77 protein-coding genes, 2 tRNA genes and 1 other RNA gene are annotated in these 82,210 nt (G+C 70.8%); 24 read left to right on the forward strand and 56 right to left on the reverse strand.

Annotation, left to right across the window (positions count from 1 at the left end):
• Position 1 precedes the first annotated feature (1 nt).
• Positions 2–868 (forward strand): HNH endonuclease signature motif containing protein, encoded by an 867-nt coding sequence (locus ACWGI6_RS14035; RefSeq protein WP_453267724.1) that lies wholly within the window; start codon positions 2–4, stop codon positions 866–868.
• Positions 869–879: 11 nt separating this feature from the next.
• Positions 880–954, forward strand: a tRNA-Leu gene (locus ACWGI6_RS14040).
• A 68-nt stretch (positions 955–1,022) separates the two neighbouring features.
• On the opposite strand, the gene rdgB is transcribed toward ACWGI6_RS14040, so the two are convergent.
• From rdgB to ACWGI6_RS14065, 5 genes are all read right to left on the reverse strand, one after another.
• Positions 1,023–1,658 (reverse strand): RdgB/HAM1 family non-canonical purine NTP pyrophosphatase, encoded by a 636-nt coding sequence (gene rdgB, locus ACWGI6_RS14045; protein ID WP_453267725.1) that lies wholly within the window; start codon positions 1,656–1,658, stop codon positions 1,023–1,025.
• A gap of 9 nt (positions 1,659–1,667) precedes the next feature.
• On the reverse strand, positions 1,668–2,075 hold the full coding sequence (locus tag ACWGI6_RS14050; protein WP_453267726.1) for a hypothetical protein: 408 nt from the start codon (positions 2,073–2,075) through the stop codon (positions 1,668–1,670).
• A 193-nt stretch (positions 2,076–2,268) separates the two neighbouring features.
• On the reverse strand, positions 2,269–2,412 hold the full coding sequence (locus tag ACWGI6_RS14055; protein WP_453267727.1) for an SCO1431 family membrane protein: 144 nt from the start codon (positions 2,410–2,412) through the stop codon (positions 2,269–2,271).
• 138 nt (positions 2,413–2,550) lie between these two features.
• Complete coding sequence (gene rph / locus ACWGI6_RS14060) at positions 2,551–3,282, reverse strand: ribonuclease PH (RefSeq protein WP_453267728.1); 732 nt, start codon at positions 3,280–3,282, stop codon at positions 2,551–2,553.
• Between the two features lie 98 nt (positions 3,283–3,380).
• Positions 3,381–3,620 (reverse strand): glucose PTS transporter subunit EIIB, encoded by a 240-nt coding sequence (locus ACWGI6_RS14065; RefSeq protein ID WP_393907305.1) that lies wholly within the window; start codon positions 3,618–3,620, stop codon positions 3,381–3,383.
• Positions 3,621–3,837: 217 nt separating this feature from the next.
• On the opposite strand from ACWGI6_RS14065, the gene ACWGI6_RS14070 reads away from it, so the two are divergent.
• Together ACWGI6_RS14070 and ACWGI6_RS14075 are read left to right on the forward strand one after the other, a co-directional pair.
• Positions 3,838–5,151 carry a PTS transporter subunit EIIC gene (locus tag ACWGI6_RS14070; RefSeq protein ID WP_393907306.1) on the forward strand — a complete coding sequence of 438 codons (1,314 nt, stop codon included), beginning with the start codon at positions 3,838–3,840 and terminating at the stop codon, positions 5,149–5,151.
• A gap of 274 nt (positions 5,152–5,425) precedes the next feature.
• Positions 5,426–6,679 carry a PTS transporter subunit EIIC gene (locus ACWGI6_RS14075; RefSeq protein ID WP_453267729.1) on the forward strand — a complete coding sequence of 418 codons (1,254 nt, stop codon included), beginning with the start codon at positions 5,426–5,428 and terminating at the stop codon, positions 6,677–6,679.
• A gap of 84 nt (positions 6,680–6,763) precedes the next feature.
• On the opposite strand, the gene ACWGI6_RS14080 is transcribed toward ACWGI6_RS14075, so the two are convergent.
• The 8 genes from ACWGI6_RS14080 to clpS all read right to left on the reverse strand — a co-directional run bounded on the left by ACWGI6_RS14080 (position 6,764) and on the right by clpS (position 12,810).
• A complete protein-coding gene (locus tag ACWGI6_RS14080; RefSeq protein ID WP_453267730.1) occupies positions 6,764–7,516 on the reverse strand; it encodes an MBL fold metallo-hydrolase in 753 nt (250 codons plus the stop codon).
• Between the two features lie 410 nt (positions 7,517–7,926).
• Positions 7,927–8,877, reverse strand: a complete 951-nt coding sequence (locus ACWGI6_RS14085; RefSeq protein WP_453267731.1) for a PLP-dependent cysteine synthase family protein — start codon at positions 8,875–8,877, stop codon at positions 7,927–7,929.
• Position 8,878: 1 nt separating this feature from the next.
• Positions 8,879–9,157 (reverse strand): MoaD/ThiS family protein, encoded by a 279-nt coding sequence (locus tag ACWGI6_RS14090; RefSeq protein WP_453267732.1) that lies wholly within the window; start codon positions 9,155–9,157, stop codon positions 8,879–8,881.
• 140 nt (positions 9,158–9,297) lie between these two features.
• Complete coding sequence (locus ACWGI6_RS14095; RefSeq protein ID WP_453267733.1) at positions 9,298–9,471, reverse strand: putative leader peptide; 174 nt, start codon at positions 9,469–9,471, stop codon at positions 9,298–9,300.
• Positions 9,472–9,555: 84 nt separating this feature from the next.
• On the reverse strand, positions 9,556–9,981 hold the full coding sequence (locus ACWGI6_RS14100; RefSeq protein ID WP_453267734.1) for a Mov34/MPN/PAD-1 family protein: 426 nt from the start codon (positions 9,979–9,981) through the stop codon (positions 9,556–9,558).
• Between the two features lie 106 nt (positions 9,982–10,087).
• Complete coding sequence (locus ACWGI6_RS14105; protein WP_453267735.1) at positions 10,088–11,545, reverse strand: amino acid permease; 1,458 nt, start codon at positions 11,543–11,545, stop codon at positions 10,088–10,090.
• 321 nt (positions 11,546–11,866) lie between these two features.
• Positions 11,867–12,460, reverse strand: coding sequence for a DUF2017 domain-containing protein (locus ACWGI6_RS14110; RefSeq protein ID WP_393907314.1), 594 nt, complete (start codon positions 12,458–12,460; stop codon positions 11,867–11,869).
• Positions 12,457–12,810, reverse strand: coding sequence for an ATP-dependent Clp protease adapter ClpS (gene clpS / locus ACWGI6_RS14115; RefSeq protein ID WP_393907315.1), 354 nt, complete (start codon positions 12,808–12,810; stop codon positions 12,457–12,459). Before clpS ends, ACWGI6_RS14110 begins: the two co-directional genes overlap by 4 nt.
• A gap of 152 nt (positions 12,811–12,962) precedes the next feature.
• On the opposite strand from clpS, the gene ACWGI6_RS14120 reads away from it, so the two are divergent.
• Both ACWGI6_RS14120 and ACWGI6_RS14125 read left to right on the forward strand, forming a co-directional pair.
• Positions 12,963–14,291, forward strand: coding sequence for a nicotinate phosphoribosyltransferase (locus tag ACWGI6_RS14120; protein ID WP_453267736.1), 1,329 nt, complete (start codon positions 12,963–12,965; stop codon positions 14,289–14,291).
• 174 nt (positions 14,292–14,465) lie between these two features.
• Complete coding sequence (locus ACWGI6_RS14125; protein WP_453267737.1) at positions 14,466–15,062, forward strand: isochorismatase family protein; 597 nt, start codon at positions 14,466–14,468, stop codon at positions 15,060–15,062.
• A gap of 17 nt (positions 15,063–15,079) precedes the next feature.
• Here ACWGI6_RS14125 and ACWGI6_RS14130 read toward each other — a convergent pair whose 3' ends face one another.
• Positions 15,080–15,469 (reverse strand): hypothetical protein, encoded by a 390-nt coding sequence (locus tag ACWGI6_RS14130; protein WP_393907318.1) that lies wholly within the window; start codon positions 15,467–15,469, stop codon positions 15,080–15,082.
• Between the two features lie 122 nt (positions 15,470–15,591).
• Positions 15,592–17,982, reverse strand: coding sequence for an immune inhibitor A domain-containing protein (locus tag ACWGI6_RS14135; RefSeq protein WP_453267738.1), 2,391 nt, complete (start codon positions 17,980–17,982; stop codon positions 15,592–15,594).
• Positions 17,983–18,382: 400 nt separating this feature from the next.
• On the opposite strand from ACWGI6_RS14135, the gene ACWGI6_RS14140 reads away from it, so the two are divergent.
• A complete protein-coding gene (locus ACWGI6_RS14140) occupies positions 18,383–18,739 on the forward strand; it encodes a hypothetical protein (RefSeq protein WP_453267739.1) in 357 nt (118 codons plus the stop codon).
• On the opposite strand, the gene ACWGI6_RS14145 is transcribed toward ACWGI6_RS14140, so the two are convergent.
• Positions 18,731–19,519, reverse strand: a complete 789-nt coding sequence (locus ACWGI6_RS14145) for an RDD family protein (RefSeq protein ID WP_453267740.1) — start codon at positions 19,517–19,519, stop codon at positions 18,731–18,733. The genes ACWGI6_RS14140 and ACWGI6_RS14145 overlap by 9 nt on opposite strands.
• Positions 19,520–19,676: 157 nt before the next feature.
• Complete coding sequence (locus tag ACWGI6_RS14150) at positions 19,677–21,233, reverse strand: RDD family protein (RefSeq protein ID WP_453267741.1); 1,557 nt, start codon at positions 21,231–21,233, stop codon at positions 19,677–19,679.
• Between the two features lie 236 nt (positions 21,234–21,469).
• On the opposite strand from ACWGI6_RS14150, the gene ACWGI6_RS14155 reads away from it, so the two are divergent.
• Positions 21,470–21,946, forward strand: a complete 477-nt coding sequence (locus tag ACWGI6_RS14155; protein WP_453267742.1) for an SsgA family sporulation/cell division regulator — start codon at positions 21,470–21,472, stop codon at positions 21,944–21,946.
• A gap of 170 nt (positions 21,947–22,116) precedes the next feature.
• Positions 22,117–22,479, forward strand: coding sequence for a tetratricopeptide repeat protein (locus ACWGI6_RS14160; protein ID WP_453267806.1), 363 nt, complete (start codon positions 22,117–22,119; stop codon positions 22,477–22,479).
• 18 nt (positions 22,480–22,497) lie between these two features.
• Here the strand turns inward: ACWGI6_RS14160 and ACWGI6_RS14165 are convergent, their stop codons facing one another.
• The 8 genes from ACWGI6_RS14165 to hppD all read right to left on the reverse strand — a co-directional run bounded on the left by ACWGI6_RS14165 (position 22,498) and on the right by hppD (position 32,163).
• A complete protein-coding gene (locus tag ACWGI6_RS14165; protein ID WP_453267743.1) occupies positions 22,498–23,943 on the reverse strand; it encodes a dihydrolipoyl dehydrogenase family protein in 1,446 nt (481 codons plus the stop codon).
• Positions 23,944–24,015: 72 nt separating this feature from the next.
• Positions 24,016–24,309: a ribosomal protein L7/L12 gene (locus ACWGI6_RS14170; RefSeq protein WP_393907325.1), complete on the reverse strand. Its 294-nt coding sequence runs from the start codon at positions 24,307–24,309 to the stop codon at positions 24,016–24,018.
• A gap of 9 nt (positions 24,310–24,318) precedes the next feature.
• Positions 24,319–24,642 (reverse strand): hypothetical protein, encoded by a 324-nt coding sequence (locus ACWGI6_RS14175; RefSeq protein ID WP_453267744.1) that lies wholly within the window; start codon positions 24,640–24,642, stop codon positions 24,319–24,321.
• Between the two features lie 77 nt (positions 24,643–24,719).
• Entirely contained in the window at positions 24,720–25,691 is a 972-nt protein-coding gene (locus tag ACWGI6_RS14180; protein ID WP_453267745.1) for an antibiotic biosynthesis monooxygenase, read from the reverse strand.
• Positions 25,688–28,414, reverse strand: coding sequence for a molybdopterin-dependent oxidoreductase (locus ACWGI6_RS14185; RefSeq protein WP_453267746.1), 2,727 nt, complete (start codon positions 28,412–28,414; stop codon positions 25,688–25,690). The genes ACWGI6_RS14180 and ACWGI6_RS14185 overlap by 4 nt, the downstream gene beginning before the upstream one ends.
• On the reverse strand, positions 28,411–29,238 hold the full coding sequence (locus ACWGI6_RS14190; RefSeq protein WP_453267747.1) for an FAD binding domain-containing protein: 828 nt from the start codon (positions 29,236–29,238) through the stop codon (positions 28,411–28,413). Before ACWGI6_RS14190 ends, ACWGI6_RS14185 begins: the two co-directional genes overlap by 4 nt.
• A gap of 281 nt (positions 29,239–29,519) precedes the next feature.
• On the reverse strand, positions 29,520–30,884 hold the full coding sequence (locus ACWGI6_RS14195; RefSeq protein WP_453267748.1) for an FAD-binding oxidoreductase: 1,365 nt from the start codon (positions 30,882–30,884) through the stop codon (positions 29,520–29,522).
• A gap of 112 nt (positions 30,885–30,996) precedes the next feature.
• On the reverse strand, positions 30,997–32,163 hold the full coding sequence (gene hppD, locus ACWGI6_RS14200) for a 4-hydroxyphenylpyruvate dioxygenase (RefSeq protein ID WP_453267749.1): 1,167 nt from the start codon (positions 32,161–32,163) through the stop codon (positions 30,997–30,999).
• A gap of 129 nt (positions 32,164–32,292) precedes the next feature.
• On the opposite strand from hppD, the gene ACWGI6_RS14205 reads away from it, so the two are divergent.
• The 5 genes from ACWGI6_RS14205 to ACWGI6_RS14225 are packed head-to-tail and all read left to right on the forward strand — an operon-like array spanning position 32,293 to position 36,543.
• Positions 32,293–32,760: an Lrp/AsnC family transcriptional regulator gene (locus ACWGI6_RS14205; protein WP_069567503.1), complete on the forward strand. Its 468-nt coding sequence runs from the start codon at positions 32,293–32,295 to the stop codon at positions 32,758–32,760.
• 13 nt (positions 32,761–32,773) lie between these two features.
• Positions 32,774–33,421: an ABC transporter permease gene (locus tag ACWGI6_RS14210; RefSeq protein WP_453267750.1), complete on the forward strand. Its 648-nt coding sequence runs from the start codon at positions 32,774–32,776 to the stop codon at positions 33,419–33,421.
• The gene (locus ACWGI6_RS14215) at positions 33,414–34,652 is read left to right on the forward strand and encodes an ABC transporter ATP-binding protein (protein ID WP_453267751.1); all 1,239 of its coding nucleotides are present in this window, start codon (positions 33,414–33,416) and stop codon (positions 34,650–34,652) included. Before ACWGI6_RS14210 ends, ACWGI6_RS14215 begins: the two co-directional genes overlap by 8 nt.
• Positions 34,649–35,533 (forward strand): ABC transporter permease, encoded by an 885-nt coding sequence (locus ACWGI6_RS14220; RefSeq protein ID WP_453267752.1) that lies wholly within the window; start codon positions 34,649–34,651, stop codon positions 35,531–35,533. Before ACWGI6_RS14215 ends, ACWGI6_RS14220 begins: the two co-directional genes overlap by 4 nt.
• Complete coding sequence (locus ACWGI6_RS14225) at positions 35,530–36,543, forward strand: glycine betaine ABC transporter substrate-binding protein (protein WP_453267753.1); 1,014 nt, start codon at positions 35,530–35,532, stop codon at positions 36,541–36,543. The genes ACWGI6_RS14220 and ACWGI6_RS14225 overlap by 4 nt, the downstream gene beginning before the upstream one ends.
• Before the next feature lie 40 nt (positions 36,544–36,583).
• On the opposite strand, the gene ACWGI6_RS14230 is transcribed toward ACWGI6_RS14225, so the two are convergent.
• The 4 genes from ACWGI6_RS14230 to ACWGI6_RS14245 all read right to left on the reverse strand — a co-directional run bounded on the left by ACWGI6_RS14230 (position 36,584) and on the right by ACWGI6_RS14245 (position 42,021).
• Entirely contained in the window at positions 36,584–37,363 is a 780-nt protein-coding gene (locus ACWGI6_RS14230) for a S16 family serine protease (protein WP_453267754.1), read from the reverse strand.
• A 108-nt stretch (positions 37,364–37,471) separates the two neighbouring features.
• On the reverse strand, positions 37,472–38,113 hold the full coding sequence (locus ACWGI6_RS14235; protein ID WP_453267755.1) for an IclR family transcriptional regulator: 642 nt from the start codon (positions 38,111–38,113) through the stop codon (positions 37,472–37,474).
• Between the two features lie 378 nt (positions 38,114–38,491).
• Positions 38,492–40,288 (reverse strand): DEAD/DEAH box helicase, encoded by a 1,797-nt coding sequence (locus ACWGI6_RS14240; RefSeq protein ID WP_453267756.1) that lies wholly within the window; start codon positions 40,286–40,288, stop codon positions 38,492–38,494.
• A gap of 182 nt (positions 40,289–40,470) precedes the next feature.
• On the reverse strand, positions 40,471–42,021 hold the full coding sequence (locus ACWGI6_RS14245) for an MFS transporter (RefSeq protein ID WP_453267757.1): 1,551 nt from the start codon (positions 42,019–42,021) through the stop codon (positions 40,471–40,473).
• 175 nt (positions 42,022–42,196) lie between these two features.
• On the opposite strand from ACWGI6_RS14245, the gene ACWGI6_RS14250 reads away from it, so the two are divergent.
• Together ACWGI6_RS14250 and ACWGI6_RS14255 are read left to right on the forward strand one after the other, a co-directional pair.
• Entirely contained in the window at positions 42,197–43,060 is an 864-nt protein-coding gene (locus ACWGI6_RS14250; protein WP_453267758.1) for an alpha/beta fold hydrolase, read from the forward strand.
• Between the two features lie 158 nt (positions 43,061–43,218).
• Positions 43,219–43,290: transfer RNA gene (locus ACWGI6_RS14255), tRNA-Cys, on the forward strand.
• A gap of 298 nt (positions 43,291–43,588) precedes the next feature.
• Here ACWGI6_RS14255 and ACWGI6_RS14260 read toward each other — a convergent pair.
• The 7 genes from ACWGI6_RS14260 to ACWGI6_RS14290 form a co-directional block, all read right to left on the reverse strand.
• Positions 43,589–45,937, reverse strand: a complete 2,349-nt coding sequence (locus tag ACWGI6_RS14260; protein ID WP_453267759.1) for a xanthine dehydrogenase family protein molybdopterin-binding subunit — start codon at positions 45,935–45,937, stop codon at positions 43,589–43,591.
• A 100-nt stretch (positions 45,938–46,037) separates the two neighbouring features.
• A complete protein-coding gene (locus tag ACWGI6_RS14265) occupies positions 46,038–48,188 on the reverse strand; it encodes a 2Fe-2S iron-sulfur cluster-binding protein (RefSeq protein ID WP_453267760.1) in 2,151 nt (716 codons plus the stop codon).
• Between the two features lie 100 nt (positions 48,189–48,288).
• Positions 48,289–49,185, reverse strand: a complete 897-nt coding sequence (locus tag ACWGI6_RS14270; protein ID WP_453267761.1) for an FAD binding domain-containing protein — start codon at positions 49,183–49,185, stop codon at positions 48,289–48,291.
• A 332-nt stretch (positions 49,186–49,517) separates the two neighbouring features.
• Positions 49,518–51,173 carry a beta-N-acetylhexosaminidase gene (locus tag ACWGI6_RS14275; protein WP_453267762.1) on the reverse strand — a complete coding sequence of 552 codons (1,656 nt, stop codon included), beginning with the start codon at positions 51,171–51,173 and terminating at the stop codon, positions 49,518–49,520.
• Between the two features lie 759 nt (positions 51,174–51,932).
• Positions 51,933–52,226 (reverse strand): DUF3039 domain-containing protein, encoded by a 294-nt coding sequence (locus ACWGI6_RS14280; protein ID WP_026169910.1) that lies wholly within the window; start codon positions 52,224–52,226, stop codon positions 51,933–51,935.
• 237 nt (positions 52,227–52,463) lie between these two features.
• Positions 52,464–53,144, reverse strand: a complete 681-nt coding sequence (locus ACWGI6_RS14285; protein WP_453267763.1) for a hypothetical protein — start codon at positions 53,142–53,144, stop codon at positions 52,464–52,466.
• Between the two features lie 269 nt (positions 53,145–53,413).
• A complete protein-coding gene (locus ACWGI6_RS14290; protein ID WP_453267764.1) occupies positions 53,414–54,085 on the reverse strand; it encodes a YqgE/AlgH family protein in 672 nt (223 codons plus the stop codon).
• A gap of 295 nt (positions 54,086–54,380) precedes the next feature.
• Between ACWGI6_RS14290 and murA the strand changes: the two genes are divergently transcribed.
• Positions 54,381–55,727, forward strand: coding sequence for a UDP-N-acetylglucosamine 1-carboxyvinyltransferase (gene murA / locus ACWGI6_RS14295; protein WP_393907347.1), 1,347 nt, complete (start codon positions 54,381–54,383; stop codon positions 55,725–55,727).
• Positions 55,728–55,806: 79 nt separating this feature from the next.
• Here the strand turns inward: murA and ACWGI6_RS14300 are convergent, their stop codons facing one another.
• The 4 genes from ACWGI6_RS14300 to ACWGI6_RS14315 are packed head-to-tail and all read right to left on the reverse strand — an operon-like array spanning position 55,807 to position 59,779.
• A complete protein-coding gene (locus ACWGI6_RS14300; RefSeq protein WP_453267765.1) occupies positions 55,807–56,862 on the reverse strand; it encodes an ABC transporter ATP-binding protein in 1,056 nt (351 codons plus the stop codon).
• A complete protein-coding gene (locus ACWGI6_RS14305) occupies positions 56,859–57,767 on the reverse strand; it encodes an ABC transporter permease (protein WP_453267766.1) in 909 nt (302 codons plus the stop codon). Before ACWGI6_RS14305 ends, ACWGI6_RS14300 begins: the two co-directional genes overlap by 4 nt.
• Entirely contained in the window at positions 57,755–58,648 is an 894-nt protein-coding gene (locus ACWGI6_RS14310) for an ABC transporter permease (protein ID WP_453267767.1), read from the reverse strand. Before ACWGI6_RS14310 ends, ACWGI6_RS14305 begins: the two co-directional genes overlap by 13 nt.
• 42 nt (positions 58,649–58,690) lie before the next feature.
• Positions 58,691–59,779, reverse strand: a complete 1,089-nt coding sequence (locus ACWGI6_RS14315) for an extracellular solute-binding protein (RefSeq protein ID WP_393907412.1) — start codon at positions 59,777–59,779, stop codon at positions 58,691–58,693.
• A 349-nt stretch (positions 59,780–60,128) separates the two neighbouring features.
• Between ACWGI6_RS14315 and ACWGI6_RS14320 the strand changes: the two genes are divergently transcribed.
• Together ACWGI6_RS14320 and ACWGI6_RS14325 are read left to right on the forward strand one after the other, a co-directional pair.
• A complete protein-coding gene (locus ACWGI6_RS14320) occupies positions 60,129–60,869 on the forward strand; it encodes a GntR family transcriptional regulator (protein WP_453267768.1) in 741 nt (246 codons plus the stop codon).
• Between the two features lie 82 nt (positions 60,870–60,951).
• Positions 60,952–61,629 (forward strand): HAD family hydrolase, encoded by a 678-nt coding sequence (locus tag ACWGI6_RS14325; RefSeq protein WP_453267769.1) that lies wholly within the window; start codon positions 60,952–60,954, stop codon positions 61,627–61,629.
• Between the two features lie 128 nt (positions 61,630–61,757).
• Here the strand turns inward: ACWGI6_RS14325 and ACWGI6_RS14330 are convergent, their stop codons facing one another.
• From ACWGI6_RS14330 to ACWGI6_RS14355, 6 genes are all read right to left on the reverse strand, one after another.
• Positions 61,758–62,039 (reverse strand): HU family DNA-binding protein, encoded by a 282-nt coding sequence (locus ACWGI6_RS14330; protein WP_006605312.1) that lies wholly within the window; start codon positions 62,037–62,039, stop codon positions 61,758–61,760.
• 306 nt (positions 62,040–62,345) lie between these two features.
• On the reverse strand, positions 62,346–63,779 hold the full coding sequence (locus ACWGI6_RS14335; protein ID WP_453267770.1) for a malic enzyme-like NAD(P)-binding protein: 1,434 nt from the start codon (positions 63,777–63,779) through the stop codon (positions 62,346–62,348).
• 427 nt (positions 63,780–64,206) lie between these two features.
• Entirely contained in the window at positions 64,207–66,711 is a 2,505-nt protein-coding gene (locus ACWGI6_RS14340; RefSeq protein ID WP_453267771.1) for a HelD family protein, read from the reverse strand.
• A gap of 221 nt (positions 66,712–66,932) precedes the next feature.
• A complete protein-coding gene (locus ACWGI6_RS14345) occupies positions 66,933–67,676 on the reverse strand; it encodes an anti-sigma factor family protein (protein ID WP_453267772.1) in 744 nt (247 codons plus the stop codon).
• Positions 67,673–68,212: a sigma-70 family RNA polymerase sigma factor gene (locus ACWGI6_RS14350; protein ID WP_393907356.1), complete on the reverse strand. Its 540-nt coding sequence runs from the start codon at positions 68,210–68,212 to the stop codon at positions 67,673–67,675. The genes ACWGI6_RS14345 and ACWGI6_RS14350 overlap by 4 nt, the downstream gene beginning before the upstream one ends.
• 101 nt (positions 68,213–68,313) lie before the next feature.
• Complete coding sequence (locus ACWGI6_RS14355) at positions 68,314–68,955, reverse strand: CGNR zinc finger domain-containing protein (RefSeq protein WP_453267773.1); 642 nt, start codon at positions 68,953–68,955, stop codon at positions 68,314–68,316.
• Between the two features lie 234 nt (positions 68,956–69,189).
• Between ACWGI6_RS14355 and ACWGI6_RS14360 the strand changes: the two genes are divergently transcribed.
• Positions 69,190–69,966 carry a class I SAM-dependent methyltransferase gene (locus tag ACWGI6_RS14360; protein ID WP_453267774.1) on the forward strand — a complete coding sequence of 259 codons (777 nt, stop codon included), beginning with the start codon at positions 69,190–69,192 and terminating at the stop codon, positions 69,964–69,966.
• A 122-nt stretch (positions 69,967–70,088) separates the two neighbouring features.
• On the opposite strand, the gene ACWGI6_RS14365 is transcribed toward ACWGI6_RS14360, so the two are convergent.
• The 3 genes from ACWGI6_RS14365 to ACWGI6_RS14375 all read right to left on the reverse strand — a co-directional run bounded on the left by ACWGI6_RS14365 (position 70,089) and on the right by ACWGI6_RS14375 (position 73,308).
• Positions 70,089–71,273: a uroporphyrinogen-III synthase gene (locus ACWGI6_RS14365; protein ID WP_453267775.1), complete on the reverse strand. Its 1,185-nt coding sequence runs from the start codon at positions 71,271–71,273 to the stop codon at positions 70,089–70,091.
• Positions 71,274–71,524: 251 nt separating this feature from the next.
• The gene (locus tag ACWGI6_RS14370; protein ID WP_453267776.1) at positions 71,525–73,006 is read right to left on the reverse strand and encodes a nitrate/nitrite transporter; all 1,482 of its coding nucleotides are present in this window, start codon (positions 73,004–73,006) and stop codon (positions 71,525–71,527) included.
• Positions 73,007–73,146: 140 nt separating this feature from the next.
• Positions 73,147–73,308 (reverse strand): hypothetical protein, encoded by a 162-nt coding sequence (locus ACWGI6_RS14375; protein WP_453267777.1) that lies wholly within the window; start codon positions 73,306–73,308, stop codon positions 73,147–73,149.
• A 153-nt stretch (positions 73,309–73,461) separates the two neighbouring features.
• Between ACWGI6_RS14375 and ACWGI6_RS14380 the strand changes: the two genes are divergently transcribed.
• Both ACWGI6_RS14380 and ACWGI6_RS14385 read left to right on the forward strand, forming a co-directional pair.
• Entirely contained in the window at positions 73,462–74,247 is a 786-nt protein-coding gene (locus ACWGI6_RS14380) for a helix-turn-helix domain-containing protein (protein WP_453267778.1), read from the forward strand.
• Complete coding sequence (locus tag ACWGI6_RS14385) at positions 74,244–74,507, forward strand: DUF397 domain-containing protein (protein WP_453267779.1); 264 nt, start codon at positions 74,244–74,246, stop codon at positions 74,505–74,507. The genes ACWGI6_RS14380 and ACWGI6_RS14385 overlap by 4 nt, the downstream gene beginning before the upstream one ends.
• 6 nt (positions 74,508–74,513) lie before the next feature.
• Here ACWGI6_RS14385 and ACWGI6_RS14390 read toward each other — a convergent pair whose 3' ends face one another.
• Together ACWGI6_RS14390 and ACWGI6_RS14395 are read right to left on the reverse strand one after the other, a co-directional pair.
• On the reverse strand, positions 74,514–75,053 hold the full coding sequence (locus ACWGI6_RS14390; protein WP_453267780.1) for a DUF4232 domain-containing protein: 540 nt from the start codon (positions 75,051–75,053) through the stop codon (positions 74,514–74,516).
• A gap of 114 nt (positions 75,054–75,167) precedes the next feature.
• Positions 75,168–76,142, reverse strand: a complete 975-nt coding sequence (locus ACWGI6_RS14395) for a LysR family transcriptional regulator (RefSeq protein ID WP_453267781.1) — start codon at positions 76,140–76,142, stop codon at positions 75,168–75,170.
• 129 nt (positions 76,143–76,271) lie between these two features.
• On the opposite strand from ACWGI6_RS14395, the gene ACWGI6_RS14400 reads away from it, so the two are divergent.
• Complete coding sequence (locus tag ACWGI6_RS14400) at positions 76,272–77,597, forward strand: MFS transporter (RefSeq protein WP_453267782.1); 1,326 nt, start codon at positions 76,272–76,274, stop codon at positions 77,595–77,597.
• A gap of 132 nt (positions 77,598–77,729) precedes the next feature.
• On the opposite strand, the gene ssrA is transcribed toward ACWGI6_RS14400, so the two are convergent.
• The 5 genes from ssrA to ftsE form a co-directional block, all read right to left on the reverse strand.
• Positions 77,730–78,099, reverse strand: a transfer-messenger RNA (tmRNA) gene (gene ssrA / locus ACWGI6_RS14405).
• Between the two features lie 126 nt (positions 78,100–78,225).
• The gene (smpB, locus tag ACWGI6_RS14410; protein WP_453267783.1) at positions 78,226–78,723 is read right to left on the reverse strand and encodes an SsrA-binding protein SmpB; all 498 of its coding nucleotides are present in this window, start codon (positions 78,721–78,723) and stop codon (positions 78,226–78,228) included.
• Positions 78,724–78,741: 18 nt separating this feature from the next.
• Entirely contained in the window at positions 78,742–79,962 is a 1,221-nt protein-coding gene (locus ACWGI6_RS14415; RefSeq protein WP_453267784.1) for a S41 family peptidase, read from the reverse strand.
• 68 nt (positions 79,963–80,030) lie between these two features.
• On the reverse strand, positions 80,031–80,945 hold the full coding sequence (gene ftsX / locus ACWGI6_RS14420) for a permease-like cell division protein FtsX (protein WP_453267785.1): 915 nt from the start codon (positions 80,943–80,945) through the stop codon (positions 80,031–80,033).
• Between the two features lie 9 nt (positions 80,946–80,954).
• Positions 80,955–81,644, reverse strand: a complete 690-nt coding sequence (ftsE, locus tag ACWGI6_RS14425) for a cell division ATP-binding protein FtsE (protein ID WP_168479372.1) — start codon at positions 81,642–81,644, stop codon at positions 80,955–80,957.
• 249 nt (positions 81,645–81,893) lie between these two features.
• Here ftsE and ACWGI6_RS14430 point away from each other — a divergent pair, with 249 nt between their 5' ends.
• A complete protein-coding gene (locus ACWGI6_RS14430) occupies positions 81,894–82,088 on the forward strand; it encodes a hypothetical protein (RefSeq protein ID WP_393907370.1) in 195 nt (64 codons plus the stop codon).
• The last annotated feature ends 122 nt before the right edge of the window (positions 82,089–82,210 follow it).

An 82,210-nucleotide genomic window follows, 5' to 3' on the forward strand; every position in this document is an offset into this window, starting at 1 on the left:
CATGGCCCGGCACGTCACGTATACCCGCGACCTGCTTACCCGTACAGCCGCTGACTCCACCAGTCTGGTCGACATGCTGCGCCGACTCGGCGCGCCCTTGGGCAGCGGTCCGCGCAGATACCTACGCGACCGGTTGACGCACCATGGCGTCGACACCGCGCATTTCGTCGACGAGCCGCTCCCTCGACGTCAGCGCCGTTCGTACACCGAGGCGCTGCTCAGGGAAGCCGCCGCGCAGTCCCACAGCATCCGCGAAATGCTGGAGTACATGGAAGTTCCGCCGTATGACAGCGCGTACGGGTACCTCCGCAGGAAGCTGGACCGATTCGGCATCGACACATCCCACTTCACCTGCCGCAGGTATGGCTCTCTCCTGCTCCCACGCGGTGAACTGGAAGTGGCCGTGGCCACCTCACAGAGCCTCGCCGGCGTCCTCGCACGCCTCACCCGGGCCGGGAATGGCACGTCCCGGAGAGCAGTGATACGCAGCATCTCGGCATACGGCCTGTCGACCGAGCACTTCACCGGTCAGGGCCACAGGCGTGGGCTTCCTTCCCCGAACCGCAAGTCGGCGGACAACATCCTGCGGCAACGCGAACCGGGTTCCCGACGTGAGAAGACGATGTTCTTACGCCGGGCCCTCGACGAGAAGAAGGTGCCCCGGCAGTGCGCGGAGTGCACCCTCGGGGAGAGCTGGCAGGGCAAGCGGCTCGTCCTGGAGATCGACCACATCAACGGCGACAGGCTGGACAATCGTCTGGGGAACCTGCGTTATCTGTGTCCCTCCTGCCACAGTCAGACGAGGACTTTTTCCTGCCGACCGGCGCACACCGTGATCCCCGCACAACCGCCCGGCCGGGCACAGTAAAGTAGGCGCGCGGGCCCGTACCCCAGCTGGCCAGAGGGCGCCGGTTTAGGTCCGGTGTGTCGTGGGTTCGAGTCCCACCGGGCCCACCTGCGCGTACGGCCTCCCCGTCGTTGGACGGGGAGGCCGTTTTCGTGCGTACGGACCGACTACCGCCTCAGCCCAACAACTCCCGCACCACCGGTGCCAACGCCCGGAACGCCTGGCCGCGGTGGCTGATGGCGTTCTTCTCGTCGGGGGTCAGTTCGGCGCAGGTACGGGTGTCGCCGAGGGGCTGGAGGACGGGGTCGTAGCCGAAGCCGCCGGTGCCGGTGGGGGCGTGGCGGAGGGTGCCTTCGAGCCTGCCCTCGACGACGCGCTCGGTGCCGTCGGGGAGGGCGAGGGCCGCGGCGCAGGCGAAGTGGGCGGCGCGGTGTTCCTCGGCGATGTCGGCGAGCTGGGCGAGGAGCAGGGCGAGGTTGGCCTGATCGTCGCCGTGCGTGCCGGCCCAGCGGGCGGAGAAGATGCCGGGGGCGCCGCCGAGGACGTCGACACACAGGCCGGAGTCGTCGGCGACCGCCGGGTGGCCGGTGGCCTTCGCGAGGGCGTGGGCCTTGAGGAGGGCGTTCTCGGCAAAGGTGACGCCGGTTTCCTTGACGTCGGGGATGTCGGGGTAGGCGTCGGCGCCGACGAGGTCGACGTCGAGGTCGGCGGCTTCCAGGATGGCCCGGAGTTCGATGACCTTGCCGGCGTTGCGGGTGGCGAGGATGAGGCGACGGGGGCTTGCGGGGCGTCCACCGGTTTGAGGCTGCATGGGGAGTGATTATCCCGGTGTGCAGATCTTGGTCATTTCATGGGCCCCGTCGACGATCGGCTGGATGTCGGGGGCCTTGTTGCTGTCGAGGGCCTTGCGGGCGGCCCTGATGCCGTTGTTCGTCTTGTCGACGGCCTGGGACAGCTCGGGGTCGTTCGCGTCCTTGCTGAGCTTCTTCAGGTTGGCGTCGATGTTGTCGAGGGCCTGCTCGGCCTTCTGCGGATCGGTGAGGGCGTTGTCCGCGGCCTGCTGGAGTTTGTCGACGGCGTTGACGACGGAGGTGGCGGCGTTGGCGCAGTCCATGGCCTTCTGGACCGCTCCGCAGGCGGAGAGCAGCGGTATCGCGAGGGTGGCGGCGGCTAACGCGGCGAGTGCGGTGGTGGCGGGGCGACGGTGCCGGCGCGGGCGCGGGGCCATGGTGCGGTTCCTTCCCTTGGGTCATGCTCGGGCAAAGGAAGAAACGCGGGGCGGGGTTGTTTGGTTGCCCGGGGACCGGGACCGGGGGCGAGGATCGGACACCGGGGCCGGGAAGCGGGGGCCGGACGGCCGGGCCCGGCAACCGCGGCCCCGACACCCGGCCACCCAGCCAACCGGCCAGCCGGCCAACCGATCAGATGAGGCCGGTCTGGGTGAGCAGCATGGCGAGGACGACGACGAGGGTCCAGCCGAGGATGTTCTCGAGGAGCCGGGAGTCGTCCTGGGGCCCGCCGGTGCGGGCGCGGGCGCGGGGTGCGGTCACGGCAGTCGTGGGCATGGATCCACCATGCGACGCCAGCGGGGGCCTTTTCCAGAGAGGGACGCCCTATGAGAAAAGGGTCACAGGGGGAGGTTTCCGGGTCCTCCCCCTGTGGTGCGTGGCGTCAGAGCGGTGGGCGGGCCCGCCGCCGTGCGCTCAGAGTGTGCGGGCCAGCGCCACCCGCTGGACCTCGTCGAGGTCGGCGCAGCCGGCGACGGCGAGGTCGAGGAGGGAGTTGAGTTCGTCGCGGGCGAAGGGTTCGGCTTCGGCGGTGCCCTGGACCTCGACGAAGCGGCCGTCGCCGGTGCAGACGACGTTCATGTCGGTCTCGGCGCGGACGTCTTCCTCGTAGCAGAGGTCGAGGAGGGGGGTGCCGCCGACGATGCCGACGCTGACGGCGGAGACGGTGCCGCTGAGGGGCTTGCGGCCGTGCTTGATGAGCTTCTTGCCCTGGGCCCAGGTGATGGCGTCGGCGAGGGCGACATAGGCGCCGGTGATGGCGGCGGTGCGGGTGCCGCCGTCGGCCTGGAGGACGTCGCAGTCCAGGACGATGGTGTTCTCGCCGAGGGCCTTGTAGTCGATGACGGCGCGCAGGGAGCGGCCGATGAGGCGGCTGATCTCGTGGGTGCGGCCGCCGATCTTGCCGCGTACGGATTCGCGGTCGCCGCGGGTGTTGGTGGAGCGGGGCAGCATCGAGTACTCGGCGGTGACCCAGCCTTCGCCGGTGCCCTTGCGCCAGCGCGGTACGCCCTCGGTGACGGATGCGGTGCAGAAGACTTTGGTGTCACCGAAGGAGATGAGGACGGAGCCTTCGGCGTGCTTGCTCCAGCCGCGTTCGATGGTGACCGGGCGGAGCTGTTCGGGGGTGCGGCCGTCGATGCGAGACATGGCGTAGACCCTATCGGGAATGGCGAGGGCCCCACTCCGGGGCGGTGGACCGTCCGGTGCGGGGCCTTCGGGAGCGGCCCGGAGGCCGGCTCGTCAGCTCACATCATGTCTTCGATCTCGGCGGCGATGGGGTCGGCGTCGGTGCCGATGACGACCTGGATCGCGTTGCCCATCTTGACGACGCCGTGGGCGCCGGCGGCCTTGAGGGCGGCCTCGTCGACGAGGGAGGAGTCGACGACCTCGGTGCGGAGGCGGGTGATGCAGCCCTCGACCTCTTCGATGTTGTCGAGTCCGCCGAGCCCGGCGACGATCTTCTCAGCCTTGCTGGCCATGTCCACTCCTGCTTGTCTCGGCCGCCGGCGGTTCCGCCGTGCGGTTTTCACACCGTAACGCACGTTCAGCCCAACAATATGGGCGTTTGTCCGCTGTCTGACGAAGGATGGCGATCACCGGAGTGCACACCGGGGGACGGTGCGCACCACGAGTGGTCTACACCACCAGTATGCGGCAAGGACGAGGTCGGTTGTCGACGGGCCGACTGCCGGGAGGACACGGATGAGTTCGAACGCAGCGGCGGCGGCACCGGGGAAGAACTGGGCGTCGAATCTCTTCCAGGGTTTGCAGAAGATGGGGCGCAGTCTGCAGTTGCCGATTGCCGTCCTGCCCGCTGCGGGGATTCTCAACCGCCTTGGCCAGCCGGATGTGTTCGGCGCGGACGGGCTGGGCTGGGACGCCGTCGGCAAGGTGTTCGCGGCCGCGGGCGGTGCGCTGCTGGATTCGGGGCTCGGGTTGCCGCTGCTGTTCTGCATCGGTGTGGCGATCGGTATGGCCAAGAAGGCGGACGGGTCGACGGCGCTGGCCGCGGTGACCGGATTCCTCGTCTACTTCTCGGTCATGCATGCGTTCCCGGCGGGCTGCTCCGCGGGGCAGACGTACACACAGGCGGGCCTGTGGAGCGGGGTGTGCGTGGACAAGACGCAGACGGTGACGCCGGCCGCCTTCCAGAATCCGGGGGTGTTCGGCGGCATCGTCATGGGGTTTCTGACCGCCTGGCTCTGGCAGCGCTTTCACCGGGTGAAGCTGGTGGACTGGCTGGGGTTCTTCAACGGCCGCCGGCTGGTCCCGATCATCATGGCCTTCGTGGGCCTGGTGTTCGCGGTGCTGTGCCTGTTCGTCTGGCAGCCGATCGGCGATGCGCTGACGAGCTTCAGCGAATGGCTGTCGGGGCTGGAGGCGTGGGGTTCGGGGATTTTCGGTGTCGCCAACCGCGCGCTGCTGGTGATCGGCCTGCATCAGTTCCTGAACACCTTCGTCTGGTTCCAGTTCGGCAGTTTCACCAAGCCGGACGGCACGGTCGTCCACGGTGACATCAACCGGTTCCTGGCGGGCGATCCGGATGCGGGGCAGTTCACCACGGGGTTCTTCCCGATCATGATGTTTGCGCTGCCGGCCGCGGCGCTGGCGATCGCGCACTGCGCCAAGCCGCATCGGCGCAAGGAGATCGCGGGCATGATGCTGTCGGTCGGCCTGACGTCGTTCGTGACGGGTGTGACCGAGCCGATCGAGTATTCGTTCCTCTTCGTGGCGCCGGTGCTGTACGCGATCCATGCGGTGCTGACGGGTGTGTCGATGGGGGTGAGCTGGGCGCTGGGGGTGCACGACAGCTTCAGCTTCTCGGCGGGTCTGATCGACTACGTCATCAACTGGGGGCTGGCGACCAAGCCTTGGCTGATCATTCCCATCGGTTTGTGTTTCGCGGTGGTCTACTACGCCCTCTTCCGTTTCGTGATCACGAAATTCAATCTGGCGACGCCCGGCCGCGAGCCGGATGAGGTGGGGGACGCGATGGAGCGGGAGAACGTGAAGTAGCGGGACGGGCAAGGAGCAGGGCGGGCGCGACGGCGCCTGCCGGGGGGGTGCGCACCGGCCCCCGCCCGCCCTTCCGTGCCGCCTCCGCCGGCCCCCGGGTTCCGCCGCCCGGGGGCCGGTCGTCGTGTGGTCCACACCACTTGGAAGAATGGATTCCTTTATGTCGGGGCTACGTGCTAAGAATGGTCTAAACCACTAGTGGTGTAGACCAAGGTGTAGACCAAGCGCGGGCCGTTCCCCCCTTTTGAGTGCCCGCCTCACCAGGAGGAATCCGATGAGTTCGGCCACCGCCACGCAGGCGGCTCCCGCGAAGAAGCGGGGCTCCGGCCTGTTCCAGGGCCTGCAGAAGATCGGCCGCAGCCTCCAGCTGCCGATCGCCGTACTGCCCGCCGCGGGCATCCTCAACCGCCTCGGCCAGCCGGACGTCTTCGGCGAGAAGGGCCTCGGCTGGATCGACGTCAGCAAGGTCTTCGCCGCCGCCGGCGGCGCGGTCTTCGACAACCTGCCGCTGCTGTTCTGCATAGGCGTCGCCATCGGCTTCGCGAAGAAGTCCGATGGCTCGACGGCGCTCGCCGCGCTGGTCGGCTTTCTGGTCTACAGCAATGTCCTCAAGGCGTTCCCGGTCACGGAAGGCCATATCGAGAAGGGCAAGTGGGTCGAGCCGGTCCTCAACAACCCCGGCGTCCTCGGCGGCATCATCATGGGCCTGCTCGCCGCGGTCCTGTGGCAGCGCTACCACCGCAAGAAGCTGGTGGACTGGCTGGGCTTCTTCAACGGCCGCCGGCTCGTCCCGATCATCATGGCCTTCGTGGGCACCGCCGTCGGCGTGCTCTTCCTGCTGATCTGGGAGCCCATCGGCAGCGCCATCTCCAGCTTCGGCGAGTGGATGACCGGCCTGGGTGCGGGCGGTGCCGGCCTGTTCGGTCTGATCAACCGCGCGCTGCTGCCGATCGGGATGCACCAGTTCGTCAACACCGTCTCGTGGTTCCAGCTCGGTGACTTCACCGATGCCGCCGGCAAGGTCGCGCACGGCGACATCGGCCGCTTCTTCGCCGGTGACCCGTCCGCCGGCCAGTTCATGTCCGGCTTCTTCCCGATCATGATGTTCGGTCTGCCGGCCGCCGCCCTCGCCATCGCGCACTGCGCCCGCCCCGAGCGCCGCAAGGCCGTACTGGGCATGATGATCTCGCTCGCGCTGACCTCCTTCGTCTGCGGTATCACCGAGCCGATCGAGTTCTCGTTCCTGTTCATCGCCCCGGTGCTGTACGCGATCCACGCCGTGCTGACCGCCCTGTCCATGGCCCTCACCTGGGCGCTCGGTGTGCACGACGGCTTCACCTTCTCCGCCGGCTTCATCGACTACGCGCTGAACTGGAACCTGGCCACCAAGCCCTGGATGATCATCCCGATCGGCCTGGTCATGGCGGCCGTCTACTACGTGCTGTTCCGCTTCGCGATCACCAAGTTCAACCTCACCACCCCGGGCCGGGAGCCCGAGGAGGAGATCGAGGACCTGACGAAGGCGTAAGCCGCGCAGACCACGGCACAGGAAGGGCCCCGGAACCGCAGCACGGTTCCGGGGCCCTTCCTCGTGGCGCGCGGCGCGCCCCGCTCAGATCTCGTAGACCGCGCCCGCCTTGGCGACCTCGACCGGCCCGTCGTAGACCTTCTGGGCGTCACGGACGCTGATGGCCGGGTCGGTCCACGGCGGGATGTGGGTCAGCACCAGCCGCCCCGCACCGGCCCGCCGGCTGATCTCGCCGGCCTCCCGGCCGTTGAGGTGCAGGTCCGGGATGTCTTCCTTGCCGTAGGTGAAGGACGCCTCGCACAGGAAGAAGTCGGCGCCGGCGACCAGGCTCTCCAGCGCGTCGCAGGGGCCGGTGTCGCCGGAGTACACCAGGGACCTGCCGCCGTGTTCGAAACGGAAGCCGAAGGCCTCCACCGGGTGGCTGACCCGCTCCGTGCGGATCGTGAACGGTCCGATGGTGAAGGTGCCCGGCGTCAGGGTGCGGAACTCGAAGACCTCGCTCATCGCCCCGTCGTACGGCAGATCGGCGTGCGCGACGGTCAGCCGGCGCTCGGTACCGGCCGGCCCGTGGACCGGCATCGGCGCGCAACGTCCGCCGTCCGGGCGGTAATAGCGCACGACGAAGTAGCCGCACAGGTCGATGCAGTGATCGGCATGCAGATGCGACAGGAGTACGGCATCCAGGTCATAGAGGCCGATGTGGCGCTGCAGCTCGCCCAGGGCGCCGTTGCCCATGTCGATGAGCAGCCTGAAGCCGTCGGCCTCCAGGAGGTAGCTCGAACAGGCCGATTCCACGGAAGGGAACGACCCCGAGCATCCGACGACAGTGAGCTTCATAGCGGGCGTGAACCTCCGTGGGCGGGGGCGGCGGTCGGCAGGTCCATGCCGGGGATCCCGGCGGGGCCTTGCCGGGTTGTGCCGGGTCCTTGGCGGTCGGTGCGGTGCCCACGAGCGTAAGGCGCAAAAGGTCCTGTGGCTCCTCCAGCGGGGCGAGCTGTGGGCGGAATCACCAGTCTGGGCTGTCGCCCCGTACGCCCGTACGTAGTGGCCGGGGCCGCCCGGCATTCCGCCGCGCCCCCATGGGGGCCGGCCGCCGTGGCGGGGGGACGGTTCTGCGGGCGCCCGGCCTTCGGGGGCACACCCCCGGGAAAGCGTCCCCCCGCCGCGGCGCGGAACCGCGACGGCGGGGATCCGGCGGCATACGTACCGGGCACGGCGAGCACGTTCGGCGATCCGACGCCGGTCGGCTACGCCCAGAGCTGGCCGTGCAGCGTGGCGATCGCCGCTTCCGTGGACTCGGCCGTGTAGACGCCGGTGGAGAGGTACTTCCAGCCGCCGTCGGCGACGACGAAGACGATGTCGGCGCTCTCCCCCGCCTTGACGGCCTTCTTGCCGACGCCGATGGCGGCATGCAGCGCCGCGCCGGTGGAGATGCCCGCGAAGATGCCTTCCTCGGCGAGGAGTTCACGGGTGCGGCGAACCGCGTCCTCGGAGCCGACCGAGAAGCGGGTGGTGAGCACGGACTCGTCGTAGAGCTCGGGGATGAAGCCCTCATCGAGGTTGCGCAGACCGTAGACGACATCGTCGTAGCGGGGCTCGGCGGCGACGATCCGGACGCCGGGGACCTGCTCGCGCAGGTAGCGGCCGACGCCCATGAGCGTGCCGGTGGTGCCCAGACCGGCCACGAAATGGGTCACGGAGGGGAGGTCGGCGAGGATCTCGGGGCCGGTGGTGGCGTAGTGCGCACCGGCGTTGTCGGGGTTCCCGTACTGGTAGAGCATCACCCAGTCGGGGTGCTCGGCGGACAGCTCCTTGGCGACCCGGACGGCCGTGTTGGAGCCGCCCGCCGCCGGCGAGGAGATGATCTCGGCGCCCCACATGGCGAGCAGCTCGCGCCGCTCGGACGAGGTGTTCTCCGGCATGACGCACACGATGCGGTAGCCCTTGAGCTTGGCCGCCATGGCGAGCGAGATGCCGGTGTTGCCGCTGGTCGGCTCCAGGATGGTGCAGCCGGGGGTGAGCCGACCGTCCTTCTCGGCCTGCTCGATCATGTGCAGCGCGGGCCGGTCCTTGACGGAGCCCGTGGGATTGCGGTCCTCCAGCTTCGCCCAGATGCGGACGTCGTCGGCCGGGGACAGGCGCGGGAGGCGGACGAGAGGAGTGTTCCCGACCGCCGCCAGCGGGGAGTCGTACCGCACGTCAGACCATTCCGCCGGCCACTGCCGGAAGAATCGTCACGCTGTCGCCGTCGGCGAGCTTGGTGGAGATGCCTTCCAGGAAGCGGACGTCCTCGTCGTTGAGGTAGACGTTCACGAAGCGGCGCAGCTGCTCGCCGTCGACAATGCGCTCGCGGATGCCGGTGTGCCGGCTGTCCAGGTCGGTGAAGAGGTCGGCGAGGGTCTCTCCGCTGCCCTCTACGGCCTTCTCGCCGTCGGTGTAGGTGCGCAGGATGGTGGGGATTCGGACCTCGATGGCCATGAGAGTGCTCCTGTCGGAGTGCGGTGGCGGGGGCTGTGCGTCCCGTGTGCACGGCCCTACGGCGTGCCGGGAGGGCGTCGGGTGACGCCGGACGTGCGGGGCTGTGGGAGGCGCGCGTCGCGCGGCCGTACCGGCCCGGGTCAGGCGGCTGCGCAGCGCGGACAGATGGCGCTGGAAAGGCGGCACAGATCCACGTGCAGCCGTGCGGCTCCGCAGCCGAACGCGCCCAGCAGTGCGGATGCGGAGCGACGCGTGGCGAGCGGAGCGCGCAGCAGCATGCCCGGCCTCTTCTCGCTCACGTCGTGGTCAACCATGCGGTCATCGTATCGATTCCCGGTCCGGGTATTGGAACCTCGTCCCATGATGCGGACGATTGGTGTACACCAGGTGGGACGACCTCAGGAGTAGGCCGCCACGACCTCGACCTCTTCCTCGGTGACCTCGCCGTTCACGATGCGGTACGAGCGGAACTGGAAGGGCCCGGCGTCGTCGGTGTCGGCGGTGGAGACCAGGACATAGTGGGCGCCGGGCTCGTTCGCGTAGGAGATGTCGGTGCGCGAGGGGTAGGCCTCGGTGGCGGTGTGCGAGTGGTAGATGATCACCGGCTCCTCGTCCCGGTCGTCCATCTCGCGGTAGAGCTTGAGCAGGTCGGCGGAGTCGAATTCGTAGAACGTGGGCGAACGGGCGGCGTTCAGCATCGGAACGAACCGCTCCGGGCGGCCGCTGCCGGCCGGTCCCGCGATCACGCCGCAGGCCTCGTCGGGGTGGTCCTGGCGGGAGTGCTCGACGATCCGGTCGAAAAGCGCCTTGGTGAGGGTCAGCATGGCGCCAAGAATAAACAGCGGGCCCGCGCGTACCGAAGAGTGGTACGCGCGGGCCCGCATGCTGGACGATCGGGGGGATTCGCCCCGTTTGCGTCCGAGAGGTGCCTCAGTCCTTGGTGGAGGCGTCCTGCGGTGCCGCGCCGGCCGTCAGGCCGTTCGCCGCGTCCCGCCGCTTGATGCAGAGGTAGCCCACGCCCAGGATCAGCGCCCACACGGGAGCCGCGTAGAGCGAGATCCTCGCGTCCGGGTCGACGCCCATCATCACGATCACCATGGCGATGAAGGCCAGCGCGAAGATCGAGGTGAAGGGGCTGCCGGGGGCCTTGAACTCGGACTGCGGCAGCTCGCCGCGGTTCGCCTTGGCGCGGTAGCGCAGCTGCGAGGCCAGGATGACGATCCACGCCCACATACCGGAGATGGTGGCGAAGGAGACGACGTAGTTGAACGCCTCACCGGGCCACTGGTAGTTGATGTAGACGCCGAACAGCATCATCGCGACCGAGACGCCGGTGCCCCAGGTGGGCAGGCCGTTCTTGCTGAGCTTGGTGAAGAACTTCGGGCCCTGGCCGTTGAGCGCGAGGTCGCGCAGCATCCGGCCGGTGGAGTACATACCGGAGTTGGCCGAGGAGAGCGCGGCGGTCAGCACGACGAAGTTGACGATGCCGGCACCGGCCGGCAGGCCGATCTGCTGGAAGGCGGCGACGAAGGGGCTGACGCCCGGCTTGAAGACCGTCCAGCTGACGACGGACAGGATGATGATCAGCGCGCCGATGTAGAAGAGGCCGATCCGCCACGGCACGGTGTTGATCGCCTTGGGCAGGACCTTCTTGGGGTTGGTCGCCTCGCCCGCGGTGACGCCGACGAGTTCGACCGCCAGGAAGGCGAACATCACGATCTGCAGCGTCATCAGCGTGCCGCCGATGCCCTTGGGGAAGAAACCGCCGTGGGACCACAGGTTGGTGAAGGAGGCGGTGTCACCGGCGTCGGAGAAGCCGAGGGTGATCACGCCGAGGCCGATCAGGATCATGCCGATGATCGCGGTGACCTTGACCATCGAGAACCAGAATTCCAGCTCACCGAAGATCTTCACGGAGATCAGGTTGATACCGAACAGCGCGACGGTGAAGACCAGCGCCGCGGCCCACTGCGGTATGCCCTTGTTCCAGTACTGCACGTACGTGGCCGCTGCGGTCACTTCGGTGATGCCGGTGACGACCCAGAACAGCCAGTACGTCCAGCCGGTCACAAAGCCGACGAAGGGGCCGAGGAATTCCCGGGCGTACTCGGAGAAGGAGCCGGAGACGGGCCGGTACATGAGCAGTTCGCCCAGGGCCCGCATGATGAAGAAGATGACCAGACCGACGATGGCGTAGGCGAGGATGATGCTCGGCCCGGCCATCGAGATCGCCTTACCGGCTCCGAGGAAGAGGCCGGTACCGATGGCGCCACCAATGGCGATCATCTGGATCTGACGGTTTCCCAGACCTCGCTGATAGCCCTCTTCGGGGGGCTGCTCAGCTGCCTCGTTGCCGTCGTGTTGCTTGTCGACCTGCACAGAGGTCATGTGTGGTGCGCCTTTCTCCATACCGACCCGGTCTGTCCGGATCGGGTCCCGATCCCCCCGGATGGAGTTCCTGCACGCCGACGGTCGGCCGGCACAGCGCTCCCGTGGCGACAGGGGTGGCGTCACTCACGGCAGGTCGTGAACATGTATCACGGCGTCTCTTGGAGCGCCTAGGGATGGCGTGAATCAAACCACGAGATAAAGAGGACAAGAACCCCGAAGTGCCGCAATTCACATGGGGGTGGTGACGCGATCGTTATCCGGATTTGAGCATCCGCTGAGCGAACGCTGCGGAAACAACCGGGGCAGTATGCCCGAATTTCAACCCATCAGGGACTCGACGAGAGTCTCCTGGAGCCCGCCGAGCCAGAGGTAAGCCATCACCATCGGCTTGCGCGGGTCGCTGTCCGGGAGCCGCAGCAGCTCTCCGCCGTCCTCTTCATCGGTTACTTCAAGCCGCGTACCGATGGCCAGCCTGAGGTCGTTGAGGGCCCCCAGCCACTGCCGGCACTCACCGGCGTCGAGGCGGAGCATCGCGCTGTCACCGGCGGGCGCCAGGGTGTCCAGCGCACGGATCAGCGCCAGGGCGTCCTCGCGCTTGCGCGAGCGCAGATCGTTCTCGGTGTAGCGGCGGAATTCGGCGGAGGCCGCGCGCACATCGTCGTCGGGGACGAGATCGGGTCCGCCGTAGGCGTCGGGGAAGAAGCGGGCCAGTACCGGGTCGGCGGGCGGCTCGCTGGGGCCGTCGTTGAAGATCGAGGCCAGCAGGTCGTCGCTCTCGCTCTCCCCGGCCTCCTCGCCCGGACCGATCAGCTCCATCAGCTGGACGGCGAGGCTGCGCAGGATGGAGATCTCGACCTCGTCGAGGGGTACGGCGGCGCCACCGCCGGGCAGCGGCTCGAAGTGCCCGGTCATCGGCGGTCCTGCTGAAGGGTCGCCCACAGGCCGTAGCCGTGCATGGCCTGCACGTCGCGCTCCATTTCCTCGCGGCTGCCGCTGGAGACCACCGCGCGTCCCTTGTGATGGACGTCGAGCATCAACTGGTGCGCCTTGTCCTTGGAGTAGCCGAAGTACGACTGGAAGACATAGGAGACATAGCTCATGAGATTGACGGGGTCGTTGTGGACGATCGTGACCCACGGGACGTCGGGTTCGGGGACCTCATAGGGGGCCTCGCTCGACTCGGGCCGCTCGACCTCGACCGGGACACTGAGGGTGCAGCGATGCGGCCGGAGCGTAATCGTGGGTGACGGGTGGGCGCTCACAGGCCCCATGCTGCCACCCGGGGGCGGGCGACGCACAAATGCCCCTCGCGCGGGCCGCGTCGGCGGGCCGGGCGCGGCGGCCGCCTGGGGCGCCCCGAGGCACCCGACCCGCTATCGTCAAAGTGACGAGTATGAGGGGTAGCATCTCCCCTATGAACACAGCAGACCTGGGGCTGCCGGTGGCCGTGCCGTCGACTGCACTCTTCACCGACCAGTACGAACTCACCATGCTGCAGGCCGCGTTGCGGTCCGGCACCGCGGACCGGCGTTCGGTCTTCGAGGTCTTCACCCGCCGGCTTCCCGAGGGCCGCCGCTACGGCGTGGTGGGCGGCACCGGCCGGGTGCTGGACGCGGTGGAGAACTTCCGCTTCGACGAGACGATCCTCGGCTTCCTCCGCGAGCGCGACATCCTCGACGAGCCGACGCTCCAGTGGCTGGCCGACTTCCGCTTCCGCGGCGACATCTGGGGCTACCCGGAGGGCGAGGTCTACTTCCCCGGCTCCCCGCTCGTGCGGGTCGAGGGCACCTTCGCCGAGGCGGTCCTCCTGGAGACGGTGATCCTCTCGATCCTCAACCACGACTCCGCGGTGGCCGCGGCCGCCTCCCGGATGTCGGTGGCGGCCGGCGACCGCCCGCTGATGGAGATGGGCGCCCGACGCACCCATGAGCTGTCGGCGGTGGCCGCGGCCCGCGCCGCGTACGTCGGCGGTTTCCACACCACGTCCGACCTGGCGGCCGGCTTCCGCTACAACATCCCCACCGTCGGCACCAGCGCCCACGCCTTCACCCTGCTGCACGACACCGAGCGGGACGCCTTCACCGCACAGGTCGAGAGCCTCGGCAGCGGTACGACCCTGCTCGTGGACACCTTCGACGTCACCGAGGCGGTGCGCACGGCCGTGGAGGTGGCCGGCCCCGGCCTCGGCGCCGTCCGGATCGACTCCGGTGATCTGCTGCTGATCGCCCACCGGGTGCGCCAGCAGCTGGACGAGCTCGGCGCCACCAAGACCAAGATCGTGGTCACCAGCGACCTGGACGAGTACGCCATCGCCTCGCTGGCCGCCGCCCCGGTGGACGCGTACGGCGTCGGCACCCAGCTGGTGACCGGCAGCGGGCACCCGACCTGCTCGATGGTCTACAAGCTCGTCGCCCGCGCCGACAGCGAGGAGCCCGGCGCCTCGCTGCGGCCGGTCGCGAAGAAGTCGATGGGCGCCAAGACCTCGCTCGGCGGCCGTAAATGGGCCGCGCGCCGGCTCGACGAGGACGGTGTGGCCGTGGCCGAGGTCATCGGCACCGGGCCGGTCCCGGCGGAGCTGGCCGACCGGCAGCTGCTGGTGCCGCTGGTCAGCGGCGGCAAGGTGGTGGCCCGCGAGCCGCTGGACGCGGCTCGCGACCGGCATATCGCCGCCCGCGCCCAGCTGCCGCTGTCGGCGACCCAGCTCTCCCGCGGCGAGGCCGTCCTGCCCACCGAGTACGTCTGACCCGGCGCCACCGCCCGTGAGCGGGGTGCCGGGCGGCCGCCGCCGTACACCGCGCCCGGCGGCCGTCGCGCTGCCGGGCTCCGGACCACTCCCGCAATCCCCGTCCAGTGGCTACCCTCGGTCACACCACCACTCCGCGCCCCTCCCCCGATTCCCAGCCGGAAGGCACGCACCATGCACCGGGCATTGATCGTCGTTGATGTGCAGAACGACTTCTGCGAGGGCGGCAGCCTCGCGGTGGCGGGAGGTGCGGATGTCGCGGCGGCCATCACCGATCTGATCGGCCAGGCGGCCTGCGGCGGCTACCGCCATGTCGTGGCCACCCGGGACCACCACATCGATCCCGGTGACCACTTCTCCGACACCCCGGACTACGAGCACTCCTGGCCGGTGCACTGCGTGGCCGGCACGGAAGGCAGCGGCTTCCACCCCAATTTCGCCCCGGCGATCGCCTCCGGCGCCATCGACGCGGTCTTCGACAAGGGCTCCTACACCGGCGCCTACAGCGGTTTCGAGGGCGCGGACGAGAACGGCAGCTCGCTCGCGGACTGGCTGCACGCGCACCGCGTCAGCGAGGTCGATGTGGTCGGTATCGCCACCGACCACTGCGTACGGGCCACCGCCCTGGACGCGCTCAGGTCCGGGCTGCGCACCCACGTCCTGCTGGATCTGACCGCGGGCGTGGCCGCGCACACCACCGAGCGGGCGCTGGAGGAGCTGCGCGCGGCCGGTGCCGAGCTGACCGGCAAGCCGGTGGTCCTCGGCGGCTGAGCCGCGCGCGGGGCCCGTCAGGCGGCCGATGCGGGGCGCTCGTCGTCCCCGTCCGGCTCCTCCCCTCTGCCCGGGAGGGCCGGATTCCGCAGCAGCGCCCGTATCGGGTGCCACGACTCGGTGTCGTCCTCCGGGGCCTCGCGCCAGACCAGGCCGTCCGGATGGTGCAGTACGGCCGTGATCTCGTCGGGTGTCGGCGGCTCGGTGTTGCCGCGCAGGTAGACGGCCCGCAGCCCGAGATTGCGCAGCCTGGTCAGGGCGCGCTGGCGGTTCACGGCATGGACCAGGACCCGCACCCGGCAACCGCAGTCGTACAGGCCGGCCCGCGCCCCGTGGGGCGGTCTGGGCAGCGAGAGGGCGACCACCACGCTTCCGCCAGGAAGCCTGATGAAACCACCACCGGACATCGTCATATCTCCCCCGTGAGACTTCGCGTCAACAAGGAACTGTAGAACGCATCTAAACGCGAATCAGCCGCCGCCCGCTAGGGGGCGGCGGCTGAATAGCCTCTGACCTGCGATTTTACCTTTTACTTACCGGCTGACCCGACCCGAAGCGTCACCGCGGAGCCATCCCGGGCCTCGTTGGTGATCTTGATCCGGGTGTGGGTGTCAGGAACGATCACACCGCCGGTCGGGTTCGCCTTGTCGTAGTAGACGCCGTGCCGGTCGTCGAAGAGCGTCACGCCCGGCTTCGACTTGATCTTGACCGCCTTGCCGTCCTTGTGGAGGGTCAGGGCGTCGGTCCTGAAGCGCGTGAAGGTCGAGTCGTAGGACTGGAAGCGGTTGCGCATCAGCTTGCCGTCGGTCCACCGCTCGGCCTTGGGGTGCGCGTCGACCGGCAGGATCTGCCCGTAGCCGGGGTGCTGGCCGACGTTGTTGTCCGGCTGCGAGGTGTCCCACAGCCAGATCAGTACACCGTTCTGGTAGGGGAAGTGCTCCACCCAGCCCGGCTTGGCGGTGGTCCAGCCGAAGTTGTACGGGCCGACCTTGAGGGTCTTGTCGTACGACACGTACTGGCGGTTCTCGGCGATGTAGTACTGCGGGTAGTCCTTGGTGAAGGACGCGCCTATGCGCGAGAAGCCCTTGCTGGTCCAGCCGTTGTCGCCGTTCTCGGCGTTGTCGCCGAAGAGCGGCTGGCCGTCGGCGGTGACGCCGATGCTGTCGGCCGCGAAGCCCTTCTGCGCCGCGCCGCCGTCGGTCTGGTAGCGGAAGCGGAGGTCGATCTTCTTGCCCGCATAGGCGTCCAGCGGGTAGGCGAGGTCCTGGTAGGCGTCGACGGTGCCGGTCAGGGCGGGCTTGTCGCTGCCGTCGCGCGGAATGGCCTTGCCGCCCGCGGTGCCGTCGAGGGCCGTCCAGTTGTTGCCGCCGTCGGTGGAGACCTCGGCGTAGAGGTAGTCGTAGTCCTTCTCGATGTCCCACCAGCCCTTGAGCGTCAGCGACGCCTTGGCCTTACCGGTGAGGTCCACCGGCCGGGACAGGGTGTTCTTCAGGTCGTTGCCCATGTCGCTCCACCACTGGTGGGAGCCTTCCGCGGGAGCGACGATGTCGGTCTTGACCTGCTTGGCGGGCAGTTCGACGACCACCGCCTGCTTGTTCTTGGTGTTGTACTCGGCGACGCCCAGCTTGTGGGTGGACTTCTTCCCGGCCTTCGCCTTGCCGTAGTTGAGCCAGCCCAGCTGCAGCTTGTCCCAGGCGCTCATGTCGCCGGGCAGGTCGCCGATGGAGTTCTTGCCGGTGCCGAGCCAGGAGCCGCCCGACATCAGCGACCAGAAGTCCACCGAGGATTCGCCGGTGCCGCTGGTGTCGTACTCGTCCGGCAGGCCCAGGTCATGGCCGTACTCGTGGGCGAAGACGCCGAGTCCGCCGTTCTCCGGCTGCATGGTGTAGTCGCCGACCCAGATCCCGGTGTCGGCGATCTGGGTGCCGCCCGCCTTGTTGGCGCCCGGACCGGTCTTGCCGGCGTCGGTGCCGTAGGCGTACCAGCGGTGCGCCCAGATCGCGTTCGTCTTCTGGACACCGCCGCCCGCGGACTCGTCCTCGCCGGCGTGCACGATCTGGAAGTGGTCGATATAACCGTCGGGCTCGTTGAAGTTGCCGTCGCCGTCGTGGTCGTAGCGGTCCCACTGGTCGTACTTGGCCAGGTCGGTCTTGATCTCGGCGTCGGTGCGGCCCTTGGCCTTCTGGTCCTTGGCCCACTGGTTGACACCGTCGCGGATCAGGTCCCAGGCGCTGGCGCAGTTGGTCTGGCCGCAGTAGTTGGAACCGTAACGGGCCTCGTTCGAGTCGACCTTGACCCAGTCGGAGACCTCGCCCTGTACGGAGTAGCGGCCCGAGGACTGCTTCTCGTAGTACTTGGCCAGCGACTGCTTCTTCTTGTCGTGCGAGAAGTAGAGGTCCTGGAAGTGCTTCTGGTTGAAGTCCTTCTGCCAGGCCGTGCTGTTGTCCTTGGCACGGTCCGGCTGGGCTATCCGGTTGTGCAGCGGGCCGGGATCGCCGCCGTACTTCTTCACCGGCGGCTTGGGGCCGTCGCCGTCCGGGTCGAACATCGTGGTGTCGTCGACCTTGTCGCCGAAATCCACGAGGATGGTGAAGATCTTGTCGGTCTTCTGCCGGGCGAGCTCGACGTACTTGCTCTTGCCGAGCTTGACGACCTTGGAGCCGCCCCGCTCGGTCGCCTTGGCGTCACCGGAGATGACCTCCTGGAGCGCTTCCTTGCGCGCGGCCGCCTGCCGGTCGCTGAAGGGCCCCTTGAGGTCATGATCCACGGTCCGCTCGGGAGCCGGGTCATGGCGCCTGGCTACGGGCGACGGGCCCTGCGCATCGGCCGCGGCCACCCCCGAAGACAAAGCGGCCGCCCCGATCGCGGCGATTGCCGTGGCCAGGGCGGCCGATCTGAACACCGTTCTGTGTTCTCTCACTTGGCGCTGTCCTCCCCTTCGAACCGGTCACTGTTCGAGGGCATTCGACCGGAACTACGGGGAAAAAGACAGGTCTTGACTTGGGCACGTCAGCGAAGTACGTTACTCGGTCCGCGAGTTACGGGTATCGGACACCGGACGGCAGCGTCACGTCGGGCGTCATCTCCTGCGGCAGGGACCCGGTGTATATGCCCGCTGGGCATGCGCCCCCGCCCCCAACAGCCATGACGGCAGCGCGAATACACACGCGAGGCGGCATTGTGCGCCCCCCGTGCACCCGAACCGTGGGTTAGGTCACGCTTACTTGGCGTTCCGTTCGGGCAGTAACGACCGTAGGCTCGTTTGATGGCGCGCCCTTGACCGACACCCCCCTGCCGACCCTCCGAGGACGGATTCCGTCATGCCTCGACCGACTGCCGCACAGCTCGCCTACGGTTCGGCCACCGTCTTTCTCTCCACCCTCGCGATGCTGCTGCTCTCGCAGACGCAGACCGGGGTCGGGGTCGCGGTCATCGCCATCGCCGGGCTCGGGCTCGGGCTGCTGGTCGCCATGACGGTCCCGATGCCCGGGGTGCCGCGGGTGGTCCGCCGGCGTCTCGCACGGGCCAAGGCGCCCGCCGCGCCCGCCCCCCTGCGGGCCGTACCGACGCCGCCCGAGCACGTCCGGCCCGTGGCGGCGCCTCCCCTCGCCCGCTGGGGAAACCTCACCGGCCCGGCCGCCGCCACGGACGCCCGGGTCGGCGAGCACTCACGCTGACGGGGCGCCGCCCGTCTCCGTGGACACCACCACGGTCTTCGCCGCCTTGTCGTGCAGACACTGGTGGTACGGCTTGTCCCAGGTACACCACAGGACGTTGACCAGCCAGAAGATGAAACCGCAGCACGGGATGATCTCCGGGAGCGTATAGACGGCGGCCCGGGTCCAGCCCGCCTGGTTGGTCGGGGTCGAGCCGTTCGAGAGCATCGCCACCCGGATCTTCATCGCCATCTTGCCGAGGGTCTGGCCGCGACTGGAGAGCATCAGCCCTTCGTAGATGAGATACGCCAGCATGGTGACACCCGATACCGTCGACTGCCTACCGGCCTCCACGCTGTCGGTGCTGAAGTAGTCCACCCCGCCGACGATCAGGGTCATGATCACGGACACCGGCACACCGATGATGATCGCGTCGATGATGCGCGCCACGAGCCGCCGGCCGCGGTTCGCCAGCGGCGGCATCCCGGCCAGCGGATCGGCCGGGCCGGGCTGCCCGCCGTAGGGATCGCCGGCATACGGGCCGCTGCCGTACGAGGGCGGCGGGGGCGGCGGGGTGCCACCGGGCGGCGGGCCTCCCGGGGGTGGCGTACCGCCCGCACCGCCGCCCGCAGCGTCGCCACCCGCGCCGTTGCCGCGCGGAGCGTGGTTACGAGGCGAGCCGTTCTCACGGGGAGAGCTGTTACGGGGAGCGCCGCCCGCCGAGGGCTCCTGCGGCTTCTTCAGGAACGGGTCGTTCTCCGGTGGCTCACCGGGGCCGGGCCGGGGCTGGTCGGTACTCATGGCCCGAGTCGACCCCTTGTCAGGGCCCGCCGCATCCGGCGAAGTCCGTTCGGGGGACGGAAACCGCCCGTCGGGGAGCGGTGTGCCGCGGCGGCGCTCGGCCACCGCGGCACGGGTCACGGACGGGACGGGCGGACGGCCGCCCCGGCGAGGTGCCTCAGCCGGAGGCGACGAACGTCCGCGCGACCTTGTCGTGCCAGCACTGGCGCCACGGCCGGTCGAACACGCACCAGACGACGTTCAGCACACCGACGACGAGCACGCCGAGCACGCTGTAGACGAACCAGCGCTTGAGCGCCGCCCCGAGGGTCGGGGTGTCATGGCCCTCGATGTCCAGGACCCGTACGCCGCACAGCTTCTTGCCCAGGGTGCGGCCCCACTTGAGGGTCGGCAGCGCCTCGTAGAGCGCACCGCCGATCAGCAGGACGGCCAGGATCGTGGCGAGGACCGGGATGGTGGTGCCGTCGATCAGATAGACCGTCACCTGGCGGCCGGACTGCTTGGCCGCCTCGACCTTGGCGTCGATGTGGTCCGTGACGGTGCTCCACATGGGGACGGCCACCGCGGAGGTGAGCGCGCCCAGCACCAGCGTGTCGATCAGCCGGGCCGCCAGCCTGCGGCCGAGGCCCGCCGGGTGGCCCTGCGCAGCCTGGGCGGCGGCTTGGAAGGGATCGGCGGCGGCCGGCGGCTTCCAGGGGATGACGCCGTCGGCGTCGGCGCCCTGCGCGCCGGACCCGGCCGGTGCGCTACCGCCCTGCGGCGGGAAGCCGGCCGAGGGGGCGGACGCCCCCGGACCGGGGGTCTGCTGCGCCGGGCTCTGCGGGGCGGGGTGCTGCGGGGCGGGGTGCTGCGCGGGGCTTTGGGGAGCCTGGCTCTGCGGGGCCTGGTGCTGCGGGGCCTGGTGCTGCGGGGCCGGGCGGCCCTGCTGCTGGGCGCCGACGGACGGCAGCGACTGCGGGGAGCCCTCAGCGGGCGCGGCGGACGGGGTACGGCCGCCGCCCGCGACCCGGATCGCCATCGTCTCGCCGCCCTTGGCGGGCTGGCCGGCGTCGGGCCGTACCGCACGGATCGCGGTGGTGCCCTGGTCGCCGGAGTTCCCGCCGCGGCGGGCGGCCGGGTTCACGGCCCGGATGGCGACCGTCCCGTCGGTCGGGCGCTCCGGGCGCGGGGCGGGCGAGGACGCACCGGGCGCCTCGCCGGCCGGTGCCTCGGCACCGGCCTGCTCCTCGCGCTGCGGCGGCACCGCACCCCAGGAAGGCGCGCCCGACGGCGTACCGGGGGGCGCCTGGTCCGGTGAGCCCCAGGAGATCCGGCGGTCGGTCTCGTTGCCGTAGCCGCCCTGCCGGGAGGCGTCGGCCTGCCAGGCGGCCGCCGGTTCGGGGCTGGTGCCGTGCAGCCGGGCCGGGTCGTCCCAGCCGACCGCGGGCCGGGCCTCGACCTCGCCGCTCCGGCGTACGGCCGGCATCGCGGAGCCGCCGGCCGCCTCCTCCTCGTCGAAGAAGACCGGGCCGGTCTCCTCGACGGCGGGGGTGGGCGGCGGGGCCATGCCGGGTGGCGGCGCGGGCATCGCCTCGCCCTCGGCGGGGGCGGGCCGGCTGGTACCCGGCACCCATGCGGCACCGTTCCAGTACCGGATGTAGCCGGGGATGGACGGGTCCGGGTAGAAGCCTGGCGTGGGGCTACCGCCGGCGGATCCTGAGGTAGGAGCGCTCATGTCCGAAGTCCCGTATCTGTACTCGGCCTGGTGGGTGTGGGATGCAGTCTGCCGCAACGCGGCGTCCACATCTATCAGACCCCGGTTGCATCGGTGCCCATGCCCGCCCACGACCACCTGTAAGAGGCGCGGCAAAAAAGTTGTACGAAGTCGTGTAATGGTCCGGCGCCCGGCGCCTCTTCCTCTATGCGGGCCCGGTACCGGGTGTCCGCGGGGAGCGGAGAGAGGCGGACGTCATGCACACCGTGGTGGAGCGAGAGTTGGAGCTGGGCCTGGTCCTGTCACCGGAGCGGAGCGTTCCGGTGCCGGCCCGGCTGACGTACCGGACGGACGACCCGTACGCCGTCCATGTCACGTTTCATATCGGTTCGCACTCCCCGGTCAACTGGACCTTCGCCCGCGAACTGCTCGTCGAGGGCGTGTTCCGGCCGTGCGGCAACGGCGATGTGCGGGTGTGGCCGACCAAGCTCGACGGCCGCAGCCTGGTCTGCATCGAGCTGGACTCGCCGAACGGCCAGGCGCTGCTGGAGGCACCGGCCGCCGCGGTCTCCGCATGGCTGGAGCGCACCCTGCGGATGGTGCCGCCGGGGTCCGAGCAGCGGCATCTGGACCTCGACAAAGGGCTGGGCGACCTGCTCGCCATGGCGTCGTCGGACGATCTGTGGCCGAGCGGCCCGCGGCCCTCGGACGAGTCCCCCGAGCCCGGGGCGTAGGGGGTGACGTACCGGGCCTTCGGGGGACGGGGCGGGGAGGCCGACGCCGCACCGCGCCGGCCCGGTGGAATGTTCCCGGGGGCCGCACTGTTGGGCGCGGTATGAACGAGAGCTACCGCGCACGGACAGGTCAGGACACCGGCTCCACGGCGTACGGCACCGGTGTCGCGGTGTTCGGCACCGGCTCCACGGCGTACGACGCGGACTATTACGAGCACGGCGCCGCCGCCGACCGCTGGGCGCGGGCCCAGCTGTTCTTCGAGGCGAAGGACTTCACGGCCGCGGCCCGGATCCTGCGCGGCGTGGTGGACGAGGACCCACGGCCGGTCGCACCGCGGCTGCTGCTCGCCCGTGCCTACTACCACTCCGCCCAACTGGGGCGCGCCGAAACCGAGTTGCGGGCCGTACTGGACCGCGATCCGGTCGAGGCGTACGCCCGTCTGATGCTGGGCCGCACCCTGGAGCGCCAGGGGCGTGCCGGCGAGGCCGCCGGGCAGCTGCGGATCGCCGCGGCGCTGGGCGCGGACGCCTGAGCGCCCCTTCGCGACGCCTCAGCCGCGGTACGCCTCCAGCAGCCGCAGCCACACCTCGCTGATCGTCGGATAGGAGGGCACTGCGTGCCACAGCCGCTCGATGGGGACCTCGCCGCTCACCGCGACCGTCGCGGAGTGCAGCAGTTCGCCGATCCCGAAGCCGACGAAGGTGGCGCCGAGCAGCACCTCACGGTCCAGGTCGACGACCATCCGGGCCCGGCCGCGGTAGCCGTCCGCGTACAGGGCCGCCCCGGAGACGGCCGCCAGATCCTGGTCGACCACCCGGGTGCGGTACCCGGCCTCCTCCGCCGCGGCGGCGGTCAGGCCCACCGAGGCGGCTTCGGGGTCGCTGAAGACGACCTGCGGGACGGCGAGGTGGTCCGCGGTGGCGGCGTGCGCGCCCCAGGGGTCGGACTCCAGGATGGGGATGCCCCGGGCGCGCGCGGAGATCGCGGCGCCGGCGATCCTGGCCTGGTATTTGCCCTGATGGGTCAGGAGCGCGCGGTGGTTGACGTCGCCGACGCCGTAGAGCCAGCCACCGGTCACCCCCGTCACCCGGAGGCTGTCGTCGACGTCCAGCCAGGAGCCGGGGGTCAGGCCGACCGTCTCCAGGCCGACGTCCTCGGTGCGCGGGGCCCGGCCGGTGGCGATCAGCAGCTCATCGGCGACGATCTCGTCGCCGGAGTCCAGCTCGACGGTGACCGGGCCGCCCGGGGCTTCCCGGCGCACCGCGCGCACCTCGACGCCGGTCCGCAGGAAGACCCCGGCCTCGGCGAGCGATTCCGCGACCAGACGGCCGGCGAAGGGCTCCATACGGGGCAGCAGCCCGTCGCCGCGTACCAGCAGCGTCACGGAGGAGCCCAGGGCCCGCCAGGCGGTGGCCATCTCGACGCCCACCACGCCGCCGCCGACCACGACCAGGCGGCCCGGCACGGCCTTGGCGCTGGTGGCTTCGCGGCTGGTCCAGGGCCTGGCCTCGGCGAGCCCGGGGATGGGGGGCAGTACCGCGCGGCTGCCGGTGCACACCGCGACCGCATGCCGCGCGCTGAGCACCCGTCCGCCGTCGACGACCACCCGCCGGGGCCCGGCCAGCCGGCCGTGGCCGCGTACCAGGTCGATGCCGGCCGAGTCCAGCCAGCGGACCTGTCCGTCGTCCTTCCAGTAGGAGACGAACTCGTCTCGGTGCGCGAGCACCGCGGGCACGTCCAGCGGCACATCCGCGGCGTCCTTGAGGCCGGGGACCCGGCGCGCCTCGGAGCGGGCGGTGACCGGGCGCAGCAGGGCCTTGCTGGGCATGCACGCCCAGTAGGAGCATTCGCCGCCGACCAGTTCGCTCTCCACCACCACCGCGCTCAGCCCGGCGGCGTGCGCCCGGTCGGCGACGTTCTCACCGGTCGGCCCCGCCCCCAGCACGATGACGTCATACGCCTCATCAGCGGCATTGGTCGCTTCGGTCGCTGCCATCGGCTCTCGCTTCCTGCGTCGGCATGAGGTGGCCCGGCGGGTCCTTCTGGCCATCCTCTGCCCAACGGGGCGTCAGCGCATCCGGCGTTCGACCGCTTCCTTGGCCTCGACGAGGTCGGAACCGGTCACCTCGCGGTGCACCTTGATGGCCTGGATCTTCTTGCCCTGCGCCAGCAGGGCGTCGATCTCGGCCATCCTGGGGTGCTCCGGCTCGACGATCCCGGCCTGCACGAGCAGCAGGTCCATCTTGCGTTCCAGCCGCTGGAGCCGGGTTTCCAGCCGTTTGGCCCGGCGGTCACTGGCCAGCGCGGCCGGGTAGGCGCCGAGCAGGAGGACGGCTATGGCGATGAGGGACGCGGATTCCATGGCGGCACTCTACGAGGCGGCGGCGCGTGCCATGAACACGGCAGTCGCCGCGGGACCGTGCACGGTGCCGCGGACGGCCGGTGCGCCGTCGGTCAGGATCTCGCACTCGGCGTAAGCGTCCGGCCCGTCGAGGGTGAGGGTGAGCATCGGCATGGCACCCACGCCCCGTGCGTCGGTCACCACGAACCACGGCAATTCGGGCCGGACCACCTGCTGTTCGCCGCCGGAGTCACCCGGCGCCTGGACGGCGTAGCTGAGGTCGTCGACGCCCTGGCCGGTCACGCGGAAGGTGACCATGCCCTCGCCGGATCTGTGCGGATCGTTGATCGTCATGGGGGCAGTCAACCGTCCTTTCCCCTGCCGTGTACATCCGGGCACTGGCCCGTGTGGCGGCGTTCGGGGGCGCCGGATCAGGGCAGATGCAGGATCTGGGTCGTCACGAGGTAGAAGACCACGGCCCAGAACACCATCACCGCGGCGACGGTGCCGAGGCCGACGAGGTTGGTCTTCGTCGCCGGTGCGTCCGGGCGTGGCCGCAGCCACCGCCTCAGCAGCGGGTTCACGTAGAAGGGCATCGTCACGAAGCTCATGATGAAGCTCGACAGCAGGTTGCCCACGAGCAGCCCGAGCCAGAGCCGCATCTTCAGCGGTGACAGCAGGAGCGTCAGCAGCACCACGGTCGGGTACAGGCCGACCCAGACCGCGACGGAGGTTTTGGTCTCCGAGGGCGGCGGCGCTTCCCTGCCGTTCTTCTCGAAGGCGAACCAGCTGCCGAACGAGCTGTCGATCGTGCGCATGCGGAAGTCGTGGAACCTCTCGCCCTCGGCGAGAAGTCCCTGCCGCTCGGGCGACGTCAGCCAGGCATCGAGGTGCTCGGCGCTGTCGAATCGGTACAGCGTGGTCCATTCGTCCTGAAGCCCCTCGACCGGACGGAAGAGTTCGGTTCCGCGAAAACCTTCGAAGGCGCTCTCCTCCCGGTCCATATGGCGCTGCCAGGCGAGAAAGGCGTCGACGTGTTCCGGGTGGACGCGGTGGGTGACCACAACGGTCACCAGCGGGTCCGGTGGCCGTATGCCGCCGCTGACGACCTGCTGGGTTGCCGGGCCGTCACGATAGGCGCTGCCGCGGTCGAGAAAGCTCTGCCGGGTGGCGCTGTTGATCCACGCTTGCAGATGGGCTATCGAGTCGAATCGGTAGACGACCAGCCAGTCGGGTTGCAGGGGTGTCGGCCGGGAGATCTCGGCGCCGAGAAAACCGTCGTAGTCGGCGGCAGCGGCGTTGAGGGCCTCCTGCCACGCTTCGAACTCCCGCTCCAGGCCGGGCCGGACCTTCTGGCCGATGATGACCGTCGCCTCGGCACCTTCCGACCTTCCGGTGGTCATGTGCGCAGGCCCGTCGTCACCGGCGCGCTTTCGCCGAGCCGTCGGTAAATGCGTTCCGGTGCCAGGGGCAGCGCGCGGTAGCGGACGCCCGTGGCGTCATGGAGCGCGTTCGCCAGCGCGGGAGCCACCGGGTTGATACAGCATTCCGCGATCCCCTTCGACCGCAGGGGCCCGACGGAATCCGCCGAGTCCACCAGCAGCACGTCGGTGCGGGGGATGTCGGCGTAGGCGGGGATGCGGTAATTGCGGAAGTTCGGGTTGACCATGACTCCGTTCGCGTCGACATGGTGGTTCTCGGTGAGGGCGAAGCCGATTCCCTGGGCGACACCGCCTTCCACCTGTCCCCGGACCTGCGCGGGGTTGATGATGACGGCGGCGTCGGTCGCCTGGACGCTGTAAAGGATGCGGATCTCCCCGGTCACCTGATGGACGGCGATGCGGAACCCCTGCGTATTGGAGGTGACGCTGCGGGGTGAGCCGTGGGCCTTGCGGGCGGCGGTGAACCGGATGCCGCGCGCTCGGGCGGATGCGACGAGCTCCGCCAACGGCACCCGCCGGTCACCGCAGAGGACGCTCTCGTCGTCCATCGAGCACATCACGAGATGCTCACCTGTGTAAGCGGCGGCGAATTCCAGGATGCGGTCGCGCACGGCATTGGCCGCTCGGAGTACCGCGTTGCCCGCCACGAAGAGGCCGGCACTCGCGAAGGCGCCGGTGTCGAATCCCGTGCGGTCGGTGTCGGATTGCACCAGGCGGATCCGCGACGGGGTCGTGCCCAGCTGGTTGGCCGCGATCTGGACATGCGCGGTCGACGTACCCTCGCCGAATTCGACGGTGCCGACGGCCAATTCGTACACGAGGTCGTCGCCCAGCGTGACCCAGGCCTCGGAGAGGTGTTCGGTCGGCGGCGCGGTCTCGTGCAGGGAACTCGCGACACCGGCCCCGACGAGCCACCCGGGGCCGGGCGGCGGCTCCTTCGCGGTACGGGCCATGGCCTCGTCCACCAGGTCGATGCACTTCGCGAGCCCGTCCTCGGTGAACACCACGTCGTCGGGGCCCTCGTGCAGGGCGAGGAGCGGATCGCCCGGTCGCACGATATTGCGCCGTCGCAGTTCGAGCGGATCTATGTGCAGGGCGCGTGCGAGTTCGTCCATCGCCGATTCCACGGCGAACGACGGCTGCGTCATCCCGTAACCGCGCAGTGCCCCGCTCGGCACGGTGTTGGTGTAGACGGAGAACGCGTCGTACTTCTTGTGCGGGCAGCGGTAGAGCATGAGGGCGGCGCCGCCCGCATACAGCGTTTCGCCGGCATGATTGCCATAGGCGCCCGTGTTCGACACGGTACGGACCTGGAGCGCCGTGAGCGTTCCGTCCGCCTTCGCGCCGAGCTTGACCGTCAGCGTCATCGGATGCCGTGGCGAGGCGGTGGTGAACTCCTCCTCTCGGGTGTACTCGAAGGAGACCGGCCGCCCGGTGTCCAGGGTGGCGAGTGCCACCAGATCCTCCGAGATCACTTCCTGTTTGCCGCCGAAGCCGCCGCCCACGCGGGCACAGAACACCCGGAGCCGGTCCGGGCGCAGCGCGAACAGACGGGCCAGTTTGACCTTCCCGATCGACGGTGACTGCGAACTGGTGCGGACGTTCAGGCGGCCGTCCTCCATCCAGGCGATCGAGCCGTGGGTCTCGAGATGCGCGTGCTGCACCCGTGGGGAGAAGTACGTGCCTTCGTGGATCACATCGGCCTCGGCGAACCCCGCGTCGATATCGCCGAGGTGCGAATGGATCTCCACCAAGGTGTTGTGGACGGGGTCGAGGACGAAGGGGTCCACCGCGCCGTGCAGTTGTGGCGCCCCCTCTGCCCTTGCCTCTTCGGGGTCGAATACCGCCGGCAGCACCTCGTACGCCACGACGACCCGTCGGCAGCCCTCTTCTGCCGCCCCGACGGAGTCGGCCAGGACCGCGACGACGCGCTGGCCGACGAAGCGGACGGTGCTGTCGAGGACGTAGGTGTCGTCCGGATCCACGAGATGGTCGGTGTGGATCGCCGTGCTGAAGCGCCTGCGCGGCACGTCTTCCCAGGTGTAGACCCGGTGTACGCCGGGAACCGCGAGCGCGGCGGTCTTGTCGATCGAGACGATCCGGGCGTGCGCGTGGGGTGAGTGCAGCACCTTGAGGTGCAGCATGCCGTCGAGGTGCGTGTCCATCGTGAACGCGGCGCGACCGGTCACCACGTCATCGGCCGCCGGCGCACCGACGCTCGTCCCGACGGCCTTTCCCGGCGCTGCCTTCGCCACGCCGACGACGCCTTTCACGGCATCCTCGATCGCTCGATAACCGGTGCAGCGGCAGAGGTTGCCCTTCAACGCCCTTGGCAGGTCCGCCTTCTGGGCCTCGGTGAACGTTGCCGACGTCATGATCATCCCAGCGGTGCAGAAACCGCACTGGAATCCCGGGGCGTCGCGGAACTGCCGCTGCACCGGATGCAGGTTTCCCGGGGACCCGATCCCTTCGATCGTCGTCACCGCACGGCCGTCCGCGCGGAAAGCGGGGGTGATGCAGCTGTGTACCGGACTGCCGTCCAGCCACACCGTGCAGGCACCGCAATCGCCTGCGTCGCAGCCCTTTTTGACGCCGTGGTGGCCGAGGGCGCGGAGGAAGGTGCGCAGGCACTGGCCGGGGTCCGGTTCTTCGTCGAAGCGCTTGCCGTTCACGAGGTAGGTCATGCCGGGCCCCCGGCCGTGAGTTCGCGACGGATCTCTTCGGCGAAGTGCCGTGTCAGATGACGGCGGTGGTCGGGAGTCCCGTTGGGATCGTCGAACCAGACGTCGGCGGGGAGGGCGTCGATGCTCTGCTGCAGCTTCCGGGCGTCGGGCACGGTGTCGAAGGCCATGCGCACCGGCCGTGTGGTGCCGGCGGTGACGGTGAGCAGCAGATCGCGCGTTCCCGGCGTTTGCGTACCGATGAGGAATACCGTCGAACGGCCGAGGCGGGTCAGCGAGAAGCTGCGGTGCGCGGTGCGTTTCCGCAGGGCGTGCGCCGGAATATCGATGCGCCGCAGGATTTCTCCGGGGGCCAGAATGTTCTCCTTGTTGCCGGTCACAAAGGTGAGGGCATCGACGGTGCGCGCGGTCCCGTCAGGAGCCCACAGCTCGTACTGTGCCTCCAGTGCGACCGTCAGTGTGATCATGGGGCCGGCCGGCAAGGACATGCAGATATTGCCGCCGACCGTCGCCGAGCTCCAGACCTTGAACGAGGACAAGAACGCCTCGCAGCTGTGCCTGAAGAGGGGGCCCGCGGTCCACTCCTCCGGCAGCGCATGGGCGTACAGCTCGCTGATGGTGCAGGTGGCGCCGATGCCGAGGCCCGCTTCGCCCGGGACGAGGGGTTCCCAACGCAGCGCCGTCAGATCGATCAGGCGGCGCAGGCCCGGCTGCTCCACGGAGAACAGCCAGGTTCCGCCGGCGAGCCAGGCATCGCCCGCCCGCCAGTCCGCGCCTGGCCGGTCGGACGGTCGCCGGACGACTTCGGTGATGGTGTTGAGGTCCATGGGAACTGATCTCCCTCACGACGAAAATCGTGCGCGCGGGGAACGGCGCAACCTCAAGCGACGGAATCCATATATGGCCGACGCGGTCGAAATATGGCCGCCGCGGTCGAACTCCTCACGAAAGGACCGGCGGACGCAGATATTCGTGTTCAGGATAGGCAGAAAGGTCCGCTCTTGCCACGTCAGGACCTCGGCGGGGAATCAGCATTTCTGCGCCTGCCCGCAACGACGAGTAAAATCGCCGACCGCACGGCACGGAACGGCGCCGGGGCCCGTGTGCTTCAGAAAAGCTTTCCGGGGTTGAGAATCCCCAGCGGGTCGAAGACGTCCTTGATGCCGCGCTGCAACTCCACTCCCACCGGCCCCAGTTCCCGCGCCAGCCACTCCTTCTTCAGGACACCGACGCCGTGCTCACCGGTGATGGTGCCGCCCAGTTGAAGGCCGAGCGCCATGATGTCGTCGAAGGACTCGCGGGCCCGGCGGGACTCGTCGGGGTCGGCGGCGTCGAAGCAGACGGTGGGGTGGGTGTTGCCGTCGCCGGCGTGGGCGCAGACGCCGATGGTCAGGCCGTACTTCTCGGCGATGGCGGCGGTGCCGTCGAGCATCTCGGCGAGCCGGGAGCGCGGGACGCAGACATCGTCGATCATGGTGGCGGATTTGACCTGTTCCAGCGCGGTCAGGGTCAGCCGGCGGGCCTGCAGCAGCAGATCGGACTCGGCGGCGGTCTCGGCGGGTACGACCTCGGTGGCGCCCGCCGCGGTGCACAGCTCCCCGACGGCGGCGAGGTCGGCGGCCGGCTCGGGGGTGTCGAAGGCGGCCAGCAGCAGCGCCTCGGTGCTGTCCGGGAGGCCCATCTGCGCCATGTCGTTGACCGCGCGGATGCTCGTACGGTCCATCAGCTCCAGCAGCGAGGGGGCGTGGCCGCGGGCCATGATCTCGCAGACGGCCTGGCAGGCGGCCGCGGTGGAGGGGAACTCGGCGGCCAGCGCGAGCTGTTGCGGCGGCTCCGGCTTGAGCGCGAGGACGGCGCGTACGACGATGCCCAGGCTCCCCTCGGAGCCGACGAACAGCCGGGTGAGGTCATAGCCCGCGACGCCCTTGGCGGTGCGCCGGCCGGTCGTCAGCAGCCGCCCGTCGGCGAGGACGACGTCCAGACCGAGGACGTACTCGGCGGTGACCCCGTATTTGACGCAGCACAGGCCGCCGGAGGCGGTGCCGATGTTGCCGCCGATGGAGCACTGCTCCCAACTGGAGGGGTCCGGCGGGTAGTAGAGGCCGTGTTCGTTCACCGCGCGGGACAGGACGGCGTTGATGACGCCGGGCTCGACGACCGCGATCCGGTCGACGGGGCTGATCTCGATGATCCGGTCCATCTTGACCAGGGAGAGCACGATGCAGCCGTCGGAGGCGTTGGCGGCGCCCGACAGGCCCGTGCGCGCCCCCTGCGGGACGACCGGGACCCGCAGCTCGGAGGCCGTCCGCATGATGTGCTGGACCTCTTCGACGGTGCGCGGCAGGACGACCACGGCGGGCGTCCCGGCCTCGCAGAAACTCGCCATGTCATTGGCGTAGGAGCCGGTGACGTCGGGATCGGTGAGGATCGCTTCACCCGGAAGTCCGGTGCGCAGCCGTGCGATGAGGTCCATGCCCTCAGCCTCGCACCCATGGGCCGCACACGGAAGATCGTGTACGGCCCACCGGTGAGCTCAGCGCGCAGCGCGGTCTTCCGGAGGTGCAGGTCGGGTGACGGGCGGGCGGTCAGAGATTGCCGCGCCGTTCCTGCTCCCGCTCGATCGCCTCGAAGAGGGCCTTGAAGTTGCCCTTGCCGAAGCCCATGGAGCCGTGCCGCTCGATCATTTCGAAGAACACGGTCGGCCGGTCCTGGACCGGCTTGGTGAAGATCTGCAGCAGATAGCCGTCCTCGTCGCGGTCGACCAGGATCTTCAGCTCGCGCAGCGTCTCCACGGGCACCCGGGTCTCGCCGGCCCACTCGCCGAGGGTGTCGTAGTAGGAGTCGGGGGTGTTCAGGAACTCCACACCGGCGGCGCGCATCGCCCGGACGCTGGCGACGATGTCATTGGTGGCCAGCGCGATGTGCTGGACGCCGGGGCCGCCGTAGAACTCCAGGTACTCGTCGATCTGCGACTTCTTCTTGGCGATCGCGGGCTCATTGATCGGGAACTTGACCTTGAGCGTGCCGTCGGCGACGACCTTCGACATCAGCGCGCTGTATTCGGTGGCGATGTCGTCGCCCACGAACTCCTTCATGTTGGTGAAGCCCATGACCTTGTTGTAGAAGGCCACCCACTCGTTCATCTTGCCGAGTTCGACGTTGCCGACGCAGTGGTCGATGGCCTGGAAGCGCCGCGGGCCGGTCTCCACCAGCGGCTCGGCGGCGACGAAGCCGGGCAGATAGGGGCCCTGGTAGCCGGAGCGCTCGACGAGGGTGTGCCGGGTCTTGCCGTACGTGGCGATGGCCGCCAGGACGACGGTCCCGTGCTCGTCCTCGATCTCGTAGGGCTTCTCCAGGCCGGTGGCGCCGTGGGCGACGGCGTGCTCGTAGGCGGCGCGGGCGTCCGGGACCTCGATGGCGAGATCGATGACACCGTCGCCGTGCGCCGCGACATGGTCGGCGAGGAAGCGGCCCCACTCCGTGCCGGGCTTGATGACGGAGGTGAACACGAACCGGGCGCCGCCGGATTCGAGCACATAACTCGCGGTCTCGCGGCTGCCGTTTTCCGGGCCGGAGTAGGCGACGCGCCGCATGCCGAAGGCGGTCGAGTAGTAGTGCGCGGCCTGCTTGGCGTTGCCGACGGCGAAGACGACCGCGTCCATCCCCTTGACCGGGAAGGGGTCCGCCTGCCGGGCCGTGTCGGGGGCTGCGGACTGGGTCGGGGTCGGGGTGTGCATCGTGGTGTCTGCCATGTCCGCAGAGTCCCCCCGATCCACAAGGTGCGCAATAGTTTGCGAATCCTCTGGGCATTATGCCTAGCGAATGCACGAAGCGGCCGAGCTATCTGTACATGGTGACCATCAAAAGGGACGGTGCGAGCGATGGCGATCGATCATTTGGACGGGGCGCTGCTGGAGCTGCTCGCCGAGGAGCCGCGGATCGGCGTCCTGGAGGCGTCCCGGCGGCTGGGGGTGGCGCGCGGGACGGTCCAGGCCCGGCTCGACCGGCTTCAGTCGAATGGAGTGATCCGGGGCTTCGGGCCCGATGTGGACCCGGCGGCGCTCGGATATCCCGTGACCGCATTCGCGACACTTGAGATCAAACAGGGCCAAGGCAATGATGTACGGGCCCATTTGACGACCGTTCCCGAGGTGCTGGAGCTGCATACAACGACGGGACATGGGGACATGCTCTGCAGGCTCGTCGCCCGGTCCAACGCCGATCTACAGCGGGTGATCGACCGGGTTGTGGGCTTTGATGGGATCGTGCGGGCATCAACGGCAATCGTGATGGAAAATCCGGTTCCGTTGCGAATCATCCCGCTGGTGAAACAGGCATCGGGAGACTGACCGAGGAGACCGAGTGAGCTTCTGGGAGTACGTCGGCACCCGGCACACCCAACTGCTGACGGATACGTATCAGCACGCCAGCGCGGTCTTCCAGTGCATGGTGCTCGCCACCGTGCTGGGGGTCTTCATCGCCGTGATGACCTACCGCAGCGAATGGGCGGGCAACCTCGCCACCACCTCGACCGCCACCATCCTGACCATCCCCTCCCTGGCCCTGATCGGTCTGCTGATCCCGATCGTCGGCCTGGGCGTCCCCCCGACGGTGATCGCGCTGACCCTGTACGGGCTGCTGCCGGTGGTCCGTAACGCCATCGTCGGGCTGCGCGGGGTGGACCCGGACCTGGTCGACGCGGCCAACGGCATCGGGATGTCCCGCACCGCCCGGCTCTTCCGCGTCGAGCTGCCGCTTGCCTGGCCGCCCATCCTCACCGGCATCCGGGTCGCCACCCAGATGCTGATGGGCATCGCCGCCATCGCCGCCTTCGCCTCCGGCCCCGGCCTGGGCAACGAGATCTTCCGCGGGATCGCCTCGCTGGGCAGCGCCAACTCCCTCAATCAGGTGCTCTCCGGCACCCTCGGGATCGCCATCCTCGCTCTTCTCTTCGACGCCGCCTACGTCCTGATCGGACGCCTGACCATCTCCAGGGGGATCCGTGCCTGAGACGCCCGAGACCACCACCACCTCCGGTGCGAGCATCCAGCTCGAAAACCTGACGAAGATCTATCAGGGGAACCCCGTCCCCGCGGTGGAAAGCGTCAACATGGAGATCAAGGCCGGCGAGATCGTGATCCTCGTGGGGCCCTCGGGCTGCGGTAAGTCCACCACCCTGAAGATGATCAACCGGCTGATCGAGCCGAGCTCCGGGCGGATCCGGATCGGCGACGAGGACGTCACCGACATGGACCCGGTCAAGCTGCGCCGCACGATCGGCTACGCCATCCAGTCGTCCGGCCTCTTCCCGCACATGACGGTCGCCCAGAACATCGCACTGGTCCCGAAGATGATCGGCTGGTCCCAGTCGAAGACCAAGAACCGGGTCGAGGAGATGCTCGACCTGGTCGGCCTGGACCCGCGCGAATTCCACGGCCGCTATCCGCGCCAGCTCTCCGGCGGCCAGCAGCAGCGCGTCGGGGTGGCCCGTGCCCTCGCCGCCGACCCGCCCGTCCTGCTGATGGACGAGCCGTTCGGCGCCGTCGACCCGATCACCCGCGACCACCTCCAGGACGAGCTGATCCGGCTCCAGCACGAGCTGCACAAGACCATCTGCTTCGTCACCCACGACTTCGACGAGGCCATCAAGATCGGCGACCGTATCGCGGTGCTCCGCGAGCGCTCGCACATCGCCCAGTTCGACACCCCCGAGGCCATCCTCACCAACCCTTCCGACGACTTCGTCTCCGGCTTCGTCGGCGCGGGAGCGGCACTCAAACGGCTGAACCTGACCCGCGTACGGGACGTCGGCGTGGTCGACTTCCCCACCGCCGCGACCGATGACCCGCTGGAGTCCATCTTCGACCGGCTGCGCTCCGGCTCCCACAACGAACTGCTGCTGCTGGACCCCAACCGCCGCCCGTACAAGTGGCTGCGCCGCGGCGATCTGGCCCTCGCCAAGGAGTCGCTGGCGCGGGCCGGGACGCCGGTACAGCACACCGTGACCCGGGATGCGACGCTGCGCGACGCGCTGGAGGCGGTGCTCACCGACAGCGCGGGCCGGGTCGCGGTCACCGGGCGGCGCGGCGAGTACATCGGCGTGGTCGACATGGAGACGCTGATGAACAACGTCCAAGAACTGCTGGAGGCGGACCGGATGGAGGCCCTGGAGCACCAGCACCAGCTCCAGGAACAGCGCGCCCGACAGACGCACCTGGAACAGGAAGGCCTGGAGGCATGAGCCCCCGTGACGGGAGCGGTCCGCGGGACAGCGAGCGCCCACCGAGCGACCACGAGGCCTTCGCCTTCCGTGACGACGTCGAGATGCAGGAGCGGGAACGGGCGGCCGGTGAGGCGCCCACCGCGCCCGCCACCCCGGGCCGGCGCCGGATCAGCTGGCAGAAGTGGACCTTCATGCCGGCCTTCCTGGTGGCCGCGCTGCTCGCCACCTGGCTGTGGTTCCGCGGCGCCCGCCTGGACTCCATCGCCCACCAGGCGGTCGACAACGGCAAGGTGTGGCTGGCGCTGCAGCAGCACATCGAGCTCACCGCGATCTCCACCTTCTTCGTGCTGATCATCGCGATCCCGCTGGGCATCGCGCTGACCCGGTCCAAGCTGCGCAGGGCCACTCCGGTCGCGATGGCCTTCGCCAACCTCGGGCAGGCCATCCCGGCCCTGGGTCTGCTGATCCTGCTGGTCATCTGGCTGGGCATCGGGGCCCGTTCGGCGATCGTCGGCATGGTCATCTACGCCGTGCTGCCGGTCCTCGCCAACACGATCGCCGGGCTGCGCGGCATCGACCCGACGCTGACCGAGGCCGCCCGCGGCATCGGCATGTCCCCCACCCTCGTGCTGACCAAGGTCGAACTCCCCCTGGCCGTACCGCTGATCCTGGCCGGCGTCCGCACCGCGCTGGTACTGAACGTCGGCACCGCGACGCTGGCCACCTTCGGCGGGGGCGGCGGCCTCGGTGACCTGATCTCTGCGGGGATCGTCACCCAGCGGATGCCCGTACTGATCCTCGGTTCCGTGCTCACCGTGGCGCTCGCCCTGCTGGTCGAATGGCTGGCGTCGCTCGCCGAACTGCTGCTGCGGCCGCGCGGACTGGAGGCAACGGCATGAGGAATCACCCGCGTCCGGCCCGGCGCCGCCGTCCCGGAAGGCGCCGGGGAGCCCGCTTCGTCGTCATGCTGCTCGCCACCGTGCTCAGCGGATGCGGCCTGGTCAGCGGCAGCGCGATGAGCGACACCGTGCTGCCGGGGCCAAAGGCCGGCTACCCGGACCGCCCGCTCACCGGGGCGCAGCTGACCGTGACCTCGAAGGAGTTCACCGAGCAGATCGTCCTCGGCCAGATGATGGGCATCATCTTCGAGGCGGCCGGCGCCAAGGTCATCGACAAGACCAGCATCCAGGGCTCGATCGGCGCGCGGGAAGCGGTCAGGTCCGGCACGGCGGACGCCGCGTACGAGTACACCGGCACCGGCTGGATCACCTACCTCGGCCACACCAAGCCGATCGTCGACCCGCAGGAGCAGTGGAAGGCGGTCCGCGACGAGGACCGCAAGAACGGCATCGTCTGGCTCCCGGCCTCAAGGCTGAACAACACCTACGCGCTGGCCCTGAACACCGCAAACCAGAAGAAACTGGGCGTGCACAACCTCTCGGAGGTCGCGACGCTGTCCCACAAGAACCCCGGCGCCGTGACGATGTGCGTGGAGAACGAGTTCGCCACCCGCAACGACGGCCTGCCGGGCATGGCGCGGGCGTACGGCATGAACGTGCCCTCCGGCAACGTCCGCAAGATGACCGGCGGCGTCGTCTACACCGAGACGCAGAAGGGCACCTGTGCGCTGGGCGAGGTCTTCACCACCGACGGCCGCATCAAGGCGATGCATCTGCACGTCCTGGCCGACGACAAGCACTTCTTCCCCAACTACAACGTCGCGCCCGAGATCAACGCGGCGGCCCTCAAGAAGTACCCGGCGATGGCCGAGGTCCTGGCCCCGGTCACCAAGGCCCTGAACAACACCGTCGCCCAGGAGCTGAACCGCAAGGTCGATGTGGACGGCCAGGACCCGCACGAGGTCGCCAAGGACTGGCTGATCCGGGAGGGGTTCATCAAGGAGGGGTGAGGCACGGGGCGGGGCCTGCCCCGGGAGCCGTGGGGCAGGCTCAGCAGCGGGGAACGCTGCCGCCGGTCTGCAGGGCCTTCAGGGCGTCCACCGCGCCGTCGAGCGTCGTGACCGGGATCAGCCGCATCCCCTTCGGCAGCTCCGTCCGCGCGTCCGTGCACTCCTTGCGCGGGACCAGGAAGACCGAGGCGCCGTCCCGGTGCGCGGCCTGCGTCTTCAGCGGGACCCCGCCCACCGCGCCGACCTTCCCGCCGGCCGTGATGGTCCCCGTACCGGCGATGGTGCGCCCGCCGGTCAGATCATGGCCGGCACCGTCGCCGGCCAGCTTGTCGACGATGCCGAGGGCGAACATCAGCCCGGCGCTCGGGCCGCCGACGTCCGCCAGGCTCAGCTTGACCTTGATGTCCTTGGCCGACTTGCCGAGCTGCCCGAGCGCGGCGCTGGTGGCGGTGCCCTGGGACTCCTCCATCTGCTGCGCGTTGTGCTCGGCGATCTCCTCGGTGTTGTTGCCCACCGGGTAGACCGCCTCCCGCGGCATCACGGCCTCGTCCTTACGGAACCAGCCCTGGAGGATGTCCGGCAGATGGACGGAGGCGTCCGGGCCGGTGGCAACGATTGAGGTCATCCGCAGCTGCCCGCTCGTCTTACGGGTCCCGGCGCCGGTGATGGAGATCACCGGCTTGCCCTTGTCGTCACCGAGGACATTCGCCGTCATGCCCGGATAGGCGACCGAATACGGCAGCGGGGCGAGGACCGCGGTGAGGAGGAGGGCGAGAACGAGGGCGGTGCAGGCCGCCAGGGCTCGGGTGCGTGAGGACACTCCGCCACCCTAATTGACCCCCGCCCCACCAGGGCCTCAAGGCGCTGCGGCCTCACCACACAGCCACCGCCCCTTCACACCCCGCGCCCCTCGACCGCACCCTCGGTCTCAGCGCAGCGCTTCCGCCACCTCCCGGGCCGCGTCGACCACCCGCGGTCCGATCCGCTCGGAGACGGTGTCCGCGAGCATCACCACGCCCACGCTTCCCTCGATGCCGCTCACCCCGAGCAGCGGTGCCGCCGCGCCGCTCGCGCCGGCCTCCAACTCCCCGTGCGTCAGGGCGAGTCCGGCGTCCTGGATGCGGCCCTGCCGGGCCTTGAGGATCGCCCGCCCGGCGGCCCCCCGGTCCAGCGGATGACGGAATCCCGCCCGGTAGGCCACGTGGTAGTCGGTCCAGGTCGGCTCGACGACGGCGACGGCCAGCGCTTCGGTGCCGTCGACGAGGGTGAGGTGCGCGGTGGCCCCCACGTCCTCGGCCAGCGACCGCAGCGCGGGCAGTGCGGCCTCCCTGACCAGCGGATGTACCTGCCGGCCCAGGCGCAGCACGCCCAGGCCGACCCGGGCCCGGCCGCCTATGTCACGGCGCACCAGGGCGTGCTGTTCCAGCGTGGCCAGCAGACGGTAGACCACGGTGCGGTTGACGCCGAGCTTGTTGGAGAGCTCGGTGACGGTCAGCCCGTGGTCGGTGTCGGCAAGCAGTTTGAGGACGCGCAGCCCTCGGTCGAGGGTCTGGGAGGTCTCTGCGGTCACGACGCCTCCTGGGTGAGTGGCGGCACTCGGACGCGACGCGCTGCGTGTCCCGGAGCAGCGCGCGCTAGAGGCCGCCGGCCGCATGGCACCGGCTGCGCTCCGCGGCGGCGCTGCCACGGGGCGTGTGCGTGACCGGGACAGTAGCGAGCCAGTCCGGTGAGCGGAAGAGTCCGTCCAGAATCCGGGCTCCACAGCCCGGAATATCCCCGTACGTCCGTCCAGAAGGTCCCGTTGTGTTTCAGGTAGGGCTAAAGACCCGTCCGGGCGGTATGCGCGCAAGCGCCGTGCCTGGCCGGCTCCGGCACGCCGTACCGGAAATGACGACGGGGGCGGCGCGCCGCTCAGCCGGCACACCGCCCCCACGGGCCACGGGCGGGCTCACCGCATCCGCGTGGCCCACTCCCGTACCTTCTTGATCCGCTCACCCAGCTGCCCGGCGGTGGCCTCCGCGCTCGGCGGCCCGCCGCACACCCGCCGCAGCTCGGTGTGGATCACGCCGTGCGGCTTTCCGCTCTGGTGGACATACGCCCCCACCAGCGTGTTCAGCTGCTTTCTGAGCTCCAGCAGCTCCTTGTGCGTGACCACGGGCCGCCGCTCGGCCGGCAGCTCCAGCAGATCCGCCTCCGCATCCGGCCGCTTCTTGCTGTGGGCGATCTGCCGGGCCTGCCGCTTCTGGAGCAGCATCTGCACCTGGTCGGGCTCCAGCAGCCCGGGGATGCCGAGGTAGTCCTGCTCCTCCTCGCTGCCCGCGTGGGCCTGCATACCGAACTCGGCACCGTCGTAGAGCACCCGGTCGAAGACCGCCTCCGACTCCAGCGCCTCGAACGAGAACTGCTCCTGCTCGCCGGTGTCCTCGTCCTGCTCCTTGTTCGCCTCCTCCATCTCCTGCTCGGATTCGGCGTACGGGTCTTCCTCCCCGTCCTTCTTCGGCTTGTCCAGGACGTGGTCGCGCTCGACCTCCATCTCGTTGGCGAAGCCGAGCAGCATCGGAACGGTGGGCAGGAAGACGGAGGCGGTCTCGCCGCGCTTACGGGACCGCACGAACCGCCCCACGGCCTGCGCGAAGAACAGCGGCGTCGAGATCGTGGTGGCGTACACCCCGACCGCCAGCCGCGGCACGTCCACCCCCTCGGACACCATCCGGACCGCGACCATCCACCGGTCCTGGGAGTACGCGAAGTCATCGATGCGCTCTGACGCCCCGGAGTCGTCGGACAGCACGAGGGTGGCGCCCTCCCCGGTGATCTCCCGGATCAGCTTGGCGTAGGCCCGCGCCTGCTCCTGGTCGGAGGCGATCACCAGCGCCCCGGCGTCCGGGATGGACTTACGGACCTCGCTCAGCCGCTGATCGGCGGCGCGCAGCACATTGGGCATCCACTCGCCGCGCGGATCCAGCGCGGTACGCCAGGCCTGCGAGACCGCGTCCTTGGTCATCGGCTCGCCGAGCCGGGCCGCGATCTCGTCGCCCGCCTTCGTCCGCCAGCGCATGTTGCCGCTGTAGGAGAGGAAGATGACCGGCCGGACGACGCCGTCGCCGAGCGCGTTGCCGTATCCGTAGGTGTAGTCGGCGGAGGAGCGCCGGATGCCGTCGTTCCCCTCCTCGTACGTCACGAACGGAATCGGGTTGGTGTCGGACCGGAAGGGCGTACCGGTCAGCGTGAGCCGCCGGGTGGCGGGCTCGAACGCCTCCAGGCACGCCTCGCCCCATGACTTCGAGTCACCGGCGTGGTGGATCTCGTCGAGGATCACCAGCGTCTTGCGCTGCTCGATCCGGTTGCGGTGCAGCATGGGCCGTACGCCCACACCGGCATAGGTGATCGCGACGCCGTGGTACTCGCGGCCCAGGGGCCCCGCGCTGTACTCCGGGTCGAGCTTGATCCCTATCCGTGCCGCCGCCTCCGCCCACTGCTTCTTCAGATGCTCGGTCGGTGCGACGACCGTCACCTGCTGCACGACGTGGTGGTGCAGCAGCCACGAGGCGAGCGTGAGCGCGAACGTCGTCTTGCCGGCTCCGGGCGTCGCGACGGCGAGGAAGTCTCTCGGCTGGGTCTGGAGATAGCGGTCCATGGCCGCCTGCTGCCAGGCACGCAGCTTGTTCGCGGTTCCCCAAGGGGCCCGTCCCGGGAAAGCCGGGGACAGGTGATGGTTATTGGTGGCGCTGGTGGAGGTAGTCACGGTCTCCGTCGGCTGAACTCGGCGATCGGCAACCGCGTCAGCCTACCCGTGCGCCACTTCACGCTTCGGGGTTACGGCACCGGGTCGCCCCGGGGTGGGACCGAGGTCACATTCGCCATCCGGCCCCGGATGACGGTGGTTTCCCTGGTGGGACGGGTGGTGCGGGCGGCGGCGCCGCTGTCTCAGCCGCGATCGGGTCGCAACCGGCTTGTGACACCGGCGCCGGCCAACGCCACCACCGCCATCGCCGCGAACACGGCCGCGAAGGCCGCCGGATGGCTCGCCGAGCCGCCGCCGGCCGTCGCCGCGGGCCCGTTCACCGCGATCGAGCCGCCGCCGAAGGCCACGAACAGCACGCCGCCGACACCGACGAAGGTGACATTTCCCAGCGCGTCCGACATCTGCAGGGAGGCGGAGTTGCTGCCCGCCTCCTGCGGACGGGAGAGCTTCAGCAGCAGCACACCTCCGCTGGCGATGTTCAGGCCCATACCGAACCCGCCGACCGTCCACGCCGCCGCGACGATCGCGGCCGGCACGCCGTCGACCAGCGCCAGCGGCACCGTCACGATGGCCGCCGCCAGGAGAACCATGCCCAGGCCCATCAGCCGCTCCCGGTACGGCTCCAGACGCGGCCGGCTCTGGACGTACGAGCCGAGCGCCCAGGTCACTCCGCCGCCGGTGAGGGAGAGGCCGGCGAGGGTGGCGGACAGCCCCCGCTGGGTGACCAGCATCAGCGGGATGAAGCTCTCGGCGGCGACCAGCGCCCCGGCGGCCAGACCGCGCATCAGCACGACGCTCGGCAGACCACGCGCCGCGCGGAACGTGCCGCGGGGCAGCAGCCGCACGATGCCCGGCACCAGCAGGGCCAGTCCGGCGGCCGCGGGCAGCAGCGCGAACCAGGTCGGATGCTGGCCCGCGTACTGCAGCAGGCAGGCGCCCACGGCCACGGCCAGCGCCAGCAGACAGCGCCGGTTGCCCAGCACCTGCCGCGCGCCGCCGCTCGGGCCCGGCCGCGTACGGGGCAGCTTGCGCAGCGCGGGCAGCATCACCGCGAGCGGCAGCAGTATCAGTACGGGGATGGCGAGGAAGACCCAGCGCCAGCCGAGCTGTTCGGTGACGGTCCCGGCGACCAGCGGACCGACGATCACCGGCACCACCCAGGCCGCCGAGAACGACGCCATGATCGACGGACGCAGCCGTTCGGGATAGGCGCGGCCGACGACCACATACAGCGACACCACCACCAGCCCGCCGCCGATGCCCTGCACCCCGCGGCCCGCGACGAACATCCCCATGCTCTGGGCGCCGCCCGCGACCAGCAGCCCCGCCCCGAACGCGGCGATCCCGCTGAACAGCGGTGCGAGCGGACCGTGCCGGTCGCACCACTCGCCCGAGAGCGCCATCGCGAACAGGCTCGCCGTGAAGTAGGCCGAGAACGCGAAGGCGTACAGACCGATGCCGTCCAGCGCGCGGGCGGCGGCCGGCATCGCGGTGTTCACGGCACTCGCCTCGAAGGCGACGACCGAGACGACGGAGATGATGCCGAGGGTGAGCGCCCGGTGGGTCCGGCCGAGGATCCCGCCGCTGCCGTACGGGTCGGCGTCGGGGGCGAGGTCGGCGGGCCGGGCGGGGTGGCCGGTGGTGGCGAGGCCGGGGTCGGTGCCGTGGCCCGTGTCGGTGCCGTGGCCCGTATCGGTGCCAGGGTCATTTCCGCGGGGGCGGTCAGCGGTCATCGGGCCAGCGTAAGGGCCGTACGACGGCGGTGCCCCTGTCGGGAGACGGGGACCGGGTCGGCCGTGGGTCGTAGGGCGCGGGTCGGGCCGGCCCTACGCGGCACAGGCCGGCCGGACACGACCGCTCGTCGTCGCGGGCCCCCATTCATTACAGCGCGTCGGGCAAGCTGTCCTTATGCCCCACTTCCGTACGTACGACGATGCCGAGCTCCACTACCGCGTGCTCGGCCCGGCCGACTCGCCCCTGCCGCCCCTGGTGTGTCTGGCCGGCGGGCCCGGACGGGATGCCGCGTATCTGGGCGACCTCGGCGGGATGAGCGCACACCGGCAGCTGATCATTCCGGACAGCCGCGGCACGGGTGCCTCCCCGGCCGCCGCCGATCCGTCCCGTTACGCCTTCCCGCAGCTCGCCGAGGATGTCGAGGCACTCCGCGCGCACCTGGGCCTGGAGCGGTTCGCCCTGCTCGCGCACGACGCGGGGGCCGCGGTCGCCCAGGCGTTCGCGGCGGGGTACCCGCAGCGGCTGACCCGGCTGGCCCTGATCTGCCCCGGCTCCCGGCTGCAGGGCGAACTCCCCGACGACGCACAGGAGATCTTCGCCTCGCGGTCCCACGAGAAGTGGTGGCCGCAGGCTTCGGCAGCGGTCCAGCAACTGGCCGAAGCATCCGACATGGACGAAGTACGGGCGCTGCTGCTGGCCGCGGCGCCGCTCGCCTACGGGCGGTGGGAGGAGCCGCAGCGGGCCCATGCCGCCACGGAGGGCGAGCAGTTGGGGCCGGTACCGCGGGCCGGGTTCTGGCAGGGCGTGGACGAGCAGCTGCGAGCGGCGCTGGTGTCCGGGCTGGGTGAGGTGAGCTGCCCGGTGCTGGTGGTGACCGGTGATCGCGACGGGGTGACGGGTATGCGAGCGGGCGAGCTGGTGGCCGAGTCGTTCTCCGACGCACGGGTACGGCCGCTGCACGAGGTGGGCCACTACCCGTGGGTGGATGCACCGGAGCTGTTCGGGCCGGTGTTGGAGGAGTTCCTGCACTCGGTGTGAGACACCCCCCGCCGGAGGCCTGCGTCCGCGGCTCCGCCCCGCTTCATGAACGGCATGTTGCCCCGCGTTGCCCCGTATTGCAGCTTCATGGCACCCCGCCCCGCACCCTTGCCGGCCACCCCACCACGCGGCCTACAGTCGGGAGCAGCACAGCACCCGGCCGTGTGCCCGAGTGGTTTAGGGACTCGCCTGCAAAGCGAGTTACGTGGGTTCGATTCCCGCCACGGCCTCGATGCACCGCATGGTCTCGCGCCACGCACGATGACCGCGCTGTACGTCCGGAGGCGGCCCCAACCCCCGTGGGGACCGCCTCCGGACGCATGTGGCACACCCCTCGGCCCGGCGGAGCACCCACGCCGCCGATGGCCCCGGGGGGCTCGGGCCGCCGCACCGCTCCCCAGCCCCTCACCGGTCGGTGAGCAGCACGGCCACGAAGCGGTGGGATCCCCGGCCTCGCCCGCGTCGCCAGCCGCACCCACAACCACAGCCACAGCCGCAGCCGCAGCCGCAGCCCCCCTCCCACCGCCCTTACTGCTGCGCCACCTGCGCCACCTGCGCCACCTGCGCCACCGCCGCCTGCGGGCGGATCGGGAGGCGGCCGATGGGGCGGCCGGTGGCGGCGCGGACCGCGGAGGCCACGGCGGCCGGTGAGGTGACGACCGGGATCGCGCTGACGGGCTTGGCGCCGAAGGGGGCGACCACGTCCCGTTCCTCGACGAGCTTGACGATGCGGATGTCCGGGGCGTCCAGGGCGGTCGGCAGTGCATAGCCGGTCAGGTCGGGGTGGCGGACCTGGCCACGGGTGGTGCGCAGGTTCTCCATCAGGGCGGCGCCCAGGCCCTGGGTGACACCGGCCTCGATACGGGCGCGCAGCTGGCGGGGGTTGAGCACCCGGCCCACGTCCTGGGCGACGGTCATCTCCACGACCCGGATGGTGCCGAGCTCGATGTCGACGTCGGCGACACAGCGGATCGCGCAGAAGGCGAGGCCGACGAACGCATCGCCCTGACCGCCCTCGTCCAGCGGCTCCGTCGGATGCGGCCGGCACTGGGCGGTGGCCCACAGTTCCTTGCCGTCCAGCGCCTCGGCGACGGTGGTGCTGAGCACCCCGTCGTAGGAAGTGATCTTGCCGTCGTTGATCTGCAGCAGCTCGGTGGACATCCCGAACTTGTGGGCCAGCGGCTGCAGCAGCTGCGTACGGACCATCTTGGCGGCGCGCTCGACGGCGCCGCCGGAGACCCAGGTGTGCCGCCCGTGGCAGGCCGGTCCGGCCGGCGGCTGGTCGGTGTCGACGCCCGCGACGTGCACCTCGTCGATGCCGAGCGTCTCCTGCACGATCTGCCGCGCCAGGGTGGAGAACCCGGATCCGGTCTCGACGGCGGCGCAGATGACGGTGGCCACCGAGCCGCTGACCTTGACGGTGGCGGTGGAGACCTCGTCGGTGCCCTCAGCGCCGAGCATGTGCACCATGCCCAGCGCGTAGCCGACACCCCGGCGCACCGCGCCCGGTTCGCCCGCGCCCTCGGGGCCGCCCGGCAGCAGCCACTCCGCTTCGGGCGCATCCTTGGGCAGCTCGGGAAGCGGCGCTTCCTTGACGGCGTGCAGGAGTTCGGCAACCGGGGCCGGGCAGGTCACCGTCTGCCCCGTGGGCAGCAGATCCCCGGTGGTCATGACGTTGCGCAGCCGGATCTCGTCGGGCTCCAGTCCCAACCGGGCGGCCAGCTTGTCCATCTGGCCCTCGTAGGCGGCACAGACCTGCAAGGCGCCCTCGCCGCGCACATGGCCGGACGGCGGGTTGTTGGTGCGCACCGCCCAGCCGTCGACGACGGCGTGCGGGACGACATACGGGCCGCAGGAGAAGGACACGGCCGCGGCCAGGGCGTCGGCGGAGGTGTCCGCGTACGCACCGGCGTCCATCAGGATCTGGGCCTCCACCTTGACCAACTTGCCGTCGGCGTCCGCATGGTGGCGGTAGCGCAGCAGCGTGGGGTGGCGGTGGGCGTGCGCGAGGAAGGACTCCTCACGGGTCGCGGCGAGCTTGACGGGGCAACCCGTACGCAGCGCCAGCAGGCCGAGCGGCAGCTGGATGCCGGGGTCCTCGCGGTCGGCGGTGGCGCCGGGCACACCGGTCACCACGACCTTGACCTGGTCCGGTTCAAGACCGAAGGAGGCGGCGGCCAGATCACGGTCGGTGTGCGGGTCCGTGGAGGCGGTGTAGATCTCCACGCCGCCATCGGGGCGCGGCACCGCGAGCCCGGCCTCGGCCCCGATGGGCGCCGGGTCCTGGCGGCCGATCCGGTAGAGCCCCTCGACCATCACCTCGCCCAGGGCATCGGGGTCACCGAAGCGGAGCGGGATGTGCCGGATGAGGTTGCCGTCCGGGTGCAACGGCTCCGCTTCGAAGGCCAGTTGGGGGTCGGTGACCGCGTCCTGGACCTCGTACTCGACGGCGATGGCGGCGGCGGCGAGCCGCGCCGTGTCGGGGTGGTCGGCGGCCACCGCGGCGATCGGTTCGCCGTGGTGGCGGACCTCGTCCTTGGCGAAAACCGGGCGGTCGGCGGTGCCCCGGCCGTGCCCCGAGTCGCCGGGGACGTCCTCGTGCGTGACGATGACGCGCACGCCCGGCATCTCCGCGGCGTGCTTGGTGTCGATGGACAGGATCCGCGCGCGCGGGTGCGGTGAGCGCAGCACCGCGGCCCACAGCAGCCCTTCGGCCCAGAGGTCGGCGGCGTACGGGAAGGTGCCCTCGGCCTTGGCCGGTGCGTCGGCGGGCGGCAGGGACACGCCCAGGCCGTGGGCCGGCTGCTCGACGGGGATCTGGACGCCCGCCGCGGGGGTCGCGGTGACGGCACCTGCGCCATCGGACGTGCCACTCATGCCGAAACCTCGCTTCGCCCGGCCTCGCATCCGCTCGGCGCGCACCGCTCCCTCATGCTCCCCCGGCCTCCGGCCAGGGGGACCCCCATGCTGCGCTCGCTCATGCGGAGCCTCCCGTGTGCGGATCCTGGTCGTGCGGGGCGCGACCCATGGGGTCGGCGGGGCCCGCCTGGTGGGGAATGCGGGCGGTGTCCGCCGGTGCCGCCCCGTCCGGGTCGTCCGCCGGGCCGTAGGCCGCCTCCGCGGCCTGCGCACGGGCCTTGACGACCTCGTCGACGGCGTCCAGCACACCCCGGTAGCCGGAGCAGCGGCAGAGGTTGCCGCACAGCGCCTTACGGGTCTCCAGCTCGCTGGGGGCGTGGTTGCCCTCCAGGAGGTCGTGGACGGTCATCGCCATCCCCGGTACGCAGAAGCCGCACTGCACCGCACCGGACTCGGCGAGCGCGCACTGCACGTCGGAGGGCACACCGTTCTCCGCGAGCCCCTCGACCGTACGGACCTCACTGCCCGCCGTGGTGACCGCGGGCACCAGGCAGGACGCCACCAGTCGCCCGTCCACCTGGACGGAGCAGGCCCCGCACTCGCCCTGTGAGCAGCCGTCCTTGGCGCCGGCCAGACCGAGCCGCTCGCGCAGCACGTAGAGCAGCGACTCGCCGATCCAGGCGTCGGTGACCGGCCGGTCGATGCCGTTCACCCGCAGGACGTAGGAGGCGGCGGGGTGTTCGTCGTGGTCATCGGTGCCGGGGTCGCCCGCAAGGCCGGAGGCGGCCGCGAACGTGTCGTCGGGCTCGGTGGGGTCGTCCGGGCCGGCGGAGCCCTCGGTTCCGTCGGGAGCCCCGGTACGGGTGGGGCCGGCGCCGCCGGTGGACCGCGCGCGGCCGGCGCCGTCCTCGTCGGCGGTCTCGCCGGTCCCGGCGCCCTCGCCGCTGTGCCCGGCAGCCTCCGGGTCCGCGAGGCCGTCGGGGCCCGTGGGGCCGGTGTGCTCGACGCGCTCCGGCGGAGCGTCCGCAAAGCCGTCGGCACCCGACGCGGTGGACGTCACGGGCCCGGTCGCGTCGGTGAGCGCGAACTCGCCGGATTCTTCCGGCTGTTCGCCTTCGGCCACCGGGATGGTCCACCTGCCCGTGCCGGGCGCGTCCGACGTTCCGTCGGGCCGCTCCGCTGCCTCCTGCTGCTGCGGTGCCCCGTCGTGCGGCGGCTGCGCCGCCTCCGCGGCAGGCGGCCACTGGGCCAGCGCGTCGGCCGGCAGCGACCAGTGCCCGGTCGCCTCGCCGTTCAGGGCACCCGCGCCCGTCCCGTACGGGTCGCCACCCGACGGGCCCCCGGCGCGGGGCAGTTCGGCGTCCGGCGCGGCGCCGCGGGCCGGGAGGCCGCGCTCGCGCGCATAGGGGTCGTCAGCGGCGGCGCGGAAGTGATCGTGCGCCGCCCCGCCGTGCGAGACGTCCTGCGGCGCCATGGGGTGCGTTTCCGCCCCGCTCGTGGCGGTCAGCCCGGTGGTGAAGTTCCAGTGCCCGGTACGGGCGGCCTCGCCGGTGTCCGTCCCCGCGTCGTCGTACGCACCGGCGCCGGGGTACTCGCCGTCCTGGTAGCCGGCGGCGCCACCGGGCCCGGTAAGGCCGGGATGCCCGGGATGAACCGAATGACCCGGGTGGCCCGGATGGCCCGAATGGCTTCCCGTTGGTGCCGTATGCCCCGTCAGCCGGTCGTCGCCGACCAGGTATTCGCCGGATTCCTCCAGGCCGTCGTCCGCCGCCGCGGGGACCGACCAGGTTCCGGGACCGCCCGCCTCCGGACTGCCCGCGACGGGCCAGTCCACCGGGTCGCCGTGCCACGACCGGGCCGCCTCGGGCGCGTCACCGTGGTAGCCCTCGGGGGAGCCGTGGTGGGCCGCGTACTCCGCCTGGGCCGGGTATCCGGCGGACGGGTCGGCGTATCCGGCCGAGGGGTCCGCGAAGGGCATCGTCCACTGGCCGGTGGCCGCCGGGTCGGCGCCCGCGTCCGCGACCGGCGGCGCGGGGGCGTGCGGCGTGAAGGAGGCCGGCGGGGTGTAGCCGTGACCGGGTGCGGCGAGCGGCTCGGCACCCGGGGTGCCGTACCGGGGTGATCCGCCTCGGTAGACCCCGGTGGTGAAGCCCTCCGGGAGCTGCACGAAGGCCGTCGCCTCCGACTCGTACTCGCCACCCTGCGGCAGCGGCTGCCAGCCCTGTTCGGGGTGCGGCTGGTACGGATGGCGGTTGTCTGCGTCGCTCATGCCGAGCCCTCACTTCGCTCGGCCTCGCAGTCGCGAGGCGCGCACCTTTCGATGATGATCCCCCGGTCTCCGACCGGGGGGACCCCCATGCTGCGCTCGCTCATGAGAGCGCCCTCCCCAGTGCACGGCGGGCCAGGGCTGCCACCGTACGGCGCAAATGGAGTGCGGCGGGCGGCAGGGTGGCCGGTTCCGAACCGTCCTCGGGCGGCGCCGGGTCCGGGATGCAGGCGGCCGCGACATAGTCACCGAAGGCCGTCAGCGCCTCGGGCACCAGGCCGCGTTCGCCGTCCCAGTCGATGAGCGAGGCCACCCACTGCTCGGCCTCCAGGGGACGCAGCGGCATGGCGGCGACCGCCCCCACCGCGCAGCGCACGCCGCGTCTGGCCGGGTCCAGGACGAGCGACACGGAGGCGGTGGCCCGGCCGGGCCCGGTGCGGCCGGTGGCCTTGAGGAAGGTCTGCGGGGCGTGCAGCAGCGGCACCCGTACGAAGCCGACGAGTTCGCCGGGGTTCAGCATCTCCCGGCCGGCCAGGAGGTGGCTGACCGGGATCTCGCGACGGCTGCCCCCGGGACCGGCGATGATCACCGTGGCTTCGAGGGCGGCGAGCACCGGGAGGGTGTCGCCGGTGGGCGCGGAGGTCACGATGTTGCCGCCGAGGGTGCCGGCGTTGCGGACCTGCGGCGGGCCGGCCGCGCGGGCGGCGGCGGCGAGGCCCGGGATCAGGGCGGCGAAGTCGGGGCGCCCCATACGGGCGAGGGTGAGGCCGGCGCCGAGCAGCGCATGGCCGTCCAGGTACTGCCAGCCGCGGATCTCACTGATGCGGCCGAGGCCCACCAGGGCTGCGGGTCTGAGGAGTCCGGCGTTGACCGCCGCCATGAGGTCGGTGCCGCCCGCGACGGGAACGGCGGCGGGCATGGCGGTGAGCGCCGCCACCGCCTCGTCGAGCGAGGCCGGCAACGTCACCGTGTGCGACGCCTGCGGTGCGTGCGTGGTCAAGCCAGCTGCCCCTTCCCCGGTGTCCCGGCAGTTCCGCTCCGCCGTACGGTACGTGCTCACAGCCCGGACGTGGCAACTCTGGCACATCTTCCCGGGCCCCCGGCGCGAGGGTCCGCGAACCGGCGCTCCGTCCCCGAACAGGGTGCTGGTCCCGTTTCGTCCGCCGTCGGCCGTGCGGGAACTGCGGTGTGGCGCATCGGCGGAAGCGTCCGGCGGGGCGCACACCGCCGGTACGGCGATGCCCGGTACGGCACTACGCGGTGCGGGGTATCCGCCGTACCGCACCACCGTCCCAGGGTCCGGCCGCACGAGCGCCCTCCTTGCCCGGGGGCTCACACGTTTGGGGGCGCCCCGTCGATCGGGCGTCCGAGCACGCCGGGCCGTTTCTGCCAGGGGAGGGGGCCGCCGGGCGGGCGGTAGTCGACGCCGAGGGCGTCGAGGCGGGCGTAGTGGACAGCCATCCGCCGGGTGAAGTCCTGGTAGTCGCGGTCGGCCGGTGCGGGCAGCCGCGACCAGGCGACCTCGGCGAAGGCGGCCAGCCGCGGAAACACCTGGTAGTCGAGGCGCTGCTGACTGTCCATGACCTCGGTCCAGGCATTGGCCTGGGTGCCCAGGACGTGCCCGGCCTGGTCGGCGGTCAGCTCCGGCGGTACCGGCTCGAAGCGGTAGATGTCCTCCAGGGTCCGTACGAAGCCGATCGGCACCGGCTCGTCCGGGGAGTGATGCTGACGGTGGTCCAAGTACACCTGCTGTTCGGGGCACATCACCACGTCATGGCCGGATTTGGCCGCGGCGATACCCCCCGCGTAGCCGCGCCACGAGGAGACCGCGGCGCCCTCGGCCAGTCCGCCTTCCAGGATTTCGTCCCAGCCGATCAGCCGCCGCCCGCGGTCGGCGAGCCAGCGGTCGAAGTGCCGGATGAACCAGCTCTGCAGCTCGTCCTCGCCGGACAGCGACAGCTCGGCGATCCGTGCCTGGGCCGTGGCGGACGCCTTCCACTGGTCCTTGGGGCACTCGTCTCCCCCGATGTGCACGAACGGCGAGGGGAAGAGCGCGAGGACCTCTTCGAGCACCTGCTCGTAGAACCGCAGGGTGTGGTCGGTGGGCGCCAGCACGTTGGGGTTGACGCCCCAGGTGTCCCAGACCTTCAGGGAAGTGGTGTCGATGACGTCCGTATTGCCGAGTTCCGGGTACGCGGCGATGGCGGCCTGCGAGTGTCCGGGAATGTCGATCTCGGGGACGACGGTGATATGCCGCTGGGCGGCGTAGGCGACGATCTCGCGGAGGTCGTCCTGGGTGTAGTAGCCGCCGTGCGGGCGCTCGTCCCAGAGGGGAGAGGCCCGGTGGCCGAGTTTGGTGCGCTCCCGCCAGCCGCCGGTCTCGGTCAGCTTCGGATAGCGCGCGATCTCGATCCGCCAGCCCTGGTCGTCGGTGAGGTGGAGGTGCAGGACATTGAGCTTGTGGGCGGCGAGCAGGTCGAGGTAACGCAGCACACCGTCCTTGGGCAGGAAGTGCCGTGCGACATCGAGCAGCATGCCGCGCCAGGCGAAGCGGGGGCCGTCCTCGATGGTCTGCTGCGGCAGGACGGCCGCGCGCCCGGGGGCGAGCGGCGCCCGGCGGAAGGCGTGCGGGCCGAGGAGCTGGCGCAGGGTCTGCGCTCCCCAGAAGACGCCGGCCGGGCCGCCGCCGGTGATCCGTACTCCCCAACGGGGTGCGGCCTCCAGCCGGTAGCCCTCCGCGGGGAGGGCGGGGTCGACGACGAGCGCGAGGGTGTCCGTCGCCTCGTCGGAGCCGGGCGGCAGCGGGAGGCCGAAGGCCGCGCCGAGGGTGGTGCGCAGCCAGCGCGCGGTGTCCTCGGTACCGGGGCCGGCCGCCAGCGCGGTGCCCTCGCCGAGGCGGACCGCGCTGCGGTAGGGCCCGTCGATGCTCAGCGGCGCCGGGACCAGGCCGCCGCCCGGTGTCGTGGGGGTGATGTCTGTGTCCGGCATGCCGTCCGTCCTTCACCACGCCGCCCGGCCCAGGACCGGTCGGCCTGTACGAGTACGAAGAAGAGAAGAAGTCCAGGAAGAGAAGACGACCAGCACGGGGGTGGTCATCACGGCCGATGCTGCCATGATCCCGCCCCGCCGTGGTCCCGCCCTGGCCGTTCTCGTCCGGTGGAAGCCATTCCCGTCCGGTTGGAGGGGAAGAAGACCGGCCGCATCAGGCGACGGTGGCTCAGCCGGGTGGCGCGGGCGGGGCGGGCTTGGCGGGGGCCCGGCCTGTGGGGAGGGAGACGTGGCGCCCAGGGTGTGCCGTGGTGGCGGGTAGGGGCGGAGGCGATCGGCCGCAGAGGGCGGTGGTGACTCGTGCCGCGCAATTCCCGGAAGATCACGGGTGGTTGTGCGCCCCGGCGCAGGACGTCGGCCGTTCACCCGGTCCGGGTACGGCAACTGACCCCGGACCACCCAGGTTCGTCCCGGTTCATGCTGGTTCGCCCGCCCGGCCGGGAACGCCGACGGGCCCGGCCCGCGAGGGACCAAGGCCCGTATTCAAGGCTGCGGGGCGAGACACCACCACCACCCACCGCGTCACGGACGGCTACATGGCTACGTCTCGACGGACGACGCCATGTCCCGGCGGACGGTTGAGTCCCGCCGGACGAGGCCATGCCCCGGCGGACGGCTACGTCCTGCGGCTCCTCGGCTCTGCTGCCCTCGTGCGCCCGCAACCGGCAGTGGCCGGCCGGGCGTCACGGCGTGCGGCTGCTACTTCTTGCCGCCGTCCTTGCCGCCCTTGTCCTTGTCGCCACCGGCGCCCATGGACTCGAAGATCTCCTTGCACATGGGGCAGACCGGGTACTTCTTCGGGTCTCGACCCGGGACCCAGACCTTGCCGCACAGCGCCACGACGGGGGTCCCGTCGAGCGCGCTCGCCATGATCTTGTCCTTCTGGACATAGTGGGCGAAGCGCTCGTGGTCGCCGTCGCCGTGCGACACCTGTGGTGTCGGCTCTACGAGGGTCCCCGTACCTGCCCCGCGCTCGGGCTCAAGAGTGCTCATAACAGCCAAGGGTACTCACGCCCGCGGCAACCCGGGAGCGTTGGCCCGCCCGCCAGGTGAAGGGCAGGACCCGCAGCCGCCACGGCGGCTGCCACCCAGGGCAGTGCGTACGGCGCCGCGCCCGCTCCGTGCGGCCCGCCGGCGGGCCCCGGCCGGCGCACTGCTCCCAGGGCGGACGCCTCCCCTCAGGGCCTGCCCGGCGGCTCGCGGGCGTCGTGCCCCCATGGCGGGCACGCCCTAGGAAGCCACCGCCATCCCGCCCCGGTCCCCGGACGTCAGGCCCAGCTCCGTGGCGAAGGCCAGCGCGGCGTCCGGGCGGACCTCGTACCAGCAGTCCTGGCCGCAGACCGTGTCCAGCAGCGTGGTGATGTCCTGGGCGCCGACCACGCGGGCCTCGGCGGCGGCCAGGAAGGCACGGACCGCCGCCATGGCGTCGACCTCGGTCTCCGTGCGGGCCACGAGGTCCTCGGCGATCTCCTTGACCGCGTCGTCACCGGGCGCGACCCAGCTCATGGCCGTCTCCAGGCCGTCGTCCGGCATCTTCTCGGGGTACGGCGCACGGGCCCAGGCGCCGTCCTGCCACCAGTAGACGAACCCGAAGAGATTGCCCTCGGCGTCCTCCCGCAACCGCTCCCAGGGCAGCCATGCGGGGCCGCCGTCCAGGAAGTCGATCTGCCGGCCGCCGATGCGCGTATGGCTGCCGTCCGAATCCTGGCCGCACAGCAGGGCCCGGCCGTCCTCGAACAATTTCAGCCGCCACCAGTAGCTTCCGCCGCTGTTCCAGCACTGCAATCCCAGGTCACCCCAGGAGAATTCGTCCCCGTCGTCCATGGCGGCCGCCACTACCGCCAGCGTCGCGGCGCGCGCCCACAGGCGCTGTGGATGGTCCAGGTCCTCGGGCACGCTCGGCCTGTGCATGGCCCCTCCCCCGCTTGTCCGGCGCGGACCCGCCGACGTGTCCGCGCACCGTCCCCTGTCATCTCGAACCATAGCGACGGGGACTGACAATTCCCCATGACGAAGCCGTCACAATAATCAAGTCGTCAACAAAATCCGGGCCCACCGCGCGCCCGCCGTCCGCCGGCCCGCCCGGGACCCGGCCGGCCCCCTCAGGCACAGGCCAGGCGCAGGCCATGAACCCCTCCGGCACCGACCCGGCACCCACCCGAATCGCAACCCGGCGAGGGTCAGTTCAGCGACGGATCGTCCGGATATGTCGCCACCATCGCGAGCTCGTTGCGCTGCCGCCGCAGCACCGCGCGCCACAGCTGCTCCGGGTCGGGCGAGGAGACATCGCCGGGCTCGGACTCGACGACGTACCACGCACCGTCGACCAGTTCGTCCTCCAGCTGGCCCGGACCCCAGCCCGCATACCCGGCGAAGATCCGCAGACTGCCGAGGACCGCCGCGAGGAGTTCCGGAGGGGCCTCCAGATCGACCAGGCCGATCGCGCCGTGCACTCTGCGCCAGCCCAGCGGCTCGTCACCCGACTGCACTTCCGCCCGGTCCGCGGCCGGTACGCCGGCCATCTCCGCGCCGTCGCCCTTGGCCCTGGCGCCGCTGTCCACGGACGGGATTCCGCCCTCGCCGGACAGCCCGCCGGGCACCACGGCCACCCCGAGCGCCGAGTCCAGCGATACCGGGCCGCCCTGGAAGACCACCCCGGGCTCGCCGGCCAGTGCGGCCCAGGGCGCGAGGATGTCCGCGACGCCGACCGGCGTGGGACGGTTGAGGACCACGCCGAGGGAGCCCTCCTCGTCGTGGTCGAGGAGCAGCACCACCGCGCGGTCGAAGTTCGGATCGGCGAGCGCGGGCGTCGCGACAAGAAGCCGCCCTGTGAGCGAGGACACCTCGGTCATGGCCACATGATCCCGCACTTCTGCCCGAAGCGGGGAGTCAACGCCCGGACCCGGGCGAGAGCAGGGCAGGGCGTACGGCGGCAGCACCGGCGCACAACGTCGGGGCCGGATAGGCCATTCAAGACATTCCCTGGCAAATTCAGCCAAAGGTCGATTACAGATCAAAGGCGGATCGTAGCGGAGCGTGTTGTGACAAAGCCATTACATGCTCCGAGACTGCACGGGTCTACGGACTCACCCCCGCCCGCCCTTACCATTTCAGCTGGCCCTGCCCGTCTCCAGGAACGCGAGATCCATGACCGTCTCTACTGACGACGTACTGCTTGTCCACGGCGGCACCCCGCTCGAGGGCGAGATCCGGGTTCGCGGCGCGAAGAACCTTGTGCCGAAGGCCATGGTCGCCGCCCTCCTCGGCAGCGGCCCCAGCCGGCTGCGCAACGTGCCCGATATCCGCGACGTACGTGTGGTGCGCGGGCTGCTGCAGCTGCACGGCGTCACGGTCCGCCCGGGTGATGAGCCGGGCGAGCTGATCCTCGACCCGTCACACGTCGAAAGCGCCAACGTCGCCGACATCGATGCGCACGCCGGCTCCTCACGGATTCCGATCCTGTTCTGCGGCCCGCTGCTGCACCGCCTCGGCCACGCCTTCATCCCCGGCCTGGGCGGCTGCGACATCGGCGGCCGGCCGGTCGACTTCCACTTCGACGTGCTGCGCCAGTTCGGCGCGACGATCGAGAAGCGCGCCGACGGGCAGTACCTGGAGGCCCCGCAGCGGCTGCGCGGCACCAAGATCCGGCTGCCGTACCCGTCGGTCGGCTCCACCGAGCAGGTGCTGCTGACCGCCGTGCTGGCCGAGGGCGTCACCGAGCTGTCGAACGCCGCCGTGGAGCCGGAGATCGAGGACCTCATCTGCGTGCTGCAGAAGATGGGCGCGATCATCTCCATGGACACCGACCGGACGATCCGGATCACCGGTGTCGACAAACTCGACGGCTACACCCACCGCGCCCTCCCGGACCGCCTGGAGGCGGCCTCCTGGGCGTCCGCGGCGCTGGCCACCGAGGGCAACATCTACGTCCGCGGCGCGCAGCAGCGGTCGATGATGACCTTCCTCAACACCTTCCGCAGGGTCGGCGGCGCCTTCGAGATCGAGGACGAGGGCATCCGTTTCTGGCACCCGGGCGGCCTGCTCAACGCCATCGCCCTGGAGACCGACGTCCACCCGGGTTTCCAGACCGACTGGCAGCAGCCGCTGGTCGTCGCGCTGACCCAGGCGTCGGGCCTGTCGATCGTGCACGAGACGGTCTACGAGTCCCGGCTCGGCTTCACGTCCGCGCTCAACCAGATGGGCGCGCACATCCAGCTCTACCGGGAGTGCCTGGGCGGCTCCGCCTGCCGCTTCGGACAGCGCAACTTCCTGCACTCCGCGGTCGTTTCCGGACCGACCAAGCTGCAGGGCTCCGACCTGGTCATCCCCGACCTGCGCGGCGGCTTCTCGTATCTGATCGCGGCGCTGGCGGCGCAGGGCACCTCCCGGGTGCACGGCATCGACCTGATCAACCGCGGCTACGAGAACTTCATGGAGAAGCTCGTGGAACTGGGTGCCGACGTCGAGCTGCCGAACGGCGCACTGCCCAACTGAGCGCCGGGGGAGCGGCTTTCCACCGCTCCCCCGACACCCCGTAGGGGCCGAGCGGGACTCCCCCCGAATGAAGCCCCGCTCAGCCCTCCGCCACCAGCACCGGCTTCTCGTGCGGGCTGACCGTGCACCGTGCGCCCGGGGTCAGCTCGCCTGCCTCCCAGCTGGGCACATCGGCCTTGAGCTGGACGCCGGTCTCGGTGGTCAGATGGAGACGGGTGGTGGCGCCGAGGAAGGTCGCCACCCGTACGGTCGCGGACATCCCCTCCGCGCCCGCGTCCGTACGGATGACAAGACCTTCCGGCCGGAGCAGTACGTCGACCGTACGGCCCTCGGTGCCGCCCGGTGCCGCCCCGTGGACCGGCAGGCGGCGGCCGAACAGTTCCACCACCCCACCGTCCCGGACGGTGCCGGGCAGGCGGTTCATGGTGCCCACGAACTCCGCGACGAACGGCGTCGCCGGGCGCTCGTACAACTCGGCGGGTGCGGCGCACTGTTCGAGCCGCCCGCCCTGCATCACGGCGACGCGGTCCGCCATGGACAGCGCCTCTTCCTGGTCGTGGGTGACGAAGACGGTGGTGATGCCGAGTTCGAGCTGGATGCGGCGGATCTCCTCGCGGAGGCTGAGCCGCACCTTGGCGTCGAGCGCGGACAGCGGCTCGTCCAGGAGGAGTACGCGCGGGCGGACGGCGAGGGCGCGGGCGAGGGCGACGCGCTGCTGCTGGCCGCCGGAGAGCTGGTGCGGATAGTCGTCCTCGCGGCCGGGCAGGCCGACCAGTTCCAGCAACTCCGTGGCGCGGGCGGTGCGTTCGGCCGCGGTGGCCTTGCGGACCCGCAGGCCGTAGGCGATGTTCTGGGCGGCCGTCATGTTGGGGAAGAGGCTGTAGGACTGGAAGACCATGCCGATGTCGCGGCGGTGCGCGGGGAGGCCGGTGACGTCCTGGCCGTCCATGGTGAGCTCGCCGCCGTCGGCGGTCTCGAAGCCCGCGATGATGCGCAGCGCGGTGGTCTTGCCGCAGCCGGACGGGCCGAGCAGGGCGACCATCTCGCCGGGCGCGACGTCCAGGTCCAGGCCGTCCAGCGCGGTGGTCGAGCCGAACCGCCGGCGGAGCCCCTTGAGTTGTACGGGTACGGTCATGACGTCTTCCTTTGCCGGCGGGTACGGCGGGTCCGGCCGCCCGCCAAGAGGGTGAGCAGAAGCAGCAGGCCCCAGGTGAGGAAGAGGCTCAGCATGGCGGCGGCACCGGCGAGTTCGGCCTCCTCGTTGCCGACCTCCACCATCCACACGGCGAACGGCCGGTAGCCGAGCACGGAGGCGACGGTGTACTCGCCGAGCACCATGGCCAGGCTGAGGACCGCGCCGCTGACGACGGCGGGCCGCAGATTGGGCACGACCACCCGCGCCAGGGTGGTGAGCCGTCCGGCGCCCAGGCTGCGGGAGGCCTCGACCAGCGTCTTGAGGTCGACGGCGCGCAGTCCGGCGTCCAGCGAGCGGTAGAGGAACGGCAGCGACATGACGGTGTAGAGCAGGACGAGGACGAGCGGGAAGTTCTCGTTCTGGATGACCATCAGGGTCTGGTAGAAGGGCGTCCTCGCCAGGCCGGGCGCCCACGACAGCACCGTGTTGACGCCGGCGACCAGCGCGATCGGCGGGACGACCAGCGGCGTCATGCACAGGATCTCGACGAGCGGGCGCAGCCGCGGCAGCCGGAGATGGACGACGACCATGGCGGGGACGACCAGCAGCAGGCCCAGCGCGACGGTGGCCAGGCCCAGTTCGACGGAGAGCAGCAGGCTGCCCAGCATGTCGCCGGAGACCAGGTGGCCGGTGTAGACGTCGAGGGAGAAGCCCTTGACGGGGTCGTCGACGGTGAACCAGAGGGAGGCGGCGACGGGGAGGGCGAAGTAGAGGAACGCCAGGAGGAGGACGGCGAGGCGCCCGTAGGGGCGGCGGCCGCGGGCGGGGGGTACCTGGCGCTGCTCGGGGGTGCGGTCCGAGGGCGGTGCCACGGACGGCTGCGCGGCGGTGGTCATCCCAGCCATCGGGCGCTCCTGCGCTGCAGCGGTATCTGCACGGCCATCACCAGCAGCGCGATGACGACCATGTTGAGGCTCATGGCGAGGGCCAGGTTCTCCTGGCCGACCAGGACGTTTCCGGCCAGTGCGTTGGAGATCTGCACGGTGATCAGCGGCACCGAACTGCCGACCATGACGGCGGCGGTGGCGTGCGAGGCGAAGGCGGTGCCGAAGAGCAGTACCGCGCCGCCGAGCAGTGAGGGCAGCAGGACGGGGAGGCCGATGTGCCGCCAGAACTGGCCGCGGGTGGCGCCGCAGGAGGCGGCGGCCTCCCGCCACTGGGTGCGCAGCCCGTCGAGCGCCGGCAGCACGGTCACCACCATCAGCGGGATCATGAAGTAGAGGTAGGCCAGCACCAGTCCGGCGGTGGTGTAGAGGCTGAACCCGGTGTCGCCGAGGGACAGCAGCCGGGTGAGGGTGCCGGTGGTGCCGAGTGTCGCGACGAAGGCGAAGGCGAGCGGGGCGCCGGAGAAGTTGGCGAGCACCCCGGAGGCGGCGACCACCGCGCGGCGCAGGGCGGGACGCCTGGAGGCGACGACGGCCTGCGCGATGAGGGTGCCGAAGAGCGTCGCCAGCAGCGCGCAGATCAAAGAGAGTTGGACGCTGCCGCCGAGGCCGGTGGCGTAGATGCCCTTGAGCGACTGGCGGACATTTTCGAGGGTGGCGTGGCTGTGGCCGGTGGCCGGATCGGTGGCGGTGAAGGCGCCGTGGACCAGGGCGCCGGCCGGCAGGCCGAAGCAGAGCGCGAGGAAGACGAAGAAGGGGAGGACGGCCGGCCAGTGGCGGCGGCCGGTTCTGCGGCGCGGGCGGCCGGGCGGGCCGGCGGCCGTCGTGGGTCGGTCACTCATTCGCGGGAGGTCTCCAAGGGGCGGGGAGGGGGTGAGCGGGGGTCAGCCGACGGCCTTGCCCCAGCCCTCGTTGATGGCCACCTTGGCGGCGTCCTCCTGTTCCGGTGTGGGGAACCGGGGGGTGCCGTGGACCTCGGGGAGGCGGGCGGCGGCCTTCTTGTCGGCGGTGCCGTCCTTCTCCATCCGGTCGAGGAGGGCGGGCCGGGAGTAGCCCCGCAGCCAGATGTTCTGGCCCTGGGGGCTGTAGAGGAATTCCAGCCACAGCCGGGCGGCGGCGGGGTGCGGGGCGTAGGCGTTGACGCCCTGGTTGTAGTACTGGGAGTACTGGCCGTCGGAGGGCACGGTGACCTGCCAGTCGACGCCCTTGGCGGTGAGTTCCTTGCGGTAGCCGAGGTTGAGGTAGTCCCAGTCGAGGGAGATCGGGGTCTCGCCCTTGCGGATGGTGGCCGGCGAGGAGTCGACCGGCACGAAGTTGCCGCTCTGTTTGAGCTTCTTGAAGAAGTCGAGGCCGGGCCGGACGTCATCGAAGGAGCCGCCGTTGGCGAGCGCGGCGGCGAAGATCGCGGAGAACGCCGAGGACGACTCCGCCGGGTTGCCGTTGAGCGCGACCTTGTTCCGGTACTGCGGCTGCAGCAGCTCGGCGAAGGTCTTGGGGCACTTCTTGACGGCCTTGGCGTCGCAGCCGATGGAGATATAGCCGCCGTAGTTGTTGAGGTACGAGCCGTCGGCCTGTTTCTGCGCGCGGGGGATGTCCCGCCAGCCGGTCACCTCGTACGGCGCGAGCAGCCGCTTGCCCTGGGCGTTGCGCATGAACGCGGTGCCCAGGTCGAGGGCGTCGACGGCACGGTCCTGGCCGCGGCGCTTGTCGGCGGCGCCGAGGGCGAGCTGGCTGGTGCCGCCGGGGTTCTCGTTGTTGACCTCGATGCCGTACTTCCGCTCGAAGGTCTTGATCATCTCGCCGTAGTTCGCCCAATCGGGGGCCAGCGCGTAGACGTTGAGCCGGCCTTCCTTCTTGGCGGCCTTGACGAGTGCGTCCATGCCGCCGAGGTCCGCGGCCGACCGCGCGGTGGCCGCCTTGCTGGTGACGGCGGCCGGGGCGTAGCCGCAGCCGCCGGTGGCCGCGCCGGCCACGAGGACCGCAACGCCGCCGGCGAGTGCCCGGCGCGTACCGGCCGGTCGGGGTGGCTTCACTGGTTACTCCTGGATCTTTGGCCCACCACCTGTATGGACAAGCCGCCGTCAGTAAGCCCCGTCAAAATAACCGCAAGATGAGTCCCAGACAAACCCCTGGCACATAAAAACCGCAGGTCATAAGCGTTATAATGGAAAAGGTTTAGAGCTTGGCGCAGTGGTTAGACGCATACCCCGTGACGGCGTGGATATCTATCTCTGTGCACAGCTGACCCGCTCGTTCCGACCCTTCCGGCAGGTACGGATCCGTCCCGCCGGCCACGTCCTGACCAGGCCGCGAGGAGTCCTGTTGACCCGACGCCACCAGCAGATCGCCGAGGCGCTGCGCCGGGCGATCACCGAGGGGCGGCTCCCCGTGGGCAGCGCACTGCCCTCGGAGACCGAACTCGCCGCCACCCACGGCGTCTCGCGCGGCACGGTCCGCCAGGCGCTGGCCGCGCTGCTCGCCGAAGGACTGATCGGCTCCCGCCAGGGCGCCCGGCACCTCGTGCTGAGCACCGCGCCCAGCCAGAGCTTCACCGAGCTGCGCAGCTTCGCCCAGTGGGCGCACGCGGGCGGCCACACCCCCGGCGGCCGGGTACACGAGAGCATCCGCGGCACGGCCTCCGTGGAAGAGGCCGCGCTGCTGCAACTGGCGCCGGGCGCCGAGGTGCTGCGGGTGCTGCGGCTGCGGACCCTGGACGGCGAGCCGGTGTTGCTGGAGCGCACGGTCTACGCGGGCTGGATCGCCGATGCGGTCGAGGAGCTGCCGGCCGACTGCGAGTCGGTCACCCAGGCGCTCCTGGACTCCCGCGGTCTGGTTTTCGCCCACGGTGAGCACCACTTGGACGCCCTCGCGGCGGGCACCGTGGACGCCCGGGAGTTGCGGGTGCGACGGGGCAGCCCGTTGCTGCGCGTACGCCGCACCACCACCACTGCGGAGGGCCGCCCGGTCGAGACCTCCGACGACCGCTACCGCCCCGGCGCGGTGGTCTTCACCGTCCGCAACTCCACCCAGGCCAACCCGCTGGCCCGCACCCCGGCCGACTGACCCGGCACCGCCGCCCCCGCGCCCCTCAGCCCCTCACGCCCTCACGCCCTTACGCCCTTACCAGCGAACAGCGAGCCCGCCCATGCCCGTGATCCCCCCGCCCGCCCCCGTGCTCCCCGCGGCCCTGCTGTGCGACATGGACGGCACCCTCGTCGACACCGAGCACCAGTGGCTGGACACGGTGGCCGGCTTCCTGCGGGAGCAGGGTCTCGCGGCCACGGACGAGGTGCTGGCGGACTTCGCCGGGGCGCCGGTGGACGACGCCGCCGAGCGTCTGGTGCGCGAGTACGGGGTGGGCTGCGACGTCACCCGGACGGCTGCCCGGCTGGACCGGGACTTCACCGCCGAGGTCGCGGCCGGCGTCACCGTCCAGCCGGGTGCGCTGCGGCTGCTGGACCGGGCGCGGGCACTGGGCATACCGGCCGCCCTGGTCACCGCCTCCGAACGGCATGTCGCCGATCTGGTGCTGCGCACGCTCGGCGCGCACCGCTTCGCGCTGTCGGTCACCTCGGGCGAGGCGCCGCGCGGCAAGCCGCACCCCGACCCGTATCTGGTCGCCGCGGCCGGCCTCGGGGTCGACCCCGCGGACTGTCTGGCCGTCGAGGACACCCCTACGGGCGCCGCTGCGGCGCTGGCCGCGGGCTGCCGGCTGCTGGCCGTACCGAGCGTGCCGGGCATCGTTGCGGGCCCCCGCACGGCCGTGGCGGCCTCTCTGGAGGACGTGGACCTGGCGGACTTCCCGTTCACCCGGTCCGTCTGATCCCGGCGGGCACAGGCGGCCCCAGACGGGCGCAGACCGTTCCCCGGGGCCGCAACACCCCCCGTGGCGCACGGAAAGGCGGCCATCCCTGGAAGGGATGACCGCCTTTTGTGCCGTGCTAGGGGGTGTTACTTACCCTTGGCGGCTTCCTTGAGCTTGGAGCCCGCGGAGACCTTCACGCTGTAGCCGGCCGGGATCTGGATCGGGTCGCCGGTCTGCGGGTTGCGCGCGGTGCGAGCGGCACGGTGGGTGCGCTCGAAGGTCAGGAAGCCGGGGATGGTGACCTTCTCGTCGCCCTTGGCGACGACCTCGCCGGTCACCTCGGCGAGGGCGGCCAGAACGGCGTCGGCGTCCTTGCGGGTCACCTCGGCGCGATCGGCCAGAGCGGCCACCAGCTCACTGCGGTTCATGTTTGTACTCCCGTGTTCTTCTTGCCAATGAGGCGTGAGATCGAAGCCGATGCTGCCAGGGTCCTCGGACAGTCCCCGGACCCGGGTCTGGTGCCAGACCCTCGCGCCCGATTACGCATCCTGCCCCCACCTGCGGCGGTAAAGCCAATCCGGCACCCAGGAGGGTCACACGAAAAGCGCCACTGCCTCGTAGTGGTGACGCTCCGTATCATTCCCGCTCCGGGCCGGCCCCACAGGGCGGCGGTCGCTTGCTGCCCGCCACCCTATGGGGGCCCCAACGACGGCGTGTCCAGCGACGCGCCGTACTCAGACCGCCGTGGCAGCCGTCACAGCCGGGTCGCCGCTCTTCGCCGCTTCCCGGACCGCTCCGGCCACCGCGCCCGCGACCTTCTCGTTGAAGACGCTGGGGATGATGTAGTTCGGGTTGACCTCGTCCTCCAGGACGACGTCCGCGAGGGCGCCGGCCGCGGCCAGCATCATCTCGGTGTTCACCGTACGGGAGTGGGCGTCCAGCAGGCCGCGGAAGACGCCGGGGAACACCAGGACGTTGTTGATCTGGTTCGGGAAGTCGGAGCGGCCGGTGGCCACGACGGCGGCGGTCTGCCGGGCGACGGCCGGGTCGACCTCCGGGTCGGGGTTGGCGAGTGCGAACACGATCGCGCCCTCGGCCATCTTCGAGACGTCCTCGCCGTCCAGGACGTTGGGCGCGGAGACCCCGATGAAGACGTCCGCGCCGACCACGGCCTCCTTGAGGGTGCCGGTGACGCCCTCGGGGTTGGTGTTGTCGGCGATCCAGCGCAGCGGCGAGTCCGGGTCGGCGTCGACCAGGTCGGTGCGGCCGGCGTGCACCACACCGTGGATGTCGGCGACGACGGCGTGCTGGACGCCGGCCGCGATCAGCAGCTTGAGGATGGCGGTACCGGCCGCACCGGCGCCGGACATCACGACCCGGACGTTCTCGACCTTCTTGCCCACGACGCGCAGCGCGTTGGTGAGCGCGGCGAGCACCACGATGGCGGTGCCGTGCTGGTCGTCGTGGAAGACCGGGATGTCCAGGGCCTCGCGCAGCCGCGCCTCGATCTCGAAGCAGCGGGGGGCGGAGATGTCCTCCAGGTTGATGCCGGCGAAGCCGGGGGCGATGGCCTTGACGATCTCCACGATGGCGTCGGTGTCCTGGGTGTCCAGGCACAGCGGCCAGGCGTCGATGCCGGCGAAGCGCTTGAAGAGGGCCGCCTTGCCCTCCATGACGGGCAGCGCGGCCTTGGGGCCGATGTTGCCCAGGCCCAGCACGGCGGAGCCGTCCGTGACGACCGCGACGCTGTTGCGCTTGATCGTCAGCCGGCGGGCGTCCTCGGGGTTGTCGGCGATGGCCTGGCAGACCCGGGCGACACCGGGGGTGTAGATCATCGACAGGTCGTCACGGTTGCGGATGGGGTGCTTCGACGACATCTCGATCTTGCCGCCGAGGTGCATCAGGAACGTACGGTCGGAGACCTTGCCGAGCGAGACGCCCTCGATGTGGCGCAGCTGCTCGACGATCTCGTCGGCGTGGGCCGTGGAGGTCGCCGCGATGGTGACGTCGATGCGGAGCTTCTCGTGTCCGGACGCCGTGACGTCGAGGCCGGTCACCGAGCCTCCGTGGGACTCTACGGCCGTGGTGAGCTGGGAGACCGCGGTTCCGCTCGCGGGCACCTCCAGCCGGACCGTCATCGAGTAGGAGACGCTGGGCGCCGTTGCCATGGCCGACTTCCTCTGCTTTCACCGTGTCGCTGGATTGCCGTCCGATCGTCGCACCTACCGCGGAGTATGCGGTAGCCGCCCCGCATTGCGAACATTTTGTTCGCGAGTGCCTGCTCCTACGGAAAACAATTTCCACCATACGAGAATCCACGCCCACAGCAAAGAGGCCCACATCACCAAGTGATGTGGGCCTCTTCGTCTGGTCCATGACACCGACCCGCCATGCTCGCCTCGCGGCAAGTGGTCGCTCGTAGCGACGATGGTTGGGCCCGGGGGCTTGGATCGGGCCGGTGCCGTCACCCAGGCTAACAAACCAACCCCGGAAGCGAATCCCGTCCCGCGGGGCCGATTTCAAGACCCCTCGTACGGCGGCGCGCAGCGCGCGGCTGCGCCCGCCGTACGGGTGCCGGAACAGCCCGGCGGCCGGTCAGTCCCGCAGCAGATCCGGCACCCCGGCCGCGTCCGGCTCGTCCCGCCCGGCCGACAGCACGGTCAGCTGCCGGGTGGCCCGGGTCAGCGCCACGTACAGGACCCGCAGTCCGGCCGGGGACTCATCGGCGATCTCGGCCGGCGAGACCACCAGCGTGGCGTCGTACTCCAGCCCCTTGGCCTCCAGGGAGCCCAGTGCCACCACCCGGTCGCCGAGCGGGGCCAGCCAACGGCGGGCCTGCGCCCGACGGTTCATGGCCACCACGACGCCGACCGTGCCGTCCACCTCGCCCAGCAGCCGCTCGGCCTCGGCCACCGTGGCCTGCGCCAGCGCCGCGTCGTCGGCGGACCGGGCCTCGCGGTCCCCGTCCGCGACGAGCGCGAAGCGCGGCTGAAGGCCCGTGGAGCGGACCGCCTTCGGCGACTGCATACCGGGCATCGCCAGCGCCAGCACCTTGGCGGCCAGTTCGGCGATCTCCGCGGGGTTGCGATAGTTCACGGTGAGCGTGAAGCGGCGGCGCGGGCGGGTACCGAGCGCCTCGTCACGGGCGACGGCGGCCTCGTCCGGGTCGGACCACGAGGACTGCGCGGGGTCCCCGACGACCGTCCAGGTCGCATGCCGGCCGCGGCGGCCGACCATCCGCCACTGCATCGGCGTCAGGTCCTGCGCCTCGTCGACGATGACATGGGCGTAGTCGGTGCGCTCCTCCTCCAGCCGTTCGCGCCGGCTGCGGCCGCCGCCGTTGCGCTCCGTGTAGGTCGAGAGCTCCTCCAGGCCCGTCAGATGGGCCAGCGGATCGGCCTCGCGCGGACGGGGCGGGCGCATCGGGGCGCCGAGAACCAGCTGCAGCTCGTCCAGCAGCGCGACATCGTGCACCGACAGCGGACCGTGCCCCGTGTCGTCCAACCGCCGCAGGGAGCGGGCCAGTTGGCGCACCTCGCGCTGATGGAGGATCCGGCGCGCCCAACGGCCCAGCAGGCGCTCGTCGGCCATCGCGGCGAGGACCCCGCGCGGGGTCAGCTCGGGCCACCAGGCGTCCAGGAACTCCTGGAAGTCGGGCTCGGTGGTGATGTCCTCGTCGAAGCCCTCGCGGGCCTCGGCGGCCAGTTCGGGGTCCGTGTAGCGGCGGGTGGCGCCGGACTTGGCCCACAGGGCGTCCAGGATCAGCCGGCGGGCGCGCGGGCGCAGCAGATTGACCGGTGCGGTGCCGCCGAGCGCGGACTGCCGGATGGCGTGCAGCTCGTCGGCGTCCAGCTCGATCCGGCCGCCGAAGGCCACCACCCGCAGCCGGGCGGGTGCGGCCGGGGCGGGGCGGGAGGGTCTGGAGCGGGTGCGGCGGCCCTTGCGTTCCCCGTCGTCGGCGCCGTTCTCGGCGGGCGCGGTGAAGAGGTCCTCCAGGGAGAGCTGGGCGTCCTCGCCCGCCCGGGGGGAGCGTTCCGGCGCCGCGGCCGCGGGGGCCGCCAGCTCCAGCGCCCCGCGTGCCGCCTTGCGCAGCAGCTTCTGCATCCGGGAGGAGCCCTTGATACGGGCCACCGCGGGCGGGTCGTATGCGGTCGCCTCGGCGCCGTCCACCAGCGAGCCGAGCGCCCGGATGGCGACCTGGCCCTCCTCGCCGAGCGACGGCAGGACGCCTTCGGTGTAGGCGACCAGCAGCGGCGTCGGGGAGACGATCAGGATGCCGCCCGCGTAGCGGCGCCGGTCCTGGTAGAGGAGGTAGGCGGCGCGGTGCAGCGCGACCGCGGTCTTGCCCGTGCCGGGGCCGCCCTCGACCTCGGTGACGGAGGCGGCGGGGGCCCGGATCACCATGTCCTGCTCGGCCTGGATGGAGGCGACGATGTCCCGCATGGTGTGGCTGCGGGCCCGGCCCAGCGCGGCCATCAGCGCACCGTCACCGATCGCCGGCAGCTCCTCGCCGTCCAGCGTGGCGGTGACCTCCGGGCGCATCAGATCGTCCTCGACGCCGAGGACCTTGCGGCCCTTGGAACGGATCACCCGTCGGCGCACGACCCGGCCCGGCGCGACCGGGGTGGCCCGGTAGAAGGGCGCGGCGGCCGGCGCCCGCCAGTCGATGACCAGCGGGGAGTAGTCCGCGTCGAGGACGCCGAGGCGGCCGATGTGCAGCGTCTCGGCGATCGCGGCGCGGTTGTCCTCGATCGCACCGTCGGCGGGCTCGACGGAGGTGAAGGCGCCGTCCGGGCCCTTCTTGCCGTCCTTGCCGAGGAGCAGGTCGATCCGGCCGAAGAGGAAGTCCTCGTACTCGGAATTCAGGCGGTGGAGATGGACGCCGGCCTGGAAGACCTGGGCGTCACGTTCGGCGAGTGCGCCGGGCGTGCCGACCTGGCCGCGTTGGGCGGCGTCGTTCATCAGGAACTCTGCCTCGTGGATCTTCTCCTCGAGGCGCCGGTAGACGCGGTCCAGATGCGTCTGCTCGGATTCGATCTCACGGTCGCGAACGGAATCCGAAGCGTGATCCGGTGCGTGCGTGGCGTTGTGCGCGGCCACCCAGGCCCCCTTCTGCTGTGCGTAGGGCAGCCGTCAACCGTACGCGAACCAGGCACCGCGCGCACCTGGTGAAAGGGACAAAGTCGGGCGAGTTTGGTCGGATGTTGACTCAACCCTTTACGTCGGGCGTGACCCGGCCGAAGGGATTGCCGATCGGAAGCATGGCGGTCCTTGACGGGCGCCCCGTGCCGTACCCGGCCCGGGGCGCCTGCCCGCACCGCTCAGACGTTCACCTTCGCCAGCTGCTTGCCGTCCAGCGTGGTGACCTCGAAGTGGTCGATGTCGCCGCGGTTGAAGCCCGCGCCGCCCGCCGCGTACAGCGGCTCGCGGTTCCACTTCGCGGCGCCGCCCGGGACGCCGTAGCCCCCCTTGGGCACCGCCCAGGTGGTGATGGTCTGCCGTTTGCCGTCCTTGCCGACGGCGACCAGGTCGCAGGTGAGCGGCCCCTTGACGTTGGCGAGTTCCAGGACGACCTGGGTGCCCCAGGGCCGGGCCGCCATCGAGACGCCCGCCGAGACCTTGGTGTCCGGGTCGACGGAGCTCGCCTTCTCGCCCGCCGCGTACTGGGCCCGGACGGCGTTCGCCAGCGGCGGCGTCGGCTTCTCCTCGGAGCCCTGGGGCTTCAGGGTGAGGGCGGCGAGCGGCCCGCCGACGATCAGCACGGCGGCCGCGGCGACCAGGAACAGCCGTCGCCGGGCACGGCCGCGCCGGGTGACGGCGACCTCGTCGAGCAGTCCGTCCAGCAGCCCCGGGCCGGGGACGGCCGTGATCGTCTGCGGGGTGGGCGCGGACTGCTTGAACTCGGCCAGTACCGGCGACAGGCCCATGAGTTCTTCGAGCTCGGCCGCGCACTGGTGACAGCCGACGAGATGCGCCTCGAACCGGTCGGCGTCGGCAGCGTCCAGGACGCCCAGCGCGTAGGCGCCGACGTCGGTGTGCCGGTCCGGCTGCGTGGGCGGGTTCACTCCGTCACTCCTCGTTCCTCGAGCGAGAGTCTCAGGGAGCGCAGCGCGTAGAACACCCGGGACCGCACGGTCCCGGCCGGTACGCGCAGCACCTCCGCTGCCTCGTTGACCGTACGTTCCTTGAAGTACGTCTCGACGAGGGCCTCTCGGTGGGCCTGGCTCAGGTCGCTCAGCGCCTCGGAGATCGTCATCAGGCGCAGTGCCCGGTCGATCACATCGGCGGCGGGCATCGTCTCCAGAGGGGTCGGGTCGACCTCTTGGGGCCGAGCCTTACGGCTGCGGTGCCCGTCGATGACGATCCGCCGTGCGACGGTCACCAGCCAGGGGCGTATCGAGCCGGTCGCCCGTTGCAACTGGTCGGCGTTGCGCCAGGCGCGCACCAGCGTCTCCTGCACCACGTCCTCCGCGCGGTGCCGGTCGCCCGCCACCAATCGCAGGACGAAGGCGAGTAGCGGGCCCGCATGATCGTCATAGAGGGCTCGCATGAGCTCCTCGTCAGGTGTCGTCCTGTCTGCCACGACGGCATCCTTACGCACTCCAACTCCCGGGTCGATAGCCCAGATCGCCCAAGATCGCCGGGGGACCCTGCCATGAATCGGACTTGCGGTGAGGAGTACGGACGGGACGGACGGGTTACTCAGAGTTCGGCGGAAAATTTTTCGGCGCCGGTCACGGCACCCTGACCAGCGCTTCCGTCCTGCTCCCTGCGCACCGTCGTCCGCCTCCGGTGCCGGGCCACCCGCTCCCGGTTGCCGCACACCTCGCTGGAGCACCAGCGGCGGCGCCGGCCGCGCGATGTGTCCAGATACACCAGGGTGCAGCTCTCGCCCGCGCACTGCCGCAGCTGCGCGCGGGTCACCTCGTCGGTCAGCAGCCCGATCGCGTCCCGGGCCACCGCGGCCAGCAGCCCGGCGCAGTCGGGCGGGCCGGGGAGGGCACCGGCGAGGGTGCCGTCGGCGGTGCGTACCGCGCACAGGGCGGGCGGCTGCCCGGACCCGGCCGCGGAGTTGAGCAGCGCCAGATCGGCGTCGTCCGCCCGGCCCCGCAGCTCTTCGTGCACCACACGGCGCAGCAGCTCGCGCAGTGCGCGGAAGCGGCCGACCCAGCTGCCGTCCACGCCGTCCAGCGGGGTGCCGCGCGGCACCAGCCCCGCTCCGACCAGCCACGCCCGCAACTGGTCGGGGCCGGTGAGCCGTTCGGCGGGGGCACCGTCGGTCGTGGCCGCCAGGTCCAGGCAGATCCGCCCGCAGTCGAACCGCAGGTCGCAAGGCGACGCCATGTGCCTGTCACTCCTTAGGGACCAAACGTGTGTGCTCCCAGAGTGCCCGCCCCGGGGGCCCGCCGGAACCCTCCGGAGGCGATCACTCCACGCATGCACCGCACAGGAACCTCGTACGTAGACGCTGCGTGTATACATCTCATGTATAGTCCGCGGCGCGGCGGTCCGCGGGCCCTCGCGCCCCGGCCCGCCGCATGTCGTAGCGCTCCTTGCCCCTCCAGGACGAAGGTCTCCATGTCGCGCAAGTCCCTGCTCACGAACCGCGCCGGCCTGACCCACAAGATCGGTTACGCGGTCCGCAACCCGGCCCGGATCGCCCCGTACGCCAAGCGCACCGCCCGCGACACATGGCTCCGTTTCAAGCACCCCGACCATGTCGCGTACTACCGGGCGGTGATGTCCTCGGACACCGGCCGCAACCCGGAGGCCGCGGTCGGCAGCCGCAGCCATGAACGCTGGCTGGCGCTGGGCGAGATGCAGTTCGACTACCTGACCGAGCACGGGCTGAAGCCCGGCCACCGGATGCTGGACATCGGCTGCGGTAATCTGCGCGCCGGCTGGCGCTTCATCGCCCATCTGGACACCGGCAACTACTACGGCATCGACATCTCGCCGGACATCCTGATATCCGCGAAGCAGACGCTGACGACCTACGAGCTCCAGGACAAGCTTCCGCACTTGACGATCACCCAGAACCTGACGCTGGACTTCCTGCCGTCCGCCCACTTCGACGTCGTCCACGCGCACAGCGTCTTCTCGCACTCACCGCTCGGCGTCATTGACGAGTGCCTCGCGCACGTCGGCCGGATCCTGGCACCCGGCGGCTTCTTCGACTTCACCTTCGACCGCACCGAGGGCGCCGAACACCAGGTGCTGCGCGAGGACTTCTACTACCGGACCGAGACCCTGCTGCGGCTGGCCCGCGCGCACGGCCTGGAGGCCCGCTTCATGGCGGACTGGGAGAAGCGGCCGCACGGCCAGTCCAAGATCCGTGTGAACAACCCCGCGTAGGGCGCCGCGCCGCCCCCGAGCCGCCGGACCGGCCCCCACTGCCCCGCCCGCGAGGCCGCGGCTCCCCGCCGGACCGGCCCCGGCCCCGGGTCCGGCTCCGGCCCCGGGTCCGCGCGAGGCCGCTACTCCCCGCCGTACTTGTCCGTGTCCGCATGCGGGTCGAGCGACAGCCGATAGCCGCGCTTGACGACCGTCTGGATCAGCTTCGGCGCGCCCAGCGCCCCCCGCAGCCGGGCCATCGCGGTCTCCACCGCATGCTCGTCCCGGCCCGCCCCCGGCAGTGCGCGCAACAGCTCCGCACGGGAGACCACCCAGCCGGGGCGGCGCGCCAGCGCGCGCAGCAGCGCCATCCCGGCCGGCGGCACCGGCCGCAGCGCGCCTTCCACCACGACGGCGTGCCCGCGGATCTCCAGCCGCCGCCCGGCCACCGGCAGCGGCCGCACCCGGCCCGGGAGTTCACGGCACAGCAGCTGCACCAGCGGCCCCAGCCGGAAGCGCTCCGGCTGAAGCGTGGGGATGTCCTCCGCCTGGAGCGGCAGCGCGGTCACCGGCCCCACGCACACCGGCAGCACCTCCTGCCGCAGCGCCGCCAGCAGCTCCGCGCGGATCCCGCGCTCCTGGGCCCGGCGCAGCAGCGACGCGGCGGCCGGCGCGCTGGTGAAGGTCACCGCGTCCACGGCGCGGGAGATCACCGCGTCCAGCAGCCGGTCGACCGGCCCGATGTCCTCCGGCGGCATCCAGCGGTACACGGGGACGCCGACCACCTCCGCACCGCCGGCCCGCAACGCCTCGACGAAGCCCGGCAGCGGCTCCCCGTGCAGCTGTACGGCCACCCGGCGCCCGGAGACGCCCTCTTCCAGCAGCCGGTCCAGCACCTCGGCCATCGACTCGGAGGCCGGCGACCACTTCTCGGTCAGCCCGGCGGCCCGGATCGCACCGCGCACCTTGGGCCCGCGCGCCAGCAGCTCCACCCCGGCCAGCCGGTCCAGCAGCGCCTCGCCCAGGCCCCAGCCCTCCGCGGCCTCGACCCAGCCGCGGAAGCCGATGGCGGTGGTGGCCACGACGACATCGGGCGCCCGGTCGATCAGGTCCCGGGTCACCGCGAGCAGCTCGGTGTCGTCCGGCAGCGGGACGATACGCAGCGCGGGCGCATGCATCACCTGCGCGCCGCGCCGCTCCAGCAGGGCGCCCAGCTCCTCCGCGCGCCGGGCCGCGGTCACCCCGACGGTGAACCCGTCCAGCGGCCGTACGGCCGGTTCCGGCGCCGTCCGCTCGTGCTCTCCGTGCTCCTGCTGCTGATCGTGCATGGTCGTCCCGCTCCGCCCAGAGTGGTGTACTGCCTCGTGCTTCCGTACCGCCGCGGCTCGGGCGGCACGAAGTTCCAGGGTGTCAAGGTGCCAACGGCACGTGACGACCCCGGTCCTCCAGTATTTCCCCACGGTTACGGCGGGCCGCATGCCCGCTCCCGCCCCCTGCCGCCGACACGGCGCAGGAACAGGGCGCAGGAACAGGGCGCGGCGGCCCGGCTCGGACCGGTCCCCCGCACCCGTCCCGCCGCTCACACCTCCGCGTACACCGGGCTCCGCTCCCCTTCCACGGCCGCCGCCTCCGCCCCGTCCGCCGCGTGTGCCGTACGCCGCCCGCGCACCGCGGGACGCAGATATACGCCCCAGGTCACCGCCCCGCACACCACGTAGCAGACCAGGAACGACACAAACGCCGGGGTGCCCGACCCGGCCACCAGGAACGACTGCCGGAAGGCCAGATTGATGGCCAGCCCGCCGAGGGCGCCCACCGCCCCGATCAGCCCCATCGCCGCCCCCGACAGCCGCCGTCCGTATACCGCGGCCTCCTCCCCCGCCAGCCCGCGCCGCAGCGCCTGGGCCTGGAAGATCCCCGGGATCATCTTGTAGGTGGAGCCGTTGCCGAGCCCCGTCAGCACGAACAGCGCGATGAACCCGACGAGGAACACCGGCAGCGACCGCACCGCCGAGGCGTAGATCACCACCCCCGTGGCCAGGCCCATCGCCGCGAAGTTCCCCAGCGTGATCCGGGCGCCGCCGAACCGGTCCGCCAGCCGCCCGCCGACCGGCCGGATCAGCGAGCCCAGCAGCGGCCCGATGAACGTCAGCGACGCGGCCTGGAGGGGCGTGCGCGCGAACTGGTTCTGCAGTACCAGGCCGAAGGCGAAGCTGTAGCCGATGAACGACCCGAAGGTGCCGATGTACAGCAGCGACATCACCCAGGTGTGCGGCTCCCTGGCGGCGTCGAGGGCCGCCCCGGTGTCGTTCGTCACCGGCGCGAGGTTGTCCATGAACAGCGCCGCGAGCACCGCCGCGAGGACGATCAGCGGCACATAGACGGCCAGCACGATCCGCGGATGCGCGGCCCCCGCCGTCCCGATCACCAGCAGCCCCAGCAGCTGGATCACCGGCACCCCGATGTTGCCGCCACCGGCGTTCAGCCCCAGCGCCCACCCCTTCTTCCGCAGCGGATAGAAGGAGTTGATGTTGGTCATCGATGAGGCGAAGTTCCCGCCGCCGACCCCCGCCAGCGCCGCGACCAGCAGGAACGTGCTGTACGAGGTACCCGGCTCCATCACCACCGCCGCCACCGCGACCGGCACCAGCAGCATCGCCGCGCTCAGCACCGTCCAGTTGCGCCCGCCGAACCGCGCCACCGCGAAGGTGTACGGCACCCGCAGCACCCCGCCCACCAGCGTCGGCATCGCCACCAGGAAGAACTTCCCGGCCGGATCGATCCCGTACTCGGGCCCCATGAACAGCACCATCACCGACCACAGGCTCCAGATGGAGAACCCGATGTGCTCGGAGAGCACGGAGAAGGCGAGGTTCCGCCGCGCGATCCGCTCCCCCGTCTCCCGCCAGAAGCCCTCGTCCTCCGGGTCCCAGTGCTCGATCCACCGCCCGCCCCTGCGCACCCGGCCGCCACTACGGCCGCCGTCAGGTTTCTCGGCGAGAGTCTCGGCAGGGATGTCATCAGGGCTGTCGCTACGGGTCTTGGCTGCCGCGGCCGTCATGGCGCCTCCAGGGGTCAGGTCCTGCTCCCTGACGCTAGGGACGACGGGTTTCCGTACCGTGCCGCCCGGTGACGCGGACGAAACCTTGCACTCACGCGAGGGAGCGGGGGCCGGTGAGGGCGGGCGGGCCGCGCACCTCGTCACAGGACGAACTCACACCGGACGACCTTGCCGGGCCTCCGCTCCCCGACGCCCCACTCCACCAGCGCCGCCCGCACGAACTCCCGCGCGAGCGGCACCGACCGCCGCTCGCGCCGGTAGAACCGCTCGCGCGGAAAGGGGAGTTGAGTCTCTGCGTTCATGCGACGACGGTCGCAGTGCGTAACTACGCTGCACGCTGAGCGAACCCGTACACGTGGTGAGTACGGGCGCACGCACGGTCACCGGCATCGAAGTACGGGGAGTGCAACGCCATGCAGCCGCGAACCAAGCCAAAGAACCGACACTCCGCAGCCATGGAAGTCATCGGCGCCCAATTAGCGCTGTTCCGCATCAATGCCGGCCTCACCCAGCGCAGCCTCGGAGACCGCACCACCGCCTCCGAGGAGACCATCGCCTCCATCGAGCAGGGCAGGCGTGCCCTGATGCCGCATCTGGCGACCGAGTTCGACCAGCTCCTGAACACGGGCGGGGCGCTGGCGGCGGGGGTCGCGAAGCTGCCGCCGAAGGAGAAGTATCCGATCTGGGCGGAGGACTTCATGGCGCATGAGCGGGAGGCTCTCTCGCTCGGCTGGTACGAGAACGGTGTCGTTCCTGGCTTGTTGCAGACCGAGGACTACGCGCGTGCCACATTCCGAAGCAATATCCCGCACCTCAGCGAAGAAGTGGTCGAGCGTCGCGTCACCGCACGTCTGGATCGCCAGCAGATCCTGCACAAGGCGCATACCGTCATCGCCAGCTTCGTCATCTCCGAGGCCACCGTTCTGAGCAATCTCGGGGGACGCGACGTCATGCGGGGGCAGATTTCCCACCTGCGGACTTGCGCGGAACTCACCGGCGTCTCGATTCAGGTCCTGCCGTTGAACCGTGAGCATCACGCCGGACTCGCCGGTCCTTTCGTGCTCCTGGAAACCCAGGACCATCAGCACCTCGCCTACACCGAAATCCACCGCAGCAGCGAGCTCTATGACGACCTCGACGACGTCAGCGTCCTCACCCAGAAGTATGGAATGCTGCGAATGCAGGCCCTCAACGCAGAGGAAACCCTGGGCCTGCTGGACCGGCTGCTAGGAGAGCGATGACCCATCTGACGTGGTTCAAGTCCAGCTACAGCAGTGACGAAGGCGGCGCGTGCCTCGAAGTCGCCTACGACTGGCGCAAGTCCAGCCACAGCAGCGAACAGGGCGGCGCCTGCGTAGAGATCGCCACCCACCCCACCACCATCCACGTCCGCGACTCCAAGGACCCCCGGGGCCCGCACCTCGACTTCTCGCCGGGCGCCTGGGCCTCGTTCACCTCGTACACCGCACGTAGCGCTGCTGCCGCCACAACGGCCCCGTAACCGGGGCTACTCGGCCGCTTCCCGCGGCGGGTCCATCCATATCCGGTCCGCGCAGAGGGTCATCCGCAGGCGCTTGCCCTTCTCGTCCCGTGCCTCGACCAGCTGCGCGCCCCGGTAGTCGCGCGGCGCGGCCACCACGGCCTTGTCGTTGCTGACCATCGCGGCGCTCGACGGTGTGCTCCCGGGGCAGTCCCTGTAGCGCAGGGCCGCCAGGACCGTCCCGCCGCGCCCCAGGTCTATCGGCAGGGCCTTGCCATGCCCTTCGGCATCCGACTCGGGCCCCTTGCCGACATGGACCTCGAAGAGGGGGAAGCCTTGGAACACACAGGGGCCCGCACCGGTGTTGGCGATGGTCAGCCGGGCCTCACGCTGCTCGGTGTGCGGCTTCTTCTTCAGGACGGTGAGCTGCCAGCGCAGGCCCTTGGTCGTGCAGTTGGCGTGCAGCGCCGCCATCCGCGAGGAGCCGCAGCCGGTCAGGGCCAGGCCCGCTGTGACGGTCAAGGTCAGCGCGGCCGCCACCACCGCGAGAAGTGAACGCCGTCGCACGGCTCCCCCTGTTCGTTCGGCACAGAATTCCCTGCCGTTAAGGAAACATTTCGCGCGTTGGCGGTTGCCTCGGCGCCGAACATTCTTGCCCGCGCCGCCGCGGACGCCCGGTGGTCACCGGCGTACGCCCATCACCCGCGCATCCTCCTCCGGGAGCCACCACGCGCTCCCCGGCGGCGTCAACCAGGCGTTCCGGTCGGCCAGTTCGCGGGCCGCCGCCCGCAACGCGTCCAGCCCCGGATGCCGCAGCCCCCGCCGCCACACCATCGAGACCGGTGAGAGCGGTACGGGGTCGACGAGCGGCCGCAGCACCATCCCCGGCACCTCGATGAACTCCACGCTCGCCAGCACCGACCACCCCCGCTTGCGCACCACGCGTACGAACTCCTGCGAGCCCTCGATCTCCGGGAACGGCTCGGCCGTCGCGATGCCGCGCCCCGCGAAGAGCCGCTCGGCCAGGTCCGTCCACTCCGCGGTCCGCGGGTTGCCGGCGGCCGCGTAGAGCGTCTCGCCGGCCAGTTCCGCGAGGGCGACGGCGGGCCGTGCGGCCAGCGGATGGTCCTCGCGCAGCAGGACGGCCATCGGCTCCAGCCGGACCGGCTGATGTTCCAGACCGGCCCGTACGCCGGGCGGCAGCGCCGCGATCCGGCCGAAGGAGACATCGAGCCGCCCGGCCGCCACCTCGGCCGCCGCACCCGTCAGCCCGCTGTGGAAGCGGGCCACCAGCTCACAGCTGTCCGGCACCCGGTCCCTGGCCGCCTCCAGCACCCCGTGAGCGGTACCGATCGGGACGCCCACATCGACCAGCAGCGGCCGCTCGGGCGCGGCCCGGAACGCGGCGGCCAGCTCGTCGTACGCGGTCAACACCCGCCGTGCGTACGGCAGGAGGTGCGCCCCGTCCGCGGTCAGGGTGACCTGGCGGGTGGTCCGCAGGAACAGCGCGGCGCCCAGCTCCCGCTCCAGGCGCCGGATGTCGCGGCTCAGCGCCTGCTGGGCGACGTACATCCGGGCGGCGGCCCGGGTGAAGTGCAGCTCCTCGGCGACGACGAGGAAGGCGCGGAGCAGACGCGGATCGATGTCGTACGGCATCGGGTCATCCTGGCAGCAGCGGTTTCCGCGAGGCATGCGGAGGGCCGATGCGCATTGACAACACCAGCGCGTGAAGGGGCGCTGATCAGGTGTTGGACGGGCGGCGGGCGCGGCCGCGACCGTAGAGGCATGATCCTCTTCCTCGCCGCCCGGCCGGTCACCTCCCCCACCCTCGGCTCCGCTCGACCGGGGGGACCCCCATCGCCCGTACGCCCGGCCCCGCGGCGTGCCCGCTTCCGCGCCCTCGCCCCCTACGGCCGGATTTTCGCCGTCCCGGGCACCCGCGCCTTCACGGCCGCCAACCTGCTGGCGCGGCTGCCCATGGGGATGCTCAGCGTCAGCGCGGTGCTGATGATCGCCGGCTCGCGTGGCTCCTACGCGCTGGCCGGAGCGGTCACCGCGACCGGGCTGGCGGCAACGGCGCTGGTCGGGCCGTGGACCGCCCGGATGGTCGACCGCCACGGACAGTCCCGTACCGCGGTCCCGGCGACCGCGGTCGCCGTCCTCGGCTCGCTCTCGCTCCTCCTGTGCGTCCACCACGGGGCGCCCGATTGGACCCTCTTCGCCTCCTACGCCGCCACCGCCACCACTCCCAACACCGGCGGGATGTCCCGCGCCCGCTGGGCGCACCTGTTCCGCGACGACCCGGCCGCCCGGCACACCGCCAACTCCTTCGAACAGGCCGCGGACGAGCTGTGTTTCATGCTCGGGCCGGTGCTCGCCACGCTGCTGTGCACCGTGCTCTTCCCGGAGGCGGGCACGGCGGTGGCCGCGGCGCTGCTGCTGACCGGAGTGCTGCTCTTCGCGGCCCAGCGCCGCACCGAACCCCCCGTAGCGCCGCCACCGGCCACCGGCCGGCCCCGCTCCCCCCTGCGCCTGCCGGGGCTGCCGCCGCTCCTGGTGATCTTCCTCGCCACCGGCGCGGTCTTCGGCTCCCTGGAGGTCGTGACGATCGCCTTCGCCGACGGGCACGGCGTACGGACCGCGGCGGGCGGACTGCTCGCCCTGCAGGCGGCGGGCTCCTGCGCGGCGGGGCTGCTCTACGGCCTGCTGCGCCCCACGGGCCGCGCCGGCCACCGCTTCCTCGCCTGCACCGCGGCGATGGCGGCCCTGATGCTGCTCCCGCTGCTCGCGGCCGCGACGGGGAGCCCGGCGACGCTGGCCGTCGCGCTCCTCCTGGCCGGTACGGCAACCGCGCCGACCATGGTCACCGGCATGGGACTCGTCCAGTCGCTGACGCCGCCCGGTCAGCTGAACGAGGGCATGACGCTCGCCGTGACCGCGCTGCTGGGCGGTATCGCGGCCGGATCGGCGAGCGGCGGCTGGGCGGTCGAGCACCTGGGCGGTGCGGGCGCGGCCTACGGGGTTCCCGCGGCGGCGGCAGCCCTCGCGCTGACCGTCACCCTGCCAACGGCACGCCGTCGCCCGGACCGCCCGCCGGCGCCCGTCAGCTGATCGGGTCCGGGTGCCGCAGCCGCCGGGGGAAGATCTCCACGACCGGGCCGCGCCACGAAACGCACTCGGGCGGAAACGACTCAGGCCCCGCCTGTCCTCTCGGACAGACGGGGCCTGGGCCTCACATGGGATGAGTGGAGATGGCGGGAATCGAACCCGCGTCCAACGGTGCAGAAACAGGGCTTCTCCGAGTGCAGTTCGCTGCGATTTTCTCGGCCCCGGAGATCACGCGAACAAGTCTCCGACGGGCTCAGTCACTGTTTGATTTCCTTCTAAACCCCGTGACCGGGTCTAGAAGTTTAGTTCCCTAGTCGATGCCAGGATCCGGGTCGGGAACAGCCCCGGGCTGACACTTCGCAAGTCGCTACTTAGGCAGCGAGGGCGAAGGAATCGCGCTTGGTGTTGGCGATTATTGGTTGCGACATATGGTTTACGAGATCATTGCCGCTTCCTCGACTCGCTTCCCCTGCTTCGACATCCGCTGTCGAAACCGATCATCCCCATGTTGATTTATCAAGGTGGTACCTACACCCCTCGCGGGGGTGTGATGCCATCGTACGTGAACAACGCGTGCCGGTGCCAGCGTATTCCCCGGCCGGGCGGGCCGGAACCGGTCCGTCGGGGCAGATCAGGACCGCTGCCGGCGCCGCGCCGCCGAGACCGCGCGGTCCGTCTCCCGGCGGTCCTGCTGCTCGCGGAGCGTCTGCCGCTTGTCGTACTCCTTCTTGCCCTTGGCCAGAGCGATCTCGACCTTGGCCCGGCCGTCCTTGAAATAGAGGGCCAGCGGCACGATCGTGTGCCCCGACTCCTGGCTCTTGGACTCCAGCTTGTCGATCTCGACGCGGTGCATCAGCAGCTTCCGCTTGCGCCGCGCGCTGTGGTTCGTCCAGGTGCCCTGGGCGTATTCGGGGATATGTACGTTGTGCAGCCAGGCCTCGCCCCGGTCGATCTGGATGAAACCGTCCACCAGCGACGCCCGGCCCTGCCGCAGCGACTTCACCTCGGTGCCGGTCAGCACCAGGCCACACTCATAGGTGTCCAGAATGTGGTAGTCGTGCCGCGCCTTCTTGTGCTGCGCCACGAGCTTGCGCCCGGGGTCCTTGTCCTTGCCCTTGTCCTTAGCCATAGTGCGGCCATTTTCGCACTACGCACCGCCCCCGAGGCCACTCAATACTGTGCGGGCCCGATTCTCCGCACCGCTCCCGACGACGACGTCGGGGGTGAGGCCGGCGCCGTCGACGTTCCGGCCCGACGGGGTGCGGTAGTGCCCGACGGTCAGCTCGGCGACCGACCCGTCCGGCAGTTCGCTGGGCATCTGCACCGAGCCCTTGCCGAAGGTCCGGGAACCCACCACGAGCGCCCGCCCGCGGTCCTGGAGGGCGCCGGACAGCAGCTCGGCGGCGCTCATCGTGCCGCCGTCGACGAGGACGACCAGGGGGAGGTGGGTGTTGCCGCCGCGCCGGGCGTACAGCGCGCGCTGGCTGCCGCGAACGTCATACGTCGCGACGAGACCGCCGTTCAGGAAGGCGGAGGCGGTGGCCACGGCCTCGGTGACCAGGCCGCCGGTGTTGCCGCGCAGATCGAGCAGCATGCCGCCGTGCGGGGAGGCGCTGCGCACCGCCCGGCGGACCGCGGCGCCGGTGCCCTTGGCGAACGCGGCGATCTTGACGCGGGTCGGGCCGTGCGCACCGGCCGGCCGGTCGATGACGACGTTCCGGGATCTCAGACGGGTGCGGTGCAGGGTGGCCGTCCAGCGACGGGTGCCGCGCTGCAGGTCCAGCGTCACGGGAGTGCCGGCAGCGGCGGCGGGGCCGTGGGAGCCGCCGGGGGCGGCACCGCGCAGCCGGCCGACGACCTCGGTGACCGGTGCGCCCCGGGACGGGCGGCCGTCGATGGCGCGCAGCCGGTCGCCCACGGCGATACCGGCCCGTGCGGCGGGCCCGCCGGGCTGGACCCGGGACACCTCGATCCGGCCGTGCGGCACCTGCCGCACCCAGAGCCCGACACCGACGTAGGCGCCGTCCAACTGCGCCTGGAAGTCCTTGAACTCGTCCGCGCTGTAGATCGTCGACCAGCGGTCGCCGCTGCGGCTGACGGCGTCGGCGGCGGCCTGCGCACCGGACTTGCCGTCCGCGACGGCGTCGGAAGCGGCCCGCTCGACGGCCTCGCGGTCCGCGGTGGCGGATTCGGGAGCACGCGCGCCGAACGCCGTACGGTCCGCGGCGGTCCGCTCCGCCGCGCCCTCCGCCCGGTCGCTCCACGTGCCGGTCGCCGCGCCGGTGGCGAGGACACTCGCGAGGAACAACGTCAGGGCCGCCCCGCGGCGAATGCGGCGGGGCCTGTCGTACGAACACGGGCCCGACATGCCGGTGAGTCTAGGGGACAAAAGGGCGCCGTACGGCAAGTTGACCGTACGGCGCCCCTTGGCAAAGCTCACACCTTGAGGTACTTGCGCAACGCGAAGAACGCGGCGAGCGCGGGCATCAGCAGCCCGATCAGGAGGACCAGCGGGAGGACCGCCGCCACCGAGTCCCAGCCGATGAAGTTGATCACCTGGATCTTCTTCGCCAGCCAGTTGTTGATGAGGACGTACTTGCCGCCGACGATCAGCACACAGGCGAAAGCGGCGCCGAGCAGGCCCGCGATGGCGGCTTCCAGGATGAACGGCATCTGGATGTAGAAGCTGGACGCTCCCACCAGCCGCATGATCCCGGTCTCTCGTCTCCGGCTGAACGCCGACACCCGCACGGTGTTGACGATCAGCATCAGCGCAACGATGAGCATCAGCCCCATCACGACCAGCGCGGCGATGTTCATGCCGTTGAGGAGGTTGAACAGCGGCTCAACGGTGTCCCGTTGGTCCTGTACCTCCTGGACGCCGGGCCGCTCGGAGAACGCCGACTTGATGACGGCGTACTTCGTCGGGTCCTTGAGCTTGACGCGGAAGGACTCCGGAAGCTGGTCGGGGGTCACCAGCCCGGCAACGGGGGTGTCGCCGAACTGCTCCTTGTAGTGCTTGTACGCCTGGTCGCTGGACTCGTACGTCACCGGCTTCTGCACGATCGGCAGCCGGTCGAGCTCCGCCTTGATGTCGTTCTTCTGCTGCTGGGTGGCCGCACCCTTGGCGCAGTTGGCGCCGGAGTCGGCGTCGTTCTTGTTGCAGAAGAAGATGGAGACGTTGACCTTGTCGTACCAGTAGCCCTTCATGGTGCTGACCTGGTCGCGCATCAGCAGCGAGGCGCCGAACAGGCCCAGCGAGAGGGCTACGGAGACGATGACGGCGAATGTCATCGTGAGGTTACGGCGGAGACCGACGCCGATCTCCGACAGGACGAACTGGGCGCGCATGGCGTCCTTTCAGTGCTGGTAGCCGTACACGCCGCGCGACTGGTCGCGTACGAGCCGGCCCTTCTCTAGTTCCATGACCCGCTTACGCATCTGGTCGACGATCTGCTGGTCGTGGGTGGCCATGACCACCGTCGTACCGGTCCGGTTGATCCGGTCCAGCAGCTTCATGATGCCGACCGAGGTCTGCGGGTCGAGGTTGCCGGTGGGCTCGTCCGCGATGAGCAGCATGGGGCGGTTGACGAAGGCCCGGGCGATGGCGACGCGCTGCTGCTCACCACCGGAGAGTTCACCCGGCATACGGTCCTCTTTGCCGCCGAGGCCGACGAGTTCGAGGACCTCGGGAACCGTCTTGCGGATCTGGCCGCGCGGCTTGCCGATCACCTCGAGGGCGAAGGCGACATTCTCTCCCACGGTCTTGTTGGGGAGCAGCCGGAAGTCCTGGAAGACCGTGCCCACCTGGCGCCGCATCTGCGGGACCTTCCAGTTGGAGAGCTTCCCGAGGTCCTTGCCGAGCACATGCACATGGCCGTGGCTGGTGCGCTCCTCGCGCAGCAGCAGCCTCAGGAAGGTGGACTTACCGGAGCCCGAGGAGCCCACCAGGAAGACGAACTCACCGCGCTCGATCTCGAGCGAGACGTCCCTGAGTGCAGGGCGGTTCTGCTTCGGGTAGGTCTTGGAGACGTTGTCGAATCGGATCACTGATGCACCACGGTCGACCTGAATAGGGGCACGGTTGCCGAGTTGCGGCGCCCGTCGGTGTGCGTGACCATACGCGAACCTCGCACGGCGGCGCAGTCGGCGTAGGGGGTTGGTGCGTTTATTCACGGCACCTACGGGACAAAAGGCGCACAATCTCGCGGGACGCGCCGTTCCGGCCATGAGCTGGCACAGTGGGAGAGGGAACCAATGCACCTTCCGGTGCGTTGGTGCAGTGGAGAAGGAGGTCGCATGACGTACGACCGACTGGTGTGCGCCAACTGCGCGGCCCCTGTGAGCGAGGGCCGCTGCCCCGTCTGCCGGGCGAGCAGAGAACGTCTTCAGCAGCAAGCGGGCGGTATCTTCGCCCAGCTCAGCCCGGCGATGCTGGTGGCGCTGATGATCGTGCTGATCGCGCTGGGTGTACTGCTCCACCAGGCCGTCTGACACCCGTACGAGGCTTTACTCGGCTGCGGCGGTCACGCCAAAGCCGAGGGGCGCGGGGCGCCACCGCGGCCCCGGGCCCCCCAAAAATGTTACGCGGCGGCGGCACGCCCCGGGGGGGCCCC

This window comes from Streptomyces sp. NPDC054786, assembly GCF_053611685.1.

Bases quoted from the DNA above. Each gene is read 5' to 3' on its own strand.
- ACWGI6_RS14100 (WP_453267734.1), bottom strand. From the start codon at position 9,981: ATGCTGACCCTCACCAAGGCGCTTTTCGACCGGATCGTCGAGCACTCC.
- ACWGI6_RS14245 (WP_453267757.1), bottom strand. From the start codon at position 42,021: ATGACCGCTGACCGCCCCCGCGGAAATGACCCTGGCACCGATACGGGC.
- ACWGI6_RS14275 (WP_453267762.1), bottom strand. From the start codon at position 51,173: ATGCCGGACACAGACATCACCCCCACGACACCGGGCGGCGGCCTGGTC.
- ACWGI6_RS14415 (WP_453267784.1), bottom strand. From the start codon at position 79,962: ATGTCGGGCCCGTGTTCGTACGACAGGCCCCGCCGCATTCGCCGCGGG.
- ACWGI6_RS14260 (WP_453267759.1), bottom strand. From the start codon at position 45,937: ATGAGTGGCACGTCCGATGGCGCAGGTGCCGTCACCGCGACCCCCGCG.
- ACWGI6_RS14220 (WP_453267752.1), top strand. From the start codon at position 34,649: ATGAGCCCCCGTGACGGGAGCGGTCCGCGGGACAGCGAGCGCCCACCG.
- ACWGI6_RS14185 (WP_453267746.1), bottom strand. From the start codon at position 28,414: ATGACCTACCTCGTGAACGGCAAGCGCTTCGACGAAGAACCGGACCCC.
- ACWGI6_RS14265 (WP_453267760.1), bottom strand. From the start codon at position 48,188: ATGAGCGACGCAGACAACCGCCATCCGTACCAGCCGCACCCCGAACAG.
- ACWGI6_RS14175 (WP_453267744.1), bottom strand. From the start codon at position 24,642: ATGACGATCAACGATCCGCACAGATCCGGCGAGGGCATGGTCACCTTC.
- ACWGI6_RS14120 (WP_453267736.1), top strand. From the start codon at position 12,963: ATGAACACAGCAGACCTGGGGCTGCCGGTGGCCGTGCCGTCGACTGCA.
- ACWGI6_RS14090 (WP_453267732.1), bottom strand. From the start codon at position 9,157: ATGGCCATCGAGGTCCGAATCCCCACCATCCTGCGCACCTACACCGAC.
- ACWGI6_RS14335 (WP_453267770.1), bottom strand. From the start codon at position 63,779: ATGGCAACGGCGCCCAGCGTCTCCTACTCGATGACGGTCCGGCTGGAG.
- ACWGI6_RS14280 (WP_026169910.1), bottom strand. From the start codon at position 52,226: ATGAGCACTCTTGAGCCCGAGCGCGGGGCAGGTACGGGGACCCTCGTA.
- ACWGI6_RS14180 (WP_453267745.1), bottom strand. From the start codon at position 25,691: ATGACCACCGGAAGGTCGGAAGGTGCCGAGGCGACGGTCATCATCGGC.
- ACWGI6_RS14035 (WP_453267724.1), top strand. From the start codon at position 2: ATGGCCCGGCACGTCACGTATACCCGCGACCTGCTTACCCGTACAGCC.
- ACWGI6_RS14330 (WP_006605312.1), bottom strand. From the start codon at position 62,039: ATGAACCGCAGTGAGCTGGTGGCCGCTCTGGCCGATCGCGCCGAGGTG.
- ACWGI6_RS14430 (WP_393907370.1), top strand. From the start codon at position 81,894: ATGACGTACGACCGACTGGTGTGCGCCAACTGCGCGGCCCCTGTGAGC.
- ACWGI6_RS14165 (WP_453267743.1), bottom strand. From the start codon at position 23,943: ATGGCAGCGACCGAAGCGACCAATGCCGCTGATGAGGCGTATGACGTC.
- rph (WP_453267728.1), bottom strand. From the start codon at position 3,282: ATGTCTCGCATCGACGGCCGCACCCCCGAACAGCTCCGCCCGGTCACC.
- smpB (WP_453267783.1), bottom strand. From the start codon at position 78,723: ATGGCTAAGGACAAGGGCAAGGACAAGGACCCCGGGCGCAAGCTCGTG.
- ACWGI6_RS14290 (WP_453267764.1), bottom strand. From the start codon at position 54,085: ATGACCGAGGTGTCCTCGCTCACAGGGCGGCTTCTTGTCGCGACGCCC.
- ACWGI6_RS14145 (WP_453267740.1), bottom strand. From the start codon at position 19,519: ATGAGTACCGACCAGCCCCGGCCCGGCCCCGGTGAGCCACCGGAGAAC.
- ACWGI6_RS14205 (WP_069567503.1), top strand. From the start codon at position 32,293: ATGGCGATCGATCATTTGGACGGGGCGCTGCTGGAGCTGCTCGCCGAG.
- ACWGI6_RS14075 (WP_453267729.1), top strand. From the start codon at position 5,426: ATGAGTTCGGCCACCGCCACGCAGGCGGCTCCCGCGAAGAAGCGGGGC.
- ACWGI6_RS14355 (WP_453267773.1), bottom strand. From the start codon at position 68,955: ATGGCGTCGCCTTGCGACCTGCGGTTCGACTGCGGGCGGATCTGCCTG.
- ACWGI6_RS14305 (WP_453267766.1), bottom strand. From the start codon at position 57,767: ATGGCTGGGATGACCACCGCCGCGCAGCCGTCCGTGGCACCGCCCTCG.
- ACWGI6_RS14070 (WP_393907306.1), top strand. From the start codon at position 3,838: ATGAGTTCGAACGCAGCGGCGGCGGCACCGGGGAAGAACTGGGCGTCG.
- ftsX (WP_453267785.1), bottom strand. From the start codon at position 80,945: ATGCGCGCCCAGTTCGTCCTGTCGGAGATCGGCGTCGGTCTCCGCCGT.
- murA (WP_393907347.1), top strand. From the start codon at position 54,381: ATGACCGTCTCTACTGACGACGTACTGCTTGTCCACGGCGGCACCCCG.
- ACWGI6_RS14110 (WP_393907314.1), bottom strand. From the start codon at position 12,460: ATGACCGGGCACTTCGAGCCGCTGCCCGGCGGTGGCGCCGCCGTACCC.
- ACWGI6_RS14050 (WP_453267726.1), bottom strand. From the start codon at position 2,075: ATGGCCCCGCGCCCGCGCCGGCACCGTCGCCCCGCCACCACCGCACTC.
- ACWGI6_RS14055 (WP_453267727.1), bottom strand. From the start codon at position 2,412: ATGCCCACGACTGCCGTGACCGCACCCCGCGCCCGCGCCCGCACCGGC.
- ACWGI6_RS14195 (WP_453267748.1), bottom strand. From the start codon at position 30,884: ATGGACCTCATCGCACGGCTGCGCACCGGACTTCCGGGTGAAGCGATC.
- ACWGI6_RS14360 (WP_453267774.1), top strand. From the start codon at position 69,190: ATGTCGCGCAAGTCCCTGCTCACGAACCGCGCCGGCCTGACCCACAAG.
- ACWGI6_RS14105 (WP_453267735.1), bottom strand. From the start codon at position 11,545: ATGACCTCTGTGCAGGTCGACAAGCAACACGACGGCAACGAGGCAGCT.
- ACWGI6_RS14140 (WP_453267739.1), top strand. From the start codon at position 18,383: ATGCCTCGACCGACTGCCGCACAGCTCGCCTACGGTTCGGCCACCGTC.
- ACWGI6_RS14395 (WP_453267781.1), bottom strand. From the start codon at position 76,142: ATGCCGTACGACATCGATCCGCGTCTGCTCCGCGCCTTCCTCGTCGTC.
- ACWGI6_RS14170 (WP_393907325.1), bottom strand. From the start codon at position 24,309: ATGGAATCCGCGTCCCTCATCGCCATAGCCGTCCTCCTGCTCGGCGCC.
- hppD (WP_453267749.1), bottom strand. From the start codon at position 32,163: ATGGCAGACACCACGATGCACACCCCGACCCCGACCCAGTCCGCAGCC.
- ACWGI6_RS14385 (WP_453267779.1), top strand. From the start codon at position 74,244: ATGACCCATCTGACGTGGTTCAAGTCCAGCTACAGCAGTGACGAAGGC.
- ACWGI6_RS14155 (WP_453267742.1), top strand. From the start codon at position 21,470: ATGCACACCGTGGTGGAGCGAGAGTTGGAGCTGGGCCTGGTCCTGTCA.
- ACWGI6_RS14310 (WP_453267767.1), bottom strand. From the start codon at position 58,648: ATGAGTGACCGACCCACGACGGCCGCCGGCCCGCCCGGCCGCCCGCGC.
- ACWGI6_RS14250 (WP_453267758.1), top strand. From the start codon at position 42,197: ATGCCCCACTTCCGTACGTACGACGATGCCGAGCTCCACTACCGCGTG.
- ACWGI6_RS14375 (WP_453267777.1), bottom strand. From the start codon at position 73,308: ATGAACGCAGAGACTCAACTCCCCTTTCCGCGCGAGCGGTTCTACCGG.
- ACWGI6_RS14400 (WP_453267782.1), top strand. From the start codon at position 76,272: ATGATCCTCTTCCTCGCCGCCCGGCCGGTCACCTCCCCCACCCTCGGC.
- ACWGI6_RS14285 (WP_453267763.1), bottom strand. From the start codon at position 53,144: ATGCACAGGCCGAGCGTGCCCGAGGACCTGGACCATCCACAGCGCCTG.
- ACWGI6_RS14095 (WP_453267733.1), bottom strand. From the start codon at position 9,471: ATGGTTGACCACGACGTGAGCGAGAAGAGGCCGGGCATGCTGCTGCGC.
- ACWGI6_RS14370 (WP_453267776.1), bottom strand. From the start codon at position 73,006: ATGACGGCCGCGGCAGCCAAGACCCGTAGCGACAGCCCTGATGACATC.
- ACWGI6_RS14130 (WP_393907318.1), bottom strand. From the start codon at position 15,469: ATGTCCGGTGGTGGTTTCATCAGGCTTCCTGGCGGAAGCGTGGTGGTC.
- ACWGI6_RS14225 (WP_453267753.1), top strand. From the start codon at position 35,530: ATGAGGAATCACCCGCGTCCGGCCCGGCGCCGCCGTCCCGGAAGGCGC.
- ACWGI6_RS14325 (WP_453267769.1), top strand. From the start codon at position 60,952: ATGCCCGTGATCCCCCCGCCCGCCCCCGTGCTCCCCGCGGCCCTGCTG.
- ACWGI6_RS14380 (WP_453267778.1), top strand. From the start codon at position 73,462: ATGGAAGTCATCGGCGCCCAATTAGCGCTGTTCCGCATCAATGCCGGC.
- ACWGI6_RS14365 (WP_453267775.1), bottom strand. From the start codon at position 71,273: ATGCACGATCAGCAGCAGGAGCACGGAGAGCACGAGCGGACGGCGCCG.
- ACWGI6_RS14190 (WP_453267747.1), bottom strand. From the start codon at position 29,238: ATGGACCTCAACACCATCACCGAAGTCGTCCGGCGACCGTCCGACCGG.
- ACWGI6_RS14080 (WP_453267730.1), bottom strand. From the start codon at position 7,516: ATGAAGCTCACTGTCGTCGGATGCTCGGGGTCGTTCCCTTCCGTGGAA.
- ACWGI6_RS14125 (WP_453267737.1), top strand. From the start codon at position 14,466: ATGCACCGGGCATTGATCGTCGTTGATGTGCAGAACGACTTCTGCGAG.
- ACWGI6_RS14150 (WP_453267741.1), bottom strand. From the start codon at position 21,233: ATGAGCGCTCCTACCTCAGGATCCGCCGGCGGTAGCCCCACGCCAGGC.
- rdgB (WP_453267725.1), bottom strand. From the start codon at position 1,658: ATGCAGCCTCAAACCGGTGGACGCCCCGCAAGCCCCCGTCGCCTCATC.
- ACWGI6_RS14300 (WP_453267765.1), bottom strand. From the start codon at position 56,862: ATGACCGTACCCGTACAACTCAAGGGGCTCCGCCGGCGGTTCGGCTCG.